The 114,978-nt window shown below is 65.6% G+C and carries 99 protein-coding genes, 9 tRNA genes and 2 pseudogenes (2 of these 110 running past the window's edge); 74 read left to right on the top strand and 36 right to left on the bottom strand.

Annotated features, from left to right (window positions below):
- From ASC94_RS16630 to ASC94_RS16620, 3 genes are all read left to right on the top strand, one after another.
- A protein-coding gene (locus ASC94_RS16630; RefSeq protein WP_229417299.1) for a pitrilysin family protein crosses the window boundary here: on the top strand, nt 1-1,800 show its 3' portion. 1,029 nt of this gene lie to the left of the window's left edge; 1,800 of the gene's 2,829 nt are visible here — the last part of the coding sequence; its start codon lies beyond the left edge, outside the window; it ends in the stop codon at nt 1,798-1,800.
- Between the two features lie 43 nt (nt 1,801-1,843).
- Complete coding sequence (locus ASC94_RS16625; protein ID WP_082616587.1) at nt 1,844-4,699, top strand: pitrilysin family protein; 2,856 nt, start codon at nt 1,844-1,846, stop codon at nt 4,697-4,699.
- A gap of 87 nt (nt 4,700-4,786) precedes the next feature.
- Entirely contained in the window at nt 4,787-4,987 is a 201-nt protein-coding gene (locus tag ASC94_RS16620) for a hypothetical protein (protein WP_056396985.1), read from the top strand.
- Between the two features lie 3 nt (nt 4,988-4,990).
- Here ASC94_RS16620 and ASC94_RS16615 read toward each other — a convergent pair whose 3' ends face one another.
- A complete protein-coding gene (locus tag ASC94_RS16615; RefSeq protein ID WP_056396983.1) occupies nt 4,991-5,380 on the bottom strand; it encodes a VOC family protein in 390 nt (129 codons plus the stop codon).
- A 65-nt stretch (nt 5,381-5,445) separates the two neighbouring features.
- On the opposite strand from ASC94_RS16615, the pseudogene ASC94_RS16610 reads away from it, so the two are divergent.
- The 3 genes and pseudogenes from ASC94_RS16610 (at nt 5,446) to ASC94_RS16600 (ending at nt 8,070) form a co-directional block, all read left to right on the top strand.
- Nucleotides 5,446-6,945 (top strand): annotated as a pseudogene (locus ASC94_RS16610) (cytochrome P450).
- A 96-nt stretch (nt 6,946-7,041) separates the two neighbouring features.
- Nucleotides 7,042-7,569 carry an SRPBCC family protein gene (locus ASC94_RS16605; RefSeq protein WP_056396979.1) on the top strand — a complete coding sequence of 176 codons (528 nt, stop codon included), beginning with the start codon at nt 7,042-7,044 and terminating at the stop codon, nt 7,567-7,569.
- Nucleotides 7,570-7,629: 60 nt separating this feature from the next.
- Nucleotides 7,630-8,070, top strand: coding sequence for a hypothetical protein (locus ASC94_RS16600; protein ID WP_056396976.1), 441 nt, complete (start codon nt 7,630-7,632; stop codon nt 8,068-8,070).
- Between the two features lie 27 nt (nt 8,071-8,097).
- On the opposite strand, the gene ASC94_RS16595 is transcribed toward ASC94_RS16600, so the two are convergent.
- Nucleotides 8,098-9,135: an AraC family transcriptional regulator gene (locus ASC94_RS16595; RefSeq protein ID WP_056396973.1), complete on the bottom strand. Its 1,038-nt coding sequence runs from the start codon at nt 9,133-9,135 to the stop codon at nt 8,098-8,100.
- 89 nt (nt 9,136-9,224) lie between these two features.
- Between ASC94_RS16595 and ASC94_RS16590 the strand changes: the two genes are divergently transcribed.
- From ASC94_RS16590 to ASC94_RS16555, 6 genes and pseudogenes are all read left to right on the top strand, one after another.
- A complete protein-coding gene (locus ASC94_RS16590) occupies nt 9,225-10,835 on the top strand; it encodes an FAD-binding oxidoreductase (protein WP_056396970.1) in 1,611 nt (536 codons plus the stop codon).
- A complete protein-coding gene (locus ASC94_RS16585; protein WP_056396966.1) occupies nt 10,832-12,568 on the top strand; it encodes a glycerol-3-phosphate dehydrogenase/oxidase in 1,737 nt (578 codons plus the stop codon). Before ASC94_RS16590 ends, ASC94_RS16585 begins: the two co-directional genes overlap by 4 nt.
- A gap of 2 nt (nt 12,569-12,570) precedes the next feature.
- On the top strand, nt 12,571-14,133 hold the full coding sequence (locus ASC94_RS16580) for an FGGY-family carbohydrate kinase (RefSeq protein ID WP_056396964.1): 1,563 nt from the start codon (nt 12,571-12,573) through the stop codon (nt 14,131-14,133).
- An 83-nt stretch (nt 14,134-14,216) separates the two neighbouring features.
- Nucleotides 14,217-15,148, top strand: a pseudogene (locus ASC94_RS34325) (type VI secretion system Vgr family protein).
- A 129-nt stretch (nt 15,149-15,277) separates the two neighbouring features.
- Nucleotides 15,278-15,892 carry an imm11 family protein gene (locus tag ASC94_RS16565; RefSeq protein WP_056396956.1) on the top strand — a complete coding sequence of 205 codons (615 nt, stop codon included), beginning with the start codon at nt 15,278-15,280 and terminating at the stop codon, nt 15,890-15,892.
- Between the two features lie 337 nt (nt 15,893-16,229).
- The gene (locus tag ASC94_RS16555; protein WP_229417298.1) at nt 16,230-16,415 is read left to right on the top strand and encodes a hypothetical protein; all 186 of its coding nucleotides are present in this window, start codon (nt 16,230-16,232) and stop codon (nt 16,413-16,415) included.
- A gap of 274 nt (nt 16,416-16,689) precedes the next feature.
- Here ASC94_RS16555 and ASC94_RS16550 read toward each other — a convergent pair whose 3' ends face one another.
- Nucleotides 16,690-17,358, bottom strand: a complete 669-nt coding sequence (locus ASC94_RS16550) for a Crp/Fnr family transcriptional regulator (protein ID WP_056396948.1) — start codon at nt 17,356-17,358, stop codon at nt 16,690-16,692.
- A gap of 77 nt (nt 17,359-17,435) precedes the next feature.
- Here ASC94_RS16550 and ASC94_RS16545 point away from each other — a divergent pair, with 77 nt between their 5' ends.
- The gene (locus ASC94_RS16545) at nt 17,436-18,191 is read left to right on the top strand and encodes a class II aldolase/adducin family protein (RefSeq protein ID WP_056396945.1); all 756 of its coding nucleotides are present in this window, start codon (nt 17,436-17,438) and stop codon (nt 18,189-18,191) included.
- Between the two features lie 17 nt (nt 18,192-18,208).
- Here ASC94_RS16545 and ASC94_RS16540 read toward each other — a convergent pair whose 3' ends face one another.
- From ASC94_RS16540 to ASC94_RS16520, 5 genes are all read right to left on the bottom strand, one after another.
- A complete protein-coding gene (locus ASC94_RS16540; protein WP_056396942.1) occupies nt 18,209-19,570 on the bottom strand; it encodes a diguanylate cyclase domain-containing protein in 1,362 nt (453 codons plus the stop codon).
- Nucleotides 19,571-19,842: 272 nt separating this feature from the next.
- Nucleotides 19,843-21,036, bottom strand: coding sequence for a PLP-dependent aminotransferase family protein (locus ASC94_RS16535; RefSeq protein WP_056396939.1), 1,194 nt, complete (start codon nt 21,034-21,036; stop codon nt 19,843-19,845).
- Between the two features lie 109 nt (nt 21,037-21,145).
- Nucleotides 21,146-21,607, bottom strand: a complete 462-nt coding sequence (locus ASC94_RS16530; protein ID WP_056396936.1) for a RidA family protein — start codon at nt 21,605-21,607, stop codon at nt 21,146-21,148.
- 76 nt (nt 21,608-21,683) lie between these two features.
- Nucleotides 21,684-22,640, bottom strand: coding sequence for a DMT family transporter (locus ASC94_RS16525; RefSeq protein WP_082616586.1), 957 nt, complete (start codon nt 22,638-22,640; stop codon nt 21,684-21,686).
- Between the two features lies 1 nt (nt 22,641).
- Nucleotides 22,642-23,616 (bottom strand): threonine dehydratase, encoded by a 975-nt coding sequence (locus ASC94_RS16520; RefSeq protein ID WP_056396933.1) that lies wholly within the window; start codon nt 23,614-23,616, stop codon nt 22,642-22,644.
- Nucleotides 23,617-23,717: 101 nt separating this feature from the next.
- Here ASC94_RS16520 and ASC94_RS16515 point away from each other — a divergent pair, with 101 nt between their 5' ends.
- The 3 genes from ASC94_RS16515 to htpG all read left to right on the top strand — a co-directional run bounded on the left by ASC94_RS16515 (nt 23,718) and on the right by htpG (nt 28,511).
- On the top strand, nt 23,718-25,235 hold the full coding sequence (locus ASC94_RS16515; RefSeq protein WP_056396930.1) for a PLP-dependent aminotransferase family protein: 1,518 nt from the start codon (nt 23,718-23,720) through the stop codon (nt 25,233-25,235).
- 150 nt (nt 25,236-25,385) lie between these two features.
- Nucleotides 25,386-26,483, top strand: a complete 1,098-nt coding sequence (locus ASC94_RS16510; protein ID WP_082616585.1) for a PEPxxWA-CTERM sorting domain-containing protein — start codon at nt 25,386-25,388, stop codon at nt 26,481-26,483.
- Between the two features lie 105 nt (nt 26,484-26,588).
- Complete coding sequence (gene htpG, locus ASC94_RS16505; RefSeq protein WP_056396924.1) at nt 26,589-28,511, top strand: molecular chaperone HtpG; 1,923 nt, start codon at nt 26,589-26,591, stop codon at nt 28,509-28,511.
- A gap of 202 nt (nt 28,512-28,713) precedes the next feature.
- Here htpG and ASC94_RS16500 read toward each other — a convergent pair whose 3' ends face one another.
- The 4 genes from ASC94_RS16500 to kynU all read right to left on the bottom strand — a co-directional run bounded on the left by ASC94_RS16500 (nt 28,714) and on the right by kynU (nt 32,238).
- The gene (locus ASC94_RS16500; RefSeq protein WP_229417297.1) at nt 28,714-29,271 is read right to left on the bottom strand and encodes a CHRD domain-containing protein; all 558 of its coding nucleotides are present in this window, start codon (nt 29,269-29,271) and stop codon (nt 28,714-28,716) included.
- A 158-nt stretch (nt 29,272-29,429) separates the two neighbouring features.
- Nucleotides 29,430-29,975: an alpha/beta hydrolase gene (locus ASC94_RS16495; RefSeq protein ID WP_056396918.1), complete on the bottom strand. Its 546-nt coding sequence runs from the start codon at nt 29,973-29,975 to the stop codon at nt 29,430-29,432.
- 95 nt (nt 29,976-30,070) lie between these two features.
- The gene (kynA, locus tag ASC94_RS16490) at nt 30,071-30,967 is read right to left on the bottom strand and encodes a tryptophan 2,3-dioxygenase (protein WP_056396915.1); all 897 of its coding nucleotides are present in this window, start codon (nt 30,965-30,967) and stop codon (nt 30,071-30,073) included.
- 11 nt (nt 30,968-30,978) lie between these two features.
- Nucleotides 30,979-32,238: a kynureninase gene (gene kynU, locus ASC94_RS16485; protein ID WP_056396911.1), complete on the bottom strand. Its 1,260-nt coding sequence runs from the start codon at nt 32,236-32,238 to the stop codon at nt 30,979-30,981.
- 523 nt (nt 32,239-32,761) lie between these two features.
- Between kynU and flhD the strand changes: the two genes are divergently transcribed.
- The 15 genes from flhD (at nt 32,762) to ASC94_RS16410 (ending at nt 46,458) form a co-directional block, all read left to right on the top strand.
- The gene (flhD, locus tag ASC94_RS16480; protein WP_056396908.1) at nt 32,762-33,079 is read left to right on the top strand and encodes a flagellar transcriptional regulator FlhD; all 318 of its coding nucleotides are present in this window, start codon (nt 32,762-32,764) and stop codon (nt 33,077-33,079) included.
- 55 nt (nt 33,080-33,134) lie between these two features.
- Nucleotides 33,135-33,677: a flagellar transcriptional regulator FlhC gene (gene flhC / locus ASC94_RS16475; protein WP_056396905.1), complete on the top strand. Its 543-nt coding sequence runs from the start codon at nt 33,135-33,137 to the stop codon at nt 33,675-33,677.
- Nucleotides 33,678-33,723: 46 nt separating this feature from the next.
- Nucleotides 33,724-34,494 carry a cyclopropane-fatty-acyl-phospholipid synthase family protein gene (locus tag ASC94_RS16470; RefSeq protein ID WP_056398066.1) on the top strand — a complete coding sequence of 257 codons (771 nt, stop codon included), beginning with the start codon at nt 33,724-33,726 and terminating at the stop codon, nt 34,492-34,494.
- Between the two features lie 94 nt (nt 34,495-34,588).
- Nucleotides 34,589-35,449, top strand: a complete 861-nt coding sequence (gene motA, locus ASC94_RS16465) for a flagellar motor stator protein MotA (RefSeq protein ID WP_056396902.1) — start codon at nt 34,589-34,591, stop codon at nt 35,447-35,449.
- A 50-nt stretch (nt 35,450-35,499) separates the two neighbouring features.
- Nucleotides 35,500-36,468, top strand: a complete 969-nt coding sequence (gene motB / locus ASC94_RS16460) for a flagellar motor protein MotB (protein WP_056396901.1) — start codon at nt 35,500-35,502, stop codon at nt 36,466-36,468.
- A gap of 40 nt (nt 36,469-36,508) precedes the next feature.
- Nucleotides 36,509-37,057, top strand: coding sequence for a hypothetical protein (locus ASC94_RS16455; RefSeq protein WP_056396898.1), 549 nt, complete (start codon nt 36,509-36,511; stop codon nt 37,055-37,057).
- A gap of 61 nt (nt 37,058-37,118) precedes the next feature.
- On the top strand, nt 37,119-37,484 hold the full coding sequence (locus ASC94_RS16450; protein WP_056396897.1) for a response regulator: 366 nt from the start codon (nt 37,119-37,121) through the stop codon (nt 37,482-37,484).
- Nucleotides 37,485-37,522: 38 nt separating this feature from the next.
- Nucleotides 37,523-39,733: a chemotaxis protein CheA gene (gene cheA, locus ASC94_RS16445; protein WP_056396894.1), complete on the top strand. Its 2,211-nt coding sequence runs from the start codon at nt 37,523-37,525 to the stop codon at nt 39,731-39,733.
- 58 nt (nt 39,734-39,791) lie between these two features.
- Nucleotides 39,792-40,283 (top strand): chemotaxis protein CheW, encoded by a 492-nt coding sequence (locus ASC94_RS16440; RefSeq protein WP_056396891.1) that lies wholly within the window; start codon nt 39,792-39,794, stop codon nt 40,281-40,283.
- A 72-nt stretch (nt 40,284-40,355) separates the two neighbouring features.
- A complete protein-coding gene (locus ASC94_RS16435; protein WP_056398062.1) occupies nt 40,356-42,059 on the top strand; it encodes a methyl-accepting chemotaxis protein in 1,704 nt (567 codons plus the stop codon).
- Between the two features lie 66 nt (nt 42,060-42,125).
- Nucleotides 42,126-42,956, top strand: a complete 831-nt coding sequence (locus ASC94_RS16430) for a CheR family methyltransferase (protein ID WP_056396888.1) — start codon at nt 42,126-42,128, stop codon at nt 42,954-42,956.
- Nucleotides 42,957-42,972: 16 nt separating this feature from the next.
- Complete coding sequence (cheD, locus tag ASC94_RS16425; RefSeq protein ID WP_056396885.1) at nt 42,973-43,569, top strand: chemoreceptor glutamine deamidase CheD; 597 nt, start codon at nt 42,973-42,975, stop codon at nt 43,567-43,569.
- 21 nt (nt 43,570-43,590) lie between these two features.
- Entirely contained in the window at nt 43,591-44,661 is a 1,071-nt protein-coding gene (locus tag ASC94_RS16420) for a chemotaxis response regulator protein-glutamate methylesterase (protein WP_056396884.1), read from the top strand.
- A gap of 122 nt (nt 44,662-44,783) precedes the next feature.
- Nucleotides 44,784-45,173 carry a chemotaxis response regulator CheY gene (gene cheY, locus ASC94_RS16415; RefSeq protein WP_028104141.1) on the top strand — a complete coding sequence of 130 codons (390 nt, stop codon included), beginning with the start codon at nt 44,784-44,786 and terminating at the stop codon, nt 45,171-45,173.
- Nucleotides 45,174-45,243: 70 nt separating this feature from the next.
- Nucleotides 45,244-46,458: an EAL and HDOD domain-containing protein gene (locus ASC94_RS16410; protein ID WP_056396880.1), complete on the top strand. Its 1,215-nt coding sequence runs from the start codon at nt 45,244-45,246 to the stop codon at nt 46,456-46,458.
- A 259-nt stretch (nt 46,459-46,717) separates the two neighbouring features.
- Here ASC94_RS16410 and ASC94_RS16405 read toward each other — a convergent pair whose 3' ends face one another.
- From ASC94_RS16405 to ASC94_RS16390, 4 genes are all read right to left on the bottom strand, one after another.
- Nucleotides 46,718-47,731, bottom strand: coding sequence for a porin (locus ASC94_RS16405; RefSeq protein WP_082616584.1), 1,014 nt, complete (start codon nt 47,729-47,731; stop codon nt 46,718-46,720).
- A gap of 115 nt (nt 47,732-47,846) precedes the next feature.
- Nucleotides 47,847-48,686 (bottom strand): pantoate--beta-alanine ligase, encoded by an 840-nt coding sequence (gene panC / locus ASC94_RS16400; RefSeq protein ID WP_056396873.1) that lies wholly within the window; start codon nt 48,684-48,686, stop codon nt 47,847-47,849.
- Nucleotides 48,687-48,705: 19 nt separating this feature from the next.
- Complete coding sequence (locus ASC94_RS16395) at nt 48,706-49,551, bottom strand: ScpA family protein (RefSeq protein WP_056396870.1); 846 nt, start codon at nt 49,549-49,551, stop codon at nt 48,706-48,708.
- A 32-nt stretch (nt 49,552-49,583) separates the two neighbouring features.
- A complete protein-coding gene (locus ASC94_RS16390; RefSeq protein ID WP_056396867.1) occupies nt 49,584-49,793 on the bottom strand; it encodes a DUF3460 family protein in 210 nt (69 codons plus the stop codon).
- 95 nt (nt 49,794-49,888) lie between these two features.
- Here ASC94_RS16390 and ASC94_RS16385 point away from each other — a divergent pair, with 95 nt between their 5' ends.
- Complete coding sequence (locus tag ASC94_RS16385; RefSeq protein ID WP_056396864.1) at nt 49,889-50,779, top strand: DMT family transporter; 891 nt, start codon at nt 49,889-49,891, stop codon at nt 50,777-50,779.
- A 104-nt stretch (nt 50,780-50,883) separates the two neighbouring features.
- On the top strand, nt 50,884-51,021 hold the full coding sequence (locus tag ASC94_RS32685; protein WP_157201475.1) for a hypothetical protein: 138 nt from the start codon (nt 50,884-50,886) through the stop codon (nt 51,019-51,021).
- Here the strand turns inward: ASC94_RS32685 and ASC94_RS16380 are convergent.
- On the bottom strand, nt 51,005-51,940 hold the full coding sequence (locus ASC94_RS16380) for a LysR family transcriptional regulator (RefSeq protein ID WP_056396861.1): 936 nt from the start codon (nt 51,938-51,940) through the stop codon (nt 51,005-51,007). The genes ASC94_RS32685 and ASC94_RS16380 overlap by 17 nt on opposite strands.
- A 153-nt stretch (nt 51,941-52,093) precedes the next feature.
- On the opposite strand from ASC94_RS16380, the gene ASC94_RS16375 reads away from it, so the two are divergent.
- From ASC94_RS16375 to ASC94_RS16350, 6 genes are all read left to right on the top strand, one after another.
- Nucleotides 52,094-52,867 (top strand): putative hydro-lyase, encoded by a 774-nt coding sequence (locus tag ASC94_RS16375; protein ID WP_056396858.1) that lies wholly within the window; start codon nt 52,094-52,096, stop codon nt 52,865-52,867.
- Between the two features lie 87 nt (nt 52,868-52,954).
- Nucleotides 52,955-54,226 (top strand): MFS transporter, encoded by a 1,272-nt coding sequence (locus tag ASC94_RS16370; protein WP_056396855.1) that lies wholly within the window; start codon nt 52,955-52,957, stop codon nt 54,224-54,226.
- Nucleotides 54,227-54,255: 29 nt separating this feature from the next.
- Nucleotides 54,256-57,903 (top strand): hydantoinase B/oxoprolinase family protein, encoded by a 3,648-nt coding sequence (locus tag ASC94_RS16365; RefSeq protein ID WP_056396852.1) that lies wholly within the window; start codon nt 54,256-54,258, stop codon nt 57,901-57,903.
- Between the two features lie 88 nt (nt 57,904-57,991).
- On the top strand, nt 57,992-59,059 hold the full coding sequence (locus ASC94_RS16360) for a porin (RefSeq protein WP_056396849.1): 1,068 nt from the start codon (nt 57,992-57,994) through the stop codon (nt 59,057-59,059).
- A gap of 9 nt (nt 59,060-59,068) precedes the next feature.
- On the top strand, nt 59,069-59,644 hold the full coding sequence (locus tag ASC94_RS16355) for a hypothetical protein (protein WP_056396846.1): 576 nt from the start codon (nt 59,069-59,071) through the stop codon (nt 59,642-59,644).
- Entirely contained in the window at nt 59,641-59,958 is a 318-nt protein-coding gene (locus ASC94_RS16350) for a hypothetical protein (protein ID WP_056396843.1), read from the top strand. Before ASC94_RS16355 ends, ASC94_RS16350 begins: the two co-directional genes overlap by 4 nt.
- Nucleotides 59,959-59,965: 7 nt before the next feature.
- On the opposite strand, the gene ASC94_RS16345 is transcribed toward ASC94_RS16350, so the two are convergent.
- On the bottom strand, nt 59,966-60,445 hold the full coding sequence (locus ASC94_RS16345; protein ID WP_056396840.1) for a GNAT family N-acetyltransferase: 480 nt from the start codon (nt 60,443-60,445) through the stop codon (nt 59,966-59,968).
- A gap of 16 nt (nt 60,446-60,461) precedes the next feature.
- Nucleotides 60,462-62,633 (bottom strand): methionine--tRNA ligase, encoded by a 2,172-nt coding sequence (gene metG / locus ASC94_RS16340; protein WP_056396837.1) that lies wholly within the window; start codon nt 62,631-62,633, stop codon nt 60,462-60,464.
- Between the two features lie 133 nt (nt 62,634-62,766).
- Here metG and apbC point away from each other — a divergent pair, with 133 nt between their 5' ends.
- The 3 genes from apbC to ASC94_RS16325 are packed head-to-tail and all read left to right on the top strand — an operon-like array spanning nt 62,767 to nt 65,461.
- Complete coding sequence (gene apbC, locus ASC94_RS16335) at nt 62,767-63,855, top strand: iron-sulfur cluster carrier protein ApbC (RefSeq protein ID WP_056396834.1); 1,089 nt, start codon at nt 62,767-62,769, stop codon at nt 63,853-63,855.
- A complete protein-coding gene (locus ASC94_RS16330; protein ID WP_157201474.1) occupies nt 63,848-65,032 on the top strand; it encodes a hypothetical protein in 1,185 nt (394 codons plus the stop codon). The genes apbC and ASC94_RS16330 overlap by 8 nt, the downstream gene beginning before the upstream one ends.
- Nucleotides 65,033-65,062: 30 nt before the next feature.
- Nucleotides 65,063-65,461, top strand: coding sequence for a DUF4399 domain-containing protein (locus ASC94_RS16325; RefSeq protein ID WP_200955730.1), 399 nt, complete (start codon nt 65,063-65,065; stop codon nt 65,459-65,461).
- A 100-nt stretch (nt 65,462-65,561) separates the two neighbouring features.
- Here the strand turns inward: ASC94_RS16325 and ASC94_RS16320 are convergent, their stop codons facing one another.
- On the bottom strand, nt 65,562-67,007 hold the full coding sequence (locus tag ASC94_RS16320; RefSeq protein ID WP_157201473.1) for a serine hydrolase: 1,446 nt from the start codon (nt 67,005-67,007) through the stop codon (nt 65,562-65,564).
- A gap of 87 nt (nt 67,008-67,094) precedes the next feature.
- On the opposite strand from ASC94_RS16320, the gene gltX reads away from it, so the two are divergent.
- The 17 genes from gltX to ASC94_RS16235 all read left to right on the top strand — a co-directional run bounded on the left by gltX (nt 67,095) and on the right by ASC94_RS16235 (nt 77,087).
- Nucleotides 67,095-68,504, top strand: coding sequence for a glutamate--tRNA ligase (gltX, locus tag ASC94_RS16315; RefSeq protein WP_056396821.1), 1,410 nt, complete (start codon nt 67,095-67,097; stop codon nt 68,502-68,504).
- A gap of 84 nt (nt 68,505-68,588) precedes the next feature.
- A tRNA-Ala gene (locus tag ASC94_RS16310) sits at nt 68,589-68,664 on the top strand.
- A gap of 33 nt (nt 68,665-68,697) precedes the next feature.
- A tRNA-Glu gene (locus ASC94_RS16305) sits at nt 68,698-68,773 on the top strand.
- A gap of 142 nt (nt 68,774-68,915) precedes the next feature.
- Nucleotides 68,916-68,991, top strand: a tRNA-Ala gene (locus ASC94_RS16300).
- A gap of 48 nt (nt 68,992-69,039) precedes the next feature.
- Nucleotides 69,040-69,115 (top strand) — tRNA-Glu (locus tag ASC94_RS16295).
- 37 nt (nt 69,116-69,152) lie between these two features.
- Nucleotides 69,153-69,228, top strand: a tRNA-Ala gene (locus ASC94_RS16290).
- 28 nt (nt 69,229-69,256) lie between these two features.
- Nucleotides 69,257-69,332 (top strand) — tRNA-Glu (locus tag ASC94_RS16285).
- Between the two features lie 175 nt (nt 69,333-69,507).
- Nucleotides 69,508-69,999 (top strand): hypothetical protein, encoded by a 492-nt coding sequence (locus ASC94_RS16280; RefSeq protein WP_056396818.1) that lies wholly within the window; start codon nt 69,508-69,510, stop codon nt 69,997-69,999.
- 94 nt (nt 70,000-70,093) lie between these two features.
- Nucleotides 70,094-71,308, top strand: coding sequence for a cytochrome c oxidase subunit II (locus tag ASC94_RS16275; RefSeq protein ID WP_056396816.1), 1,215 nt, complete (start codon nt 70,094-70,096; stop codon nt 71,306-71,308).
- A 14-nt stretch (nt 71,309-71,322) separates the two neighbouring features.
- Nucleotides 71,323-73,167 carry a cbb3-type cytochrome c oxidase subunit I gene (locus ASC94_RS16270; RefSeq protein WP_082616583.1) on the top strand — a complete coding sequence of 615 codons (1,845 nt, stop codon included), beginning with the start codon at nt 71,323-71,325 and terminating at the stop codon, nt 73,165-73,167.
- Entirely contained in the window at nt 73,164-73,844 is a 681-nt protein-coding gene (locus ASC94_RS16265; RefSeq protein WP_229417296.1) for a cytochrome c oxidase subunit 3, read from the top strand. The genes ASC94_RS16270 and ASC94_RS16265 overlap by 4 nt, the downstream gene beginning before the upstream one ends.
- A 3-nt stretch (nt 73,845-73,847) precedes the next feature.
- Nucleotides 73,848-74,525: a heme-copper oxidase subunit III family protein gene (locus ASC94_RS16260; RefSeq protein ID WP_056396807.1), complete on the top strand. Its 678-nt coding sequence runs from the start codon at nt 73,848-73,850 to the stop codon at nt 74,523-74,525.
- A gap of 9 nt (nt 74,526-74,534) precedes the next feature.
- The gene (locus ASC94_RS16255; RefSeq protein WP_056396804.1) at nt 74,535-74,852 is read left to right on the top strand and encodes a cytochrome C oxidase subunit IV family protein; all 318 of its coding nucleotides are present in this window, start codon (nt 74,535-74,537) and stop codon (nt 74,850-74,852) included.
- An 81-nt stretch (nt 74,853-74,933) separates the two neighbouring features.
- Nucleotides 74,934-75,009 (top strand) — tRNA-Glu (locus tag ASC94_RS16250).
- Between the two features lie 31 nt (nt 75,010-75,040).
- Nucleotides 75,041-75,116 (top strand) — tRNA-Glu (locus tag ASC94_RS16245).
- Nucleotides 75,117-75,155: 39 nt separating this feature from the next.
- Nucleotides 75,156-76,361 (top strand): elongation factor P maturation arginine rhamnosyltransferase EarP, encoded by a 1,206-nt coding sequence (gene earP / locus ASC94_RS16240; RefSeq protein ID WP_056396801.1) that lies wholly within the window; start codon nt 75,156-75,158, stop codon nt 76,359-76,361.
- A 150-nt stretch (nt 76,362-76,511) separates the two neighbouring features.
- Complete coding sequence (locus tag ASC94_RS16235) at nt 76,512-77,087, top strand: elongation factor P (protein ID WP_056396798.1); 576 nt, start codon at nt 76,512-76,514, stop codon at nt 77,085-77,087.
- Between the two features lie 52 nt (nt 77,088-77,139).
- Here the strand turns inward: ASC94_RS16235 and ASC94_RS16230 are convergent, their stop codons facing one another.
- A complete protein-coding gene (locus ASC94_RS16230) occupies nt 77,140-78,882 on the bottom strand; it encodes a DUF4214 domain-containing protein (RefSeq protein WP_056396796.1) in 1,743 nt (580 codons plus the stop codon).
- Between the two features lie 311 nt (nt 78,883-79,193).
- Here ASC94_RS16230 and ASC94_RS16225 point away from each other — a divergent pair, with 311 nt between their 5' ends.
- The 7 genes from ASC94_RS16225 (at nt 79,194) to ASC94_RS16195 (ending at nt 85,334) form a co-directional block, all read left to right on the top strand.
- Nucleotides 79,194-80,783 carry an amidase gene (locus ASC94_RS16225; protein WP_056396793.1) on the top strand — a complete coding sequence of 530 codons (1,590 nt, stop codon included), beginning with the start codon at nt 79,194-79,196 and terminating at the stop codon, nt 80,781-80,783.
- A 38-nt stretch (nt 80,784-80,821) separates the two neighbouring features.
- Nucleotides 80,822-81,481: a transcriptional regulator gene (locus tag ASC94_RS16220; protein WP_056396791.1), complete on the top strand. Its 660-nt coding sequence runs from the start codon at nt 80,822-80,824 to the stop codon at nt 81,479-81,481.
- Nucleotides 81,471-82,439, top strand: coding sequence for an ornithine cyclodeaminase family protein (locus ASC94_RS16215; RefSeq protein ID WP_056396788.1), 969 nt, complete (start codon nt 81,471-81,473; stop codon nt 82,437-82,439). The genes ASC94_RS16220 and ASC94_RS16215 overlap by 11 nt, the downstream gene beginning before the upstream one ends.
- A 23-nt stretch (nt 82,440-82,462) precedes the next feature.
- On the top strand, nt 82,463-83,422 hold the full coding sequence (locus ASC94_RS16210) for a threo-3-hydroxy-L-aspartate ammonia-lyase (RefSeq protein ID WP_056396785.1): 960 nt from the start codon (nt 82,463-82,465) through the stop codon (nt 83,420-83,422).
- A 69-nt stretch (nt 83,423-83,491) separates the two neighbouring features.
- Nucleotides 83,492-84,445 (top strand): chemotaxis protein, encoded by a 954-nt coding sequence (locus tag ASC94_RS16205; protein WP_056396781.1) that lies wholly within the window; start codon nt 83,492-83,494, stop codon nt 84,443-84,445.
- 74 nt (nt 84,446-84,519) lie between these two features.
- Complete coding sequence (locus ASC94_RS16200; RefSeq protein ID WP_056396778.1) at nt 84,520-84,942, top strand: hypothetical protein; 423 nt, start codon at nt 84,520-84,522, stop codon at nt 84,940-84,942.
- Entirely contained in the window at nt 84,939-85,334 is a 396-nt protein-coding gene (locus ASC94_RS16195) for a GFA family protein (RefSeq protein WP_056396775.1), read from the top strand. Before ASC94_RS16200 ends, ASC94_RS16195 begins: the two co-directional genes overlap by 4 nt.
- A 40-nt stretch (nt 85,335-85,374) precedes the next feature.
- On the opposite strand, the gene ASC94_RS16190 is transcribed toward ASC94_RS16195, so the two are convergent.
- The 12 genes from ASC94_RS16190 to ASC94_RS16135 form a co-directional block, all read right to left on the bottom strand.
- Complete coding sequence (locus ASC94_RS16190) at nt 85,375-85,803, bottom strand: putative quinol monooxygenase (protein WP_229417295.1); 429 nt, start codon at nt 85,801-85,803, stop codon at nt 85,375-85,377.
- A 47-nt stretch (nt 85,804-85,850) separates the two neighbouring features.
- Complete coding sequence (locus tag ASC94_RS16185) at nt 85,851-86,483, bottom strand: hemolysin III family protein (protein WP_056396772.1); 633 nt, start codon at nt 86,481-86,483, stop codon at nt 85,851-85,853.
- Between the two features lie 106 nt (nt 86,484-86,589).
- Nucleotides 86,590-86,976: a VOC family protein gene (locus tag ASC94_RS16180; RefSeq protein WP_056396770.1), complete on the bottom strand. Its 387-nt coding sequence runs from the start codon at nt 86,974-86,976 to the stop codon at nt 86,590-86,592.
- Nucleotides 86,977-87,036: 60 nt separating this feature from the next.
- Nucleotides 87,037-88,449 carry an ATP-dependent RNA helicase DbpA gene (gene dbpA / locus ASC94_RS16175; RefSeq protein ID WP_056396768.1) on the bottom strand — a complete coding sequence of 471 codons (1,413 nt, stop codon included), beginning with the start codon at nt 88,447-88,449 and terminating at the stop codon, nt 87,037-87,039.
- Between the two features lie 110 nt (nt 88,450-88,559).
- Nucleotides 88,560-88,784: a hypothetical protein gene (locus tag ASC94_RS16170; protein WP_056396765.1), complete on the bottom strand. Its 225-nt coding sequence runs from the start codon at nt 88,782-88,784 to the stop codon at nt 88,560-88,562.
- 107 nt (nt 88,785-88,891) lie between these two features.
- A complete protein-coding gene (locus tag ASC94_RS16165) occupies nt 88,892-90,526 on the bottom strand; it encodes an acid phosphatase (RefSeq protein WP_229417294.1) in 1,635 nt (544 codons plus the stop codon).
- Nucleotides 90,527-90,610: 84 nt separating this feature from the next.
- Nucleotides 90,611-91,723 carry a sensor histidine kinase KdpD gene (locus tag ASC94_RS16160; RefSeq protein WP_082616581.1) on the bottom strand — a complete coding sequence of 371 codons (1,113 nt, stop codon included), beginning with the start codon at nt 91,721-91,723 and terminating at the stop codon, nt 90,611-90,613.
- A 155-nt stretch (nt 91,724-91,878) separates the two neighbouring features.
- Nucleotides 91,879-91,955 (bottom strand) — tRNA-Met (locus ASC94_RS16155).
- A gap of 53 nt (nt 91,956-92,008) precedes the next feature.
- A complete protein-coding gene (locus ASC94_RS16150; protein ID WP_056396759.1) occupies nt 92,009-93,169 on the bottom strand; it encodes a class I SAM-dependent methyltransferase in 1,161 nt (386 codons plus the stop codon).
- Between the two features lie 144 nt (nt 93,170-93,313).
- A complete protein-coding gene (locus tag ASC94_RS16145; RefSeq protein WP_200955724.1) occupies nt 93,314-94,144 on the bottom strand; it encodes a hypothetical protein in 831 nt (276 codons plus the stop codon).
- Between the two features lie 182 nt (nt 94,145-94,326).
- Nucleotides 94,327-94,539 carry a hypothetical protein gene (locus ASC94_RS16140; RefSeq protein ID WP_056396754.1) on the bottom strand — a complete coding sequence of 71 codons (213 nt, stop codon included), beginning with the start codon at nt 94,537-94,539 and terminating at the stop codon, nt 94,327-94,329.
- Nucleotides 94,540-94,583: 44 nt separating this feature from the next.
- Nucleotides 94,584-95,036: a putative metalloprotease CJM1_0395 family protein gene (locus ASC94_RS16135; RefSeq protein WP_082616580.1), complete on the bottom strand. Its 453-nt coding sequence runs from the start codon at nt 95,034-95,036 to the stop codon at nt 94,584-94,586.
- Between the two features lie 116 nt (nt 95,037-95,152).
- On the opposite strand from ASC94_RS16135, the gene ASC94_RS33255 reads away from it, so the two are divergent.
- A complete protein-coding gene (locus ASC94_RS33255) occupies nt 95,153-95,308 on the top strand; it encodes a hypothetical protein (RefSeq protein ID WP_200955721.1) in 156 nt (51 codons plus the stop codon).
- Nucleotides 95,309-95,345: 37 nt separating this feature from the next.
- On the opposite strand, the gene ASC94_RS16130 is transcribed toward ASC94_RS33255, so the two are convergent.
- From ASC94_RS16130 to ASC94_RS16120, 3 genes are all read right to left on the bottom strand, one after another.
- Nucleotides 95,346-99,326 (bottom strand): AAA family ATPase, encoded by a 3,981-nt coding sequence (locus ASC94_RS16130; RefSeq protein ID WP_056396753.1) that lies wholly within the window; start codon nt 99,324-99,326, stop codon nt 95,346-95,348.
- Between the two features lie 13 nt (nt 99,327-99,339).
- Nucleotides 99,340-100,626 carry an exonuclease SbcCD subunit D C-terminal domain-containing protein gene (locus ASC94_RS16125; protein ID WP_056396750.1) on the bottom strand — a complete coding sequence of 429 codons (1,287 nt, stop codon included), beginning with the start codon at nt 100,624-100,626 and terminating at the stop codon, nt 99,340-99,342.
- Between the two features lie 124 nt (nt 100,627-100,750).
- Complete coding sequence (locus tag ASC94_RS16120) at nt 100,751-103,408, bottom strand: diguanylate cyclase domain-containing protein (protein WP_229417293.1); 2,658 nt, start codon at nt 103,406-103,408, stop codon at nt 100,751-100,753.
- Between the two features lie 223 nt (nt 103,409-103,631).
- On the opposite strand from ASC94_RS16120, the gene ASC94_RS16115 reads away from it, so the two are divergent.
- The 7 genes from ASC94_RS16115 to clpB all read left to right on the top strand — a co-directional run.
- Nucleotides 103,632-104,879, top strand: coding sequence for a winged helix-turn-helix domain-containing protein (locus ASC94_RS16115; protein ID WP_056396746.1), 1,248 nt, complete (start codon nt 103,632-103,634; stop codon nt 104,877-104,879).
- On the top strand, nt 104,876-105,865 hold the full coding sequence (locus ASC94_RS16110) for a DUF2804 domain-containing protein (protein WP_056396743.1): 990 nt from the start codon (nt 104,876-104,878) through the stop codon (nt 105,863-105,865). The genes ASC94_RS16115 and ASC94_RS16110 overlap by 4 nt, the downstream gene beginning before the upstream one ends.
- Nucleotides 105,866-105,902: 37 nt before the next feature.
- On the top strand, nt 105,903-108,314 hold the full coding sequence (locus tag ASC94_RS16105; RefSeq protein WP_056396739.1) for a bifunctional acetate--CoA ligase family protein/GNAT family N-acetyltransferase: 2,412 nt from the start codon (nt 105,903-105,905) through the stop codon (nt 108,312-108,314).
- A gap of 123 nt (nt 108,315-108,437) precedes the next feature.
- Nucleotides 108,438-109,145: a hemerythrin domain-containing protein gene (locus tag ASC94_RS16100; protein ID WP_056396736.1), complete on the top strand. Its 708-nt coding sequence runs from the start codon at nt 108,438-108,440 to the stop codon at nt 109,143-109,145.
- A gap of 72 nt (nt 109,146-109,217) precedes the next feature.
- Nucleotides 109,218-111,953, top strand: a complete 2,736-nt coding sequence (locus ASC94_RS16095) for a DUF349 domain-containing protein (RefSeq protein WP_056396733.1) — start codon at nt 109,218-109,220, stop codon at nt 111,951-111,953.
- Nucleotides 111,950-112,420 carry a molybdopterin synthase catalytic subunit MoaE gene (moaE, locus tag ASC94_RS16090; protein ID WP_056396731.1) on the top strand — a complete coding sequence of 157 codons (471 nt, stop codon included), beginning with the start codon at nt 111,950-111,952 and terminating at the stop codon, nt 112,418-112,420. The genes ASC94_RS16095 and moaE overlap by 4 nt, the downstream gene beginning before the upstream one ends.
- A 78-nt stretch (nt 112,421-112,498) precedes the next feature.
- A protein-coding gene (gene clpB / locus ASC94_RS16085) for an ATP-dependent chaperone ClpB (protein ID WP_056396729.1) crosses the window boundary here: on the top strand, nt 112,499-114,978 show its 5' portion. Its footprint extends 133 nt past the window's final position; only the first 2,480 of its 2,613 coding nucleotides appear in the window; its start codon is at nt 112,499-112,501; its stop codon lies beyond the right edge, outside the window.

Raw genomic sequence — 114,978 nt, 5'->3', positions numbered from 1 at the left:
ACCGCGCTAGCACATGGCTACCGCGTGTTCCAGTCGACGGCGGTGCTGGGCAAGGGCGGTGCGCAGCCGGCGGTGGCCGCGCTGGTGCAGGAGAACGAGCGCGCGCGCCGGCATGGCTTCACGGCGGCGGAGCTGGATCGCGCCAGGAAAGGCATGCTGAATGCGGCGCAGGTGCGCTACCAGGAGCGCGACACCATCAATTCGGTCGCCGTGGTGGCGCCCTTGATCCGCCATTTCCTGTTGGGCGAGGCGGTTCCGGGGCCGGCCTATGAATTTGAGTTCCTCAATGCGCTGCTGCCCGCCATTACGCTCGACGAGGTGAACGAGGCGGCACGCAAGGCGCTGCCTTCGGGCCAGGCCAGGCTGGTGGCCTACAGCGGCGACGACCGCGGCGAGACGCGGGCGCCCTCGCGCGAAGCGCTGCTGGCGGCGGCCGAGGCGGCCGAGGCGGCGCCTGTGCAGCCGCTGGCAGAGAAGGTGTACGCATCGAGCCTGATGGCGTCGCCGCCCAAGCCGGGCGCCATTGTCAAGGAAGCGGTCAATCAGACGCTGGGGACCACCGAGCTCACGCTGGAGAACGGCGTGCGGGTGGTGCTCAAGCCGACCGCCTTCAGGAACCAGCAGGTGCTGCTGGGCGGCTTCCGGCCCGGCGGGCAGTCGCTGTACGATGCGGCCGATTTGCACAGTGCGCGCCTGGCCAGCAGCATCGTCGCGCAGATGGGGGTGATGGACTATGCGCCGCTGGAACTGGGCAAGGTCCTCGCCGGCAAGACGGTGCAGGCGGGCCTGTCCATCAATGAGCTGTATGAAAACGTGAATGCCAGCGCTGCCACGGGGGAAGTGGAAACCATGCTGCAGCTGGTGCATCTGCGCTTCACCCGTCCGCGCAAGGATGAAAACCTGTTTGCCACCTACGTCGCCCGGCAGCGCGAGCAGGCACGGTCGCGCGCCGCCAGTTCGGAGGCGGTATTCAGCGACAAGGTGATTGGCGCCATGTACGGCGACCATCCGCTGCTGGCGCGCCTGATGCAGCCGGCCGACTACGACAAGCTGAAACTGGAGCGCGTGGCGCAGATCTACCAGGAACGCTTTTCCAGCGCGAAGGACTTCACCTTCGTGATGGTGGGCAGCTTCGAGGTGGACAAGGTCAAGCCGCTGCTGGCGTCCTACCTCGGCAGCCTGCCGGTGGCCGAGGTGCCTGCCGCCTTCCGCGACCGTGGCATGCGCCCGGCGGCCGGGGTGATCAAGACCGATATGTACCGTGGCGCCGAGCAGAAGAGCCGGATCAGCCTGCGCTTCACCAGCGAGGCGCCGTATTCGGCCGACGAGGCGATGCGCGTGCGCGCGCTGGCCGAGGTGCTCACCATCCAGCTGGTGGACGTGCTGCGAGAAGAAAAGGGGCTGCTGTACACGGCCAGCTTCACCGGCAAGATGAGCAAGCAGCCTTACGGCCAGGTGGCGTTCAGCGCCGACCTGCCGTGCGCCTCGGCCAGCGTGCCGAAGGTGCTTGCCGCCACCATGGAGCTGCTGAAGAAAATGCAGGACCAGGGCCCGGACCCGGCCGACCTGGCCAAGGTCAAGGCCAACTGGAGCGCTGCGTACCGCCGGGCCCTGGAGGAGAACGGCTACTGGCTGAACGGCCTGCTGGCCGCCTATGCCAACGGCACCGATCCCGCCATGCTGCTGGGCGACGAGGAGCGCATTGCCGCGATCACGCCGGAAGGCCTGCAGGCTGTGGCGCGGCGCTACATCCGGTTCGACAATTACGTACAGGCGGTCCTGTACCCGGAAACGAAGTAACGCATACGAAGTAAAGAACACAGAAAAAGGAAACAGACATCCCATGAGTGCCGCAAAAAATGCCGCAAAAAGTGCCGCAAAAAGTGCCGCAAAATCGCGCGTCCTGTACGCCACTGTCCTGTTCAGCGTGACGCTGCTGGCGCAGGCGGAGATCAACCTCGCCGCGCAGCTGCCGGTGGCGCCGGACGTCAAGGTGGGCAAGCTGGCCAACGGCCTGACCTACTACATCAAGAAGAACGCCAAGCCCGAGCAGAAGCTGGAACTGCGCCTGGTGGTGAAGGCCGGTTCCATCCTGGAGGATGACGACCAGCGCGGCCTGGCGCACTTCACCGAGCACATGGCCTTCAACGGCTCCACCCACTTCAAGCGCCACGAGCTGGTGTCCTACCTGCAGTCGATCGGCGTGAAGTTCGGCGCCGACCTGAACGCCTACACCAGCTTCGACGAAACCGTCTACATGCTGCCGATCCCCACCGCGAAGAAGGAGAACGTGGAGACCGGATTCAAGGTGCTGCAGGACTGGGCCGGCGGCCTGTCGCTGAACGATGCCGATATCGACAGCGAGCGCGGTATCGTGCTGGAGGAAATGCGCATCGGTAAAGGCTTCGGCGACCGCATGAACAAGGTGCTGATGCCCAAGCTGTTCAACGGCTCGCGCTATGCGGACCGCTTGCCGATCGGCCAGGAGGAGACGCTGAAGAACTTCAAGCCGGAAGCCATCAAGCGCTTCTACAAGGACTGGTACCGCCCGGACCTGATGGCGGTGATCGTGGTGGGCGATATCGAACCGGCCGAGGCGGAGAAGCTGGTGCAAAGCCATTTCGGCGCGCTGAAGAACCCCGAGCAGCCGCGCCCGCGCACCTACGCGCCGATTCCCTCGCGCGCCTATTCCGAGTCGCTGGTGTTCCTGGATAAGGAATCGCCGGCCAATATGCTCTACATCCGCTACGCCATCGAGCCGTACAAGGAGGACACCGATTTCGCCGGCTACCGGCAGAAGATGGTGGAGGGCATGGTGATGTCCATGCTGGGCCAGCGCATGAACGAGCTGACGCAGCAGGCCGAGCCGCCCTTCATCCAGGGCGGCGGCGCGGTGGCCAAGGTGGCCCACGGCTACAAGTCCTTCAGCGCACTGGCCGTGCTGGGCAAGGGCGGCCCGCAGCCGGCCATCAGCGCGCTGGTGCAGGAGAGCGAGCGGGCGCGCCAGTTCGGCTTTACCGCGTCGGAGCTGGAGCGCATCAAGAAAGGCATGCTGCGCCAGGTCGAGCGCCTGTACAACGAGCGTGATAAATCGGAATCGGCGGCCTTCGCGGCCGAGTTCATGCGCAACTTCCTGGTCAATGAATCCATGCCGGGCATCGCCAGCGAGTATGCCTATACCAACGAGCTGGTGCCCGGCATCACGCTGGAAGAAGTCAACGCCGCCGCGCGCAAGCTGCTGCCGGCCGACCAGCACAAGCTGGTGGTCTATATGGGCAACGACAAGGCCGAGCAGCCGGCGCCGAAAGGCGAGGACCTGCTGGCCGCCGTGAACGCCGCCGAGATGGTGGCGGTGAAGGCGCAGGCCGAGAAGGTGTATGCCACCAGCCTGATGGACAAGCCGCCCAAGGCCGGCGCCATCGTCAAGGAGACCGTGAACAAGGCGCTGGGCCTGACCGAACTCACGCTGAGCAACGGCGTGAAGGTGGTGCTCAAGCCCACCGACTTCAAGAACGACCAGGTGCTGATGAGCGCGCACCGCTTTGGCGGCCAGTCGCTGTACGGGCCGAAGGATATGTTCAACGCGCGCTACGCCAGCGCCATCGTGGCGCAAATGGGCTTGCTCAATTACTCGCCCACCGACATGCAGAAGATCCTGGCCGGGAAAACCGCCTCGTCCGGCGCATCGATCAGCAATCTGTCGGAAGGCCTGCGCGGCGGCTCCGGCAGCAACGACGTGGAAACCATGCTGCAGCTGGCCTACCTGGAGTTCACGCAGCCGCGCAAGGACGAGGCGCTGTACGCGTCCTTCATCGGCAAGCAGCGCGAAATGGCGCGCAGTTCCCTGCTGATGCCGGAAGCGGTGTTTGGCGACTCGCTGACGGCCGCGCTGTACAACGACCACCCGCTGGTGCCGCGCGCGCCCCGGGTGGAGGATTTCGACCAGATCCAGCTGGACCGCGTGATGGAGATCTACAAGGAGCGCTTCGCCAGCGCCAAGGGCTTCACCTTCTTCCTGGTGGGCAGCTTCGAGGTGGCCAGGATCAAGCCGCTGATCGCCACCTACCTGGCCAGCCTGCCAGTGCCGGCCATCCCGGTGGACTATAAGGACCAGGGCATCCGTCCGGTGAAGGGCGTGGTGAAGAAGGACGTGTTCAAGGGTTCGGAGCCGAAGAGCCGCGTGGCGCTGGTGTTCACCGGCGAGGCGAAATATTCGGACGAGGCGCAGATGCACATGCAGGCGATGCTGGAAGTGCTCAACATCAAACTGATTGAAACCCTGCGCGAGAAGATGGCGGTGATCTACGGCGGCCAGATCAGCGGTGGCCTGAGCAAGCTCCCGTATGGCGCCTACCAGATCCAGGCTGCGCTGCCGTGCGCGCCCGAGAACGTGGACAAGGTGATTGCCGCCACCATGGAGCTGATCCGCCGGATGCAGGAAGAGGGGCCGGACCCGGCCGACCTGGACAAGGTCAAGCAGAACTGGATCACCGGCCACCGCAAGGCGCTGCGCGAAAACGGCTACTGGCTGAGCCGCCTGCAGGGCGCCGCGCTGAACGGCACCGACCCGGCCAGTCCCTTCCTGAAGTACGAACCGCGCGTGGCGGCCATCAAGCCTGCCGACCTGCAGGCTGCCGCCAGGCGCTACTTCAACATGCAGAACTATCTGCAGATGGTGCTGTATCCGGAACCGAAGTGAGGCCTGAGCGGGATCTGAGTAGGACCGGGCCATGCTGCTACACTATGGGCTGGACGTTCCCAATGTAACAGTGAAGGTGTAGCAAGCATGGCAAAGAAGAAAGAAGAGCTGGACGAAGAAACCCTGGCGCTGATCCACTGGTGCATCGAAGTGGAGGGCTTTCTCGTCAAGGGCGGCGCCACGGTGGAGCAGGCGCAGGAACACATCGAAGAACAGATCGAATGGTTCACCGACCAGTTCTATGACGGCCTGACGCCGGAAGAGGCGGCCAAGGAAGCATTGGCCTGACCCTTACTCCTCCCGGTGGCAACAGACGCACAGCTTGTTGCCGTCCGGGTCGCGCAGGTAGGCCCCGTAGTAATGCGGGTGGTATTCCGGCCGCAAGCCGGGCTGCCCGGCGCAGCTGCCGCCGTGCGCCAGCGCGCTGGCGTGGGCACGCTCCACTGCCGCGCGCGACGGCGCCAGCAGCGCCACCATCTGGCCGTTGCCGGCGCTGGCTTCCCCCTGGTAAGGCTTCCCGACCAGGAACAGCGGACGCGGCGCATCGGCCGCCATCCAGCCCGCCCACGGCCGGCTGTCATCCCTGAATTTCCTGACCATTCCCAGCTCCTGCATCAGCGCCGCGTAGAACGCGTAGGCGCGCCCGAAGTCCGTCACCCCCACAAACACGTGCGACAACATAAGCGTTCCTTTTCCGTAAACGTGGCGTAAAATATAACAGATTACCCGCCACCCAAGGACGAGACATGGCCGACAAGATCAGCATGGTGCTGGACCGCGCGCAGCAGGGCGCGCCTGCCGGCCCGCGCAGCATTGCGGACTTGCCCGGACCGCAAGGCGCGCCCCTGCTGGGCAACCTGCGCCAGATCCAGCCTGGCCGCTTCCACCGCAACATGGAAGACTGGGGACGCGAGTTCGGCCCCATGTTCCGCTTCACGATGATGAAGCGCAGCTTCGTGGCGGTGTCCCGCCGCGATACCATCGCCAGCATCCTGCGCGACCGTCCCGATGCCTTCCGCCGCTCCACGCGCACTGCGCGCATGCTGGAAGAGGCAGGCACGCGCGGCCTGTTCACGGCCGAGGGCGAGGAGTGGCGGCGCCAGCGCAAGCTGGCCATGCGCGCGCTCACGCCGGAGGTGGTGCAGCGCTTCTTTCCCACGCTGGTCATGATGACCGAGCGCCTGTGCCTGCGCTGGAAAGCGGCGCTGGCCGCCGGGCGCGAGGTGGACATGCTGCGCGACCTCAAGGCCTGGACGCTGGACGTGACCATCGGCCTGGCCATGGGGCAGGACATCAACACCCTGGAGCACGAGGACAATCCGCTGCAGCGCGATATCGAATTCATCTTCAAACGGGTGGCGCGCCGCCTCACCACGCCGGTCGAATACTGGAAGGTGTTCAAGCTGCCGGTGGACCGCGAGGCCGATGCCGCTGCCGCGCGTATCCACAGCGCCATCGATGGCTTTATCGCGCAGGCCCGTGCGCGCATGGCGGCCGACCCGTCGCTGCGCAGCAAGCCGTCCAACATGCTTGAGGCGCTGGTGGCCGCGCGCGACGAGGCGGGTTCGGGCTTCAGCGACGCCGTGGTGGCCGGCAATGCCATCACCATGGTGTTCGCGGGCGAGGACACCACCTCCAACAGCGTGGCCTGGCTGCTCAACCTGCTGCCGCAGTCGCCCGCCGTCATGGCGCGCGCGGCCGGCGAAGCGGACAGCCTGCTGGGGCAGGACAGCGTGGCGCGCAATCCGCATCTGCTGGAACAGATGGACTACCTGGACGCGGCCACCCGCGAAGCCATGCGCCTGTAACCGGTGGCGCCGTTCATGGCGGCCGAGGCCAACGCGGATGTCGAGGTGGACGGCGTGCTGCTGCCGGCCGGCACCGTGATCTTCCTGCTGCTGCGGCAGGCGGCCGAGCGCGACGGCGGCTTTCCGCAGCCGGACGTCTTCATGCCCGAGCGCTGGCTGGCCTGTGCCGGGGACGGCGGGGAGGGGGCAGCTTCGGCAGCGTCGGCCGCCGCAGCCTCCGACCCTGCGCGCAGGACGTTCCCCTTCGGCGGCGGGCCCCGCTTCTGCCCCGGGCGCTACCTGGCCATGGCGGAGATCAAGATGGCCATGTCCATGATCTTGCGTAACTTCGAATTCACGCTGCGGCTGGACGCGCCGCCGGTGGAGGAGTGCTTCACCTTCACCATGACGCCGAGCGCCTTGCCGCTGCTGTTGCGCGTACGCGGCGATGGTGCCTAGGGGCATGATTTTTGGCAACGTAGCTAAAAAATCATGCTAGGCTTGCGTCTTCGGCAATAGCCGGCCCAATAAAAAACCATGACAGCAGGAGACCCCATGCTCAAGAAAATCGCCATCGGCATCACAGCCATCATCCTCATCATTCTCGGCCTGGCCCTGGCCCAGCCCGACAATTTCACCGTCACGCGCAGCACCACCATCAAGGCCGCGCCGGAGAAGATCTACCCGCTCATTAGCGACTTCCACAACTGGAAGGCCTGGTCGCCATGGGAGCAGCTGGATCCCAATATGGTGCGCACCTTCAGCGGCGCGCCCAGCGGCGTGGGCGCGGTCTACGGCTGGGAGGGCAACGACCAGGTGGGCGCGGGCCGCATGGAAATCACCAGCGCCAGCGTGCCGACCAGGATCGGCATCAAGCTCGACTTCCTGAAGCCGTTCGATTCGCACAACACCACCACCTTCACGCTGGAGCCGAAAGGCGACAGCACCACCGTGGTGTGGACCATGTCCGGCCCGAGCGCCTTCATCACCAAGCTGATGGGCGTATTCGTCAGCATGGACAAGATGGTGGGCCCGGACTTTGAAAAAGGCCTGGCCAGCATGAAGGCCTTGGCCGAGAAGTAAAACGCGCCCGGCCGGGCCGGGATATACTGGACCCATCCATCGCCGATTGCGGAGGTTGCCATGTCCATCCTGAGCCGGGCCGTACGCCTGACCTTGTTCGCCTGCGCCATGTGCGGGGCGGCAGCCGGCAGTGCCGCCCCCGTGCGGGCCGACCATCCCATCGTCGGCGTCTGGCGCTTCGTGCTGCCGGACGGCTCGTGCCAGGAAGTCTACCGCATGCGCGCCGACGGCACGGCGCTGATCACCAGCGCGGCCGAAGTGGCAGAAACCGAGTTCGTGATCGACGACAAGCCGGACAAGAACGGCTTCTACAAGGCATCGGACAAGATCGTGAAAGACAACGGCAAGCTCGATTGCTCGGGCCAGGTGACGGAAGTGGGGCGCACCGTGGCCAGCTTCATCCTGTTCCACCAGTCCGGCAATATGTTCCTGATGTGCCTGCAGGCCAGCATGGACGCCTGCCTCGGCCCGTTCGTGCGCGTGCGCGGCGAAGAAACGTAAGAGCAGGCCCGCATCCCGTAGGGCGGCTTAGCCGCGCAGCGGCGTAAGCCGCCAAGCCCCCGGATTCACCCCCGCCCACTCGCGGAAGGCATGGTTGAAAGCGCTCTGCTCCTGATAGCCAAGCAGGAACGCTATATCCACCAGGCTCAAATCCGGCTGGCGCAAATAATCCCTGGCCAGCGCAAAGCGCGTCTGGTCCAGCACCTGCTGAAAGTTCACGCCCGCCTCGCTCAGCTTGCGCTGCAAGGTGCGCGGCGACAGCTGCAGCGCCTTCGCAATCGACGCCAGCCGCACCTGTCCCTGCGACAGTCCGCGCTCGATGGCCGCGCCCACCTGCGCCGCGATGCCTTCATCCAGCTGCGCGCGCTCCTTCAGCAGCCGCTCCGCATGCTGCTGCAGCACCGGGTACAAGCTCACATCCGCGTTCGGCACCGGCCACGCCAGCAGCTGCGCGTCGAATGTCGCCCGGTTGGCGGGCGCCCCGAACTGCGGCAGCTCACCGAACACGCGCAGATACTCGCCATGCAGCTCAGGCACCGCGCCATGCATCAGCTCCAGCCGGGCCGGCGGCAGCGGCGCGCCCGCCAGCCAGTTGCCGAACACGCGGATGCCCGCAAACACGCTGTCGGCCAGATGGCGCGTGGCGCCGGGAAAGCGGCTGTGCCAGGTGTAGCACGCCAGGCCGTCCGCCACCTGCATGCTGGAACGTCCCAGGTCGTGCGCCAGCTGCTCGTAGCGGATGGTCTGCTCGAAAGCGTGGCCGAAATCGCGGCAGCTCAGCAGAACCAGGCCGTACACGCTGTAGGTGCCCAGCTTCACGCGCTCGCCCACGTGCAGGCCGAAGTGCGGGTCGTCCGCCAGCGCGGCGGCCAGGTCCAGCAGGCGCACGTAGGCGGCGGCAGGCAGGGATTCGGGCAGCGGCTCCAGCGTCCCGGGCGCCAGGCCGGCCTCCCGCTCCAGCGCCTGCGGCGACACCCCGCGCGCGGCGGCGGCGTCCAGCAAGGGCTGGAGATAGGAGCCGGCCACGCGGCCGCCGTTGGCATAATCGAACAAGGCGTTTGTCATGAAAGCGCAATACCGGGATCGGGTTAAGTCTTATTCTCTGGTCATCATTTGGCCAGGTGCGCCAGTATAGCAAGCGGAGAAGAGGAAATATGAGACGTTGGAACGGCTGGGGAGACGATGCGGTGAACTTTGCGCTGGAGGCGGACGCGCTGGCTTTTCTGGCCCAGCGCATCGGCGCCGGCCGGGGCAGGCAGGACGCCACCTTCGAGCAGGCCTGCGCCGCGCTGCCGCCTTCACGCCTGCCTTTCCACAAGCTGATCGACACCACTGCGCCGGAGCGCCTGCGCAACGCGCTGGGCCAGAGCCTGCCGGACTGGCTCAAGCTGCGCTACGGCCGCATCGGCGCGGCACCTGACGGCGTGGCCTATCCGGAGAGCCCGGAGCAGGTGCGCGAGCTGCTGCAGTACGCGCAGCGATACCACGTGGCGGTGGTGCCGCACGGCGGCGGCACCAGCGTGGCAGGGCACTTGACGGCGGGCGGGGGCGAACAGCCCACGCTGGCCGTCAACCTCACCCGCCTGTGCCGCATGGCGCACCTGGACCGCGTGTCGCAGCTGGCCACTTTCGGCGCGGGCGTGTACGGGCCGGACCTGGAAGCGCAGTTGCGCGCGCACGGCTACACGCTGGGCCATTTTCCGCAGTCCTTTGAATATTCCACGCTGGGCGGGTGGGTCGTTACGCGTTCATCCGGGCAGCAGTCGCTGCGCTACGGTCGCATCGAGCAGCTCTTCGCCGGCGGCTCGGTGGAGACGCCGGTGGGCCGCCTGGAGATTCCCACTTTCCCGGCGTCCGCCGCCGGCACGGACCTGCGCGAGATCGTGCTTGGCTCCGAGGGCCGTATCGGCGTCCTGACCGAGGCGGTGGTGCGCGTGACGCCGCTGCCCGAGTACGAAGCCTTTCATGCCGTGTTCTTCCCGGACTGGACCCGCGCCGAGGCGGCCGTGCGCGAACTGGCGCAGGCTAAACCGGGGCTGTCCATGCTGCGCCTGTCGAACGCACTGGAGAGCACCACCATGCTGGCGCTGGCCGGCCACAAGAAGCTGATTGGATTGCTGGAGGGCTGGCTCTCGCTGCGCGGCTGCAAGGAGGGTAAGTGCATGCTGATGCTGGGCGCGAGCGGCGCCAAGCCGCAGGCCCGCGCCGCGATCGGCGCCGCGCTGCGCATGGCGCGCCGGCACGGGGGCGTGCACGTGGGCCGCAAGATGGGCGACAAGTGGAAGCAGAACCGCTTCCGCAATGTCTACCTGCGCAACGCGGCGTGGGAGCACGGCTATGTGATCGACACGGTGGAGACGGCGGTGGACTGGCCGCTGGTGGAGCCGGCCATCCGCGCGGTGGAAGCCGCCGCGGCCGAGGCGCTGGGCAGGCACGGCGAGCAGGTGCACGCGTACACGCACCTGTCGCACCTGTACCCGCAAGGCGCCAGCGTGTACAGCACCTTTGTGTACCGGCTGGCGGGGGACTTCGACGAAGATATGGCGCGCTGGCGCTCGCTCAAGCAGGCGGTGAGCCGGGCGATTGTGGACAGCGGCGGCACCATCAGCCACCAGCACGGCGTGGGCAGCGACCACGCGCCGTATCTCGTGGCGGAGAAGGGCGCTGCCGGCGTCGCGGCCATGGCAGCCATCTTCCGCCACTTCGACCCGCAGGGCATCATGAACCCGGGCAAGCTGGTTCAGGCAGCGGAGGCGCAGGCATGACTGCCGCCGGGCAAAGCGGAACCGCGCCGCACTGGCAGCCGGGCGGTCGCGCCGCGCTGGCCGAACTGCTGGCGCGCGACTGGGACCTGCTGGTTATCGGCGGCGGTATCACCGGCGCGGGCATCCTGCTGGAAGCGTCGCGGCGCGGCCTGAATGCGCTGCTGGTGGAGCAGAACGACTTCGCCTGGGGCACGTCGAGCCGCTCCTCCAAGCTGGTGCACGGCGGCCTGCGCTATCTGAAGGAAGGCAAGTTCGCGCTCACCCGCGAATCCGTACACGAGCGCGAGAGCCTGCTGCGCGACGCGGCCGGGCTGGTGGAACCGCAAAGCTTCGCATTCGGCGACTACAAAGGCCGCAAGCCCGGCCGCCGTACTTTCCTCGCCGGCCTCGCCATCTACGACCACCTGGCGGGCCAGCGTGGGCGCCACTACTACCCGCGTGAAGAATTCCTGGCGATGGCGCCCAATATCGGCAGCGAAGGCCTGCGTGGCGGCATGTGCTACCTGGACGCCAAGACCGACGACAGCCGCCTGGTCATGCGCGTATTGCAGGAGGCGCAGGCACTGGGCGGCACCGCGTTCAACTACTTGTCGGCGCAAGCGCTGCTGCGCAGCAGCGCTGCCGGGCGCGGCTCCGAATTGGCGGCGGCGTCAGGCCGGGTATGCGGCGCGCTGCTGCGCGACGGGATCGGCGGCACGGAGCACGAGGTGCGCGCGCGCGTCGTCATCAGCGCAACCGGGGCATGGGCCGACGCGCTGCGTGCACAGGGCGGCGGGGCAGTCGGGGGATGCGTGGCAGGCGGGGGAACCGGGGCAGGCGTGGCAGCCGGGGCAGGGCGGCGCCTGCGCCCGCTGCGCGGCAGCCACCTCGTGCTGCCCGCATGGCGATTGCCGCTGGCGCAGGCCGTGAGCCTGATGCACCCGGCAGACGGCCGCCCGGTCTTCGCCTTCCCCTGGGAGGGCGTCACCCTGGTCGGCACCACCGACGTGGACCACCGCGAAGACATGCGCTTCGAGGCCGCCATCACGCGCGACGAAGTCGATTATCTGATGGCCGCACTGCGCAGCCAGTTCCCCCGGCTAGGGCTGCAGCAAGCCGACATCATCGCCACATACGCCGGCGTGCGTCCCGTGATCGACAGCGGCCAGGCCGACCCATCGAAGGAAACCCGCGAGCATGCGCTCTGGCTGGAAGACGGTCTGCTGACCGTCACCGGCGGCAAGCTCACCACCTTCCGCGTGATCGCGCTGGACGCGCTGCGCCAGGCCGCCGCCATGCTGCCCGGCTGGCAGGCCGACTTCTCCCCCCAGCCGATATTCCCGCCGTCCGCCGCCGCCAGCAATCCCCGGCGCCACAGCTACAGCCACAGCCACCGCCACCGCCTCCCCGCAGGCCAGGCCCTGCGCCTGCAAGGCCGCTACGGGGTGCAGGCCGAGGCCCTGCTGGCATGCGCGCGCGGGGGCGAGCCGGACGAACTCGCCCTCATCCCCGGCACCGCCAGCATCTGGGCGCAGCTGCGCTGGGCCGCACGACACGAATCCGTGCAGCATCTGGAAGACCTGCTGCTGCGGCGCCTGCGCATCGGCCTCCAGCTGCGCGGCGGCGGCGTCGAGATTCTGCCGCGCGTGCGCGCTATCTGCCAGCAAGAATTAGCCTGGAACGACGCCCGCTGGGATGCCGAGCAGGCCTCCTATCTGGCATTATGGAAAACTCACTACAGCCTGCCCGCATAACCATGCCCGGACCCTACATCCTCTCCATCGACAACGGTACCCAGAGCGTGCGCGCCTTGCTGTTCGACCTGGACGGCAACCTCGCCGCCAAAGCCCAGGTCCATCTCCAGCCCTACTACTCGGACCATCCCGGCTGGGCCGAGCACAAAGCGGACGGCTACTGGAACGCGGTCTGCATCGCCTGCCAGCGGCTGTGGCAGGAGGCCGGCATCGACCGTGCCGACGTCAAAGGCGTGGCCGTCACCACGCAGCGGGGTACTGTCATCAACGTGGACCAGGACGGCAAGCCGCTGCGGCCCGCCATCACCTGGCTGGACCAGCGCCGCACCGACGCCGTGCCGCCCATCGGCCCGCTGTGGAAAGCCGCCTTCAAGCTGGCGCGCGTGGAAGGCACCATCAACTACTTCCGGCGCGAAGCGGAAGTGAACTGGATCGCGGCCCACCAGCCGGACATCTGGGCCAGGACCAGCAAGGTGCTGCTGCTGTCCGGCTACCTGAACTTCCGCCTGTGCGGCAGCTTCGTCGACTCCATCGGTTCGCAGGTCGCCTACCTGCCGTTCGATTACAAAGGCCACAAGTGGGCCGGTCCGCGCGACTGGAAATGGCAGGCGCTGGCCGTGCGGCCGGAGATGCTGCCGGAGCTGGTCAAGCCCGGCACGGTCATCGGCGCCATCACCGCCGCCGCCGCGCAGGCCACCGGCATCCCCGCTGGCACGCCACTGGTGGCCGCAGCCGCCGACAAGGCCTGCGAAGTGATCGGCGCCGGCTGCCTGGAGCCGCACATCGGTTGCCTCAGTTTCGGCACCACCGCCACCATCAACACCACCAATACCAGGTATGTGGAAGTGACGCCCTTCATTCCGCCGTACCCGTCGGCCGTTCCAGGTGCCTACAGCACCGAAGTGCAGATCTTTCGCGGCTACTGGATGGTGAACTGGTTCAAGGAGCAGTTCGGCCACCTGGAACAGGCCACTGCCACGGAGAAGGGGACCGCGCCCGAAGCGCAGTTCGACAAGCTGGTGAACGCGGTGCCGCCCGGTTCCATGGGCCTTATGCTGCAGCCCTACTGGAGCCCCGGTATCAAGGTGCCTGGTCCGGAAGCGAAGGGCGCCATGATCGGCTTCGGCGACGTCCACACGCGCGCCCATATGTACCGGGCGATACTCGAAGGGCTGGCCTACGCGCTGCGCGAAGGCACGGAGCGTATCGAGAAGCGCAGCGGCGTGCGGGTGACGGAGCTGCGCATCGCCGGCGGCGGCTCGCAAAGCGACGCCGCCATGCAGCTCTCGGCCGACATCTTCGGCCTGCCCGCCGCGCGCGCCCACCTGTACGATACCTCCGGCCTGGGTGCCGCCATCTGCGCCGCCGCCGGCCTGGGCCTGCATCCCGACTTCGCCACCGCCATCACGGCCATGACGCGCCCAGGCCGCGTGTTCCAGCCCATCGAAGCCAACCGCAAAACCTACGACCAGCTTTACAAACGCGTGTACCTAAAAATGTACAAGCGCCTCCAGCCCATGTACGAAGAAATTGCCGACATTACTGGCTATCCCGAAGCCCTATGAGCCATCCACGCACGATCCAAGTGTGCGGCAAGAAATTATTGAGTATAGTAAATTGCTAAATACCTAATAATCCAATTCGCAACATGCAAGCAGCTCTGGGTCAAATTTCCGCCGCATTGGCGCAGTATTCGAGTGATAGCCGTCTTTACGCCCTGGTGCTGGAGCATGGACCCGACTTGCTGGTCGAAGCATTCGCCGCCGACGACGAACTGCAGGGCACCGGCCCGCGCGAGGTGATCGTGCTGTCCACCGACGCCCATCTGCAAGCCGCCTCCCTGCTGGGCCGCTCGGCCACGCTGGAACTGAGCCCGGCCGATGGCACCCGCACCCGCTTCAGCGGCGACGTGACACAGGTGGGCTCGCTCGGCAGCAACGGCGGCTTCGCCCGCTACCGGCTGCGGCTCACCCATTGGGTATGGCGCCTGGGCCAGGTGCGCAATAGCCGCGTGTGGCAGGACAAGAGCGTGCCGGAAATCGTGGACGAGGTGTTCAGCACCTACCAGCCGCTGGCCCGCTGGCGCTGGAGCGACGAAGCCGCGCCCTTCATGGCCGACGCCATCCCGCGCAGCTACTGCTGCCAGTACCGCGAAGCGATCTGGCCTTCATCGAACGCCCGCTGGCCGAGGAAGGCCTGGCCTGGCGCTTCGAGCAGGACGAGGAAGGCGCGCAGATGGTGCTGTTTGCCGACAGCAGCCAGCGCTGCGCCGTGCCGGAAGACGACAGCAGCGCCGCGTCAGGCGGCATCCGCTTCCACGGCGCCCGCGTGGGCGAGCAGCAGGACACCATCCAATCGCTGCAAGCCAGCCGCGCCGCTTGCGTCTCCCTCACCACCTTGCTCAGCTACGACTACAAGGCCAAGCGCGCCGTCGGCGCCAGCGCCATGTCGCGCCTGAAGACCGCCGGCCTGCTGGCGCTGGAGAGCTACGACGCACCCGGCCAGTACCACTACGCCAACGGCGCGCAAGCGCAGCGCTACGCCGACCTGCAGATGCAGGCCCGCGAAGCGCGCAGCTAGTTATGGCGCGGCCGCTCCACCGTGCGCACGCTGCGCGGCGGCACCTGCGTCACGGCCCCTCTCAACAAAATGAAGATATTACCTTCGCGTTGAGTGGCGAAAAATTCCGATTAAAGGTGAAAAACTGAAATGACGCACTTTAACGATGACTATTTCTTCATCCGGAAGCCAAAGAACGATGACCAGTTGCCTTTTTTAGAACCGGATGAGAACACGGAGGATAGACGTTTTCGATTTGAAATGCAGCAGCCCGGCTCCGCACCTCTAGTGTTCCGCAATTCTTGGAAGGAGGAGAATTTGCGAAGAGGGATACGCAGCTTGGCGCCGGCGGTGCTATTTGAAGGAGACGACTTAGTCGTTAGCACAGCGATTCGGCAAAGCTTGTTGTTGGCTGATATCCCCGATTTGGCCATGCACCCTGCGATCTATATAGACGATCAAGGGACGTGGCATGAGGACTATTGGTTCCTGACGTTCACTAAGTGGCTCGATTGTTGGGATAGGAACGCATCCACGTATGAACAAGATGATCCCCCGGTGCGCCTTGGCGATTTTGAGCTATATCAAGTATACGAATACAGTCTGGACCCGGACGTCCTTGACAAAATTCCGCTCCAGAATCGCCTATTGTTCAAATTGGGCGGATCACTGGATGGGTTTATTGTTTGTCATAAGAGTCTGGCTGGCCTCTTTAGAGGAAATGGCTCGAGCGGCGCTGAGCTGATTGCGATAACGAAGTACTAGTGCAAAATATAGTGTTGACTTTGGCGCATAAAAGATGTCCGTCATGCAGGCGCTTCTGGGAGTCGCGGCCGGCGACCGCCGGAAGTGGCAATCAATCTGCAGCTTCATGCGCGACTTTGCCGCTGTACAGTTTGCCATTGCTGTTGGGAGAAATGAGCGCTACGCAGATGTGGTTTCGGAGAGCGCGGCGCGTGCCGACTATCCAGGTGGTTGAAAAGGAAGCGCCAGAATTACTTCGTCTTTTTTGTCGAGGCGAAAGCCGTGTGTCCCTTCGAACTGGAGGGTTGCTGCGATGGGGATGACTAAAGCGGTACTCACTGAGGCAGAGGACGTGTACGTGGACTACGACTACGAGGGCGTCATGTTTCGCTGCGAGGCCGCCTCGCGCTCGATATTCCGGAAGTTCTACGGCGAGGCTGAGCATCCGCTGCCGATTGACCATACGAACAAGCTGTTCAACGACGCACTGCGATTCGGCGAGCGATCGAGCAAGGAAAAGTACGACAGCGCAGACTGTGCATAACTCATCTGCGAGAAAATTGAGCAGGATAACTTTTTCGTTTGAAAACATTACCTTACATGCGGCGGGGAAGGCTTGTTAACAAGCTTGTCCACAGTTTCTGTTAACAAATGATAGTGACCCCAGCGATAATTTTCGCGGCGCGTCTGTGCATAACTCAACATTGCGCGAATTTTAAGCAGAACAACTTTTCCCTTTTAAAACAGAAGCTTAGTGCGGGCAGGTCAGGCTTCTTAACATGCTTATCCACAGAATCTGTTAACAAAGTCCTGGCCGGCTAGCCGGCGCTGCGCAAGCGCTCCTCAGACAGCAATTCGATGCTGCGGTAGCCGATGTGGATGGCCCCCAGCTCTTCCAGCAGCTTGAGCTCTTTCGACAAAGTCTGGCGCGAGATACCCAGCATCATGGCCAGCGCTTCCTGCGACACGGGCACGCGCGGGCGCACGTCGCTGGCCATGGCTGCGTCGCCCCGCGCCAGCAGGAGCAGGCGGCGCACCACGCGCGCGCGGGTGCTGCGCAGGGTCGCGTCCTCCATCATGCTGTACATCATGCGCAAGCGAGTCGCCAGCAGCGAGGCGATGGCGCGCGCGAACACCGGCTGCGCCATCAGCGCCTGGAATGCCTGGTGCGGCAGCGCCAGCAGCTCGGATGCACCCAGCGACGTGGCGTCGTGCGTGCGCGGCAGGCTGTCGATCAGCGAGATCTCGCCGAACCATGTGCCTGGCTCGATCACGCCGAGGATGGCTTCGCGCCCGTCTTCGCGCAAGGTGGAGACCTTCAGCGAACCGCGCAGCACCGCGTACAGGCCGCCGGGCGGATCGCCCTGCCGGAACAGCATCTCGCTGCGCCGCAGCCGCACGGGCTCGGCATTGCGCAACATGGCCTCGCGGATGTCGAGGGGCAGGGCGGCAAACCACGGGTTGGCGTTGAGGATGGCGAAAGGCATGCGCTGATTGTAAAGAAATTGACAGTCTCCGGTCCAGCCGGCCGCGATACTAGCTGAAACCACACAGGAGACAGCCCATGAACATCCCATCCGTACAACACCTCGTCAGCCCCGAAGAATGGCAGCTGCGCGTCGACCTGGCCGCATGCTACCGGCTGGTGGCCATGCACGGCTGGAGCGACCTGATCTTCACCCACATCAGCGCCCGCATACCCGGTCCCGAGCACCATTTCCTGATCAATCCCTACGGCCTGATGTTCGACGAGATCACCGCCTCGTCGCTGGTGAAGGTGGACCAGCACTGCAACAAGCTGATCGACACGCCGTTCCCGGTGAACCCGGCCGGCTTCGTCATCCACAGCGCCGTGCACGCCGCGCGCGAGGACGCGCAGTGCGTGATCCATACCCACACCTGCGCCGGCGTGGCAGTGAGCGCGCAAAAGTGCGGCGTGCTGCCGATCTCGCAGCAATCGACGTTCGTGCTGGCCTCGCTGGCGTATCACGACTACGAGGGCGTGGCCTTCCGCGACGAAGAAAAGCCGCGCCTGCAGGACGACCTGGGACGCGCCAACTTCCTCATGCTGCGCAACCACGGCCTGCTCACCTGCGGCAGCACCATTGCCGACGCCTTCCTGGCCATGTACATTTTTGAATCCGCCTGCCAGATCCAGCTGGCCGCGCAGGCGGGAGGCGAGCTGGTGCAAGTGCATCCGCAGATCGTGAACGGCGTGGCCGAATCCATGCGCGTGCAGACCAGCGGTCTCGGCGGGGCGTTCGCCTGGCCGGCGCTGATCCGCAAGCTGGACCGGCTCGACGCGGCATACCGCACTTGATACGCTGCGTATCCCTTTTAGCGGGCCGCCACGGCCGGTTCGTGGCTGGCGGCGGCCGGGCTGGCGGTCTTGCTGGACTGGACCTGGTTGCGGCCGCCTTCCTTGGCTGCGTACATGGCGCGGTCGGCGGCGACGAACAGCGCTTCGGTGTTCTCCATCTGGTGCGGATGGATGGTGGCCACGCCCACGCTGAGCGTGATCCACGGCGAGGTGATCGAGCGCGGGTGCGGCAGCTGCAGTGCCTCCACGTGGCAGCGGATCGATTCGGCCAATGCCTGCGCGGAATCGGCGTCGGTTTCGGCAAACAGCAGCACGAATTCCTCGCCGCCGTAGCGCGCCGCCAGGTCGGTGGCGCGCAGCGCGTGCGCGTTGATGGCCTGCGCCACCTGCTGCAGGCAGATGTCGCCGGCCGCGTGGCCCAGGCTGTCGTTGTAGAGCTTGAAGTGGTCCACGTCCAGCACCACCAGTGAGAGCGGCGCGCCGCTGCGCATGGCGCGCTGCCATTCCTTTTCCAGGAAGGTGTCGAAGTGGCGCCGGTTGGCGATCTTGGTCAGCGGATCCACCATGGCCGCGCGCTGCAGGGCGTCTTCGGACATCTTGTGGTGCGTGATGTCGTGCAGCAGGCCGATGAACAAGGGCTGGCGCATGAACATCGGCGTCAAGGTCAGGTCCATGCACACCGAGGTGCCGAACTTGTGGCGGATGATCACTTCACGCGTGCCGTGGCTGTGCGCGGTTTCCGGGTTGGCGGCGTAGCGGCCGAAGTAGTCCAGGTACTCCTGCGCCACCAGCGGGTTGAGCAGGTCGAAGATGGTCTTGCTGGCCAGCTCGCCCGAGGCGTAGCCCAGGTACTGGTCGCAGGCCGGGTTGGTGAACTGAATGCGGCCGTCCGGCTCGATGATGAGCAGGCCTTCGGCCATGGAATTGACGATGGTGCGCAGCCGCTCGGCCTGCTCCTGTTGGGTTTCGCTGCTCATGCGGATTTTCAGCTGGGTCCGCACGCGGGCGCACACTTCGGCCATCCGCAACGGCTTTCCCATGTAATCCACGCCTCCCGTATCGAATCCGGCCACCACGTCTTCCGCCTCGTTCTTGGCGCTCATGAAGATAATGGGGATGCGCGCGGTGAGCGGGTTGGCTTTCAGCTGGCGGCAGGTTTCCAGGCCGTCGATGCCGGGCATGACCACGTCCAGCAAAATCAGGTCGGGATGGACGCGCTTGGCGATCTGCACCGCGCGCTCGCCCGAGGTGGCGACAAAGGTCTGGTAACCCTGCTCAACCATCATCTTGCGCAGCACGCTCAAATTGGCCGGCGCGTCGTCGACGATCAGGATCGCTGCGTCGCGGCGCGGGGAATAGCTGGAACCGCCTGTGGTCATTGCTGTCGCCTGGTAGAGGGTAACTATCTGTTTAAATCATACCGCTTTGCCAACTGAAATTGTAAAAAAACATGAGTCTTATCAGGTCAAAAATGGGACGAACGTCCGTTATTTACTGCAATGTTGGCATTGCTGTAATGAAACTATGTAATTACCGGTAAGTTCGGCGATCTGCACGGAATCGATGTTGTTGCGAGGCAACAGTGCTTCGGCGGGGAGGGGAGTGATGCGGGGGGGCGTGGGCGGCGGCTGCGCCCACGCGGTGTTACAAGTTACAGACGTTCGGCGATCAGCTTGCCCAGGATGGCTACGCCGGCGCGGATGCGTTCCGGCGGCACGGTCACGAAGGACAGGCGCAGCGTGTTCGTTTCCGGTTCGTTGGCATAGAACGGCGAACCCGGCACGAAGGCGACTTTTTGCTTGATGGCTTCGTCCAGCAATTCCATCGCGTTGATGTGCTTGGGCAGGTCCACCCAGATGAACATGCCGCCTTCCGGCTTGGTCCAGGTGGCGCTGGCGGGGAAGTGTTCGGCCATGGCGTCCAGCATGCACTGGCACTGGTCGCCGTACAGGGTGCGGATGGTCGGGATGTGCTGGTCCAGGAAGCCGTCCTTGATTACTTCGTGCACCACCATCTGGGTCAGCTGCGAAGTGTGCAGGTCGGCGGCCTGCTTGGCCAGTTCCAGGCGGCGCACCAGCGCCAGCGGGGCCACCACGTAGCCCAGGCGGATGCCGGGGGTCAGCACCTTGGAGAAGGAACCCATGTAGATCACGCCGTCCGGGTTCATGGCCACCATCTTCGGCGCCGGTTCGCCCTTGTAGCTCAGGGCGCCGTACGGGTCGTCTTCCACCAGCGGCACGCCGAGGCGGGCGCAGGTTTCCACCAGTTCCAGGCGGCGCTCGACGGACAGGCTGCGGCCGGTCGGGTTCTGGAAGTTCGGCAGCGCGTACAGCAGGCGCGCGCCGGCGGCGACATTGTTCAGCGACGACGGCACCAGGCCGTGCTCGTCGGTGTCCACCGAAACGAAGTTCGGGCGGTACACCGAGAACGCTTGCAGCGCGCCCAGGTAGGACGGGGTTTCCACCAGCACCTTGCTGCCCTCATCGATCAGCACCTTGCCCAGCAGGTCCAGCGCTTGCTGCGAACCGGAGGTCATCAGCACCTGTTCCGGCACGATCTTGGCGCCGTTCTTGGACAGCGAATCGGCAATCCACTGGCGCAGCGGCAGGTAGCCGTCGGTCGGGCCGTACTGCAGGGCCACTTTACCGTTTTCGCGCAGCACCTTGTCGAAAGCCGCTTGCATGCGCTCCACCGGGAAGGTGGCGGGCGATGGCAGGCCGCCGGCAAAGGAAATGATCTCAGGCTGCTGGGTCACCTTCAGTATCTCGCGGATGAAGGAGCTCTGCATCTGGCTGGCGCGTTCGGAGAACTGCCACTGGAATGGATTCGGGTTTTCGATTTTCATACGGTTGCTCTCAGAGGAAGTCGGCGGACAGCGTCCGGCCGATGAACAAGCGCGCTTGTGGCGGCCTTGAAAGAGCGGCGCCGGGTAGGCGCCGCCTGTATCTTGTAAATTAGGCGATCTCGGCGATCAGTTCAATTTCAACGCACGAGCCGCGCGGAATCTGCGCCACGCCGAAGGCGGAGCGCGCATGCTTGCCGGCGTCGCCGAACACTTCGCCCAGCAGCTCGGACGCGCCGTTGGTCACCAGGTGCTGCTCGGTGTAATCGGGCGTGGAGTTCACCAGGCTCATCAGCTTGACGATGCGCTTGACGCGGGTCAGGTCGCCGCCGCAAGCCGCTTGCAGCGTGCCGATCAGGTCGATGGCGATGGCGCGGGCCGCCTGCTGGCCTTCTTCGGTGGAAATGTCCTTGCCCAGCTGGCCTACCCATGGGTTGCCGTCGGGTTTTTTGGCAATGTGGCCGGAGATGAATACCAAGTTGCCGGTTTGCACGTACATAACATAGGCCGCGACAGGAGCTGCCGGCGGGGCCAGGGTGATATCGAGCGATTTGAGTTTTTCGTAGACGGACATTTTGGTATTCCAGAAAAGTTGCAAAAGTGATTGCGGTTTTTATTATCAGGCCGCGAGACCGATATTGTACGTCTTTCTAGCTGCGGATCTGCATTTTGCGGCCCATAGCAACTACGGAAATAACGGCCAAAGCGAACAGAATATTGCTGAATTCAATACTTTCTCCCAAAACCACGGCAGCGCCGACAATGGACAGGAAGGGCTGCACCAGTTGCACCTGCCCCACGCGGGCCACCCCGCCCAGCGCCATGCCGCGATACCAGAAGAAGAATCCGATAAACATGGAGAACACCGACACATAGGCGAAGCCGGCCCAGGCGCGGGCCCCCGCGTGCAGCATGGCCGGCCATTCGCCCCAGGTTTGCCACAGCACCACGGGCAGCACCAGCGGCGCGGCGAGCACCAGCGCCCAGCTGATCACTTGCTGGCCGCCCATGGATTTGGACAGCTGGCCGCCTTCGGCGTAGCCCATGGCGGCCAGCAGCACGGCGGCGAACACAGCCAGGTCGGCCAGGTGCAGGCTGCCGCCGCTTTGGAACAGGGCAAAGCCGGCCACCAGCGAAGAGCCGAGCAGGGCCATGAGCCAGAAGCCGAGCGACGGCTTTTCATAGCCGCGCAGGGCCGAGAACATGGCGGTGGCCAGCGGCAGCACGCCCACCAGCACCGCGCCGTGCGAGGCGGGCAGGGTGCGCATGGCGATCGAGGTCAACCAGGGGAAGCCGATCACGCAGCCGAGCGATACCATGGCCAGCCGGGGCAGCGCCGCGCGCGGCGGCAGCGGCGCGCGCTTCCACAGCAGCCACAGGCCGGCCAGCGCCGCCGCCACCAGCGCGCGGCCCAGCGCCACGAAGGAGGGCTCGAAGGCCGCCACCGCCATGCGCGTGAACGGCAGCGTCAGGCTGAAGACGGCCACGCCGGCCAGGCCGAGCAGCATGCCGCGGGTTTCATCGGACATGCGCGCAGCCGGCACCGGCTGCCCGGCGGCGCCCGGCGGGCGGGGTAGCGGCAGGGCGGTGGAATCGATGCGCGCCATGTCAGTCTCCCGCCAGCAGGCGGCGGAACAGGCTGGCGTCCACGTTGGCGCCGCTCAGCTGCAGGCCGATCTTGCGGCCGCGCACACGCGGGTCGTCCTTCAGGCGCATGGCCGCCGCCAGCCCCGCCGCGCCGGCGCCTTCTGCCAGGTTGTGGGTGGCGCGGTAGTACAGCCGCATGGCGCTGGCCACGTCGTCGTCGGTCACGCTCACCACGTCGTCTGCGAACTCGAAAATCATGTCCAGCGACAGCGCGTCGGGTACGCGGCAGGCAATCCCGTCCGCCACCACGGTGCTCACGTCGGCCGAGACGCTGGCCTTGGCGCGGAACGAGAGCTGGTAGGCCGGCGCGTGCTTGGACACCACGCCGATGATGCGCAGGCTGCGCCCCAGGCCCAGTGCCTGGCGCGCGGCGATGGCGCCGCAGATGCCCGAGCCCTGGCCGATCGGCACCAGCAGCGTCTCCAGGTCCGGCTGGGCGCGCAGCAGTTCCAGCCAGGCGGTCGCCACGCCATTGACCAGGTCCGGGTGGAAGGAAGGCACCATGTGCAGACCGTCGCGCGCCGCCAGCATGTGCGCGTGTTCGCGTGCCGACTGGAAGTCGTCGCCATGTTCGATCAGCTGCGCGCCCAGCCCCCGCATGGCGGCGTTCTTTTCCACGCTGTTCCCGTACGGAACCACGATGGTGGCGCCCATGCCGTGCCGCGCCGCTGCGTAGGCCAGCGACTGGCCATGGTTGCCGCGCGTTGCCAGGATGATGCCGCCCAGGCCGGGCTCGCGCTGCCGCAGCGCCTGTACGTAGACCAGGCCGCCGCGCACCTTGAACGCGCCGGTGGGCGTATGGTTCTCGTGCTTGATCCAGGCTTGCGTGCCCAATGCCGCGTTCAGCAGCGGCCAGGAAAACTGCGGCGTGGCAGGCATGGCTTCATATACGGTGGCGGCGGCAGTGTCGAGTTCGGCGAGCGTGGGCAGATGCATGGCGGCTTTCCTTTCATAGGGGCATGGGTGTATCCTATGTGATAACACCAGTACAGTGCCAGTACACTTTTCCACATAATTTCACATACTGTGATGGCAATATGACCAATACAAAGCTGCTCGATGCACCTGCACAGGAGGCGGCGCGGGCGACGCGCGTCAAGCCGATTCCGCTCATGGCGCTGCTGTCCCGCGAGTCGGGCGAATCGCTGATCGACCAGATCGTGCGCTCGGTGGCGGCCCGCATCGACGACAAGCTGCTGCGCAGCGGGGCCCGCATGCCGTCCATCCGCCAGTTCGCCACGGCGCACGGCGTGTCGCCCTTCACGGTGGTGGCCAGCTACGACAAGCTGGTCGCGCGCGGCTACCTGGAATCGCGCCGGGGCGCCGGCTTCTTCGTGCGCGAACGCTCGCCCATGAACGCGGGCGAACGGTCCTCGCCGGCCGGCGGCGCACTGTCCACCTTGTCCTCCCCCGCCGACGCCGACGGCGGCCAGCTCGACGTGGTCTGGCTGGTGCGCAATATGTTCCGCCAGGTGCCGCACCAGCAGATGCCCGGCGCCGGCGTGCTGCCGTCGGAATGGCTGGACGGCGCCAGCATCGCCAATGCACTGCGCGCCATCAGCCGCCAGAACCCCACGCAGCTGGTGAATTACGGCGTGCCGCAAGGCTTTCTGCCGCTGCGCCAGCAGCTACAGCACAAACTGGGCGAGCTGGAGATATCCGCCGGGCCGGATCAGATCGTGACCACGGCGGGCGTCACCCAGGCGCTCGACCTGGTGGCGCGCGAGTTCACCTTGCCCGGCGACACCATCTTTGTCGACGATCCCGCCTGGTTCCTGATGTTCGGCTCCTTTGCCGCGCTGGGCGCCAAGGTGGTGGGCATTCCGCGCCTGGCCGACGGCCCGGACATTGCCCAGCTGACGCAGCTGGCCGCGCTGCACAAGCCCCGTCTGTACGTTATCAACTCCGTGCTGCACAACCCCAGCTCCACCTCGCTGTCCGCCGCCAAGGCCTTCCAGGTGCTGCGGCTGGCCGAGGAACATGGCTTCACGGTGGTGGAGGACGATATCTATTGCGACCTGCACCCGGGCAGCGCAGTGCAGCCGGCCACGCGCCTGGCGGCACTGGACCAGCTGAACCGGGTGATCTACCTGGGCGGCTTTTCCAAGACCATGGCGGCCAACCTGCGCGTGGGCTTTATCGCCACCAAGCCGGAGTGGGCGCAGCGCCTGTGCGACCGCAAGATGCTGTCCACCCTCACCACCGGCGAAATCGGCGAGCGGGTGGTGTACAAAATCCTGTCCGAAGGCTTGTACCGCAAGCATGCGGACCGCATCCGCGCGCGGCTGGACGCGCTGCGCGGGCGCACCCTGCGGCAGATGGAACGCGTGGGCCTGAAAGTGGATGTGGTGGCGCCGGCCGGCATGTTCATCTGGGCCGACGCTGGCCGCGACACCAATGTGCTGACCGCCCACGCCATGGCTGAAAACCTGCTGCTGGCGCCGGGCAGCCTGTTCTCGCCCAGCCAGCTGCCTTCCACCCGCATGCGCATCAACCTGGCCGCCATGCAGGATCCGGCTGTGTGGCGTTTCCTGGAGCGCGAACTGCAAACGTAGCCGCGCCGTTCCCAGCTTACGCGAAGCCGGCCGATCGCTATATGCGCCAGATCACAATTTTACGAAATTAAAAATATAGATTAAAAATCAACAAAATCCTCCGGGCGCTTACTAAAATGGTTTTTTATACCTCCATGGGAGAACCGGATCATGCGACTCAAATTTATCCTGGCGCCGTCTTTGCTGGCGCTGGTGTGCGCTTTCGCGCAGGCTGCGCCGCTTTACACGCTGCGCACCATCGCCCCGCTCGGCTTCCCCAACGGCCTGGTGCTGACCGGTATTAACAACCAGGGCCTGGTGCTCGGCAACGAATGGCGCGAAGACGTGCAGGCCGCCACCGGCTTCGTCGACCGGGGCGGTTCGCGCACCTGGCTGGATACGCTGATGCTGGCCTCCTGCGTCAACGACGGCGGCGCCATCGGCGGCACGGCGGGCGACATCATCACTGCCGGCTATGTGGTGGACAGCAAGGGCGCGGTCATGCTGCCGCCCATGCAGCAGCAGGGCTCGGTCAGCGTGAGCGCGCTCAACGGCCACGGCCATGCTGTCGGCTCGGCGGACGCGGTCTACCATCCGGGCACCGACGGCCCTTACGGCCAGGGCACCTTCGACAGCCATGCGTACGTCTACCGCGACGGCAGCATGACGGACCTGGGCACGCTAAGCGGGCACGCCTACAGCAGCGCCGCCGCCATCAATGCCGGCGGGCTGGTTGCCGGCGTCTCGCGCGAGCGCGCCGGCGACGGCGTGCGGCGCGCCTTCCTGCACGACGGCGCCGGCATGGTCGACCTGGGCACGCTGGGCGGCGCGGAAAGCTGGGCCAGCGGCATCAACGACAGCGGCACGGTGGTGGGCGTGAGCACCATGGCGGACGGCGGCGTGCATGCCTTCCTGTACGCCGGCGGCGCCATGGTCGACCTGAATCCTGACGGCGGCAACAGCGAAGCCTTCGACATCAACAATGCCGGGCAGGTGGTGGGGAAGGGCAAGGGCGGCGGCTTCATTTACGCCAACGGCGTGATGACCGACCTCGACGCGCTGATCGCGCCCGGCGAATGGCATATCGCCAGCGCGGTCGGCGTCAACGACCGGGGCCAGATCGTGGGGCAGGCCTGCAACGGTTACGGCGAGTGCGTGGGCGCGCTGCTGTCGCCGGTGCCCGAACCGGCCACCTGGGGCATGCTGCTGGGCGGGCTGGCGCTGCTGGGCGGGGCCGCACGGCGCCGCCGCAAGGCCGCGGCCCTGTAAAAAGTTGCTGGAAAGCCCTTGAAATAGTTCCCTGCATCCTCATCTGGCGGAAGGTAACGCAACACCCCGCATCAACCCCATAACATGTAGACTATTGAGGTAAAAATGGCTGACCACGAAAAGCAAACACTGGGTTTTCAAGCTGAAGTCAAACAGCTGCTGCAGTTGATGATCCATTCCTTGTATTCCAACAAGGAAATCTTCCTGCGCGAACTGATCTCCAACGCGTCCGACGCGTCCGACAAACTGCGCTTCGAAGCCATCAACAACGACGCGCTGTACGGCAATGATCACGAACTGAAAATCAAGGTCAGCTTCGACAAAGCGGCCCGCACCATCACCATTTCGGACAACGGCATCGGCATGAGCCGCGACGAGGCCATTTCCCACCTGGGCACCATCGCCAAGTCCGGCACCAAGGAATTCTTCGGCAAACTGTCCGGCGACCAGCAGGCCGACGCAGCCCTGATCGGCCAGTTCGGCGTGGGCTTCTATTCCGGCTTCATCGTGGCCGACAAGATCACCGTGGAAACCCGCCGCGCCGGCCTGGATGCCTCGCAAGGCGTGCGCTGGGAATCGGCCGGCGAGGGCGACTACTCGGTGGAGCAGATCGACAAGCCATCGCGCGGCACCGACATCATCCTGCACCTGCGCGAAGGCGAGGACGAGCTGCTGTCGAGCTGGAAGATCAAGTCCATCATCCGCAAATATTCCGACCACATCTCCCTGCCCATCGTCATGGCCAAGGAGGAGTGGGACGACGAGAAGAAGGAAACGGTCGTCAAGGACGAACTGGAAACCGTGAACCAGGCCAGCGCGCTGTGGGCCCGTTCCAAGTCCGACATCACCCCGGAGCAGTACGACGAGTTCTACAAGCACGTATCGCACGACTTCGCCGCGCCGCTGACCTACACCCACAACCGCGTGGAAGGCCGCAGCGAGTACACCCAGCTGCTGTACATCCCGGCCAAGGCCCCGTTCGACCTGTGGGACCGCAACAAGCGCGGCGGCATCAAGCTCTACGTCAAGCGCGTGTTCATCATGGACGACGCCGAACAGCTGATGCCGACCTACCTGCGTTTCGTGAAAGGTGTGATCGACTCGGCCGACCTGCCGCTGAACGTGTCGCGTGAAATCCTGCAGGAATCGCGCGACGTGAAAGTGATCCGCGACGGCTCCACCAAGCGCGTGATCGGCATGCTGGAAGAACTGGCCAACGCCGAAGAGCAGGACAAGAAGGACAAGTACGCCACGTTCTGGAAAGAGTTCGGCCAGGTGCTGAAAGAAGGCGTGGGCGAGGACGCTGCCAACAAGGACCGCCTGGCCAAGCTGCTGCGCTTCGCCACCACCAATGCCGACAGCGAAGAGCAGAGCGTGTCGCTGGCCGACTACGTGGCGCGCATGAAGGAAGGCCAGGACAAGATCTACTACGTCACGGCCGATAACTACAAGGCCGCGAAAAACAGCCCGCACCTGGAAATCTTCCGCAAGAAGGGCGTGGAAGTGATCCTGATGACGGACCGCGTGGACGAGTGGATGCTGTCCTTCCTGACCGAGTTCGAAGGTAAGGAGCTGGTGTCGGTGGCCAAGGGCGGCCTGGACCTCGGTTCGCTGGAAGACGAAGCCGAGAAGAAGGAACACGAGGAGACCGAAACCTCGTACAAGGAGCTGACCGAGAAGATGAAGGCCGCGCTGGCCGACAAGGCCAAGGAAGTGCGCGTCACGTTCCGTCTGACCGACTCGCCGGCTTGCCTGGTGGCGGACGAGCACGAACTGTCCGGCAACCTGCTGCGCATGCTGAAAGCGGCAGGCCAGGCAGCGCCTGAATCCAAGCCTATCCTGGAGATCAACCCCAACCACCCGCTGGTGACGCGCCTGAAGTATGAAAACGCGGACAGCAGCCAGTTCGCGGACTGGGCCCACATCCTGTTCGACCAGGCCCTGCTGGCCGAAGGCGGCTCGCTGGCCGACCCGGCCACCTTCGTCAAGCGTCTGAACGAAATGCTGCTGGGCGGCGCGGCCAAGTAAGCGCGCGATTGGCAGCAGCCACGGCAAAGCCGGCGGCCCTCACGGGCGCCGGCTTTTTTCTTGGCACGCTGCGGCGGGTTACGCGGGGCATGCCCCGCTAACCCGCCCTACGATCCATTGCTTGCAGTGGCGGGTTAGCCGCCAGGCGTAACCCGCCAGCGCGGCCAACGCTTCCCACATCCGGGCGGCACGGTAGGGCGGGTTAGCCGCCAGGCGTAACCCGCCGGCGCAGCCCCAGCACCGCCGGAATGCCCAGCAGCAGCATGGCCCAGGTTCCCGGCTCCGGTATCGGCGCCAGGTTGGCGCGGATCTCGCCTGCCGGATACAGATTGGTATGAATGTTGAGATAGGCCGAGCCGCTGGCCAGACCGGCGCCGAAGGCCGCTTCCGCGCCGGCCGTGGTGCCGCCGTGGTTGGCCAGGAAGTCTGCGCTCCAGCTCGATGCCATGGTGGTGTCGTAGCTCATGGAATACATGCCGCTGCCCACGCCCAGCGGGAAACCGTCGAAGGTCGGCGTTTCGGTCGCCACGCCGGCGATGCCGGTGCCCGGCACTGCCGTGCAGCAGTGGATGTGGGCGGCCGTGGTGGTGCCGAGCAGGCCGCTGAAAATCATGTTCACGGTGAGCGTGTGCGCGTCCATGTCGAACACCACAATGGTGGAGCCCGTGGCCGGCGACGGCACCGGCGGCGACCCGGCGGCACCGCTCAGCGTGCCGGTATAGGCGACAGGCGCCGCACTGGCGGCAGTGGCCGCCAGCATCAGGGCGCAAAATGCTAAACCGATTCTTATTGGTGTCTTCATGGCGCGGCCTTTCGTGAACAGTTCGAGAGAGGGGCAGGGATACCCAGCCTCTTAACTATAGGCCGCCATCGGAATAATGCAAAGATTGCAATATTCCAATGCTTTACGTCATGAACTCAGCGTTGCGTCTGCTGGCATAGTTCCAGCAGCAGCGCTTCGCCTTCCGGCCACGGGCCATAGCCGGCGTCGCCGTTGATGTGGCCGGCCGGGCCGATGGAGACGAAGCGGCTGCCCCAGGCCTCGGCGAACTGGCGCGCGCGCGCGTCGCTCACGTACACGTCGTTGCTGCTGGAGACCACGATGCTGGGGAAGGGCAAACGCGCCAGCTGCATGGGCTGGAAGCCGGTGGTGCAGGTGGGGTAGGAGGGCGCGTCGGTGTCGCTGGGCGACACCAGGAAGGCGCCAGCGATCTTGTGCCTGGAGCCGGAAGCCGCCCACTGCGTGACCAGCGAGCAGGCCAGGCTGTGCGCCGCCAATACCGGCGGCCGTTCGCAGCGGGCGATGGCCGCGTCAAGCTCCGCCACCCATTCATCCTTGTCCGGCGTCTCATAGTCGCGGTGCGGCACACGCTGCCAGTCCGGGTGTTTCTGTTCCCAGTTGGTCTGCCAGTGCAAAGGGCCCGAGTTCCAGAGGCCGGCCAGGGTGAGGACTGCGCATTCCATGTGTGCTCCGATGTGCGGTTTATCGAATTGCTAATATTACCGGAATTACCGGCAATTCGGGCGGCCGGCCGGCGAGGCCGGCCGGCCGCTGCGCGTCACAGCGCGGTGCGCAGCGCAAACAGCTCGGGGAACAGCACCACGTCCAGCATCTTGCGCAGGTAGCTCACGCCGGCGGTGCCGCCGGTGCCGGTCTTGAAGCCGATGATGCGCTCGACCGTGGTGACGTGGCGGAAGCGCCAGAAGCGGAACGCCGTCTCCAGGTCCACCAGCTTTTCAGCGAGCTCGTACAGCGCCCAGTATTTGGCCGGGTCGCGGTACACCGCCAGCCAGGCTTCCTTGACTGATTCGTCGGCTTCGGTGGGCAGGCCGGGGTCGCGCGCCAGGCGCTCGGGGGCGATGTGCAGGCCGTTGCGCGCCAGCAGCTGGATGGCGTGGTCGTACACGGACGGCGAGCGCAGTGCCCGGTCCAGGATGGCGTGGTTCTCGGGCGAGGTGGTGTGCACCGCCAGCAGGGCGGCGTTTTTGTTTCCGAGGATGAACTCGATTTCGCGGTACTGGAAGGACTGGAAGCCGGACGAGGCGCCCAGGTAGGGGCGGATGGCCGTGTACTCGGGCGGCGTCATGGTGGCCAGCACGTCCCAGGCGTGCACCAGCTGGTCCATGATGCGGGCCACGCGGGCCAGCATCTTGAAGGCCGGCGGCAGCTCGCCGGCCTGCAGGTTGGCGCACACGGCGTGCATTTCGTGCAGCATCAGCTTCATCCACAGCTCGCTGGTCTGGTGCTGCACGATGAACAGCATTTCATTGTGCTCGGGCGAGAGCGGGTGCTGGGCAGTGAGGATGCGGTCCAGGCCGAGGTAATCGCCGTAGCTCATGGATTTGCTGAAATCCATCTGGGCGCCGTGCCATTGCGTGGCGCCGGCCTCGCCGGCCGGGGTGGCAGCCGCCGCGTGCATCGGGCAGCCGCTGGGGATGTTGTCGTTGTCGCTCATTGCGCGCTTTCTCAGGTCACTGCGCCGCGCTCGGCGGCGACGTCGTAGTCTTCATTGTCCAGGATCTGCTTCAGGATCTCCACCGCATCCCACACGTCGGCAAAGCTGGTGTATAGCGGCGTGAAGCCGAAGCGCATGATTTCCGGTTCGCGGTAGTCGCCGATCACGCCGCGCGCGATCAGGGCGCACATGACTGCATAGCCGTGCGGGTGGGTGAAGCTGACCTGGCTGCCGCGCCGCGTGTGGTCGCGCGGGGTGACCAGGCCCAGCGGGTGGCCGCCGCAGCGCGCCTCCACCAGGTCGATGAACAGGTCCGTCAGCGCCAGCGACTTGGCGCGGATGGCGGCCATGTTGGTCTGCGCGAACACGTCCAGCCCGCATTCCACCATGGCCAGCGAGACGATGGGCTGGGTGCCGCACAGCGCGCGGCCGATGCCGGTGGTAGGTTCGAAGTCGGGCGCCATGGCGAACGGGGCGGCGTGGCCCCACCAGCCGGACAACGGCTGGGTGAACGCGGCCTGGTGCTTGTGCGGCACCCAGATGAAGGCCGGCGCGCCGGGGCCGCCGTTCAGGTATTTATAGGTGCAGCCCACCGCAAAGTCGGCGCCGGCAGCGTTCAGGTCCACCGGCACCGCGCCGGCCGAGTGCGCCAGGTCCCAGACCACCCGGGCGCCGCGCGCGTGGGCCAGGGCGGTCAAGGCGGCCATGTCGTGCTGGTAGCCGGTGCGGTAGTTGACGTGGGTGAGCATGAGCACTGCCGTGTCGCCGTCGACCGCGGCGGGGAGTTCTTCCACGCTGTCGACCAGCCTGACGGTGTAGCCGCGTTCCAGCCAGCTCGACATGCCCTGCGCCATATAGATATCGGTGGGGAAGTTGCTGCGTTCGGTGACGATCACGCGCCGGGTGGCGCGCGCCGGCGTCTGCGCCTGCAGGTGCACGGCGGCGGCCAGCGCCTTGAACAGGTTCAGCGACGTTGTGTCGGTGATCACAACCTCGCCCTGGGCGGCGCCGATCAGCGGCGCCAGGCGGTTGCCCAGGCGCTTGGGCAGGTCGAACCAGCCGGCGGTATTCCAGCTTTTAATCAGGTCGGTGCCCCATTCGCGGGCGATGACGTCCTGGGCGCGCGCCAGTGCGGCTTTGGGGCGGGCGCCCAGCGAGTTGCCGTCCAGGTAGATCACGCCGGTAGGCAGATCGAACTGGCCGCGCAGGGCCGCGAGCGGGTCTTGCGCGTCGCGGGCCAGGCAGTCGTTGCGGTTGGTTTGTGCAGTCATTGCTTTAGGCTTCAACTAGTGTGGGGATGGCGAAGTGTAGCAAACCGCAGGCGGCCGCGAAGTTTTTTGAGAAATTTCAAAAAAAATTCAAAAAGACCCTAAAGTTCCCCAAATCGGCGCCGTTACCTGTTCAAGATACGCCGCAAAGCGTCTCCGCATGTTGTTGGATGGACAAGGAAAAGAACTTCAAATTTTTTAAAAATTTTTGGTTCGAACCCTAAAGTTCCTGAAAACCGTGCCGTTACCGATTTAGATGTAGCAAAAAAGCGTCAGAATACCCCTCTGTTTTTTGCCTGAAAACAAGGTTGTATCTTGAAAGTAATAAGTCCGCAAACCCGCACCAGTCCTGGTGCCGCACTATGATCGCCCTGCGTTTGTCAGACAAACGCTGACAGGGCGCGTCCGCCATTTCCCGACCCAAAATACAGCCGTCGTCCGCTTCTCGTGCTGTGTCCGCTCCAGCAGAATGTATCTCAACGGAAACGCAATTGCGTAACTAACGAGTTCTGACGAGGAGATGGAAATGACTGCGAACGACATGATGGCTGAGATCCGCGACGCAAACCTGAGCTATCTGATGCTGGCTCAGCAGATGATCCGTGCCGACAAAGTGACCGCAATCTTCCGCCTGGGCATCTCTGCCGACATCGCCGAACTGATCGAAGGCATGAGCAATGCCCAGATCCTGAAACTGGCAGGCGGCAACATGATGCTGGCCCGCTTCCGCTTCGACGACGGCGCCATCCTGGGCATGCTGACCAACTACAATAAAGACCGTTCGCTGGCCCAGTCGCACGCCGCCATCCTGATGGCCGGCCAGGCAGCCGAAGAAATCGCTTAATATCAGCCAACCCGCCGATCAGCCGGTCAGTCCACCCAGGTCCCAGGAGTACACCATGAGCAAGAAGAGCGTCGTCAGCGAAGCGCAGGAGATCCAGTTGGCCATCGAGCTGATCAACCTGGGCGCCCGTTTGCAGCTGCTGGAAACGGAAGTGTCGCTGTCGCGCGAACGCCTGCTCAAGCTGTACAAGGAGTTGCGCGGCGTCTCGCCGCCGAAAGGCATGCTGCCGTTCTCCACCGACTGGTTCCTGACCTGGCAGCCGAACATCCATTCCTCGCTGTTCATCAACATCCACAGCTTCCTGGTGCTGCACGCCGGCGCCACCGGCATCCAGGCCGTGATGAAGGCTTACCAGCTCTACCTCGAACAAATGCCGCCGGAGCCCGGCCAGGAAGCCGTGCTGTCGCTGACGCGCGCCTGGACCCTGGTGCGCTTCTTCAACAGCGACATGCTCAAGCTGGCCCCGTGCGGCAAGTGCCAGGGCAAGTTCGTGGTCAACACCATGGACCTGCACGGCGACTACGTGTGCGGCCTGTGCCACATGCCCTCGCGCGCCGGCAAGACCAAAAAAGCCAAAGAAGACGCGCTCGCCGCTTGAGTACAGCACGCCCCATCTTCCCCGCCGGCCGGGGCAGGGCATGGCCATGAGCCTGCGCCTGCCCCGGCTTTTGCGCGTCCCCATCCTGCGCGCCGCCCTGATCCAGGCCGGCGCCTATCCGGTGACGCTTATGCTCATCTACCTGTTGGCTACACTGGGTCTCAAGCCCGGCCTGCCCGACGTGGCGGTGGTGCAGGGCGTGCTGGCCGCCTTGCTGACGGTGCGCTACGGCCTGGCCCGCTGGTGGCGCCCGATCCAGCTGCTGTTCCCGCTGGCGCTGGTGGGCGCCAGCGCGCTGGCCTTGCCGCCGGTAATCTATCTGATCGTGTTTGTCGTGCTGGTGGGCTTGTTCTGGTCCACTTACCGCACCCAGGTGCCGCTGTACCCGTCCGGCCCGGCCGTGTGGGCGGCGGTGGAAGCCGAGCTGCCGGCCACGCCGGGCCTGCGCCTGATCGACATCGGCAGCGGCATGGGCGGCATGGCCTTGCACCTGGCGCGCGCGCGGCCCGATGCGCAGGTGACCGGCATCGAGCTGGCGCCGCTGCCATGGCTGTATTCCCGCCTGCGCGCCGCGCTGGCCGGCAGCCGCGCCCGCTTCGTGCGGGGCGACTACGAACAGCTCCATTTCGGCGACTACGACATGGTGTTCGCCTACCTGTCGCCTGCCGCGATGAGCGGGCTGTGGGCCAAGGCCGAGGTCGAGATGCGGCCCGGAAGCTTGTTGATGAGCTACGAATTCGAGATCCTGGCTTGTCCACCCGTCAAGACCATAGTTACCACAGAGCACGGCCCCTCACTCTACGTCTGGCGCTTTTAACGCGTCTTTTGCTTGCCCGTCCCCCCTGTCTCACGCTATTGTAGTTCCACCTGTTAATTTGGCGTTTCCCTACCTTTCTTCGGAGCTGGCACTCTTGTTAGTCATACTAGGTTATTTAGTCGTTCTCGGTTGCGTGTTCGGCGGTTTCGCCGCCGCCGGCGGGCACCTGGCCTCGCTGTTTCAGCCTGTGGAGTTGCTGCAGATCGGTGGCGCCGCAATCGGCGCTTTTTTTGTCGGCAACAATGGCAAATCCATCAAGGCCACGCTGGCCGCCATCCCCGGCCTGTTCCGCGGTTCGCGCCACACCAAAGACCTGTACATGGAACTGATGTCGCTGATGTTCGACGTGCTGTCCAAGGTGCGCAAGGAAGGCCTGATGTCGATCGAGGGCGACATCGACTCGCCCAGCGACAGCCCGCTGTTCAGCAAGTATCCGGCAGTGCTGGCCGACCACCACATCGTCGAATTCATGACCGACTACCTGCGCCTGATGGTATCCGGGAACATGGACGCGTTCCAGATCGAGAACCTGATGGACAACGAGATCGAGACCCATCACCATGAAGGCATGGTGCCGGCCGGCGCGATCGCCAAGCTGGGCGACGGCATGCCGGCCTTCGGCATCGTGGCCTGCGTGATGGGCGTGGTGCACACCATGGAGTCGGTGGGCATCCCGCCGTCCGAGCTGGGCCTGCTGATTGCGAAAGCGCTGGTCGGCACCTTCCTCGGTATCCTGCTGGCCTACGGTTTCGTCGGCCCGCTGGCCGGCCTGCACGAGCAGAAGCTGGAAGAGGAGACCAAGATGTACCAGTGCGTGAAAGTGACGCTGCTGGCCAGCTTGAACGGCTATGCGCCGGCGCTGGCCATCGAGTTCGGCCGCAAGGTGCTGTACTCGACCGAGCGTCCGACCTTCTCCGAATTAGAGGATCACATCAAAAAATCCAAAACCAAATAAGCCCGGCCTCACGTATCATTATTGAATTATGGAAACACTAAGGAATCGACATGGCTGACGAGGGCTTGCGGCCCATCGTTGTCAAGCGCATCAAGAAAGGCGGCCATGCCCACCATGGCGGCGCCTGGAAGATCGCTTACGCCGACTTCGTGACGGCAATGATGGCCTTTTTCCTGCTGATGTGGCTGCTTGGTTCGACCACCAAGGGCGACCTGAACGGGATCTCGGAATACTTCAAGACCCCGCTCAAGGTGGCCATGCAGGGCGGCGCCGGCAGCGGCGACAGCTCGTCCGTGATTCCCGGCGGCGGCAAGGACCTGACGCGCAAGGAAGGCCAGGTCAAGTTGTCCGACGATCCCACCGTGAGCAAGAAGACCTTCAACCTCACCGCCGCCAAGGCCGAGCTGGAGCGCCAGGAAACCGAGCGCCTGCAAAAGCTGAAGGAAAAGATCGAAGCCAAGATCGAGAGCAATCCGCTGCTGGCCAAGTACAAGAAGCAGCTGCTGCTGGACTTCACCAGCGAAGGCTTGCGGATCCAGATCGTCGACGAGCAGAACCGGCCCATGTTTGCGCTGGCCAGCGCCCAGCTGCAGCCCTACACCAAAGAGATCCTGCAGGAGATCGGCGTGGTGCTGAACGACGTGCCGAACAAGATCGGCCTGTCCGGCCACACCGATTCGACGCCGTATTTCACCGACGCCGGCTACAGCAACTGGGAACTGTCGGCCGACCGCGCCAACGCCTCGCGCCGCGCGCTGATCGCCGGCGGCATGGCCGACAACAAGATCCTGCGCGTGGTGGGCCTGGCCTCGGCCGTGCACCTGGACCGGCTTGACCCCTTCAACCCCATCAACCGCCGCATCAGCATCGTGGTGATGAACAAGAAGACCGAGGACGCGGTGTCGCGCGACGGCGCCAAGCTCGACGTGGGCACCGACACCGATGCGACGAATGCTGCAGCGGCGGCGGCAGCGGCGCCGTCTGCGGCGCCCGCGCCGGCCGCACCGAACAAGAAGTAGCGACGCCGTAGCACGGCGGGTATCGAGAACGAGACTGATTATGACGAGAAAAAAAATCCTGGGTTCCCATGTGAAGCGCCTGCTGTCGGGCGTGTCGGATCACGGGCGGCGCCACCTGACCGAAGTCGAGACGGATCTGATCCAGACCAATCTGCTGCTGGAGGAGGCCATCGACAAGCTGTCGCGCAATTTCATGGCCATCCATGAAACCGTGACGGCGCAGCAGGCCGCCATCAACCTGCTGCTGGACGGCGGCTCGCCCTCGGCTGAACAGAAGGCCGAGCTGTCGGCCCTGTCCGAGCAGGTGGGCGCCTATGTCAATGCGGCCGTGACCAGCATGCAGTTCCAGGACATGACCAGCCAGCTGATCGACCGCACCCTCAAGCGCGTGACCGGCTTGCGCGAATTCCTCGGCACCCTGGGCGCACACGGCGCCGAGATGGTGCCCGACAGCGACAATGAAGAGATCGTGGACCTGCTCGGCAAGGTCAGCATGGCGCTGGCGATCCAGAGCCTGGAGCTGCGCAGCGTGCTGCGCAAGGCCGTGAGCCAAAAACACCTGGAAAGCGGCGACATCGAGCTGTTCTGAGCCCGGTCTGCCGTCCCGAATGCAATTCGATGTAACACCTTGAACATAGCGAGAAAACATAATGGCTAAAACAATACTTGCAGTTGACGATTCCAGCTCTTTGCGCCAGATGGTGGCTTTCAGCCTGAAGGCTGCCGGCTACCAGGTGGTGGAAGCGGTCGACGGCCAGGATGGCCTCGAAAAAGCCAAGCAGCAAGCGGTGGACCTGGTGCTGACCGACCAGAACATGCCGCGCATGGACGGCCTGCAGCTGATCAAGCTGCTGCGCGAACTGCCGACCTACCAGAAGACGCCGATCCTGATGCTGACCACCGAATCGTCCGACGAAATGAAGGCCAAGGGCCGCGCCGCCGGCGCCAACGGCTGGCTGGTCAAGCCTTTCGATCCGCAGCGGCTTATCGAGGTGGTCAAAAAGGTTATTGGCTAAGGGGCTGCCATGTGTTTAGTACTTGATGGAGTCTCGCCATGACCATCGACATTAGCCAGTTCTACCAGGTCTTCTTCGACGAGGCCGAGGAACTGCTGGCTGAAATGGAACGGTTGCTGCTGGCGGTCGATCTCGCCGCGCCCACCGAGGAGGATCTGAACGCGATCTTCCGCACCGCCCACTCCGTCAAGGGCGGCGCCGGCACGTTCGGCCTGAACGACATGACGGAAGTGACCCATATCCTGGAGACGCTGCTGGACCGCATCCGCAAGGGCGAGATGGCGCTCACCTCGGAGCACGTGGACGCCTTCCTGGCGGCCAAGGACATCCTCAAGATGCAGCTGGACGGGCACCGTCTCGGCTCGGCGGTGGACCAGGACGCGGTGGCCAACGTGCGCATGATGCTGCAGTCGCTGTCGCAGGACGTGGTGGCGGCCCTGTCGCACGTGGCGCCGTCCTTCGTCAGCGCGGCCCAGGAAGAAGCCGTGGACCACAGCGGCGGGCGGCGCTACCGCCTTGACCTGCCGCAGATGGAACAGCGCGAAATCGCCGCGCTGTCGGCCGAGGTGGGCCTGCTGGGCGCGGTCAGCACCACGCCGCTCGACGGCGGGCGCACCGCGCTGCTGGTGACCACCCACGAGAGCCTGGACGACATCATTTCGATCTGCTCCTTCATCCTCAATCCGGACGACATGCAGGTGTCCGAGCTGCCGGCGCTCACGCCCGAGCAGCAGGCGCTGGAGAGCGCCGAGCGCAAGCGCGTGGAGCACGACCAGGGCTACGGCTTCTTCGATCCCGAGCCGGCCTCCGCATCGGCGCCGGCCAGGGCGGTGCCGGCCGAGGGCGCGGCCTACGGCTTCTTCCAGCCGCTCGACCAGATCCGCGCCGACGCGGCCGCCGGCGCCGACGACGCGCGCGGCTACGGCTTCTTCGAGCCGGTGGAAGCCATCCGCGCCAAGGCCGGCATCAAGGACGAAGCCGTGCCTGCCGCGGTGGAGGAAGAGAAGAAAGCCGTGGCGGTCAAGAAGGAGGCCGACAAGCCTGCCGCCGCCGGCGGCGCCGAATCGTCCTCGATCCGCGTGTCGATCGAGAAGGTCGACCAGCTGATCAACCTGGTGGGCGAGCTGGTGATCACGCAGGCCATGATCGAGCAGCGCGTCGACACCCTGGACCCGATGGTGCACGAGCGCCTGCTCAACAGCGTGAGCCAGCTGACCCGCAACACGCGCGACCTGCAGGAAGCGGTGATGTCGATCCGCATGATGCCGATGGACTTCGTGTTCTCGCGCTTCCCGCGCATGGTGCGCGACCTGGCCGCGAAGCTGGGCAAGAAGGTCGACTTCATCACCAACGGCGCCGCCACGGAGCTGGACAAGGGCCTGATCGAGCGCATCGTCGATCCGCTCACGCACCTGGTGCGCAATTCGATCGACCACGGCATCGAAATGCCGGAGGTGCGGCGCGCCGCCGGCAAGACCGACGCCGGGCGGTTGTTCCTGTCGGCCAGCCACCAGGGCGGCAATATCATCATCGAAGTGTCGGACGACGGCGGCGGCTTGAACCGCGAGAAGATCCTGGCCAAGGCCAAGTCGTCCGGCCTGCCGGTGAGCGACAACATGGCCGACGCCGACGTCTGGCAGCTGATCTTTGCGCCGGGCTTCTCCACCGCCGAGCAGGTGACCGACGTGTCCGGGCGCGGCGTGGGCATGGACGTGGTCAAGCGCAACATCACCGCCATGGGCGGCGCGGTGGACATCCGCTCGGCCAAGGGCTTCGGCACCACCATCTCGATTTCGCTGCCGCTCACGCTGGCCATCCTGGACGGCATGTCGATCAAGGTGGGCGAGGAAATCTACATCCTGCCGCTGGGCTTTGTCATCGAATCGATGCAGCCGGTGCCGGAGGATGTGAAGGAAATTTCGGGCAAGGGCAAGGTCATCAAGGTGCGCGGCGAATACCTGCCCCTGATCCCGCTGTACCAGATGTTCGACATCACGCCGCGCTTCACCGATCCGTCCGAAGGGCTGGTGGTGATACTGGAAACGGAAGGCCGCAAGGCGGCGCTGTTCATCGACGACCTGGTCGGACAGCAGCAAGTGGTGGTGAAGAACCTGGAATCGAACTACCGCAAAGTGGCCGGCATCTCGGGCGCCACGATTTTGGGCGATGGCGGCGTTTCGCTGATCCTGGATGTGGCGGCGTTGATACGCTCGTCGCGCCAACTGGCGGACGAATCCATTTTTTCCTGAATTAACCCATACACTGGGCTCTACACTAAGTCAGTACCCTAGCTAGAAGGAATCCATCATGTCAGACGCAACCCAGAACGCCGGCGCCCACGATATCGCCGGCCGCGAATTCCTCGCCTTCACCCTCGGCAAAGAGGAGTATGGCATCGACATCCTGAAGGTGCAGGAGATCCGCGGCTATGAAGCGGTGACCCGCATCGCCAACGCGCCCGAATTCATCAAGGGCGTGATCAACCTGCGCGGCATCATCATCCCGGTGGTGGACATGCGCATCAAGTTCCACCTGGGCGAGCCGGTGTACGACCAGTTCACCGTCGTCATCATCCTGAACATCAACGGCCGCGTGGTCGGCATGGTGGTCGATTCGGTGTCGGACGTGACCACCCTGATGCCCGAGCAGGTCAAGCCGGCGCCGGAAATGGGCACCGCCTTCAGCACCGAATACATGATAGGCCTGGGCACCATCGATGAGCGCATGCTGATCCTGGTGGACATCGACAAACTGATGTCGAGCCCGGAAATGGGCCTGATCGACAAGCTGGCCGCGTAAGACCGCGCGGCGAGCGGCGGCGACTGCCCGCAGAGGCGGCGCCGCCGCGCATAAAAAAACAGGGAGATGAACATGAATTTACGCGACTTTAAAATTGGTACCCGCCTGCGTTTGGGCTTTGGCAGCATCCTGCTGATCCTGGTCGCGATGGTATTGCTGACGAACGTACTGAACTACCGCAACAAGGGCCAGCTGCGCACCGGCCTGGAACTGACCACGGCCAAGACGCTGCAGGCGTCCACCATGAAGAGCGCGATGCTGGAAACCGGTATCGCCATGCGCAACATCGGCCTGCAGTCGGACGTGAGCCTGATGCAGAAGGAAGAGAACAAGGTCAAGGAGCAGCGCAAGCGCTACGACGCCGCGCGCGAGAAGCTGCAAAGCCTGGGCCTGAACGACGCGGAAAAGAAGGCGCTGGCCGATATCGCCGCGCTGGACAAGGACGTGGACGTGGCTTTCAAGGAAGCCATCGGCCAGGTGCTGGCGTTTAACAGCGAAGGCGCGGCGAAAGTGATTGCCAGCCGCATCGACCCGCTCAACCAGCAGACCCTGACGGCCCTGAATGGCCTGGTGGACATGCAGCAGAAGGCGGCCAACGACGTGCTGGAAGGCTCGGTCGCGGCCGACACCCGGCTGATGGTGATGCTGTTCGCGATGGGCGGCGTGGCCGTGGCCATCGGCGTGGTGGGCGCCATCATCATCACCGGCTCCATCGTGCGTCCGCTGCAAGGCGCGGTGGCGGTGGCGCAGAAGGTGGCCGGCGGCGAGCTGACCTCGCAGGTCACGGTCGAGGGCCGCGACGAAACCAGCGAACTGCTGCAGGCGCTGAAGGACATGAACGACAGCCTGGTACGCACCGTCACCGACGTGCGCACCAGCACCGAGACCATCACGGTGGCCTCGCAGGAAATCGCATCCGGCAATGCCGACCTGTCCTCGCGCACCGAGTCGCAGGCCAGCTCGCTGGAGGAAACTGCCAGCTCGATGGAGGAACTGACCTCCACCGTGAAGCAGAACGCGGACAACGCGCGCCAGGCCAACCAGCTGGCCGTGTCGGCCTCCTCGGTGGCGGTGAAGGGCGGTTCGGTGGTGTCGCAAGTGGTCGAGACCATGGGTTCGATCAAGGCGTCGTCCAGCAAGATCGTCGATATTATCGGGGTGATCGACGGTATCGCCTTCCAGACCAACATCCTGGCGCTGAACGCCGCGGTGGAAGCGGCGCGCGCGGGCGAGCAGGGCCGCGGCTTCGCGGTGGTGGCGTCCGAAGTGCGCAACCTGGCGCAGCGCTCGGCCGGTGCGGCCAAGGAGATCAAGGAACTGATCGGCGATTCGGTCGACAAGGTCGATGCTGGCAGCCGCCTGGTGGACGAAGCCGGCCAGACCATGGAGCTGATCGTCACGTCGATCAAGCAGGTGGCTGATATCATGGGCGAAATCACGGCCGCCACCCAGGAACAGAGCAACGGCATCGAAGAAGTGAACCAGGCCATCACGCAGATGGACGAAATGACGCAGCAGAATGCGGCCCTGGTGGAAGAGGCGGCAGCGGCGGCCGAGAGCATGCAGGAGCAGGCGCAGAACCTGGCGCACGCGGTGAGCATCTTCAAGCTGTCGAGCGACGCCATGCACCGGATGGCACAGCCGGCCCCGAAAGCGGCGCCCAAGCCGGCGCCGATCGCCAGGCCGGCGCCGCGCACCGCAGTGGTGACCACGCCGAAGGCGGCGCCCAAGAAGCTCGCTTCGGCGGCGCCGGGCGACGATTGGGAAGAGTTTTAACAGGCGGTAGCAAGCAGTACGCCATAGCAGGCATTGTTCCGGGCAGTTCGATTTAAGGATTTACAAATGCCGCATTCAAAAGACACCGTCAAAGAGTTCGATTTCAACTCCAGGGACTTCGAACGGGTCCGTGGCCTGATCTACAAGCGGGCCGGCATTTCGCTGGCCGACAGCAAGCAGGAGATGGTGTACAGCCGGCTGGCGCGGCGTTTGCGCGCCACCGGCATCTCGTCGTTCATGAAGTATCTGGATGAACTGGAGGCGGGGCGGCTGGGCGACGAGTGGGAATCCTTCACCAACGCCCTGACCACCAACCTGACCTCCTTCTTCCGCGAGTCGCACCACTTCCCGCTGCTGGCCGAGCACGTGAAGAACAAGCGCGACCTGACCATCTGGTGTTCGGCCGCCTCCACCGGCGAGGAGCCGTACTCCATCGCCATGACCTTGTGCGAGGCCTTCAACACGCTCACCCCGCCGGCCACCATCATCGCCACCGACATCGATACCAACGTGCTGGCGGCGGGCGCCAACGGCGTCTACACCATGGACCGGCTGGACAAGATGTCGCCAGAGCGCCAGCGCCGCTTCTTCCTGAAAGGGAAGGGCGACAAGGAAGGCATGGCGCGCGTGCGCCCGGAGCTGCGCAACATGATCACCTTCAAGCAGCTCAACCTGCTGGCCGACCAGTGGCCGCTGACCGGCCCGTTCGACGTTATCTTCTGCCGCAATGTGATGATTTACTTCGATAAGGCCACGCAGCGTAAAATACTGTCCCGCTTCGTCCCGCTGATGAAACCGGACGCGCTGCTGTTTGCAGGCCACTCGGAAAATTTCCTGTACGTGTCCGATTCGCTGAAGCTGCGCGGCAAGACTGTGTACGAGCTGGATAGAAGATAGCAACCAAGGGCGCGCCATGGATTTAGAACAATTTGCCACCAACGTCTACTACGACCGGACATTCGACTGCGACGCCGCCAAGATCCTGCCGGGCGAGTACTACTTCACGTCCAAGGACATGCTGATCGTGACCGTGCTCGGCTCCTGCGTCTCGGCCTGCATCCGCGACCGTGTGACGGGCCTGGGCGGCATGAACCACTTCATGCTGCCGGACGGCGGCGGCGACGGCAGCCCGGTATCGGCCTCGGCGCGCTACGGCACTTACGCCATGGAGATCCTGATCAACGACCTGCTGAAGGCCGGCGCGCGGCGCGACAACCTGGAAGCGAAGGTGTTCGGCGGCGGCGCGGTGCTGAAGGGCTTCACCGCCATCAACGTGGGCGAACGCAACGCGGCCTTCGTGCAGACCTTCCTGCGCAATGAAAAAATCCGCATCGTGGCCGAGGACCTCAACGACATCTACCCGCGCAAGGTGTACTTCTTCCCGCGCACCGGCAAGGTGCTGGTCAAGAAGCTGATGCAGTCGCATAACGACACGCTGGCCAAACGCGAGATCGAATACGCCAGCCGTCTCAAGAAACAGCCTGTGGCTGGCGAGATCGAGCTGTTCTAACCAATAAAAAGTATAACCATCATGAAGATCAAAGTACTGATCGTAGACGACTCCGCGCTGATCCGCAGCGTGATGACCGAGATCATCAACAACCAGCCCGACATGGAAGTGGTGGGCGTGGCGCCCGATCCGCTGGTGGCGCGCGAACTGATCAAGCAGACCAACCCGGACGTGCTGACCCTGGACGTGGAAATGCCGAAAATGGACGGCCTGGACTTCCTGGAAAAGCTGATGCGGCTGCGCCCCATGCCGGTCGTGATGGTGTCCTCGCTGACCGAACGCGGCTCGGAGATCACCATGCGCGCGCTGGAGCTGGGCGCGGTCGATTTCGTCACCAAGCCCAAGATTTCGATCCAGAGCGGCATGCGCGAATACACCGACCTGATCGCCGACAAGATCCGCGCCGCGTCCAAGGCCCGCGTGCGCGCGCGCGTGCTGCCGCAGGCCGGCGCCCCGGGGCAGGCCGCCTTGCCGCAACTGCGCAATCCTCTCATGTCCTCTGAAAAACTGATCATCATCGGCGCCTCCACCGGCGGCACGGAAGCCATCCGCGAGTTCCTGATGCAGATGCCGTCCGACTGTCCCGGTATCCTGATCACCCAGCACATGCCGGAGGGCTTCACCAAGTCTTTCGCCAAGCGCCTGGACTCGCTGTGCAAGATCGCCGTGATCGAATCGCAAGGCAACGAGCGCGTGCTGCCGGGCCACGCCTACATCGCCCCCGGCCATTCGCACCTGACCCTGGCGCGCTCGGGCGCCAACTACATGACCAAGATCGACCAGGGCGAACCGGTGAACCGCCACCGCCCGTCGGTGGACGTGCTGTTCCGTTCGGCCGCCCAGTTCGCCGGCAAGAACGCGGTCGGCGTGATCCTGACCGGCATGGGCAAGGACGGCGCGGCCGGCATGCTGGAGATGAAGAACGCCGGAGCGTATAATTTCGCCCAGGACGAAGCGAGCTGCGTCGTCTTTGGCATGCCGCGCGAAGCCATCGCGGTGGGTGGCACGCACGAGGTGGGGCCGCTGCAGGCGCTGCCCGGCATGGTGCTTGGCTACCTGGCAACACACGGCATGCGCGCCCTGCGCGTTTAAGCTGCCGGGTGACGTATTACTGCTACTTTGTTCGCCTTAGGGCAACGAAAATGCTATGCTACAAATAGCTCGTGCTTATAGACACTATTAACAACCGCGTAAGAGAATCAACGGAGTAATTCATGGCTGATCCAAAGATGAAATTTTTAGTAGTAGACGATTTTTCGACGATGCGCCGCATCGTCCGGAATCTGTTGAAGGAACTGGGTTACGCCAATGTGGACGAGGCAGAAGACGGTGTCATGGCACTGGCCAAGCTGCGCGCGGAGCAGTTCGACTTCGTGGTGTCTGACTGGAACATGCCCAATATGGATGGCCTGACCATGCTGCAGAACATTCGTGCCGACCCCGCACTGGCCAAGCTGCCGGTGCTGATGGTGACGGCCGAAGCGAAGAAGGAAAACATCATCGCCGCCGCCCAGGCCGGCGCCAACGGCTATGTGGTCAAGCCGTTCACGGCCGCCACGCTGGACGAGAAGCTGAACAAGATCTTCGAAAAACTCGGCGCCTGACCGCAACGGCAGGCCCGCGGGGCACGGGCCGGCGCACGCGCCGGCCTTTTTGACTTTTTGCGACCACACCATGCATCAGACCAACTACCTTGTTCGTGAACCGCTGCTGGACCCCAAGCAGCGCGTGGTCGGGTACGAACTGGCGTGGCAGGGCGGCGCCGGCCACGTGGCCTTGCCCACCCAGGCCGCGCTGGAGGACCTGGTGGCTTTCGTGGCCGCCGAGGTCAACAGCGAGGAAGATGGCTGGCTGCTGCGCGACAAGACCTTGTTCCTGGAGGCAGTGCCGGGCATGCTGTCGACCGACGCGCTGCACAATCTGCCGCCCGAGCACACCGTGCTCTCGCTCAAGGCGGTGGCGCTGGCCAATCCGGATACGCTGGCGGCGGTGCAGGCGCTGCGCGCCGGCGGCGTCGGCATCCTGCTGCGCGACGCCGACCTGGCGCGCGTGGGCAGCCGCCTCGGCACCATTGCCTCCTACGTGGAAGTGAAATTCACCGGCGCCGACGTGGCCGCGCAGGCGCGCGCCTACGCGGCGCTGAAAGCGTCCAACCTGCGCATGGTGGGCCGTCCGGTGAGCACCTGGGCCGATTTCGACGCCTGCGCCGCGCTCGGCCTGGACGCCTTCGTCGGCAAGCTGCACCTCACGCCGCGCCCCGGCACCGACAACAAGGGCATGAACCCGGCGCAGACCATCATCATGCAGCTGATGCAGATGGTGAACGCGAACGCCGACATCAAGCAGCTCGAAGACGTGCTCAAGCGCGACGCCGCGCTGTCCTACAAGCTGCTGCGCTACATCAATTCAGCCGGTTTCGGCGCCGGCCGCGAGATCGCCTCGCTGCGCCAAGCCATTACGCTGCTGGGCTACGCGCCGCTGTACCGCTGGCTGACCCTGCTGCTGGCCACCGCCAGCACCAGCGGCTACTCGCCGGTGCTGCTGGAAACGGCGGTGGTGCGCGGCCGCCTGGCCGAGCTGCTGGGCACCAAGGCGCTGGGCAAGGCGGACGCGGAAAACATCTTCGTGGCGGGCATGTTCTCGCTGCTGGACCGGCTGCTGGGCATCCCGATGGAAGAGGTGCTGGCCAGCATCCAGCTGTCGGACGAGGTGGTGGCGGCGCTGCTGTCGCGCTCGGGCAAGTATGGCCAGTACCTGGCGCTGGCCGAGGCGTGCGAGCTGAACAGCAATTTGGTGTCCTCGCTGGCCGGCGCGCTCAGCCTGACCCCGGCCGAAGTCAACAAGGCCCACCTGTCGGCGCTGGCCTGGACCCAGAGCATCTCCGGCTGATCCGGCGGGTTACGGCTGCGCCTAACCCACCCTACGGGCACCGGGTATTCATCACCCCAAATGTGCCACATGCGGCAGGTTCCCGCGCACCAGGTATTCATCACCCCAAATGTGGCACGTGCGGCGGGTTGCCGTGCACCAGGTATTCACCATTCGAAATGTGGCACGTGCGGCGGGTTCCCGTGCACATGATATCCATCATCCGATGTGGCTCCTGTAGGGCGGGTTAGCACGCAGTGCGTAACCCGCCGCGAGCCGCCTAAAACTTGTGCCGGATCCCCAGCGCAACGGTATTACCGTCGGCGGCCGTGCTGATCTTATCGTACAGATACGAGGCATACACATCCGTGCGCAGCGACAGGTTATAGTCGTAGCCGGCCGCCGCCGTGTCGCGCCTGAACGGCGCCCTGGCAAACGAGTGCTCCTGCGCGCGCGCCCACGCCAGCAGCCAGCGCCCCGCGCCGTGCGGCATGGACAAGCCCAGGTGCGTGGTGCGGGTGGTGCGCCCGCTGCCCTCCTGCGTATTGCGCGCAAAACCGGCATACGCCTTCACCACCTTGAAATCATACGCCGCGCCCGCGAAATACGTGCGCTGGCTAGGTGCGGCATTGCTGATGCCGATGCCGTAGCCGATATCCTGCGCCGCCACCGCCGCGCTGAGCGCCGAACCGGTGTACTTGAGCAGGGCCACCTTGTTGTTGCCCGGGCTGTTGGCCGCATGCTCGCCCAGCCCGTACTGCACCACGGCGTTAAAGCCGTGCACCACCGGCGAAGTGTAATGCACGGCGTTACTCCAGCCCGAATCCCCGGCCGAGGAACTGCCGTAAGGCACAATCCACATCTGCGTCATCAGCGGCGAGAGGCGGGTCGAAAAGCCGTAAGGGTTGAGCGCCGCCGACGCCTGGAACAACGGGTTGGGGATGCGCCCGATCTTGGTGGCGCCCCAGCTCCCGTTCAGGCCCACGTAGGCCGCGCGCGTGGCCAGGCCTTCGCCCGGCGTGCGGCCCTGTTCGCCCGTGTCCAGCCGCATGAAGCCTTCGATGGCAAAGGTGGCCGACTGGCCGCCGCCCAGGCTCTCCACGCCGCCTATGCCCCAGTACGAGGTGGTCATGCCGCCGCTGTTGATGACGTTGCCGCGCGCGGCCACGCCGCTGGTGGCCGAGCGGCCCAGATACACGTCGGCCAGCCCGTACACCTGGACGGTGCCGGTCTGGGCGCCGGCGCAAAGGGGAGCGAGTAAAACCAAGGCAAGGGAAGGCTGTGCAAACCGCATGGGGGCGCCTCGCAAAAGGGAGCGGCAAGGGGAGCGGCAGCTCCGATAGGCCAGCTTAGCATGGCGGCGGCCGCTGCGGACCGCCACCGTTGTTTTGCCGCAGCGCGGCGGGAGCTTAGATTTCCAGGTTGTCGATCAGGCGCGTGGTGCCCAGCTTGGCGGCGGCCAGCACCACCAGCGGCGTGCCTTGCGCCAGGTCGCCGGCGGCCGGCGGCTGCAGGTCGCTGCGCTTGCGGATGGAAATGTAGTCCGGCTGCCAGCCGCGCTTGGCCAGCTCGTCCATGGCCTTGTGTTCCAGCTGGAAGATGTCCAGGTGGCCGGCGCGCATTTCGTTGGCCACGAAGTTCAGGTTCTGGTACAGCGCCGGCGCTTCGGCGCGCTCCGCTGCGGACAGGTACATATTGCGCGAGGACAGCGCCAGGCCGTCTTCCGCGCGGTAGGTCTCGGCGGCGATGATCTCGGTGGGCAGCGCGAACTGGCGGCTCATGTTACGGATGATCATGAGCTGCTGGTAATCCTTCTTGCCGAACACGGCCACGCGCGGGCGCACGCAGGAGAACAGCTTCATCACCACCGTGCTCACGCCGGTGAAGAAGCCGGGGCGGAATTCGCCTTCCAGGGTGTTGCCCAGGCCGTCCGGCGGCTGCACGCGGTATTCCTGCGGTTCCGGGTACATATCCTTTTCAGTCGGCGCGAACAGCACGTACACGCCTTCCTTTTCCAGTTTCTCCACGTCGGCCTGGAAGGTGCGCGGGTATTTCTCGAAGTCCTCGTTGGGGCCGAACTGCAGGCGATTGACGAAGATGGAGGCCACCACCGGGTCGCCGTGCTTGCGCGCCAGGCGCATCAGCGACAGGTGGCCTTCGTGCAGGTTGCCCATGGTGGGCACGAACGCCGTGCGCAGCTGGCCGCTCAGGTGGTCGCGCAGTTCTTCTATGGAGGAAATGATTTTCATGGTGTTTTTCTCTTGTTGTTCAGGCCGGCGAATACGCCAGCCGCACATAGATAGGCGCGAACGGTTCGGCCTGGGTAATTTCTATCAGCGTCTCTTTTGCCAGTTCCAGCAGGGCCACGAAATTGACCACCACCACAGGCGGGCCGCCGGCCACGTCGAACAGGTCCGCAAACTCGACGAAGCGCTGCGACTGCAAGCGCCGCAGGATGCCGGTCATGTGCTCGCGCACCGATAGTTCCTCGCGGCTGATCTTGTGGTGCTGCACCAGCCTGGCCCGCTTCATCAGGCCCAGCCAGGCTTCCTGCAAGTCGGGCGCGGACACGTCCGGCCACACCGGCACCAGGCTTTGCTCGATGAAGACCTGGGTGCGCACGAAGTCGCGGTCCACCTGCGGCACGGCGTTCAGGTCGTAGGCCGCCAGCTTGATCTGTTCGTACTCCAGCAGGCGGCGCACCAGTTCCGCACGCGGGTCGCCCGCCTCGACTTCGATTTCCGACTGCCGCTGCGGCAGCAGCATGCGCGACTTGATCTCGATCAGCATGGCCGCCATCAGCAGGTATTCCGCCGCCAGTTCCAGGTTGGACAGGCGGATCTGGTCCACATACTTAAGATATTGCAGCGTCAGCTGCGCCATCGGAATGTCGAGGATGTTGAAATTCTGCTTGCGGATCAGGTACAGCAGCAAGTCCAGCGGACCTTCGAACGCGTCCAGGAAGATTTCCAGCGCGTCGGGCGGGATGTAGAGGTCGTTCGGCATCTTCAGCAGCGGTTCGCCGTACAGGCGTGCCAATGCAGCGCCGTCGCTTACCGCCTCGGCGCTGCTGGCCACTGCTGCGGCGTCCTCCACCGCGTCCGCCGGCGACATGCTGTGCCGATCAGGTGTCGTTCAGGCCGGTTTTACAGCTTGTTCTGGTAGACGTAAGCCTGCTGCTTCACGGTCGAGGCGCGCAGGCGCTCCTGTTCGGTCAGCGGCGTAGGTTCCTTGTCCCACAGCAGGGCGCGGCCTTCGCGCTGGCCTTGCTCCATTTTTGGATGCTGGGCCTTCAGCTGTTTGATGAACAGGGTGTGGTCCGACTCGTACATGCTGTGCTGTTTGGAGAGTTTCATGTTGTGATAGTTCGTAGAAGAAGCAACAGCTATTTTACCGCGCCCCAGCCCCCGGCGGGAACTTCTCTTCCCGCCCCTGCTAGAATCCTCCCTCTATGACTCCCTACACCATATTCCTTCTGACGCTCGCGCCCCTGTTATGGGCCGGAAATGCCATTGTCGGCCGCCTCGTGCATGAAATGGTGCCGCCCATTACGCTGAATTTCCTGCGCTGGGGCATCGCCTTTTTAATATTGCTGCCCCTGGCCGGGCCGGTATTCCGGCGCGATAGTGGTTTATGGCAGAACTGGCGCCGCTTTGCCTTATTGGGATTGCTGGGTATCGGCATGTATAACGCCCTGCAATATCTGGCCCTGAAGAGTTCCACGCCGATTAATGTCACCCTGGTGGCAGCCGGAATGCCCGTCTGGATGATGTTAACCGGCTGGATGTTTTTCAGCGCGAAAGTCTCGCGCCAGCAAATAATGGGCGCGGCATTATCAATCGCCGGCGTGCTGCTGGTCTTGGCGCGCGGGAAATTCCAGCATTTGCTTGAATTGCGGCTGGTCGCGGGCGATATATTCATGATATTGGCGACCATCGCATGGTCCATATATAGCTGGCTGCTCACGCGCCCGCTGGAACCGGCCGCAATACGTTCTCAATGGGCAAGTTTCCTATTGGCACAAGTAGGATTCGGGGTGATCTGGTCCGGTGTATTCGCGGCCGGGGAATGGGCTGTTACCGATGCCCATATTGAATGGAGCTGGACGCTGGCGGCCGCACTGGCTTATGTCGCGATCGGCCCGGCGGTAATTGCGTTCCGCTGCTGGGGCGCAGGCGTGCAGCGCGCCGGCCCCAGCGTGGCGGCGTTCTTCAGCAATCTGACCCCGCTGTTCGCGGCGCTGATGTCTTCCGCCTTTTTGGGCGAGGCGCCGCAGCTCTACCATGGCGCCGCCTTCCTGCTCATCGTGGGCGGCATTGTGGTGTCCTCCCGGCGCACCTGATTCTGGCGCGTTCGCGCCAGAAGTTGGCATGGAATCAACGCGCGTGCGCCCCCGCAGCGCGCCAGCTGCTATGCTGAAGGAATCGAAACGGGAGGGAGAACGTGATGCGTAAGCTGACCTTGATGCTGGCCGCCGCCTTCGCCCTGGCGGCCTGCCAGGACAAACCTGTCGAGCCGATGAAGCCGAGGGTGACCTGGACCGCCGCCGTCGCCGCCGCTGCCGATATTACCCCAGCGATTTAATATAACGGGGATCGACTTGCGCGCAATAACTGGCGCACGCCTGGCGCGCCGCATTGGCCGCCGCGTGCACCAGCATTTCCGCGTTTGAATGAAAGCACATGGAAACGATAATGGAAGGCGGCTCCGGTTGTACTGGCAATTCAATGAATTCGCCGTTTTCCAGCGAGCTGACGACAAATAAACTCGGAATCGCCGCCACGCCGTAGCCGTCCTTGATGAGCTGGACAATTGCCGCCACTGAAGGCGAGCAGGTAATCCTGGTTTGCTCCAGCGGAATCATGGCCAGGTTCGCCATTTTGCTGACGATTTCCTCCAGCATGCGCTGCGGCGCCGTACCGCGTCCGAAGGTTAATATCGGCAATTGCAGCAGGCGCTGGTTTAATCCCTCCTTGCGGGTATCGATCAATCCCCGCCGCGCAATCCAGTGCAGCGGATAAACCGCCAGCGCTTCTGAAACGATATCGCTGCTTTCAACGCCTTCCACCTGGATCACCAAATCCAGTTCGCGCGCCCGCAATCGCCTCTCCAGCACATTGCTCATATCGACCGCCAAGTCGACTTCGAGTTCCGGATACAACACATTGAGCTCGCGGATGTATTGCGCCAGCCAGCTGTGGACCACCGATTCAATCACGCCCAGCCGCAGCCGGCCGCGGATTGCACTATCTTTGTGCGCCGCCGCCTGCAGCCTGCGCACCGCGTCCACCACCGCTTTCGCGTGTCCCAGCAGGTATTCAGCCTGCGCCGTGAGGCGGAAATCCTTGCTGCTGCGGTCGATCAGTTCGGTCTGCAATTCCTCTTCCAAGGTCTTGATTCGCAAGGAAATCGCGGCAGGCGTCGCGTGCAGGGCGTGGGCCGTGGCGCGGAAGCTGCGCAGCTGGGCCAGCGTGACGAAGGTTTCAAGGAAGCGGGTGTTCATGAATCAAGAATACCTTAACCCCATGCACCGGTATAGCGCACGTCGGTAAGAAAAACTAAACAGCAACAGCAAAAATAACTAGATGGCAAGCCGGGAGCTTCACGCTTATTCTTGACTCATGCAGTTCATTTATCACAATAAAGCGAGACCACCATGACCCCACTCGAATTACGGCACAAGGTACGCAGCGGCGAGTTCCGGCTGCCCACGGCAGGCTACTGCGGCGAATTCGCCCAGGCCAATCTGGTGATCCTGCCGCAGTCCCAGGCCGATGCCTTCCTGCTGTTCTGCCAGCGCAACCAGCGCGCCTGTCCGCTGCTCGCGGTGGGCGAGCCCGGCCAGTGGAACGTGAGCCGCCTGGGAGAGGACATGGATTTGCGCAGCGATACCCCGGGCTACAACATCTACCGCGGCGGCCAGCTGGCGGAACAGACCCACGCGCTGCATGAGGTGTGGCGCGACGACCTGGTGGTGTTCGCCATCGGCTGCTCGTTCTCTTTCGAGCAGATGCTGATGGACGCGGGTATCAAGCTGCGCCATATCCAGCAGCGCCGCAATGTGGCCATGTACCGCACCAATATCCGCAACCAGGGCGCCGGCCCGTTCGGCGGCGAGATGGTGGTGTCGATGCGGCCCATGAAGGCCGCCGACGCTATCCGCGCCATCCAGATCACCAGCCGCTACCCGGCGGTGCACGGCGCGCCGGTCCACCTGGGCGACCCCGCGCTGATCGGCATCGCCGACATCGGCCGCCCGGACTACGGCGATCCGGTCGAAGTCATGCCGGACGAACTGCCCGTCTTCTGGGCCTGCGGGGTGACGCCCCAGGAAGCCATACGGCAGGCCAAGCTTCCATTGGCCATTACGCACCAGCCGGGTTACATGCTGGTGACGGACATCCGCAATGCCTCATTAGCAGCTTTCTAGTTTTATAAACCATGCAGCGCCGCCAACGGACCCTCTCGACGCGTCCGGCCGGGGAGTGCTGCGCCAAAAAAGAACGGGGGGATCATCATGAATACAACAGCACTAGGCAGCGAGGAAAAAGAAGGGCACTTTTCCTGGTTCCACGCATTGACGCGCAAGGAGCGCCGTACCTTTTGGAGCTGCAAGATCGGCTATGCGCTCGATGCCATGGACACGCAGTTCCTCAGCTTCGTCATTCCGACGCTGATCGCCACCTGGGGCCTGTCCAAGGGCGACGCCGGCCTGATTGGCACCGTTACGCTGCTCACGTCCGCCGCCGGCGGCTGGATCGCCGGCATCCTGTCGGACCGCATCGGCCGCGTCAAGACGCTGCAGCTGACCATCCTGTGGTTCGCCTTCTTCACCGTGCTGTGCGGCTTCGCCCAGAATTTCGAGCAGCTGCTGTGGGCGCGCGGCCTGATGGGCTTTGGCATGGGCGGCGAGTGGACCGCCGGCGCCATCCTGATCGGCGAGGTGATCCGCGCCAAGGACAGGGGCAAAGCGGTCGGCATGGTGCAGGCCGGGTGGGCGCTGGGCTGGGGCGTGTCCGCGCTGCTGTACGCGCTGATGTTTTCGCTGCTGCCGGCGGAATGGGCCTGGCGCTCGCTATTCCTGCTGGGCATATTGCCGGCGCTGTTCGTGATCTTCATCCGCCGCTTTGTCGATGAGCCGGAACTGTTCGTGGAAGCGCAGAAGAAGGCCGCCACCGAGGAGCGCGCATCCTTCGCCGAGATCTTCTCGCCGAAAATGCTCAGCATTACGCTGCGCGCCGTGCTGCTGACCACCGGCGCCCAGGGCGGCTACTACGCCATCACCACCTGGCTGCCGACCTTCCTCAAGACCGAGCGCCACCTGACGGTGCTGGGCACCGGCGGCTACCTGGCCATGGTGATCGTGGGCTCCTACGTGGGCTACATCGTTAGCGCCTTCCTGACCGACTACCTGGGCCGCAAGAAGAACTTCATCCTGTTCGCCACCGGCTCCATGTGCATCGCCCTGGCCTATACCCGCCTGCCGGTGACCGACAACGTGATGCTGTTCCTGGGCTTCCCGCTGGGCTTCTGCGTGTCCGGCGTGTTCAGCGGCATGGGCGCCTTCCTGACCGAGCTGTTCCCGACCTCGATCCGCGGCTCCGGCCAGGGCTTCAGCTACAACATGGGCCGTGCAGTGGGCTCGCTGTTCCCGCTGATGATAGGCCTGAGCAGCCAGTCGATGGCGCTGGGCGAGGCGATCGGCGTCTTCGCCGGCACCGCCTACGGCGTGATGATACTGGCCGCCCTGACCTTGCCTGAAACGGCCGGCAAAAAACTTGAATCCTGATTTTGGCTTGCAAAGATAGAGGTAACACCATGAAAAACGACATCCCCGCCCAACAACTCCGCTGGCAGTTCTGGGTAGACCGCGGCGGCACCTTCACCGACATCGTGGCGCGCCGCCCGGACGGCAAACTGGTGACGCACAAGCTGCTGTCCGAATACCCCGAGCGCTACGACGACGCCGTGACCCAGGGCATGCGCGACCTGCTGGGCCTGAAAACCGGCGACCCGCTGCCGGCAGAACAGATCGAAGTGATCAAGATGGGCACCACCGTGGCCACCAACGCGCTGCTGGAGCGCAAGGGCGCGCGTACCGCGCTGGCCATCACGCGCGGCTTCGCCGACCAGCTGCGCATCGGTTACCAGGACCGGCCGGACATCTTCGCCATGCGCATCGACCTGCCGGACCTGATCTACGAGCAGGTGATCGAGATCGACGAGCGCATCGGCGCCCACGGCGAGGTGCTGCAGGCGCCGGACGAAGCGCTGCTGCGGCGCCAGTTTGCCGGGCTGCGCGCGCAGGGCATCGCCGCCATTGCGATTGTGCTGATGCACGCTTACCGCTACCCGCAGCACGAGCAGCGCCTGCGCGCGCTGGCCGAGGAGGCGGGCTTCACGCAGATCTCGGTGAGCCACCAGGTCAGCCCGCTGATGAAGATCGTCGGCCGGGGCGACACCACGGTGGTGGACGCCTACCTGTCGCCGGTGCTGCGCGACTACGTGTCGCGGGTCTCCGCCGAAGTCAGGTCAGACCGCGGCGACGTGCGCATCATGTTCATGCAGTCCAATGGCGGCCTGACGGACGCCGGCCGCTTCCAGGGCAAGGACGCCATCCTGTCCGGCCCGGCCGGGGGCATCGTCGGCGCGGTGAAGAGCTGCGAGGCGATCGGCCTGAAGCAGGTGATCGGCTTCGACATGGGCGGCACCTCGACCGACGTCGCGCACTACGATGGCGCGTATGAACGCGTGTTTGAAACCGTGGTGGCCGGCGTGCGGGTGCGTGCGCCCATGATGCACATCCATACCGTGGCGGCCGGCGGCGGTTCCATTTGCAGCTTCGAGAACGGCCGCTTCAAGGTGGGGCCGGAATCGGCGGGGGCCAATCCCGGCCCGGCCAGCTACCGCAAGGGCGGCCCGCTCACCGTCACCGATTGCAATGTGATGCTGGGCCGTATCCAGCCGGCGCATTTCCCCCACGTGTTCGGCCCCGATGGCGACCTGCCGCTGGACCGCGAGGTGGTGGCGCGCGCCTTTGGCGAGCTGGCGGCGCAGATAGAACGTGAAACCGGTACGCGCCTGTCGCCGTCCGCCGTGGCCGACGGCTTCCTGGCGGTGGCGGTGGACAACATGGCGCAGGCCATCAAGTCGATTTCCGTCGAGCGAGGCTACGACGTCAGCCGCTACGCCATGTGCTGCTTCGGCGGCGCCGGCGGCCAGCATGCCTGCCGCGTGGCGGACGTGCTGGGCATGACCAAGATCGTGATCCATCCTTTCGCCGGCGTGCTGTCCGCCTTCGGCATGGGCCTGGCCGACATCCGCGCCATGCGCGAAGGCGCGGTCGAGCAGCCGCTTACGCCGGCCGCGCTGGACGCCCTGCAACCGCGCCTGGTGTCGCTGGCCGGGGAAGCGGCCACCGAGCTGCTGGAGCAGCAGGTGGCGCAGGAAGACATCCGCGTTGAACTGTGCGCGCGCCTGAAATACCAGGACAGCGATTCGGCCTTCGTGATCCCGCTGGGCAGCGTGGAGGAGATGTCGGCGGCGTTCGCCGCGTTGTACCGCGGCCGCTTCGGCTTCGTGATGGACGGGCAGCCGCTGGTGATCGAGTCGGTGTCGGCGGAGGCCATCGGCGCGGGAGACGGCGCCAGCTTTGTCATCGAGGTGCCTGCCGCCGATGCGGGCGCCGGCAGCGGCAGCCATGCGGGCGGCGCTGTGGAGAGCTACGTGGACAGCTACGTGGACGGCCAGACCGTGCCGATCGCGCTGCATGTGCGCGCCGAGCTGCCGGTGGGCAGCCGCATCGCCGGCCCGGCGCTGATCCGCGAGCAGATCGCCACCACCGTGGTGGACGCCGGCTGGAGCGCGCGCGTGCTGCCGGACCACACACTGCTGCTGGAACGCGTGGCTGCAGCAGGCAGCACGCACAAGATGACCACGGCCGTGCATCCCATCCACCTGGAGATCTTCAACAACCTGTTCATGGCCATCGCCAAGCAGATGGGCACCACGCTGGAGAACACCGCCTACTCGGTCAACATGAAGGAGCGCCTGGACTTCTCCTGCGCTATCTTCGACCGCCACGGCAACCTGATCGCCAACGCGCCGCACATACCCGTGCACCTGGGTTCGATGAGCGACAGCGTGCTGTGCGTGATCCGCGAACACGCCGCCACCATGGCGCCCGGCGACGCCTACGTGCTCAACGTGCCCTACAACGGCGGCACCCACCTGCCGGACATCACCGTGGTGTGTCCGGTGCACGGCGGCGGCCCGGAACCGCTGTTCTACGTTGCCGCGCGCGGCCACCACGGGGACGTGGGCGGCATCACGCCCGGCTCCATGCCGCCCAACAGCACCACCATTGAAGAAGAGGGCGTCCTTCTGGACAACATCAAGATCGTGGACAAGGGCGTCTTCCTGGAGCCGCTGGTGCGCAGCCTGTTCGCCGCCGGCCCCTGGCCGAGCCGCAATATCGACCAGAACATCGCCGACCTGATCGCCCAGCTGGGTGCCTGCGAGACCGGCGCCGGCGAGCTGCTGAAGGCTGTCTCCACCTACGGCCAGGACGTGGTGCTGGCCTATATGCAGCACGTGCAGGACAACGCCGAGGCAGCTGTTCGCAAAGCCATCGGCGGCCTGCGCGACGCCAGCTTCGCCTACGAGATGGACGACGGCGCGGTGCTGAAAGTGAAGCTGACCATCGACCACGCCAGCCGCAGCGCCACGGTGGATTTCACCGGCACCAGCGAGCAGCGGCCGACCAACTTCAACGCGCCGCTGTCGGTGTGCAAGGCGGCGGTGCTGTACGTGTTCCGCACCCTGATCGACAGCGACATTCCGATGAACGAGGGCGTGCTCAAGCCGCTCAATCTCATCATCCCGGAAGGCTCCATGCTCAACCCGCGCTATCCGGCGGCGGTGGTGGCGGGCAACGTGGAAGTGTCGCAGTACGTCACCGACGCGCTGTACGGCGCGCTGGGCGTGATGTCGGCCTCGCAGGGCACCATGAACAACTTCACTTTCGGGAACGAGGAGCACCAGTACTACGAGACCATCGCCGGCGGTTCGGGCGCCGGCCCGGGTTTCGACGGCACCGCCGCCGTGCAGACCCATATGACCAATTCGCGCATGACCGATCCGGAAGTGCTGGAGTGGCGCTTCCCGGTGCTGGTGGAAACCCATGCCATCCGGCGCGGCAGCGGCGGCCAGGGCGCACACCAGGGCGGCGACGGTGCGCTGCGCCGCATCCGCTTCCTGGAAGCGATGACGGCCAACATCCTGGCCGGCCACCGCCGCATTGCACCCTTTGGCCTGCAGGGCGGGGCGCCCGGCGCGCTAGGCCGCAACTGGGTCGAGCGCGGCGACGGCACGGTGGAGGAATTCGGCGCCACGCACACGGCCGAGATGAAGGCCGGCGACGTGTTCGCCATCGAAACGCCGGGAGGCGGCGGCTTCGGCGCCTGATCCTGCGCCATATCGAAACACCGGCGGAGCAGGCAGGGCTCCCTGTTCCGCCGCCGACTTCCGAGCCTATATAACAACAGGGATAACAATGAAGAAGACTATGCTTGCGCTCATGCTGGGCGCATCGGCAGGGGCGGCTGTCGCCCAGAGCAACGTAACGGTATACGGCATTGTGGACGTGGCGCTGGTGCGCGAAAGCGGCGGCACGGCCAGCAGCACCAAGCTGACCTCCGGCGTGGAAGCCGGCTCGCGCCTCGGCTTCAAGGGTAGCGAAGACCTGGGCGGCGGCATGTCGGCCATCTTCCTGCTGGAGAACGGCTTCCAGGCCGACACCGGCGCCATGGGGCAGGGCGGCCTGCTGTTCGGCCGCCAGGCCTATGTGGGCCTGCAGAGCAGGAACGCCGGCACGCTGACGCTGGGCCGCCAGTACACGCCGCAGTATCTGGCGGTGGCAGCCGCCGATCCCTTCGGCTCCGGCACGGCGGGCGACACCAAGAACCTGATGGCTGCCACCGGCAACAGCGCCAGCCGCATGGACAACGCGGTCAAGTACGCGTCGCCGGTGTTCAACGGCTTCAGCGCCGAGGTGGCGTACGGCGTGGGCGAGGTGGCGGGCGACGGCACGGCGCAGCGCCAGTTCGGCGGCGCACTGGCCTACACCGCCGGCCCGCTGGTGCTGCGCGTGGCGCACCACAACCGCAACAACGACACGGCCGTGCTGAAAAACACCAGCAACGCGAAGAACACGGTGCTGACGGCGCTGTACGATTTCGGCGTGCTGAAGGCGCATGCCGCGTACGGCGTGGACAAGGGCTTGAACAGCGCCTTGCCGCGCAACCTGGGCAACCCCTTTGGCTACGCCGTCGCACCTACGCCGACCACCGACAGCAATGTGCTGCTGCTGGGCGTGTCGGTGCCGAAGGGCGCGGGCACCTGGCTGGCTTCCTGGATACGCAAGGACGACAAGACCGGCTTCAACCAGGACGCGCGGCAGCTGGCGGCAGGCTACCGCCACTACCTGTCCAAACGCACCGACGTGTATGCGGTGTATGCCGCCATCCGCAACAGGAACGGCGCGGGCTACACGGTGGGCAGCGCCATCGAGGGTGGCAGCGGCGACCGCGCCTTCAACCTCGGCCTGCGCCACGCCTTCTAGGAGTCCGCCATGCGCTCACCCGCCGACGTCATCCACCGCTACCTGATGGCGAAAGACGGCAACCGTCCGCATCTCATGGCTGGCGCCTTCAGCGAAGACGCCACGCTGGCGATGCAGGTCAACACCAGCGGCATTGCGTTCCCGCCTTTGTCGTGCGGGCGCGAAGCGATTGCGGACGTGCTGGTACGCCGCTTTGGGCAAAGCTACGAGAACGTCTACACGTTTTGCCTGGCGCCGCCGCCACGGCAAGCGCTGTCCGAATTCAGCTGCGCGTGGCTGGTGGCGATGACGGACAAGGCCGGCGGCAATGTGCGCGTGGGCTGCGGGCGCTATGACTGGCGCTTCCAGGCCGGTACGGGCCTGGCGGAGCATCTCGCCATCACGGTGGAGGTGATGCAGGTCCTGCCGCCGGCGGCGCTGGAGCCTGTCATGTTATGGGCCGCGTCGCTGCCGTATCCGTGGTGTGCGACGGGCACTGCGGTCGCCCGCGCCGGCGGCGTGGTCGGCGTGGCGCCGGTGCTGGAGTGGCTGCTGGAATGTGAATCCCGAAGTGTATCCCAACTGGCGCAAGGAGTTGAACAATGAAGAAACTGTTGAAGTATCTGTTGATGGGCTGCACGGCGCTGATGTTCAGCGTGGACGCATCGGCTGCGGACAAGGGCTCGGCCGACGAGGCGGTGGCGATGGTGAAAAAGGCCGGCGAATTCCTGAAGAAGCACGGTAAGGAGAAGGCTTTTGCCGAGTTCAATAAGCCGAAGGGGGCGTTCATCCAGAAGGACTTGTATATCTTCGCTTTCCTCGCCAGTGGCGACGGGGTGGGCACCGGCAGCATCGACGCCAAGCGCACCTATGTGGAGCGCGTGGACGATGTGATACTCGGCTCCGGCGTCTACAAGTAAGGCGGGGTCAGTACTTCAGCTGGCGCCGCATCACGAAGGGCGCCGGCTCCAGCGGGTTGGCATGGGTGTATTCGAGTTCCTCGGCCAGTTCGAATTCGTAGGCCATGTAGAAGTCGATCAGCTTGGGCTGATCGGCCCGCACCGCCATGCGCAGTTCTTCGATGCCGGTTTCCAGGCCGTGGTGGATCACCGCTTCCAGCAGGTGCTGGGAGATGTTCTTGCCGCGCCAGGCGGGCAGCACGCCCATGCGCAGGATTTCCCAGATATGGCTCTCCGTGTCCAGCGGCAGCCAGCGCACCGAGCCGACCGGCACGTCGTCCGCCAATAAAATAAAACCGCCGCCGTCGCGCAGGTGCTGCGCGACGAGAACGGCGGTTTCACGGTGGCCACTGGATGTGACGCTGACCTTGCCGGCCCACGCGGCGCGCGTGAGCTCGGCAATCAGCTTGGCATCGTCATCCGTCGCTTCACGTACTACGATGTTCATAGGCTGATTCGATGGGTTAGCGGATGCGCATGCCCGGTTCAGCGCCCGGCCATGGGTTCAGGATGTAGATGCCCGGATTGGCGCTTTCGTCCTGCGCCGAAGCGGCCATCACCATGCCTTCGGAAATGCCGAACTTCATCTTGCGCGGTGCCAGGTTGGCCACCAGCACCGTCAGCTTGCCGATCAGGTCTTCCGGCTGGTACATGGACTTGATGCCGGAGAAGACGTTGCGGTAGCGGCTTTCGCCGGCGTCCAGGGTCAGGCGCAGCAGCTTGTCGGAACCTTCCACGTGCTCGCAGTTGACGATTTTTGCGATGCGCAGGTCGACCTTCATGAAGTCGTCGATGGAGATTTCCGGCGCCAGCGCTTCCACGCCTTGCTTGGCCACCAGCGGTTCCAGCGGCGGCGCTTTCGGCGCCTTGGCCGGCTTGGCGGCGGCCACCGCAGGGGCGGCGCCGGCGGCGGCGATCTGGTTCTGCGCGTCGAACAGGTCCTCGATCATCTTGGCGTCCACGCGCGTCATCAGGTGGTTGTAGGCGCCGATGGTGCGGCCCAGCATGGGCTGGAAGGCGGCGCCGGAGGCCAGTTCGGTGTCCGCCCAGACCAGCTGGTCGTCGTTAAGGAACTTCGCCACATTGGCGGCCACGCCCGGCAGCACTGGCGACAGCAGGATGGTCAGCTGGCGGAACAGGATCAGCGCGGTGGTGCATACCTCGTGCAGTTCGGCCACCTTGGACTCGTCCTTGGCCAGTGCCCACGGCTTGTTCTCGTCCACGTACTGGTTGGTGACGTCGGCGATTTCCATGATTTCGCGCAGCGCCTTGCCGAACTCGCGGTTCTCGAAGTTGGCGGCGATGCTGGCCTGGCGCTCGGCGCCGTCGGCGGTGCTCAGCGCACGCTTGATCCAGCCCATGGCGTTGTCGGACAGGCTGGCGGCCAGCTTGCCGTCGAATTTCTTGTTGATGAAACCGGCGCAGCGGCTGGCGATGTTGACGTATTTGCCGATCAGGTCCGAGTTCACGCGGGCCACGAAGTCGTCGCCGGTGAAGTCCAGGTCTTCCACCTTGGAGTTCAGCTTGAAGGCGATGTAGTAGCGCAGCCATTCCGGGTTCATGCCCAGGTTCAGGTAGCGCAGCGGCGAAATCCCGGTGCCGCGCGATTTGGACATCTTCTCGTTGTTCACGGTGAGGTGGCCGTGCACGTTCACTTTCAGCTTGTCGATCACCGGGTGGTCGGCGAACTTCAGCATGGCCGGCCAGAACAGCAGGTGGAAGGAAACAATGTCCTTGCCGATGAAGTGGATCTGCTCGGTGCCCGGATCGTTCAGCAGGGCGTTGAAGTCGATGCCTTTCTTCTCGCAGTAGTTCTTCAGGCTGGCCAGGTAGCCGACCGGCGCGTCCAGCCACACATAGAAGAACTTGCCCGGGGCGTCCGGAATCGGGATGCCGAAGTAGGGCGCGTCGCGGGAAATGTCCCAGTCGGCCAGTTTCTCGCCGGCTTCACCCAGCCATTCGCTGACCTTGTTCACCATTTCCGGCTGCAGGCGGCCCGGCGTGTTGAGCCAGTCGCGCAGGAATTCGAAGCAGCGCGGGTCGGACAGCTTGAAGAAATACTGCTCGGACGGCTTCAGGATGGGCGTGGCGTTGGTGAACACCGAGAACGGGTTCACCAGCTCGGTCGGCTGGTAGGCCGCGCCGCACACTTCGCAGTTGTCGCCGTACTGGTCCTTGGCGCCGCATTTCGGGCATTCGCCCTTGATGTTGCGGTCGGCCAGGAACATGCCCTTCACCGGGTCGAAGAAGCGGTCCACGATCTTGGTGGCGATCAGGCCGGTGTCGCGCAGCTTGCGGTAGATGCCTTGCGACAGCTCCACGTTTTCCGGCGAATCGGTGGAGTACCAGTTATCGAACGCGATATGGAAGCCGTCCAGGTACTGGGCGCGGCCGGCCGCGATCTTGGCCACGAATTCCTGCGGCGTGATGCCTTCCTTTTCGGCGGCGATCATGATGGGCGTGCCGTGGGTGTCGTCGGCGCCGACAAAGTGCACCTCGCGCAGTCCGCCGCCTTCGCGCTGCATTCGCTGGAAACGGACCCAGATGTCGGCCTGGATGTACTCCATCATATGGCCGATGTGGAAGGCAGCGTTAGCGTAGGGCAGGGCAGTAGTGACGAACAGCTTGCGGGTCATGATTGATGCACTTTGTTGGTGGGAAAAAGAGCATTTTACCAGCGCTGGCCGCTCATGCGCACCGGGACGGGGGCGGCACGCTGTTTTTCTGTCTATTTTGCGCTAGACTGCGGGATCACTTACGGAGATTCAGATGAGCATCACGGTAGAAGACGTCAAAGCAGCATTGTCTAAAGTTACAGACCCGAACACGGGCAAGGATTACTGCACCTCCAAGGAAGTGCGCAACCTGAAAGTGGAGGGTGCCGACGTTTCCTTCGACATCGAGCTGGGCTATCCGGCGAAAAGCCAGGTGGAAGCCATCCGCGCCAGCGTGACCGGCGCCGTGGCGGCGCTGCCGGGCGCAGGCAAGGTGAGTGCCAATGTATACAGCAAGATCATCTCGCACACGGTGCAGCGCGGCCTGAAGCTGTTGCCTAACGTAAAGAATATTATTGCCGTGGCGTCCGGCAAGGGCGGTGTTGGCAAATCGACCACGGCGGTGAACCTGGCGCTGGCGCTGGCGGCAGAGGGCGCCTCGGTGGGCGTGCTGGATGCGGACATCTATGGTCCCTCGCAGCCGATGATGCTGGGCATCAGCGGCCGCCCGGAAAGCAAGGACGGCAAGACCATGGAGCCGCTGGAAAACCACGGCCTGCAAGTGTCGTCGATCGGCTTCATGATCGACCCGGACGAGCCCATGGTGTGGCGCGGACCGATGGTGACGCAGGCCTTGCAGCAGCTGCTGGAGCAGACCAACTGGCGCGACCTGGATTACCTGGTGGTGGATATGCCGCCGGGTACCGGCGACATCCAGCTGACCTTGTCGCAGAAGGTGCCGGTCACCGGCGCGGTGATCGTCACCACGCCGCAGGACATCGCGTTGCTGGACGCGCGCAAGGGCTTGAAGATGTTCGAGAAGGTGGGCATCCCCATCCTCGGCGTGGTGGAGAACATGAGCACCCATATCTGCTCGAACTGCGGCCATGAGGAGCATATCTTCGGCCACGGCGGCGGCGCCAAGATGTGCGCCGACTTCGGCGCCGAGTACCTCGGCGCGCTGCCGCTGACCATGGCCATCCGCGAGCAGACCGACTCCGGCAAGCCCACCGTGGTGGCCGAGCCGGATGGCCCGGTTGCCGGGATCTACAAGGAAATCGCCCGCAAAGTGGCGGTGAAAGTGGCGGAAAAGGCGAAGGACATGACCAGCAAGTTCCCCAGCATCGTAATCAAGAATGACTAAGCGCGCGACGCAGGCGGCGGGCGGGGCGGCGCGGGCGGCCACGCGGGGGCCTGTGCTGGCTTCCGTGCTGGCGGCGTTGCTGGCCGCATTGCTGGCCGCGCCGGGCGCCGCCATGGCGCAGGACGCGACAGGCGCACCGCGTGGCTTGCCGCTGCCGCCGCCTTCCGCCGTGGGGCAGGCGCTGGTGCAGGCCGCCGGCTGGCAGCCGCTGGCCAGCGGCACCGGCGCCGAGCTGCGCGGTCTGTCCGTGGTCAGCGAGACCGTGGCCTGGGCCAGCGGCGCCAAAGGCACGGTGCTGCGCACGGTGGACGGCGTAAAGTGGACCGCGATGCAAGTACCCGATGCGGACCAGCTGGACTTCCGCGACATCCACGCGGTGGACGCGAACACCGCCGTCATCATGAGCGCCGGCCCCGGCGCCGCGTCGCGCATCTACCGGACCACGGACGGCGGCGCCAGCTGGCAGCTGCAGCTCACCAATTCCGATGCGGACGGCTTCTGGGATGCGATCGCGTTCTGGGACGCGCGGCACGGCATCCTGTTCGGCGACCCGGTCAAGGGCGCCTTCCAGGTGCTGCTGACGGCGGACGGCGGCGCCACCTGGCAGCCGGCGCCGGACCCGAAAGGCCTGGCCTCACTGCCCAATGAAGGCGCATTCGCCGCCAGCGGCACCTGCCTGACGGTAGCCGGCAGCAAGGACGCCTGGTTCTCGACCGGCGGCGCCGAGCATGCCCGCGTCTTCCATTCGTCCGACGGTGGCCGCAGCTGGCGCGCGTCGGCGGTGCCCATCCCGGCCGGCGCGCCCGCGCGCGGCATCTTCTCGGTGGGCTTCCGGGATGGCCGCGTGGGCCTGGCGGCCGGCGGCGACTACAAGGACACCTCGATGGCCACCGTGAACGGGGCACGCACCGAGGACGGCGGCGCCAGCTGGAGCGCGGCGCCGATTCTGCCTACCGGCTACATGTCGGTGGTGGTGCCGGTGCGCGGCGCGGCCGACGCGTTTGTCGCGGCCGGCCTGGCCGGTTCGGGCTACAGCAACGATGCGGGCAAGAGCTGGACCATCCTGGACCGCGCGCCGGTGAACACGGTGGGATTCGCTTCGCCCGCGGTGGGCTGGGCGGTTGGCCCCAAGGGACTGGTGATGAAGTACGCAGGGCCGATACTCGGCAAGAGGTAACTGGCGGTCACTCACTCACATGGAGAAATCATGCAAACATTCCTGAAGCGCGCCTTGCTGGCGCTGGCACTGGGCGGCATCGGCTTCGGCGCGGCAGCGCAGACCGTATCCTTCGCGGAACCGGCGGACGGTGCGGTCGTCAGCAGCCCGTTCAAGGTGAAGTTCGCCGTCAGCGGCATGGAAGTCAAACCGGCGGGCGAGATGGCGGCCAACACCGGCCACCACCACCTGATCATCAACGGCACCAGCATCAAGGCCGGCGAATCGGTTCCTTTTGACGACACCCACCTGCATTTCGGCAAAGGCCAGACCGAAGCCGAAGTGAAGCTGCCGCCCGGCCAATACAAGCTGACCATGCAGTTTGCCAACGGCGCCCACCAGTCCTACGGTCCCGGCGCCAGCAAGACCATCGAAGTCACGGTCAAGTAACAAGCAAGGCCGAAGCAAGGCCGCGTGCAATGGCAAGGTCCGCTGCGCGATTCCGTAGGGCGGGTTAGCGGCAACGCCGCGTAACCCGCCGAACCGGCGCCTACTCCTTCGCCCGGCTGAACGGCGCCTCAAACGCGCCGCGCGTAAAGCGCCCCGAGTCCTTACCGGTAAACTGCAGCTCCGCCTCGCTCGACTGCACGAAATAACTGCCGCTCGGCGCGGCCAGCAGCGTCTCACTGCTACCGCGCTGCAGCTCCACCACCAGCCCGTCGCCTTCGCGGCGGATCACGAAATCCCCCGCACCGGGCATCACATACCTGCCCGGCACAGTGGTCAGCGCGTCCTCCTTGAGCGGCACATTGCGCCGCACCCTGGTGCCCATGGTGGGCCAGCCGTATTCCGCCGCCACCGCACGCACCAGTTCATCCGCCAGCTCCGAACCGCTGTCGCCATTGGTCATCACCACCACGCCGTCGCCGCGTTCCGTATAGGCCGTCATGCGCGCGCGGTAGCCCGCGTTCGAGCCGCCGTGGCCGAAGCTCTGGTTTTGTCCGTCCCCCTCCGTGCCCAGGCCCAGGCCGTAGTTCTGCATCACCGGCGTGAGCATCAGATGCGTCATCGCCTGCGACAGCACGGCGTTGGATTGCCCGGCGGCCGAGCGCCGCGTTTCGATGGCGAACTTAGCCAGGTCGGATGGCGTGGTCCACAAGCCGGCGGCGGCCTGCTCCGGGTAGGTGTGCGGCCCGCCGGGGATGGGTTTGCCGCTGCGGTCGTGCGGCAGGGCCGCGCGCGCCAGCAGGGGCTGCGGCAGCGGCTGGGCGAAGGTGCTGTCCGTCATGGCGAGCGGCTTCAGCACTTTGTCCTGCATCAGCTCAGTGAACGGCGTCTTGCTGCGCTCCGTCATCACGTACTGCGCCACCTGATAGCCGCCGCCGGAATAGCGCCAGCGGCTGCCCGGCCGCGTGTTCACGTGCACGCCGCCCGTGTTGGCGGGCTTGGCGCCGTTCAGCAGCTGCACCAGGGTGGGCACCGGCGCGCCGGCCGCATAGCCGGGGAAGCCGTGTACCGTGGTGCCGGCCGTGTGCGAGAGCAGCTGGCGCAGCGTGACGGCGTTGTTGTCGGCGTCCTTGGGCAGCTTCCACAAGGTAGTGTAGCTGTTGACGTCGCGGTCCAGTTCCAGCTTGCCTTCCTCGACCAGCTTCAGGGCGCCCATGGCCGCCACCGGCTTGCTGATGGAGGCGGCCTGGAACAGCGTGGACGTGCCCACCGCCGCGCCGCCCGGCGTGACCGCACCGTAGCCCTTGGCCCATTCCACCTCGCCGCCGTGGATGACGGCGATGCTCACGCCCGGCACGCCCAGCCGCGCCATTTCCTCGGCCAGCTTGCGTCTGGCGGGCGGCGCGCCTTCCAGCGACACAGCGGGCAGCAGGCCCTGTTCCACGCGGGCGATGCGCTGCTGCAGGCCGTCGTCGGCGGCATGGGTGGCGAGGGAGGGGAGGGCGGACAGCAGGCCGATGGCGGCGTACAGGCGGGTGCGTGGATGCAAGGCGGGCTCCTTTGTGGCGGTGAGGTTCGAGTATATCCCCATAGACGGGTTAAAATAGCCGTTTAATCCTATCGCTTCAGTCTCGAAATGACCACCACACCAGCAACTCCCGTCCGCACCCGTTTCGCTCCCAGCCCGACCGGCTTCCTGCACCTGGGCGGCGCCCGCACCGCGCTGTATTCCTGGGCCTTTGCCCGCCATTTCGGCGGCACCTTCGTGCTGCGCATCGAGGACACCGACCTGGAACGCTCGACCCCGGAAGCGGTGCAAGCCATCATCGACGGCATGCAGTGGCTGGGCCTGGACCACGACGAGGGCCCGTTCTACCAGATGCAGCGCATGGACCGCTACCGCGAAGTGGTGGCGCAGATGCTGAAGGAAGGCACGGCCTACCTGTGCTACTCGTCGCCGGAGGAAGTGGAAGCGATGCGCGAGCGCATGCGCGCGGCCGGCGAGAAGCCGCGCTACGACGGCACCTGGCGTCCGGAAGAGGGCAAGACCCTGCCGCCGGTGCCGGCCGGCCGCAAGCCGGTGGTGCGTTTCAAGAACCCGCTGGACGGCGACGTGACCTGGAACGACGTGGTGAAAGGCACCATCACCATTTCCAACCGCGAGCTGGACGACCTGGTGATTGCGCGCCCGGACGGCACGCCGACCTACAATTTCTGCGTGGCGGTCGATGACTGGGACATGAAGATCACCCACGTGCTGCGCGGCGACGACCACGTGAACAATACCCCGCGCCAGATCAACATCCTGCGCGCCATCGGCGCGCCGCTGCCGGAATACGGCCACCTGCCGATGATTTTGGGTTCGGACGGCCAGAAGCTGTCCAAGCGCCACGGCGCGGTCAGCGTGATGGAATACCCGGCGCAAGGCTTCCTGCCGGAAGCGATGCTGAACTACCTGGCGCGCCTGGGCTGGAGCCACGGCGACGATGAAGTGTTCTCGATGGCGCAGTTCTGCGAGTGGTTCAACCTGGAGCACCTGACCGCCTCGGCCGCGCAGTTCAACAATGAAAAGCTGGCCTGGCTGAACAACCACTGGATCAAGCAGGCCGACAACGCCCGGCTGGGCGAGCTGGTCAAGCCGCGCATGCTGGAGGCGGGCGCTGTCTTTGACGGCGCACCGGACCTGGCGGCCGTGCTGGGCCTGATGAAGGAACGCACCAACACCACCAACGAACTGGCGGACGCGGCCATGCTGTTCTTCCGCGAACCGCAGCCGGACGCGGCCCTGCTGGCGCAGCACCTGACCGATGCGGTCAAGCCGGCGCTGGCGCTGTTTGCCGAGCGCATCGCCTCGGTGGAGTGGAGCAAGGAAGCCATCGCCGCCATGCTGAAGGAAGTGCTGGCGGCCAACAGCCTGAAGATGCCGCAGATCGCCATGCCGCTGCGCCTGATCGTCACCGGCCAGCTGCAGACGCCGGCCATCGATGCGGTGCTGCAGATCTTCGGCCGCGCCACCGTGGCGGCCCGCGTTGCGAAATATCTGTAAAAAACCCCAGATATTTTCGCAAAGTTGCAATCGAGTATTGCATTCTTCGGGAGGCCTGCTATACTCCTGTTTCTTCGCGAAACGGGGGGTATAGCTCAGCTGGGAGAGCGCTTGCATGGCATGCAAGAGGTCAGCGGTTCGATCCCGCTTACCTCCACCAGTTCAGCGAAGAATGCAGTAACGGTAGTTCAGGGTCCCCATCGTCTAGAGGCCTAGGACATCACCCTTTCACGGTGAGTACCGGGGTTCGAATCCCCGTGGGGACGCCAAGGTAGCAAAGTAGCAAAGTGGTTTGGAAGTAAATTGGCAGTTGACGTTTGTTGTACTGAAAGCTTATAATTCGGCCCGCCGGATTATCGCAGAAGTGGTAACAAGGTCGCCTAGTGCGGCTTTATTTTTTTCTGCACCAGAGGGGGTATAGCTCAGCTGGGAGAGCGCTTGCATGGCATGCAAGAGGTCAGCGGTTCGATCCCGCTTACCTCCACCATGAGTGCGGAAGAGAGTAGAGTGCAGTAAGCAGTAACGGAAGTTCCAGGTCCCCATCGTCTAGAGGCCTAGGACATCACCCTTTCACGGTGAGTACCGGGGTTCGAATCCCCGTGGGGACGCCAGTAGTTGTAGTAAAGTAGTGCATTGTTTCTGCGCCCGGGGGGTATAGCTCAGCTGGGAGAGCGCTTGCATGGCATGCAAGAGGTCAGCGGTTCGATCCCGCTTACCTCCACCAACAGCGCAGAGGCATCGGAAGTTCTCAGGTCCCCATCGTCTAGAGGCCTAGGACATCACCCTTTCACGGTGAGTACCGGGGTTCGAATCCCCGTGGGGACGCCAGTTCTGGCAAATATCACAGTGATCCGATCAAGCTGCCGCGCGCGGCTTTTTTTTCGTTTGCGCGCCGGCTTCGCACTATCCGAAGCGGCAAACTTAACGAGATTGCATGTTGGCGAAACTGACCTACACTGGACGAGGGTGGCCATCGTAGCCGCTCATCAAAAGGGAGACGGACATGGAACTCCATATGCACTCGCACCGCTGGGTGGCGCGCCAGCCTGACTGGGCGGCGGCAGCGGTTGCCGGCTTTGGCGCCGGCGGTATCCTCATGGTTCTGGAAGTGGCGTGGGCGGCAATCGCCGGCGTGCGCGACCCCTGGCAGGTGACCCACATGGTTGCGGCCATGGTGCTCGGCTGGGAAGCGCTGCAATCGACCGGCTATGTGCTGGGCATCCTGGTGGCGGCGCTGGCCGTGCACTACATCCTCGGCATCGTGTTCGGCATCATGCTGGCGGCCATCATCGCGCCGTTCCAGCTCGACTCCAGCACCGGCATGGTGCTGGTCGCGGGCGCGCTGTTCGGCCTGGTGCTGTACGTGCTGAATTTCTACGGCATGGCAGGCGCCTTCTCGTGGTTCGCCGAGATGCGCGGCTGGCCCACGGCCGTCGGGCACGCGCTGTTCGGCATGTCGGCCGCTTATATTTACCGGAAGATGGAAAAGCCTTAATTTGCACCGTTGTTGCGTGGTTCGTTGAGCATGTTGTACGGCATGTAGTTGCACATGCGTGAGAGCGAAACATCTGACAGAAACGGGGCTGCTTATGGCTTTGGCACTGGCTTTGATCCTGATCGTGGTGGGCACGCTCGTGTTCCACCTCTGGAGCCCATGGTGGCTCACGCCTTTGGCATCCAACTGGCAGCAGATGGATGACGCCTTGATGCTGACGCTGTTCATTACGGCGGCCATCTTCATCATCATCAATCTGTTCGTGGCCTACGCGGTGATCAAGTTCCGTCACCGCGACGGCGTGCGCGCGTCCGCCGAACACGGCAGCAAAAAGCTTGAATGGTGGCTGATCGGCGTCACCACGCTGGGCATTGTCATCATGCTGGCGCCGGGGCTGGACGTGTACGCCAAACTGATCTCGCCGCCGGCCGATGCGATGCAGTTTGAAGTCATGGGGCAGCAATGGCAGTGGCATTACCGGCTGCCGGGCAAGGATGGCCGCATGGGCCAGACCGACGTCACCCATATCAGTCCGGAAAATCCCTTCGGCGTGAACGCCAAGGATCCCAACGGCCAGGACGACGTGCTGGTCGATACGCAGGAAATCCATATTCCCCTCAACAAGCCGGTCAAGGTCCTGCTGCGCTCGCAGGACGTGCTGCACGATTTTTACGTGCCGCAGTTCCGCACGCGCATGAACATGGTGCCGGGCATGGTGACCTCGTTCTGGTTCACGCCCACGCGCGTCGGGCGCTTCGAAGTGCTGTGCGCGCAATTATGCGGCATCGGCCACGCCAATATGCGCGGCTACGTGGTGGTGGAGGACGATGCCGCTTACGCCACATGGCTGGCGGCGCAGCCCACGTTCGCGGCCAGGATGCGGGGGGGCGCGGCCGGCGGCACCGGCGTGGCCGCCGCGGCGGCTGGCGCGGGCGCGGCTGGCGCGGAGGGCACGGCGGCCGGCTCGGCGGGCGCGGGCGAGGGCGGCGCTGCCGCCTCTGCCGCAGCAGCACCCGGGGCCGGCGACACGGCCGCGCAGGGCAAGCTGCTGGCGCAGGCGCGCGGCTGCACGGCCTGTCACAGCGTGGACGGCAGCCCCGGCGTGGGCCCCAGCTGGAAGGGCTTGTACGGCAAGACTGAAACGCTGGACAGCGGCAAAACCGCTGTGGCGGACGATGCCTACCTGAAGCAGTCGATCGCCGATCCCAAGGCGAGCATCGTGCGCGGCTTCCCTCCCATCATGCCGCAGCAGCCGTTCACGGAGGCGGAACTGGCGGCGATGGTGGACTACATCAAGACTGTGAAGTGACGCAGGAGGTTGCGATGGCATATGGCAGCGGACACGATGGGCACGATGGGCACGAGGGGCATGAAGGGCATGAAGGGCATGGGGACGGCCACGGCCATGGGCCCCAAAGCTGGGTCACCAAATACGTGTGGAGCCAGGACCACAAGGTGATCGCGGTGCAGTACGCGCTCACGGCCATCGTGGTGGGCCTGATCGGCCTGGTGCTGTCGGACCTGATGCGGCTGCAGCTGGGCTATCCGGGCAAGTTTGCCTTCATTGACGCGTCGCGGTATTACCAGTTCATCACCATGCACGGCATGATCATGGTGGTGTACCTGCTGACCGCGCTGTTCCTGGGCGGTTTCGGCAACTACCTGATTCCGCTGATGGTGGGCGCGCGCGACATGGTATTCCCCTTCCTGAACATGCTCAGCTACTGGTTCTACCTGCTGTCGGTGCTGATCCTGGTCGGCAGCTTCTTTGTGCCCGGCGGGCCCACCGGCGCGGGCTGGACGCTGTATCCGCCGCAGGCCATCCTGCAGGGCACGCCGGGCGTGGAATGGGGCATCGTGGTGATGCTGATTTCGCTGGTGGTGTTCATCGCGGCCGCCACCATGGGCGGGCTGAACTATGTCACCACGGTGCTGCAGGCGCGCACGCGCGGCATGACCTTGATGCGCATGCCGCTCACCGTGTGGGGCATCTTCGTGGCCACCATCCTGGCGCTGCTGGCCTTCCCGGCGCTGTTCGTCAGCGGCGTGATGATGCTGTTCGATAAGACGCTGGGCAGCAGCTTCTTCATGCCCGCCATCGTCTCGATGGGGCAGCACCTGAACCACCAGGGCGGCAATCCGCTGCTGTTCCAGCACCTGTTCTGGTTCTTCGGCCATCCCGAAGTCTACATCGTGGCCTTGCCGGCCTTCGGCATCATTTCCGACCTGGTCAGCGTGCATGCGCGCAAGTGCATCTTCGGCTACCGCATGATGGTGTGGGCCATCGTCATCATCGGCGCGCTGAGCTTTGTCGTGTGGGCGCACCACATGTATGTGAGCGGCATGCACCCGCTGTTCGGCTTCTTCTTCGCCACCACCACGCTGATCATCGCGGTGCCGACCGCCATCAAGGTCTACAACTGGACGCTGACCCTGTGGCGCGGCGACATACACATGACCGTGCCCATGCTGTTTGCGCTGGGCTTCATCAGCACCTTCGTGCTGGGCGGCGTGACCGGGCTGTTCCTGGGTAACGTCAGTGTCGACATCCCCCTGTCGAACACCTATTTCGTGGTGGCGCACTTCCACATGGTGATGGGCGTATCGCCCGTGCTGGCGGTGTTTGGCGGCATTTACCACTGGTATCCCAAGATCAGCGGACGCATGTTCAACGAGACCTTGGGCAAGCTGCATTTCTGGATCACTTTCCTGGGCGCCTACGCGATCTTCTTCCCCATGCACTACCTGGGCGTGCTGGGCATGCCGCGCCGCTACTACGCCTATGACAACTACAACTTCATTCCCGCCTCCGCGCAGGTGATGAACGAGTTCATCACCATAGCCGCGCTGGTGGTCGGGGTGGCGCAGCTGCTGTTCATTTTCAACATGGCGTACAGCGCCTTCAAGGGCAGGGTGGCGGACGGCAATCCCTGGCGCGCCGCCAGCCTGGAATGGTTCACGCCGCAAACCCCGCCCGCGCACGGCAATTGGGGGCCGCAGCTGCCCGTGGTCTACCGCGGCGCCTACGATTACGGCCAGCAGACCGGCGCCAGCGATTACATTCCGCAGAACGTGGGGCCGGATGTTGACCCGCCGGGCGCACCTGCGGGGGCGCCCGGCGGGGTGCCTGGCCACACTCGGCCGGTGGCCGGCGGAGGTGCAGCATGAACGCCGGGGCGGGCATGGAGGCCATGGCGGGCGCGATGGCACCGGCGCCGGCACCCGATGCGCGCAAGGTCGGCCTGTGGGTGTTCATGGCCGTGGTGAGTTCGCTGTTCATGCTGTTCAGCGTGGCTTATGTGATGCGCATGGCGATGACGGACTGGCAGCCGCTGCGCTACGTCCCCTGGCAGCTTTGGCTCAGCACGGCGGTACTGGCGCTGGCAAGTGCGGCCTGGGAAGGCGCGCGGCGCGGCGCGTATTCAGGCGCCAGCGGCGCGGACGCGCGGGCAGCAGCTGGGCAGGGCAGCCGGCGCGCCGCGCTGCTGGCGTGCGCCTTGTCGCTGCTGTTCCTGGGCGCGCAGCTGTGGGCCTGGCAAGCCATGACCGCCATGAATTTCACGGTGAGCGGCAATCCCGCCAGCAGCTTTTTCTACCTGTTGACCGGCTTGCATGGCCTGCACGTGGCGGGCGGGCTGGCGGCTGCGGCGCTGGCCGGCCTGTCCGCCAGCCGGGGGCGGGCTGCCGGCGTTAGCTTTGCCGCCAGCGCCGCGCTGTGCGCGCGCTACTGGCATTTCCTGTTGCTGCTGTGGCTGGCCCTGTTCGCGCTGATGTTCCTGGTCACGCCGGACTTCGTGCAAGTGGTGTGTGAAAGCGTCGGCATCCGGCCGCCGCAAGCGAGGTGAATCATGGATACTTCAAGCGGCGGCATGACAGGCCTGGTCAACGATTTTTCCGGCGACAAGGTCGCCTACCATGTGCCGTGGGGCAAGCTGATGATGTGGATTTTCCTGCTCAGCGACACCTTCATCTTCGGCAGCTTCCTCACCGGCTACATGACGGTGCGCCTCTCGGCCACGGCCGCCTGGCCCAATCCCAGCGAAGTGTTTGCGCTCACCATCGCCGGCACCAACTTGCCGCTGATCCTGATCGCCATCATGACCTTTGTGCTCATCACCAGCAGCGGCACCATGGCCATGGCGGTCAACTTCGCCTACCGCGGCGAGCGCGCCACCAGCGCGCGCCTGATGTTTGTCACCGCCGTGTTCGGCGCCATGTTCGTCTGCATGCAAGCCTTCGAGTGGAGCAAGCTCATCCATGAAGGCGTGCGGCCCTGGGCCAATCCCATGGGGGCGGCGCAGTTCGGCGCCTGCTTCTTTATGATCACCGGCTTCCACGGCCTGCACGTGTCGGCCGGCGTGATCTACCTCGTCATCGTGGCGCGCCGCGTGCAGCGCGGACACTACGAACGCCGCAGCGCGGCCGAGCTGGGCGGCAAATACGACATCGTGGAAATTGCCGGCCTGTACTGGCACTTCGTGGACCTGGTGTGGGTCTTCATCTTTGCGCTGTTCTACCTGTGGTAAGGAGGAACCATGTCCACCGCAACCGTACCCACGCAGCATCCGATCGGCATCTACTTCAAGATCTGGGGCCTGCTGTTCGTCCTCAGCGCCTTCTCTTATGCGGTCGACTTTTTCCATGTGCAGGGCTATCTGCGCTGGACCCTGATCCTGCTGCTGATGGCCGCCAAGGCCGGCCTGATCGTGGCCTACTTCATGCACCTGAAATGGGAGCGGCTGGCGCTGATCTACACCATCGTCATTCCGCCCACCGCGCTGCTGGTGCTGGTGTGGCTGATGATGGTGGAAGGGGACCATACTTTCCTGACGCGCATGACGCATTTCGGATGAGATCGCGTATGGGCTTGCGTGACGGGCTTGCCTTGATTTCGCGGCTCTTACCATGCTACAATTCGCGCACGCTTTTACGACGTCCCCATCGTCTAGAGGCCTAGGACATCACCCTTTCACGGTGAGTACCGGGGTTCGAATCCCCGTGGGGACGCCAAGTCAAAAAAACAAAAAAGTGTACCGATCATGTCCCCATCGTCTAGAGGCCTAGGACATCACCCTTTCACGGTGAGTACCGGGGTTCGAATCCCCGTGGGGACGCCAAACAAAAAAGCCGCCTTGAGCGGCTTTTTTTCTACCGACATGGCTACCGAAACCAACCCATCCACCACCCTGGCGCTGTTCTGCAAAGTTGTCGACAACTATGGCGACATCGGCATCTGCTGGCGCCTCGCGCGCCAGCTGCGGCACGAGCACGGCATCGCCGTCACGCTGTGGGTGGACGATCTGCAAACGTTCCAGCGCATCTGCCCCGAGGTGGACACGGCGGCGGCGCAGCAGCAGGTCGCCGGCGTGGCCGTGCGCCACTGGGCTAGCCAGGACGGCGCATTCGCGCCGGCCGATATCGCCGCCATCGTGATTGAATTTTTCGGCTGCGATATCCCGCCCGGCTACATCGCGGCCATGGCGCAGTGCACGCCGCGCCCGGTATGGCTGAACCTGGAAGGCCTGACGGCAGAAGAGTGGGTGGAAGGCTGCCATACCTTGCCGTCCTCGCATCCGCGCTTGCCGCTGACGAAACATTTCTTCTTCCCCGGCTTCACCGCCAAGACCGGCGGCCTGCTGCGCGAATCCGCGCTGGAAGCGCAGCGCATCGCGTTCCAGTCCGACCCCGCCGCCATGGCGGCTTTCCTGGCGCGTTTCGGCGTCACGCCGGCGGACATGGCCGCGCTGAAAGTGTCGCTATTTTGCTACCCGCATGCCCCGGTGGCGGAGCTGTTCGGCGCCTGGGCGCAAGGCAGCGAACCGGTGCTGTGCCTGGTGCCCGAGGGCGTGGCCGCCGATGCGGTGCGCGCCTTCCTCGGCGCCGAGCCGGCGGCTGGCGCGGCGCGCAGCAGCGGCGCGCTGACCGTGCGCGTGCTGCCCCTGGTGCCGCAGCCCGATTACGACAAGCTGCTGTGGGCCTGCGACCTGAATTTCGTGCGCGGTGAAGACTCCGTGGTGCGGGCGCAATGGGCCGGCAAGCCCTTTGTGTGGCACATCTATCCGCAGGACGAGAACCTGCACCACAAGAAGCTGGGCGCTTTCCTGCAGCGCTACTCGGAACCGATGGGCGAGGGCCGGCGCGCGCTGGACGCGTTCGCGCTGCGCTGGAACGGCGCACTGCCGCCGGGTGCCGACAGCGGACCCGACGCGGCCGCCGACTGGCGCGCCCTGTGGCCCGCGCTGCAGGCCGTGATGCCGGCCGCCGCCAGCCGCGCTGCCGAGTGGCGGCAGCAGATGGACGCGCATGGCGACCTGGCTAGCAACCTGCTGCGTTTCGCCGCCTCGCTCAAGCGGGCGAAGTAGGCGGCGCAACAAAAATCAGGTATACTGCCCGGTTACTCTATCAGGTATTTTTACTCGGTATTTTTACTCGATCAAACTAGAGCTTACGGCGTTCGAAGCCAGCAGGCGACAGATGATTTTCACGCAACCCACTTTATACGTACACTCGCTATGAAACCCGCAAAAGAAATTCGTGTTGGCAACATCATCATGGTTGACGCCAAGCCTTTCATCGTTCTGCGTTCTGATGTCAACGGTTCGAGCCGCACGGGCTTCACCTACAAATGGAAGATGAAGAATCTTCTGACGAACGCTCCCCTGGAAAACGTGTTCCGCGGTGACGACAAGTTCGACGTCGTCGTTCTGGACAAGAAGCCGGTGACCTACTCGTACTTCGCCGACCCGCTGTACGTCTTCATGGACGAAGAGTACAACCAGTACGAAATCGAAGAAGAGAACCTGGGCGACGCGCTGAACTACCTGAAAGACGGTATGGAATGCGAAGCCGTGTTCTATGACGGCAAAGCCATCTCGGTTGAACTGCCAACCACCATCGCGCGCCTGGTTGCTTACTCGGAGCCGGCAGTGAAGGGCAACACGTCGGGCAACGTCCTGAAAGAAGCCAAGATCGAAAACGCGATCGAATCCAAGCGCCACACCGTCATGGTGCCGCTGTTCGTATCGCAGGACGACGTGATCGAAATCGACACCCGTACCAATGAATACAAGCGCGTCGTCCGCAACTAAGACCGCGCAGTTGTGAGAAAAAGGCCAGGTTCCGCGGAACCTGGCCTTTTTTTTAGCCGAACGGCGTGTACCAGATGCCGTGTTGGATGGTTGCTGCCACATTCGCGACGTTCTCGGGGCTTTCGCTGAAGCCGGCCAGCACCTGGCCTGCGCTCATGCCGTTCTCCATCAGCCCGGTCCAGAACTCCATGCCCGGCGCATCCGGCGCCCGGTGCAGCACGTTGGCGTAAAAGCGGGTCAGCAGTTCGGTATTGTTGGGCGCGCTTCCATACAGCGCCTGACCTTCGATGGAGGTCAAGAAGTTGTTGGCCACCGTGGTCAGGGCCATGCCGTTGTCCATGTACCAAATCCAGAAGCCCTGGCCCGGCAGGTCCGGCGCGCGGTCGAAGGCGGCCTGGTAGAGACGGTAGACCTGGCCTGCATGGCTGTTGATATCCAGCGCAATATTGCCGTCGGCGAATTGTAAGCGTTCCACGTTGCCGACGGCATCCGTGCCCTCGGCACCGGTCTTGTCGATGACGGCAGTACCGCTGGCGCCGATGTTGACGGTGAAGTTGGCACGCGTGCCGGCGTAGATCGCCAGGTCACGGCCGCCGCCGCCGTCCAGCACGTCGTTGCCAGCGCCGCCGGTCAGCCGGTCGAAGCCCTGGCCGCCCAGCACCTGGTCGTTGCCTGCCGTGCCGTTCAGCGTTGCGCCCACCTGCGTGCCGAAGTCCGCCCCCACCTTCACCAGGTTGATAGTGCGCGGATCGTTGACGTTGCCACCCTGGTAGCTGGCGAACACCGCCGCCAGGCCGTCGGCCGTCAGCGCGGCTGTGCCCGCATAGTTGAAGTGGTTGGCATCGCCGCCGCTGGAAAGCCGGGTCAGCGCACCGGTGTTGACGTCCTTGATGAAAATGTCGGCCTTGCCGTCGCCGTCGCCCGGGGTGAAATCCGAGCTGCTCTCGAAGACGACGAATCGGCCGTCGGCGCTGATGGTGGCGTTGCTGGAGTCGCCCATGCCTTCCACGGCATCGGCGCTGATGGAAACGCGCAGTACGGCACCCGAGTGCATGTCTTTCCGGAACACGTCGCGGTGGCCGTTGTTGTCGCCTTCCACCAGGTTGCTGGCCTGGCTGGAGAACACGATGTAGCGCCCGTCGGCGGAGGCCGAGGCGTTGTCGCTGTTACCGTTGGCGGCTTCGCCGGCAGAATTGGCCGACACGCGGGTGATGGTGCCCGTATCGAGATTCTTGGAATAGATGTCGGCGTAGTTGTCGTCGCCCGCCGCCAGGTTGGTGGCGTAGGTGGTGAACACGGCCACCCGGCCGTCGCCGGAGAGCGCGCTGTCCGCAGTGGGGGCGTTGGCCTGCTCGCCTGTGGCCGTAGTGGACGCATTGACCACGACCCCGGTCGCGAGGTTCTTCACGAACAGATCGTCGGTGTTGTTGATGTCGCCGGCGACCAGGTTGGTGCCTTTGCTGATGAAGCCCACGTATTGCCCGTTGGTCGACAGGACCGCGTTGTAGCTTTGGCCGTTGGCTTCCACGCCTGCGCTATTGGTTGAAACGCTGCCCAGGGCGCCGGTGAGCAGGTTCTTCAGCTGAATGGATGCGTGTCCGTCCAGGGTGCTCTGGAACGCCACCAGGCTGCCGTCGCCGCTCAGGGTGGCGCCGGTCTTGACGGAGGCGAGTGCGCCGGTGGGGCCGATCGAGGCCAGCGTTAGCGTGCCATTCTGTAAGTCTTTAATGTAAATGTCGCCGTCGGTGGCGAAGGGATCGTTGGGCGTCAGTTGTTGGTTGGATGAGAACGCCACGTAGCGTCCGTTCGCAGAGATGCGCGCACCAATATCGGCCGCAGTGACTCCGGTTTGTACCGTACTAGATGTATTTGGCAGCATGATTGTAAGAGATGATAGACAGCGGTTGTAGGGATATGGCTGACAGATTGTGCCTCAGCTCATGCATTAAGCGTCACACGGTTCCGCAGGGATACTTCTGGGTTTCCGACGAGATGTTTGTGAGTTTCAAATAGATAATCAAATTAGTAGCTCGGAAATATTTCGACTGGTATGCTAGTGGTTTGCGTGCATTGATACTTTCGGTATAACCACTCACGGAGCTGGGCATGGATCGCAGGGGATTTGTTCGGATGGGGCTGGCCGCAGGTGCGGCCGGCGCGGTGACTGCCGAGGCGGCGGCCAAGCCGGCCGCCGGCGGCATTCTCGACGGCGGGGTCCAGCTGCAGCAGGAGCTGATGGCAGCCAACAAGCTCACCTCGCACTCGCTCACCTCCCAATACCTGGCCCGCATCCGCAACATCGACAAGGCCGGCCCCCGCATCAACGCCATCATCGAGATCAACCCCGAGGCGCTCAAGATCGCGCGCGAGATGGACCGCGAACGCCTGCTGCGCCGCGTGCGCGGCCCGCTGCACGGCATCCCCGTGCTCCTGAAGGATAATATCGCCACGGCCGACCGCATGAGCACCACCGCCGGCTCCCTGGCCCTGGCCGGGGTGCGCGCCGCGCGCGACGCGCACGTCGCGGCGCAGCTGCGCGCGGCCGGCGCCGTCATCATCGGCAAGACCAACCTGAGCGAGTGGGCCAATATGCGCTCCACCCATTCGGTGAGCGGCTGGAGCGCGCGCGGCGGGCTCACGCGCAACCCGTATTCGCTGGACCGCAACTGCAGCGGCTCCAGCTCCGGTTCAGGCGCCGCCATTGCGGCCGGCCTGGCCACGCTGGCGGTGGGGACCGAGACCGACGGCTCCATCGTCTCGCCCGCGTCGATCTGCGGCCTGGTGGGCATCAAGCCCACCCTGGGCCTGGTCAGCCGCAGCGGCATCATCCCCATCGCCCATTCGCAGGACACGGCCGGCCCCATGGCGCGCAGCGTGGCCGACGCGGCGCTGATGCTGGCCGCCATGGCCGGCGTGGACCCGGCCGATGGCGCCACCGCCGGTAGCGCCGGCAAGGCGGCCGGCTACGCCGCCGCGCTGGACCGGGGCAGCTTGCAAGGCAAGCGCCTCGGCGTGGCGCGCAACTTCTTCGGCAAGAACCCGGACGTGGACGCGGAAATCGCGAAGGCCCTGCAAGTGCTGCAGGCGCAGGGCGCGCAACTGGTGGACGTGGAGGTGCCCAACGTGAACAAATACGACAGCAGCGAGACCGAGGTGCTGCTGTACGAATTCAAGGCCGGCCTGGCGGCTTATCTGAAGGACTACGCGCCCAATGCCCCGGTGCGCAACATGGCGGAGCTGGTGGCGTTCAACCGCCAGCACGCGGACAAGGAAATGCCGTACTTCGGCCAGGAATACCTGGAACGTGCGGCCGGCAAGGGTGGCCTGGACGAGCAGGCCTACCTGGATGCGCTGGCCAACAACCACCGCTACGCGCGCGCCGAGGGCATCGACCAGGTGATGCGCGAGCACCGCCTGGACGCGCTGGTGGCGCCCACCGACGGCCCGGCGTGGCTGACGGACTTCATCAACGGCGACCATTACAACGCCAGCTTCTCCTCGCCCGCGGCCGTCGCGGGCTACCCGCACGTGACCGTGCCGGCCGGCTTTGTGCACGGGCTGCCGGTGGGGCTGTCCTTTGTCGGCGGCAGCTATACAGAGGCGAAGCTGATCGGCATGGCCTACGCGTTCGAGCAAGCCACCCGGCACCGCCGTGCGCCGCAGTTCCCGGCCAGCGTGTCGCCCCAGGTGGAATAGTATTTGACGGAATATCCAAAGCTGGATATTCTGTCCAGATGCGAAAACAGAAGACATCCCGCGCGGCCGCGCGCACTGCCGAACAGCTGCTGCTGCTCGAACAGCTCAAGCACGTGGCCGACGGCCTGGGCCAGACCCTGGCGCCGTTCTGCGAAGTGGTGGTGCACGACCTGCTGGACCCCGGGCACGCCATCGCCGCCATCCACAACAACCTGTCCAGCCGCGGCATCGGCGACCCGGCCACCGAACTGGGGCTGGCCCGCATCGCGGACGCCGCCTATCCACCCGTCGTGGCAAACTACGCCAACAGCTTTGCCGACGGGCGCCAGGCCAAGAGCACTTCCATCGGCATCAAGGACTCCAGCGGACAGTACATCGCCGCGCTGTGCATCAATGTCGACCTGACCATGTTCCACGGCCTGCAGTCGGTGTTCGCGCAGTTCAGCCGCATCGACGCGGGCAATGGCACGGCCCCGCAGGAATCGCTGGACCCGGTGGGCGCGGACGGCATCCGGCGCCGCATCGACGACTACGCGGCACGCCTTTCCAGTACGCCGCGCGCGCTCAAGGCCGAGGAGCGCCGCGCACTGATCGTTGAATTACGGGAGGCGGGCTGCCTGGACGTGCGGCGCGCCATGGAAATCATCGCCCAGCACCTGGGCATTTCAAGAGCGACTGTGTACAGCTATGCCAAATAACGCGAGACTGCTGCTGATCGATAGTGTCCAGGGCGAGTCCCTGATGAATTTCCGCGACGTGCTGGACGCCACCCGCGAATCCTTCGTGCTGCACCAGCAGGGCGAAGGCCGCGTGTTCCCGCTGGTGCGCGAGCGCCTGCCGGAAGGCGTGTGGGGCATCAAGTCCGGCAACGTGGTGGAGCAGAATCTGCTCGGCTTCAAGTCGGCCGGCTTCTGGCCGGGCAACCGCGAGAAGGGCGGCGAGCCGCACCAGGCCACCATCGTGCTGGTGGACCCGGCCACCGGGCGGCCGCAGTGCATCATCGACGGCAATGGCGTCACCACCATGCGCACCGGCGCGGCCGGCGGCCTTGGTCTGCTGCAGCTTGCGCGCGCCGACAGCCACCGTGTCTGCGTGTTCGGCACCGGCGTGCAGGCCCGCGTCCAGCTGCGCTACGCGCTGGAGCTGATCCCCTCGCTGCACCAGGTGGACTATGTCAGCTCCAGCGGCGAGGCCGACCTGGCTTTCGAGCGCCAGTTCTCCGAGCGCTGCGCGGTGGCGCCGGCGGCCGACCGCAACGCCTCGGTGGCGCTGGCCGACATCGTCATCACCGCCACCACCGGCCGCGGCCCGCTGTTCAACCTGGATGCGGTGCGGCCCGGCACGCACTTCAACTGCGTCGGGGCCGACACGCTGGGCAAGCGCGAACTGCCCGAAGGCCTGCTGCAGAAATCGCGCCTGTTCGTGGACGACCATATCCAGGCGCGCCAGATCGGCGAAATGCAATGGGCCCCCGAGCTGCCGTGCCACCAGCTCGGCGAGCTGCTCTCGGGCCAGATGCAGGCCCACCGCAAGCCGGAAGACATCACCATTTTCGACATGACGGGCATCGCCCTGCAGGACCTCACCGTGGCGCGCATGATCTATGAACGCGCCCTGGCGCGCGGGGTCGGCACCAGCGTGGCGTGGCCCTGGTAAGCATCAACTCTGGAAAGGAAATCATGCAAGTTTTGCCAACATACGAAGACGTCGCAGCAGCCGCCCGGCGCATCGAGGGCCACGCCCACCGCACGCCTGTGCTGCGCTCGCGCACGGCGGACGAGGAACTGGGAGCCCAGGTATTCTTCAAGGCCGAGAACCTGCAGCGCATGGGCGCCTTCAAGTTCCGCGGCGCCTTCAACGCGCTGTCGCGCTTCGACGCGGCGCAGCGCAAGGCAGGCGTGGTGGCTTACTCGTCCGGCAACCACGCGCAGGCCATCGCGCTGTCCGCGCGCCTGCTCGGCATCCCCGCCACCATCGTCATGCCGCAGGACGCGCCGGCCGCCAAGGTCGCCGCCACCCGTGGCTACGGCGGCAAGGTGGTGACGTACGACCGCTACACCGAAGACCGCGAAGCCATCGGCCGCAAGCTGGCCGAAGAGGGCGGCCTGACCCTGATACCGCCCTACGACCATCCGGACGTGATCGCCGGCCAGGGCACGGCGGCAAAAGAGCTGTTCGACGAGACCGGCCCGCTGGACGCGCTGTTCGTCTGCCTGGGCGGCGGCGGCCTGCTGTCCGGCTCCGCGCTGGCGGCGCGCGCGCTCTCGCCCGGCTGCGCAATCTATGGCGTGGAACCGGAGGCGGGCAACGACGGCCAGCAATCGTTCCGCAGCGGCGCCATCGTTCACATCGACACGCCCAAGACCATCGCCGACGGTGCCCAGACCCAGCACCTGGGTAACTACACCTTTGATATCATCCGCCGCGACGTGGACGACGTGCTCACCGTCAGCGACGCGCAACTGGTGGACGAAATGCGCTTTTTCGCCACACGCATGAAAATCGTGGTGGAGCCCACCGGCTGCCTCGGTTTCGCCGCGGCGCGCGCCATGCGGGCGCAGCTCCAGGGCAAGCGCGTGGGCGTCATCATCAGCGGCGGCAACGTGGACATGGAGCGCTTCTGCGCCCTATTGGCCTAAAGGACAGGTTACAGGCCGGGGCGGGCGCGGTTACAGTCGTACCATCAACGACGAGGCGAGGGCCCCCACATGCATTCCGTACAACAGGAAGTCGACGAGCGCAGCAACCTGACCGGCACCAACAAGTTCGAACTGCTGCTGTTCCGCCTGGGCGGCGACGCCACCGGCGAGCGCAATGAACTGTTCGGCATCAATGTGTTCAAGATCCGCGAGATCGTGGCCATGCCGGCCATCACGGCGGTGGCCGGCTCGCAGCCGCACATGCTGGGCGTGGTCAACCTGCGCGGCCAGATCATCCAGGTGCTCGACCTGCCGGCCATTTGCGGCTGCAAGCCCAAGACCGGCTTGAACATCATGCTGGTTACCGAATTCGCCCGCACCACGCAGGCCTTCGCGGTGGAGTCGGTGGAAGACATCGTCCGCCTCGACTGGCGCCAGGTGCTGTCGGCCGAGTCGACCGCCGTCGGCGGCATGGTCACCAGCATCGCGCGCCTGGACGGCGACAACGGCCCCCGCCTGGCGCAGGTGCTGGACGTGGAAACCATCCTGCGCAGCATGAACCCCACCGACCGTCCCGACATCGACCCGGAAACCATCGGCCCCAGCCTGAAGCTGCGTCCCGGCACCATGATCCTGGCCGCCGACGACTCGGTGGTGGCGCGTTCGCTGATCGAAAAGGGCCTGGAAGCGATGGGCGCTCCCTTCATCATGACCAAGTCCGGCAAGGAAGCGTGGGACAAGCTGGGCCAGATCGCCGCCGCCGCCGAAGCCGAAGGCAAGACCGTGCACGACAAGATCGCCCTGGTGCTGACCGACCTGGAAATGCCGGAAATGGACGGCTTCACGCTGACCCGCAACATCAAGCAGACCAGCCGCTACGCGGCGCTGCCGGTGGTGATCCATTCCTCGCTGTCGGGTACCACCAACGAAGAGCACGTGAAGACCGTGGGCGCCGACGCCTACGTGGCCAAGTTCATGGCCGAAGAGCTGGCAGCGACGATACGCCAGGTGCTGGCGAAATAGCATGGCGGCGCGGGAATCGCGGTAGAATTTAAGCGGGCGCCACCCGGTGCGCCCGCCCGGCCGCGATGGAACCCATGCTGCAAATCGATTTTCCGATCCGCAAAGAATGCCCGCCTGGCGCCTGCGACTGCAAGCGCGAGCTGCTGCTGGACGGCCCGCAGGTGGACATGGCCGGGCTGGCCATCCTGCGGCTGACCAAGGAAGAAGAGAAACGCCTGATCCAGCGCATCGAGGCGGCAGAGAGCTATGAAGAGCTGCAGCGCATCGGCCTGCGGCTGCAGCAGAACCTCGGCGTGGCCCTGAAGATCGCCCCCGGCGACAACGAAGTGCGCACCGTGATGGGCCTGCAGATCGAGCTGAGCATGCGCCCCGGCCTGTGCCGCAAGACCCGCGAAGCCGTCCCGGCGGCCGTGCGCCGCTGCCTCAAGAAAAACCCCGCCATCATCTACGCCATCCTGGACGCGCACGACCTGTTCGGCTCATCGGAGGCAATGTGATCACCCGTCTTGCATCCTGCAGTTGCGGCCAGCTGACTGCCCAAACCACCGGCGACCCGGTCCGCATCTCGATCTGCCATTGCCTGGCATGCCAGCGCCGCACCGGAGGCCCGTTCGGCCAGCAAGCCCGTTACCTGCGCGAGCAGGTGACGGTCAGCGGCACATCCACGGCGTATTTCCGCGCCGGCGACGAAGGCCCCGGCGCCCGGTTGCACTTCTGTCCCCAATGCGGCGCCACGGTTTATTACGAGCTCGTCGGCTTGCCGGCCTACCTGGCAGTTCCCGTCGGCGCGTTCGCGGACCCGGGTTTCCCTGCGCCGGCTGTTTCGGTGTACGAAGAGCGCATGCACAGCTGGGTCGTGCCGCCAGCAGACGCCGAGCACTTCCCGTAATGATAAGTCAGCTGCGCGGTACTGCTCAATAGCACATGGATCAGCGGCCGCGCATTTTAATGAACATGCTGTCCATGGTCTTCGCGTCGATTGCCTGCATATCCACGAGCTTGAGAGACTTGACCATGTGCTGTGTCGCGGACTTGTACTTAAGAAAATGCGGCGTTTTCAGATGCGACTCGTACGCCTCTCGGCTGGAATACATCTCGAGTATCCTGAACTCGGTAGCGCTGTCCCGCTGATACATAGGGAAGATCGCGATCACGCCCGGCTCGAGCCTGACCGATGCTTCGGCTTCTTCGCTGAGGATTGCCTTGTACTGCTCAAGATGCCGTGCCTCGACCTGGATTTCGGATATGCGCACCATCATTTTTTGCTCCTGGGCCGCCACTGCGTTGAAGCCGCTGAATAACAATGGCAGTACGAAGGCGAAGAACCTTTGCACGAAGTTATTCTTCATCAGGCACATAAAAGTATTCTCCAGGCAGGATGCTGTACTGTACGCTAAATCGCGGCTCAGGTTCTTGGCAGCACGAACTGCGCGATGGCCAGGAAGTGCAGGGCACTGCCGAGCAGGACGAAGATGTGCCAGATGCCGTGCGCGTGGCGCATGCGGGTGTCGATCACGTAAAAAATGATGCCGACCGTGTAGAACAGACCGCCTGCCAGCACGAAGGCGAAGCCGTCGTTGCCCAAGGAGGCGCGCAGCGGCAGCACCATCAGCACGGCTGACCACCCCATGGTCAAATAAATTACCACCGACAGCCAGCGCTGCTCGACTTGCCGCAATTCCTGCACGATGCCGATGAACGCCAGCACCCACACGCCGGCCAGCAAGGCCCAGCCAAGCTGGCTGTCCAGCGCCAGGCTGCAGAAGGGGGTATAGGTCCCGGCGATCAGCACGTAGATCGCGCAGTGGTCGAACTTCTGCCACACGGCTTTTGCACGGCCGATACTGGCGTGGTAAAGGGTGGAGCAGGCGTACAGCAGCACCAGGCTGAAACAATACACGCCGATGCTGACCACGCTTTGCCATGGCCCGCTGTGTACCTGCCCCAGCAGGTACACGGACCCGCCGGCCGCCAGCAGCGCGCCAGCCAAATGAGTTACTGCATTGAATCTTTCGCCCGCCTGCGCAAACTTGACCATGGTGGTGCCCCTCGTTGAGCCATAGGGCCATTCTAGCGGCGAATTGAAATCGGACTGTGACAGAACGCACGTTGCGCAGCCCGCTGCCGGCAGCGTGTAAAAAATACTACGACGGCTGCACCAGGTTGATCAGGTTGCCGCAGGTGTCTTCGAACAGTACGCCGGTGATGGGCCCCATATTGGTGGGCTCGCCGCGGAACACCACGCCGAGTTCTTTCAGGCGCGTGTATTCGGCCTGGATGTCGTTGGTGAGGAAGGCGGTGGCGGGGATGCCGGCGGCGTAGAGCGCGCTCTGGTAGGCATGCGCGGGCGGGAAACCGATCGGTTCGAGCACCAGCTCCACGCCTTCGGCGCCTTCCGGCGAGGTGACCGTGAGCCAGCGGAACTGGCCCATCGGGATGTCGTTCTTGACGCTGAAGCCGAGAATCTGCGTGTAGAAAGCCAGGGCCTTGGCCTGGTCCGCCACCATGATGCCGGCAAGTCCGATTCTCATGCTGCGCTCCCGATAGAATTGTTGTCTGCAGCAACTCTATCAGAAGACGCGGCGTGCGGGTTAGACCTCGATAAAGCGCATCTTGAAGTTGCGGCCCTTGAAGCTGCCGAAGTCGGCGCCTTCGCGGCTGCCCTTGGCCAGGCGGTCGAAGGCCTCGTAGGCCACGCGGCGGTCGATCGCCACGTAAGTCTGGAACTCGAACACGTTGATCTTGCCCACTTGTTCCTTGGCCAGGCCGGCGTCGCCGGTCAGCGCGCCCAGCACGTCGCCCGGACGCAGCTTGTCCTTCTTGCCGGCCAGGATGCACAGGGTCATGAAGGGCGCCGGGTCGCCCTGGGCGTACTCGTCGTCCGGCAGCTCCTTGATGGAGTGCCATTCCACGGCCGCGCCCTGGTATTCCTCGATCAGCTTGACCCACTTCTTCTCGTTTGGCGCGCACAGCGACAGCGCCAGGCCGCGCTCGTCGCCGCGGCCGGTGCGGCCGATGCGGTGGATGTGCACTTCGGTGTCTTTCGACACGTCCACGTTGATCACCGCTTCCAGGTTGGCGATGTCCAGGCCGCGCGCGGCCACGTCGGTGGCCACCAGCACGGTCGCGCTGCGGTTGGAGAACAGCACCAGGATCTCGTCGCGCTCGCGCTGCTCCAGCTCGCCGTACAGCGCCAGCGCCGTGAAGCCTTCCGCGCGCAGCGATTCCACCAGCTCGCGGCAGTGCACCTTGGTGTTGCAGAATGCGATGGCCGAGGCCGGCTGGTAATGCTTGAGCAGCTTGCCCACCGCCTTGTCGCGGTCGTCAAAGCCTACTTCGTAGAAGCGCTGCTCGATCTTGCTGTTGTCGTGCTGCGCCTGCACGGTCACTTCCACCGGGTCGGCCAGGAAGGCTTCGGTGGCGACGCGGATGTCGTCGGGATAGGTGGCCGAGAACAGCAGGGTCTGGCGCCGCTTGGGGCAGGCCGACACGATGCCGGCGATCTCGTCGTAGAAGCCCATGTCGGTCATGCGGTCCGCTTCGTCCAGCACCAGGGTGTTGACGGTGGACAGGTCCAGGGTCTGGCGGCCCAGGTGGTCGCGCACGCGGCCCGGCGTGCCGACCACGATGTGGGCGCCGTGCTCCAGCGAAGCGATCTGCGGGCGCATCGGCGAGCCGCCGGTCAGCACCAGGATCTTCACGTTGCCGACGCCGCGCGCCAGGCGGCGCAGTTCGTTGGCCACCTGGTCGGCCAGTTCGCGCGTCGGGCACAGCACCAGGCCCTGGGTGGCGAACCAGGCCGGGTTCAGTTTGCTCAGCATGCCGATGCCGAAGGCGGCGGTCTTGCCGCTGCCGGTCTTGGCCTGGGCGATCAGGTCGCGTCCTTCCAGCACCGACGGCAGGCTCTGGGCCTGGATGGCGGTCATGGTTTTGTAGCCGAGGATGTCGAGATTGGCCAGGAAGGCAGGCGTCAGCGGCAGGCTGTGGAAGGATTCAGAACTCATGGTGGCGGACCCGGTAAAAAAGTGGGGAAGTGCGCACAGTCTAGCAGGCTCCAGGGAGCCGTTGCCGGCCGCGCGCAGGCGGTGTCCGCTCACAGCGGACATGCAGAGACTTAGTTCGGACGCCAGACCGGCAGGCCCATGACGTCCAGGCCTTCTTCGCGCTGCCAGACCGGCAAGCCGCTCGTGTCGGTCGCCTCCAGCAGTTCGAGCTGTTCCTGCTTCAAGGCGGCACGACGCACGCGCGGTGGAGGCGGGCGCTTGGGCTCCGGCTCCATCGGCGCGGCCGGCGCGAAGCCAGGCAGGTCGAAGGTCGCGTTGTCTTTTTTGTCTCTCATCTCAAAAACAAAAGCCCGGCTGCAGCAGTCGGGCTCAAATATTTAAAGCGGCACGCAGTGTAGCACAAAGCCATGCCGCCGTGGTGGGTATGTTGGCGGCAGGGAACTCAGCGGAAACTCAGCGTCCCGGTCAGGTCGCCCGGCGGCTGCGCGCCGCGCGCGGCGAAGGCTTCGTTGCGCACCTTCAGGCCTTCCAGCAGCGGCAGGCCGTGCAGGCGGGTCAGGAAGCGCAGGATGGACGTGGTGTCGTAGAACGTATGGTCCACCGCGCCTTTCTTGGCGAACGGCGACACCACCATGGCCGGCACGCGCGAGCCGGGGCCCCAGCGGTCGCCCTTGGGCGGCGCGACGTGGTCCCACCAGCCGCCGTTCTCGTCGAAGGTGATCACCACCACCATGTCCTTCCACTGCGGCGATTTCTGCAGGTGGGCGATGACGTTGGTGATGTGCTGGTCGCCGGACTCGATGTCCGAGTAGCCCGCGTGCAGGTTCAGGTTGCCCTGCGGCTTGTAGAACGTTACTGCCGGCAGCTTGCCGGCCACCGCGTCGGCCAGGAATTTGTTGGACATGGGACTGTCGCCCAGGCCGCCGTCGCGCAGGTGCTCGGCGCGCGCGGCGGTGCCGGGCGCGAACTGCGTGAAATAGTTGAACGGCTGGTGGTGGTACTGGAAGTTCGGCTTGGGGCCGCCGCCGTTGCTGTCCAGCGCGGCCTGCCAGGCGCCGCCATACCAGGCCCAGCTCACACCCTGGCGCGACAGCAGGTCGCCGATGGTGTCGTAGCTTTGCGGCGGCTGGTAGTGGGCCTCGTCCGGGCTGGCGAGGTTCTGGTCGCCGCCCGGCACGGGCTTGATCCAGCTCGGCTGGTAGGGCGGCGCCATGGTGTTGACGACGTAGCCGTCCGGCGTGATGGCGCCGTCGTTCACGTACTTCGGCTTGCCGTCCAGCGCGGAAGCGGGGCTGTCCTCGGCCAGGGCCAGGCGCGAGCCCGTGGGGCCGTCCGCCAGCACGGTGATCTTTTTCTTGGCCGCGCTGCCGGCCGCGTTCGGGAATTCGGCTGGGCGGCCGCTGATCAGGAACTGGTGGTTCAGGTAGGAACCGCCGAAGGCCGCCATGAAGAAGTTGTCGCACAGCGTGTACTGGCGCGCCAGCTGGTGCAGGCCGAGGTTCTTCGCCGTTTCGCCGTAGTAGCCCATCACCATGCCGCCGGTGTTGCCCCAGGCGACAAAGCCGTCGTTCTTGCCGCCGTTGATCTGCATCTGGTTCTGGTAGAACAGATGCCACAGGTCGCGCGTGATGACCGATTCCGGCAGCGGCTTGCCGTCCGTATTGGTCAGCTTGAAGGGCGCATTGGGCAGGTCCTTGATCTGCTCTTCCTTGATCTCGTAGGTCTTGCCGCCTATGGTTTGCGACTGCGGCACCATGCCGCCCCAGATTTTCGGCAGCGCGGGCAGCACCGAACCGTTGTAGTCCTTCTGCGCCTGGTCGGCGGACAGGGCGGTCGGCATGGGCGAAGCCAGGCCGGGGAAGTCGGCGAACAGGTTGTTGAAGCTGCGGTTTTCCAGGTAGATCACAACCACGTTTTTCACGTGCGCCTTCAGCTTGGCGTCCAGCGAACCGGCCGCGGGCTTTTTGGCCGGCGCGGCGGCGATCCCCGGCACGGCGCTGGCAAGTCCGGTAGCGGCGGCGGCCTGGAAGATGCGGCGGCGCGACAGATTGGCGGGATGGTTATGGTTGTCGCTCACGCGCGGCTCCTGGTGAAAGATTTTCAAGCGGCAAAGTTTATCATTGCCGCGCGAAAAAGCCGCTAATTCTTTGGCAAGGGTGGTTCAGCAATCCCGGCAGTCTGCCAGCACGTCGATCAGGAAGGTGGTACCGCTTGCGGCCGAGCTGTCCACCGCCGCGCTGCCGCCATGGCTTTCGGCCACGGCGCGCACGAAGGGCAGGCCGATGCCCCAGCCCGCCTTGTCGGCGCCGCTCTCGCGCCGCAGGTAGCCGAAGATGCGGTTGTGTTGCTCGGGCGGGATGGGCGTGCCCGTGTTGTGGACCGAGAGCATGAGCCGGCCGCGCGTGCCGTCCACGTTGATGCGGATGGTCTTGCCGTCGCCGTACTTGATGGCGTTCACCACCAGGTTTTCCAGTGCGCGGTACATGGAATTGCGGCACCAGTGGCCGGTCACGCTGGTGCCGGTCACGTCCACCGCGCCGGGGCGCAGGCTGTTGAACTCCTGCTGCACCGACAGTGCCAGGTCGCGCATGTCGAAATGCGACAGCGACAGCGGCAGTTTTTCCGTGCGCTCGAAGGTCAGCGCGTCCAGCAGCTCTTCCATCATCTGCTCCAGCCGCTTGGCGTTGGCGGCGATCTTGGCCGACATGGCGTGCGTGCCTGCCAGGTCGGACGACATGCCGATCAGCTGGGCCGCGTTGGTGATGACCGCCAGCGGCGAACGCATGTCATGCGACAGGCCGGCGGCCAGGCGCTGGCGCATGTCCTCATGCATGGCGGTGAACTCGCGGATCGACTCGCGCGCCGCGCAATCGACGGAATGCTCGACCGAGGCGCGCTCATCGTCGCTCAGCTGCAGGCCGTGCGCCTGCGCCACGCCAAGCACGGCGCGCTTGAACAGCTGGTATTCGTGGACGATCTGGTCGGGCTTGAAGGTGGTCATGCGGGCGCGCTCGCCGCCGTGCACGGCCGCCGCGTTGGTGTGGCTGGTGGCGCTGGCGCGGGGGTAGCTGGGCGTCATGGCTTCGGCCAGGTTGTCGAAGAAGGCGGGCAGGGTATTGACCAGCACCGGCCCGGCCACGTCGCGCGCCGCCGGCACGTGCTCGCGCACGTCGCGCTCCCAGCGGTCCAGTACCACGTCGCGCAGGGCGAGCAGGGCCCTGGAGGCGGCCGACAAGCCGCGTGTATCGAGCTTTTGATCCGTCGCCAGCGTCATTGCCGTGCCCTTTCTTGTGGATGAGGCGGACTGCGCTTATTTCCAGCTTGCATGTTAGCGGCTAGCTAGACTCAGCGGCGCGAGATACACGCGCGAGCGGGACAAGACGGAAAAAAGCCGTTGATTCCTTTCGAAATCAACGGCTTTTTTGAATCTGGTTGCGGGGACAGGATTTGAACCTGTGACCTTCGGGTTATGAGCCCGACGAGCTGCCAGACTGCTCCACCCCGCGTCTGAGGCCCGAATTATATACAAGCCTGTTTCATTCCGCAAGGGCAGATTTTTTTACGCTGCCGCCAGGCGCCACAGCGAGGTCACCTCGGCGGCACGGGCCGCGTGCAGCGGGTCCGTGGCGTCGGCGGCGCGCGGGTGGGTCGGGCGCACGTCGTGGCGGTCCACCACCTTAAGGCCGGCGGCGCCGATCCACTCCATCAGCTGCTCGCGCGGACGCAGGCCCAGGTGCTCGGCCAGGTCGGACAGGATCAGCCAGCCTTCGCCGCCCGGCGTCAGGTGCTCTTTCAGGCCGCCCAGGAAGCCGCGCAGCATGGCGCTGTCCGGGTCGTAGACGGCGTGCTCGATCGGCGAGCTGGGGCGGGCCGGCACCCACGGCGGGTTGCACACCACTAGCGGAGCGCGCCCTTCGGGGAACAGATTGGCCTTCACCAGCTCGACATGTTCGTGCAGGTCCAGGCGCTGCAGGTTTTCGCGCGCGCAGCTCAGCGCACGCTGGTCCTGGTCGGTGGCCACCACGCGCTCGATGCCGCGCCGCGCCAGCACGGCCGACAGCACGCCCGTGCCGACGCCGATGTCGAACGCCAGCTTGGCGTTCTTCGGCAGCGGCGCCTCGTTCACCAGCGCCACGTATTCGCCGCGTACCGGCGAGAACACCCCATAGTGCGGGTGGATGCGCTCGCCCAGGGCGGGGATCTCCACCCCGTTGCGGCGCCATTCGTGCGCGCCGATCACGCCCAGCAGCTCGCGCAGCGACATCGCGAAGGCTTCCTCGCCACGGCCGTAGGCTTCGTTGCAGGCCAGCTTCACGTCCGGCGCGCGGCGCAGCGGGATGCTGTAGTCGGCTTCGAACGGAATCAGCAGCATGGCCAGGGTGCGGCCGCGCTGGGACTGGGCCTGGCGGTGCAGGTGGAAGGCTTCGGTGGCGCTGGCGGGCACCTTGGGCGCCTTGGCTTTTTTGCCCTTGCCGCCCTTGTTGTCGGCGCGGCGCGCCAGCGCTTGCAGCAACTGGCGCGCGTTCTGGAAGTCGCCCTTCCACAGCAGCGCCGTGCCTTCGCAGGCCAGGCGGTAGGCGGTGTCGGCGTTGGTGGTGTCGTCGGCAATGACGACGCGCTTGGGCGGCGCCATGCCGCTCTCGGAGCGCCAGCGGGCCGAGCGTTCCTCGCCGTTTTCGGTCCAGTGGATGGTTTGTGCTTCGGGCGTGGCTGCGGTCATGGAATCTTCAATCTGTAGGTAAACGGCAGAACCGCCGCGCGAGGGCGGCGGTTCTGCAAAGGGATCTATTATACGCGGGCCGCGCCGGGCGGCCCGGCATGGGGGAGCAGCGTGAATGCAGCGCTGGTGCGGCGTAGCTGCAGCTTAGCCTGCGGCCGCTTGCGGATCGGCGGGCGCAGGTTCGGCCGGCGCTGGCGCCGGAGCTGGCGTTGCTGCGTTTTCCGCCGCGAGCGCGGCTGCGGCTTGCGGCACGCTGCCCGGCATCTTGGCCAGGGTGGGGACCGGCGTTTCCTGCGTGCCGTAGGCGTGGGCAAGGGCTTTGGACTTGCCGTTGCCGGGCTGCTGGCCATAGGTGTCCAGCTGTTCGGTGCTGTTCACCAGGTTGAGCAGGCGCAGCGACAGGGTGCCCAGCTTTTGCTGTTCGCCCGGCTGGTCCTTGTTCTCCTGGACCACGTCGGTCTTGAGCGGCTTGTCGAACAGACGGAACAGGTCTTGCAGGCTGCCAGGGAACTTAATGTCGGGGAACTCGACTGCCGGCAGCGGGTCGGCCGCCGAGCGCGGCGTCTTTGCGGTGTCGCCGGCGCCGGACGTGGTCTGGCTGGCGGCCGCTTCCAGTGAATAGTCGTACTGCACTTCCACTTCGAATTCGAAGCTGCGGCCGTCTGCGGTGGTGATGGTGCCTTTGCCGAGGAAATGCGAACTTTCCGTCAGGCTGAAGGCTGCCGCGCTGGTGGTGCCGTTGGCGCCCTGGCTCTGCTGCACGCCGGCCGCGAAGCTGGACGACGACTCCAGGCTGACCGAGTCGAACGAGATGGTGGCGCCTTTGCCGGCGTCGCCGAACATTTGCTGGGCGAAACTGCCGAGCAGGTTTTGCGCCAGGTCCACGGTGGAATTGCCCAGCGATTCGACGCGCTGCTGCAGGTCGATTCCGTTCTTGGACAGGGACACCAGGTCGTTCTGCGCTTTCTCCAGCAACGACGAATTTCCAGCGCGCAAGTTCTTGCTATCCGTTTGCTGGTTAGCAACAGGAAGGCTGGCGGGCTGGTACTGGCGTGAGCTCAGGGGAGAAAGATTGGACATTGCGGCACCTATTAACGGGTTTCCTGTTTTATCGGCAGGAATGCGGAAATCTTTAGGCCCCAGGCGGTAGCATTTTATTAATGGTGGTGCGACCAGCTGCCGTCCGGCGAGGCCAGGTAGGACTGTACGGCCTCTTTCTGGCCGGTGGCGTGGCGCTTGACTTCTCCGCACGCGCAAATGCCCTGGTAAGGCTGGATGTGGGAGCAGGCCGATACTTTCTGCAGGAAAACTTGGACCGATTTATTGCATTTTACGCATTTAAAAGTCAGCGTACGTGGGGCTTTCAGCATGGTGAGGCTCTTGGAAAAGGGGCGGCAAAGGAGAGATTTTAGCATCATGCGTAGACGTCGACCGTGGCCCTGGCCGTTGCGGCGGGCGCATAAGCCTGCGCCAGTTCGGCACGCGCCTGCTGTTCCAGCTGCTGGGCCCGGGCTGCCACGGCGCGGTCGGCGCCAGAGGGTTCGGCCGGCGCCAGCGCGGCGGCCTGGATGGTGCGGGCGCGGGCGATGGTTTCTTGCGGCGTGGCGCCGGGCGAGGTGTCGATGTTCACTTCACCGCCCACCGCGTAGCTGACCCCGTTCGGGCCGCGCTGGTAGGTGTAGCTGGGGCCGGACGTGGCCAGGCCGCCGGCGGCGGAGAGGTGGGCCAGTTCGTGCTGGCGCACCTCGGTGTCGCGCTGCTTGAGTTTTTCGATCTGCGCCAGTTGTTCCGGCGTGAGCTGCACCCTGGCCTGCGCGCTGGCTGGCGCGGCCGCACTGGCTCCGGGGGAGAGGGCGCTGATGCTCATGGTCACGCCATGTTAGCAAAAAGCGTAACAAAGTGTTGTATTCGGTCCGGCGCCGTCAACTGAATGGGCCGGGCCGCGTTGAACAAGTATCCGAACGTTGCTTAAAGAGGCTAGCCGTGGATCAGAAGAAACAACCTACGAAGGAAGCTGTCCGCCAGTGGTTGCAGACCAAGCTGGTGGAGCGCCGTCCGCCGCCCGACCCGCAGCAGATCCGGCGTGAGCTGGGCTGGGATATGGTAAAGGTGGAGCGGGGCGAGCTGCCGGTGCGTTAGCACACGGCAGCATCCGTTGGCAGCCCGCTGCCTCCGCTCAGGATCCTTGCACTGATACCACGCTTTTGCCGCCCGCAGAGGGTTGCACCAGTATGCGGGTGGAGATTCGTTCCGTCATTTCCTGCACGTGGGAGATGACGCCCACCTTGCGGCCCATGGCTTGCAGGCCGTCCAGCGCGTCCATGGCCACGCGCAGCGTCTCGGCGTCCAGGCTGCCGAAGCCTTCGTCGATGAACAGCGATTCCACCCGCACGCGGTTGGACGACAGCGACGCCAGTCCCAGCGCGAGCGCCAGCGACACCAGGAAGGATTCGCCGCCGGAAAGCGAGTGCACCGAGCGCATTTCGCCGCCCATGTCCTGGTCGCGCACCAGCAGGCCCAGCGAAGGGCCGTTGCTGTTGTTGATGCGTTCGAGCTGGTAGCGCCGCGCCAGGTGGCTCAGGTGGGCGTTGGCGTAACCGAGCAGCACATCCAGCGTGAACTGCTGGGCGTAGTTGCGGAACTTTTTGCCGTCGGCCGAGCCGATCAGCTCACTCAGGCGCGCCCAGCGCTGTTCGATGGCTTCTTGCTGTTCAATCTCGGCCAGCATGGCGTGCGCGCGCCGGCGCTTGTCGTCGTCTTGCGCGATGCCGAGGCGGTGCGCGGCGGCCAGGTCGTGGGCCTGCTTGCGTTCGGCCGCCAGGGTGTCCAGCGCTTGGGCCAGGGTGTCCATGGTATGGGCGCTGTTGGCCGGCGCGCTGTCGGCGTGCTGGCGGCACTGCAGCTGGCGTTCCTTCAGCACGGTGGCAGCGGTGGCGGCGGCGTGGTCCAGCGCCTGCAGGGCTTCGCGTTCGGTGCGGATGGCTTCGGCCGGGCAGGCCAGCAGCGCGAGCAGCTCCGCCAGCGTCAGGGTGGGCGGCTGCGGATCGTCCGGTGGCTGGTCCGGCGCATGGTCCGGCGTGTGATCCGGTGTCATTGCGCTGGCGGCAAACAGGTCGTCGTCCGGCGTTGCGCTGCGGTGGCTGGCGTCGGCCTCGATGGGCGATGTGCGGTCCTCCGCCGTGCCGGGACCGGCGCCATGGCCGGCTGCGCGCGCGGGCTGGTCGCGGTTGAACGCTTCCAGCCAGCCGGCCAGGCGGGTGGCGGCGGTTTCGGCGGCGGCGTGCAGGGCTGCCAGGCGGCTGCCGGATTGGGCGACCGCTTCTTCGGCGCGCACCTGCTGTTGCGCGGCATGCTGGCTCGCCTGCAGCTGCGCCGCATGGCGGGCACGCGCAGAGCCGATGGCCGCTTGCAGCTGGGCTTCCACGTCGCGCACTTCCTTGCCGCCCCACAGCGCCATACGCTGTTCCTGCATGGCGTGCAGCCCGGCTTCGGCGGTGTTGAAAGCGCTGCGGGCGGCGTCGGCGTCGCTGCCGGTCTTGGCTTGGGCGGCGGCCAGCGCGTGCAGTTCGGCGTCCAGCGCGGCGAAGGCGCTGGCGCGTTCGTCGAGCTGGGTGCGGTGGGTTTGCCACTGCTTGGCTTCGGCGCGGCGCGCTTCGTGGAAGCGCGCGGGGCCGGCCTTCCATTCATCTTTCCAGCCTTCGTTGGGCAGGTCGATGCTGCTGAAGGCGGCATCCAGCTCGTCCAGCAGGCCGCTCAGCTGCAGCGCCACCTCGATGCGCTTGCCCTCCAGCGCCTGGAATTCGGCGTTCGACTGCGCCAGCGCGGCCTGCGCGGCGGCGGCCGTGGCGTGCAGGCGCGCGTGTTCGGCGGCTGCGGTGTCGCAGGCTTGCTGCGCCTGGTCGCGCGCGGCGCCGGCGCGGCGCAGCGCGAGTTCCTGCTGGTCGATCAATTGCAGCGCTTCGCGCGTTGACGTCAGCTCGGCGGCGAACCACGCTGCGAGGCCGTGCGCGGGGCCGTCCGGATCAGGCAGGGCGCTGCCGGCAACGGCGTGCGAGGCCGCCTCGCGCGCCAGCGGGTGCGCTTCCCAGGCGGCGCCGGCGCGGTCCAGCGCGCCGGCCAGTATGTGCTGCTCGGCGCCCAGCACGGCCAGGCGCTCCACGCTGTTTTGCGCCGTGGTGCGCTGGCGGGTCTGCTGCTCGATATTCTTTTGCAGCTGCTCGCGGCAATGCGTCACTTCAGCCTGCAGGCTGGCGTGCATGGCGGCGAGCGCGCCGTCGTCGTGGCGGTAGGGATGTTCATCCGCGCCGCAGACCGGGCAGGGCAGGCCGTCCTGCAGCGTGGCGCGCAGCGTTTCGACGCTTTCCGCGCACGCCGCCTCGGCCAGCTTCAGCGAGCGCTCGGCCTGGCCGAAGGTCGCCATCAGCACCGCATGGTGCTGCTGGGCCTCGGCCAGGTGCTTCTCTGCCGCTTCCTTGCCGCGCTGCTGCTGCGCCGCTTCACCGTCCAGCTGCGCCTTGCGCTGCTGCCGCGCGTCCAGTTCGGACCACGCCTTCTCTCCGGTGACGAGCAGGTCGCGCCGCTGTTCCAGCGCGCGGCGCCGCGCATGCATGCCGTCCGCATCGAAGGACGCCAGCGCGGCGATGGCTTGCTGGCGCTGCGCCTCCAGCGCCTGCAGGCGCTCGCTGGCACCGGCGAGGCTGGCCGTGGCGCGCGCTTCCTCGTCGCGGTGGTGGGCGGCTTGCCGCTGCACGGCCGCCAGCGCGTAGCTGTGCTTCTCGGCCTGCGAGGCGGCCTGGCCGGCCTGCACGAACAGCACGTCCCAGCGCTGCCAGGATTCGGCCAGCGCCTGCCATTGCTGGTGGCGCGCCAGCCACGCGGCGCCGTGCTCCTGCGCGGCGGTGAGCTGGCGGTGTTCGCTCTGCTTGTTCTGCAGTGCGCTGCGGGCCGCCTTGTCGGCCTGGCTGGCCGTTTCCAGGGCGGCGCTGGCCTGCCGGTGCGCCGGCAGCATGGCTTCGATGCGCGCGTCCAGCGCTTTGGCCTGGTCCAGCTGCGGGCCGGCATTGCGCTGCGCCGCTTCGGCTTCCGCCACCAGGGCCTCGGCCTGCTGCAGGGCGGCGGCGGCATGGGCCTGCGCCTGCAGCGCCTGTTCCGCTTCCGCCTTGCGCGCCGCCAGCGCGGCCTGCCCGGCCACGATGTCGTCTTCGATGCGCGTCACGTCGCCAGCCAGCGGACGGGCTGGCTGCACCGCGTCCAGCCGCTGCAGCACGGCGCGGCGCGGCGCGGCCGCATCGGCTTCTGCCAGGCGTTCCTGCAAGGCCTGCCTCGCTTGCAGCTCGCCTTGTTCCAGCCTTTGCGCCTGCTGATGCCAGCGCAGTTCCTGCTCCAGTCCCGCCTTCTGCGCGTCCAGCCCGGCCACCGCCGCGTCGGCCTCGCCGCTTTGCGCTTCCAGCGCGGCGCGCTCGTCGCCGCTGAGCGGCTTCTGGTCCGCCAGGCGGCCGGTCAGGCGCTGCAATGCCGCCAGTTCCAGCTTGGCGCGCTCGAAGGCGCGCATCGAAATCTCGCTGTAGATGGCGCTGCCGGTCAGCGTTTCGAGCAGCTCGCCACGTTCGTTGTCGTCGGCCTTCAGGAAGGTGGCGAACTCGTTTTGCGCCAGCAGCACGGCGCGCGTGAACTGCTCGAACGACAGGCCGATGCGTTTTTCGATTTCCGCCTTTACTTCGGTCTTGGTGCCGCCCACCGGCAGCAGCGCGGGCAGCTGCTGCAAACCCATCGCGGTAGGCTGCAGCGCGCCTTCGGCCTTGTTGCGCGAGCGGCGCACGCTCCAGCGGGCGCGGTAGCGCTGGTTGTCGCTGCCGACGAAATCGACTTCCGCATAGCCTTCGGCTGTCCCCCGGCGCAGCAGGTTGCGCGTATCCTGCGTGGTCACTGTTTCGGCACCCACGTCCGGCAGCATGCTGCGGCCCAGCGCCTTCAGCAGGCGCGGGGTGGCATCGTAAAGGGCCAGGCAGAGCGCGTCCAGCAGGGTGCTCTTGCCGGCGCCGGTGGGGCCGCTGATGGCGAACAGGCCGGTGGAGGCCAGCGGTTCCTGTTCAAAGTCCACACTGAATTCTCCGGCCAGCGAGGCCAGGTTTTTACCGCCGATTCTCAGGATACGCATAGATGTTCTTGGTTCAGGCGCCGGGCAGCATCAGCTCGGCAAAGGCGCTCAGTTGCTCGGCCGGGGCGTCGTTGCCGAAACGCTGCCGGTACAGGCGCTTGAAGATGTCGTCCGGCTGCAGCTTGCCCAGCTGGTCCAGCGTCAGCGCGGCGTCGTCCAGCGAGGGCGCGCGGTTGGGCGAGGAGGTTTCGATTTTCGCCAGCCGCACCGGCTTGCCTTCCAGCGCGGCTTCCACGCGCGCGCGCATGCCGGGCTGCGGCGCGTCCAGCAGCACCCGCACCTCCAGGAAGGGATGGGCGTCGGGCGGCAGCGCTGTTTCGGCCGGCAGCGCGGCCAGCTGTTCCAGCACCAGTTCCAGCGGGGCCGGCTTGGCCGGCACCCGCATCAGTTCGACGGCACGCGGCACTGCAATGGCGCTCACAGTGGCGCTCACGTTGGTGCTTACACCGGCGCCCACACCGGCGCCGCCTTCGGTTGCGCCGGCGGCGATGTCGATGCGCAGGATCTGGTGGCGGTAGCCCACTTCGGCGAACGACAGCGGGATCGGGCTGCCGCAATAGCGGATGCGCTCCTGCCTGCCGACCGTCTGCGCCAGATGCAGGTGGCCCAGTGCGGCGTAGGCGATGGACGGGTCGAAGATCCCGGCGGGCAGCATCTCGGTGCCGCCGATGACGATGCGGCGTTCGGAGTCGTTCGACATCTGGCCGTCCACCATGTGGCAGTGGCCCATGGCGACGATGGCCTGGCCGGGCTGGCGGCGCGCCTGCGCCACGGCGAACGCCTGCTGGTAGAGCAGGGCGATGCCGGCCAGGTACGGGTCCGGCGCGTCCGGGCCCGCGGCCTCCGGGCGCGGCACGTCGCCGGGGCGCAGGAAGGGCACTGCCAGGCACCAGGCTTCCACCGCGCCGCTCTTGCCCGTCAGCGGCAGCACCAGGCGTTCCACGTCGATGGCGCCGTCGGCGTTGCGCGGCACGCTGCCGATCACCTGCGTGCCATGCGCTTCGAGCAGCGGGCCGGGGGCCTCAAGGCGGCCCGGCGAATCGTGGTTGCCGGCGATGATCACCAGGTCCAGCTGCGGCGCGCGCGCCCTGGCCTGCTGCAGGAAGCGGTAAAGCTGGCGCTGCGATGCGGACGAGGGATTGGCGTTGTCGAACACGTCGCCGGCGATCAGCAGCGCGTCGGCCTGCTCGGCCACGATGGTGTCCAGCAGCCAGTCGAGGAAGCATTGGTGCTCGTAGGTGCGTTCGAAATTGTGGAGCGACTGGCCCAGATGCCAGTCGGAGGTGTGCAGCAGACGCATGGATTGCCAGGATAATGGGTAAAGCGGAACGTAAAGCGGAACGCGCTTGGTGAATACGGTTGGGGAAAACGCTCAATATAGCCTAAGTTGGCCCGGGCCGCGTTGACGGATCTCCATGCGGCGCTCAGGCCGCACTGGAGGCGGCCAGCGCCTCGGCCACCGGGCCGCCGGCGCGGTAGGTGTTGCGGCCGGCCTGCTTGGCGCGGTACAGCAGCATGTCGGCCCGGTTCAGCAGTTCGGCCGGGGTCACGTCCTCGCCCTGGTAGTAGGTCAGGCCGATGCTGGTCGACACCGACACCGTGGCCGTATCGAGCTCGAACGGGGCCTGCATGGTGGTGACGATCTTGGCCGCCAGGTTTTCCGCGTCCTCCGCGCGTGCCAGGCGTTCCACGATGATGGTGAATTCGTCCCCGCCCAGGCGCGCGATGGTGTCGCTGGCGCGCATGGCGTGCGTCAGGCGCGCCGAGAACACCTTCAGCAGCGCATCGCCCACGCTGTGGCCATAGGTGTCGTTGACCGGCTTGAAGCGGTCGATGTCCATGTACATCACCGCCATCAGGGTGCCGTTGTCGCGGCTGGCGGCCATGGCGTTGTTCAGCTCCTGCAGGAAGCCGGCGCGGTTGGTCAGGCCGGTCAGGGCGTCGATCTGCGACAGCTTGAGCAGGCGCTGTTTCTCGCGCTTTTGCGCCGTGATGTCCTGCCGCATCACGTGGAAGCCGACCACGCTGTAGCCGCCCTCGTCGAACTGGGGGATGTAGATCACCTCGAAGCTGCGCACCAGGCCATGGTTGTCGTCGTCCTCCTCGAAGGACAGGGTTTCGCCGGCCAGCGCGCGCTGGATGTAGGGCTGCAGGTACTGGTAGCGCTGCTCGCCCACCGTTTCGCGGATGGTCTTGCCCATCACCTCCATGCCGGACTGGCTGAATTCGCGCTCGTAGGCCCGGTTGTTGAAGCGGTACACCTCTTCCTCGTCGACGTAGGCGATCATGGCCGGCAGCGTGTCGGCGATGGTGCGCAGGCGCGCTTCGCTCTCGCGCAGCGCCATCACCGATTTGCGCATCAGCGTGATGTCGTCCAGCGTGCCGACGAAGCCGTCGATGCGGGCGTCGATGATGATGGGCGCCACCTTCATCGAGGTCCACACGATGGTGCCGTCCGGGTGCACGCAGCGCAGCGTGTCCTGGAAGGGCTTGAGCGTTTCCCGCAGGTGCCGCAGCGCCGCGCGCAGCACGTCGCGGTCGGTGGGGTGCACCGCGGCCATCCATGCGTCGCCCAGCGCCTGCTCGCGCGTCAGCCCGGTGATGGCCTCGAACGTGCGGTTCACATAGGTGCAATGGCCGTTGGCGTCGGCGCGGATCAGGCCCAGCGGCGAGGCGTCGTTGACCGCCGCCAGCTCCGCCTGGTTTTGGCGCATCTTCAGCTCGTCGCGCTTGCGCGAGGTGATGTTGCGGGTGGTGACGGTCACGCCGTCGTCGATCGCCACGATCTGGTGCCGCAGCCAGCGCGGCTCGCCGGGCAGGTTGCGCGTTTCGAATTCCTCTTCCAGCGGCTGGCCGGTTTCCATCACCGTGCGGTACTTGTCGATGAAGCCTTCGCTGCGCCACATCGGCACCAGCTCGCCGATGCGCTGGCCCAGCAGCGTGTCGCGCGGCAGCTCCAGCATGCGCGCGCCGCGCTCGTTGACGTCCACCAGCGTGAAATCGACCACGTCGCCGCGCCCCGGCGAGCGGCAGGCCTTGAGCAGGAATACCGCGTCCAGGCTGGCGTCGGCGGCCGCGCGCAGCTTTTGCCGCGCCTCGTTGGCCGCGTTCATGCTGCGCCGCAGGCGTTCGCTTTGCTGCATCAGCAGCGCGGCGAACCCCACCACCAGCACCGTGGCCACGCCGGCCAGCACGAAGTAGATGCGGCGCTGGCGCTCGAAGCGCGCCAGCGCCGAGCTGACGGTGTTGCCCACCACGGCCGTCAGGGAATAGCGCGGCAGGTCGCGGTAGCTGTAGATGCGGTCCACGCCGTCGAGCGGCTGCTTGAGCGTCAGTTCGTCGGCGCTGCCGTAGGCGTCGGTGGTGGTGGTGGTGAAGTCGATGGTGTCGGTGATGTACAGGTGTTCCTCGATGCGGCCGATGGCCAGGCCGGTGTCGCGGCTCACCAGCATCACCAGGCCTTTCGGCTCCACGTGCAGGCGGTCGTAATCCTCCACGAAATAGGCCGGGTCCACCATCAGCACCACCGCGCCGGCGAACTCGCCCTTGTCGTCGTTCAGGCGCCGCGCAATCTGGATTTGCCACTTCTTCGTCACCGGTTCCACCATGGGATTGGAGGCCAGCGCCGCGTCGTCCTTCGCCAGCGTCAGCATCTTGAACACGGCATCGTTGGCGATGCTGTGGTTGAAAAAGCCGTTGCGGCTTTCCAGCAGCGTGCCGTCGGGCAGATACAGGGCGATCGGCAGGTCCAGGCGCGAGGGCATGAGCGAATCGAGCAGGCCGCCCCTGCGGGTGAACTCCGCCAGGCGCAGCGCGCCGCCGGTTTCCTCGTATTTGAGCTTGAACAGCTGGGTGGCATGTTCGGTCTGGCGCAGCAGGTGGCTGGTGTGCTCGGCCAGCGTGCGCGCCAGGGTCTGGCTATGCAGCACCGCCTCGTGGCGGGCGCTGTGGTATTCCTGGTTGACCTGGTAAGCCACGGCCCCCCACATGGATATCAGCAGGCCGAGGGCAAACGCGGGCAGCAGCACCACCCGGTACACTTTGCGCAGGACGTGCCGGACTGGGTTATCGGATCTCGTCAATTGGTCGCCTTGGGGCTCGGGGCTCGGTGCTGGTAGGTAACGCAGTCTCCATGAAGGGTATTTTGCACGCAAATCCGGCGCTTGGGGCCGCGCCCAAATCAAAAAGTTCCGGGGAGCCAGAAAAAGTGATAAAACTTCAAGCTATCGTTCTTCGCGCATGCAACAAAGCGCGCTTTCTTCTTTAGAATAGCGGGCTGGGTTCAACTATGGAAGGGCCAGCTTTTTGACCGAATTGACATTCAGCCCGGCGGCCGCGCGCGCGCTGCATCTGGCGGCCCAGGGCCTGTTGCAGCCGCGCCGCAGAAAAGCGCAAAAAGCCGACCTGCTGGAGGCTATCCGGCAAATGGGCGTGCTGCAGATCGACACCATCCACGTGGTGGCGCGCAGCCCCTTCCTGGTGCTGTGGAGCCGCCTGGGCGACTACCCGCAGGCCTGGCTGGAGGAGCTGCTGGCCGAGGGTGCGCTGTTCGAATACTGGGCGCACGAGGCCTGCTTCGTGCCGATCGAGGACTACGGCCTGTACCGGCACCGCATGGCCGATCCCGGCGCCATGGGCTGGAAGTACCCGGCGGCCTGGATGGCCGAGCGCCGCGCCGAGGTCGAGGCGCTACTGGAGCACATCCGCGCCAACGGCCCGGTGCGGTCCTCGGACTTCGAGCGCACCGACGGCAAGGCCGGCGGCTGGTGGGAGTGGAAGCCGGAAAAGCGCTCGCTGGAGGTGTTGTTTACCGCCGGCCGGCTGATGATCGCGCGGCGCCACAACTTCCAGCGCGTGTACGACCTGGCCGAGCGCGTGCTGGAACGCGCGCTGCCCGGATGGGACGATGCCCGCATGCCGTCCATGGAGGACACGCGCCGCACGTTCGTGCTGAAAACCGTGAAGGCGCTGGGCCTGGCCAAGGCGTCCTGGATTGCCGACTATTTCCGTACCCGGCCGCCGCGCCTCGACCCCGACATCCTGGTGGCCGAAGGCGCGCTGCTGCGCGCGCGCGTGCAAGGCTGGGAAGAGCCGGTCTACATCCACCCGGACCACGCTGCGCTGGCGGTCAGCGCGGCGGCCGGCGCGCTGGCCGCCAGCGCGACCGCCATCCTGTCTCCGTTCGACCCGGTGGTGTGGGACCGCCGCCGCGCGCTGGAGCTGTTTGGCTTTGATTACCGCCTGGAGTGCTACACCCCGGCCGCGAAGCGCCGCTACGGCTACTTTACGCTGCCCATCCTGCGCCGCGGCGCGCTGGTGGGGCGGGTGGACGCCAAGGCGCATCGGCGCGAAGGCGTGTTCGAGCTCAAGGCGCTGGCGCTGGAGCCGGGCGTGCGCGTGAGCGAGCGCTTCGTGCGCGACGTGGCGGCGGCACTGCAGCGCTGCGCAGGCTGGCACGGCTGCCCGCAGGTGCGCACCGGCGCCACCGAGCCGCCCGGCTTTGCCGCCGTGCTGCAGGCCGCGCTGGATTCGTCCATCAAGGAGGCTGCGTGATGCTGCCCGCCGCCCCCGCCAGCCTGATCGGCGCCGACGGCCTCCCGCTGTTCGGCCGCTATGCCGGGCAAGCCTCGGGATTCGACTGGAGCGCACTGGCCGCGCCGCACGCGCGCAACGCGCTGTGGCGCCGTTTCCACCACAAACGCTGGCACTACGTGGCGCTGGCCACCGAGCAGGTGTTCTGCGCGGTGGCCATCGTGGACCTGGGCTGGATCAGCACCTGCTTCGCCTATGCCTTCGACCGCGACGACGGCGACATGCTGGCCAACTTTTCCCAGGACGGCCTGCCCATCACCTCGGCCCGGGTGGCGGCGCACGCCAACGGCCGCAGCACTTTCAAGGTCAAGCGCACCTATATCAATATTGAGGGCCTGGGCGAGGGCCGCTACAAGCTGGAGCTGGATTGCCCCTACCTGGCGATCGACGCCGAATTCGGGCCCGGCAACGCGCCGCTGTTGCTGGCCAGCGGCCCGGTGAAGAACGGTTCGGTGCACGCCACCCAGAAGTCGTCCGGCATGCCGCTGACGGGGCGGGTCAAGCTGTGGCGCGGCGAATACGACCTGGCCGGCGGCGTGGCCAGTTTCGACTATTCCAACGGCCTGTTGGCACGCAACACCGCGTGGCGCTGGGCCTCGGGGCATAATCTGGAACTCGGCTTCAACCTGCAGGCCGGGTATTTCGGCGGCCACGAGAACGCCCTGTGGCTGGACGGCCAGGTGCACCCGCTGGCGCCCGCGCATTTCATCTACGACCAGGCCGACCCGCTGGCGCGCTGGCACATCTTCACCGAGGACGACTTGCTGGAACTGTATTTCACGCCGGAGGGCGCGCGCCGCCAGGACAAGAACCTGGTGGTGGCCGCCAGCCGCTATCTGCAGCCGATCGGCACTTTCACGGGCTGGGTGCGCAGCAGTGCGGACCAGCCCAAACGCATGGTGACGCAGCTGGTGGGCGTGACCGAAGACCACATTTCCCGCTGGTAGGCGGGGCGACAGCGCCGCAGCGCTGAAAGGGCGGACGATGAGCATCAGGAATTTCAGCAGCCTGTTCGATCCCGGCTCGGTGGCGGTGATCGGCGCATCGCTGCGGCCGGGCAGCCTGGGCGCCATCGTGCTGGCCAATATGGCCGGCGGCGGCTATGCCGGGGCGTTGTGGCCGGTCAATCCCAAGTACGACGAGCTGCTGGGTGTGCGCTGCTACGCCAGGGTGTCGGCCTTGCCCCAGGCGCCCGACCTGGCGGTGATCTGCACGCCGCCGGCCACGGTGCCGGGGCTGATCGCCGAGCTGGGCGCGCGCGGCACGCGCGCCGCCGTGGTGCTGACCAGGGGACTGGACGAAGCGAAGGCCGGCGGCGGCAGGTCGGTGCGCCAGGCCATGCTGGACGCGGCCAAACCGCACCTGCTGCGCATCCTGGGCCCGGGTGGGGTGGGCTTGCTGGCGCCGCACAGCGGCTTGAACGCCAGCCTGGCCGAAGGCGGCGCCAAGGCTGGCAAGATCGCCTTCGTCTCGCAGTCGGACGCGCTGATGGCGGCGGTGCTGGACTGGGCGCGGCTGCACGGCATCGGGTTCTCCAAGTTCGCCTCGCTGGGCGAGCGCGCCGACATCGACCTGGGCGACCTGCTCGACTACCTGGCCGACGACGCCGACACGGCGGCCATCCTGGTCTATATGGAGAACCTGGCCTGCGCGCGCAAATTCATGTCGGCGGCCAGGCTGGCGGCGCGCGCCAAGCCGGTGATCGTGCTCAAGGCGGGGCGCGACAGCAGCGACCTGGCCTATGACGCGGCGTTCCGGCGCGCCGGCATGCTGCGCGTGCATTCCACCGAAGACCTGTTCGACGCCGCGGAAACCCTGACCCATGCGCGCGCGCTGCGCGGCGAGCGGCTGGCCATCGTGGCCAACGGCGGCGCGCTGGGCACCATCGCCACCGATGCGCTGGCCTACGCGGACGGCAAGCTGGCGCTGCTGCCGCCGGCCACCGTCAAGCTGCTCAGGGCGGCGCTGCCCGGCCTGGGCGGGCTGGCGGCGCCTGCCAATCCGCTCAACCTGGGCGGCGCGGCCACGCCGGCGCAGTACGCGGCCGTTTTCGATGCCCTGCTGCGCGAGCCGCAGGTGGACGCGCTACTGCTGATCCATGCGCCCGCCACCGGCGTGGACGCCACCCGCGTGGCCGAACTGCTGGCGCCGCTGGCGCGCGGCTCGGGCAAGAACGTGCTGTCGTGCTGGCTGGGCGGGGCCTCGGTGGCGGGCGCGCGCCGCGTGTTCGCGGACGCGGGGCTGCCGGCCTACGACACGCCGGAACAGGCGGTGCGCGGCTTCATGCAGACCGTGCAGTACCGCCGCAACCAGGAATTGCTGATGGAAGTGCCGGGCCAGCTGCCCCCGGGCAGCAAGCCTGAGCGGGCGGCGGCGCGCGCCGTCCTTGCCGCGGCGGTGGCCGATGGGCGCGCCGCCCTGAGCGCGCCGGAAACGCGCGCGGTGCTGGCCGCCTACGGCATCCGCATGGGCGAACGCGGCGGCAGCGCGGCCGGCGCGGCGCCCGGTGACGCATTCGCCATCGCGGTGCAGGACGACGCCATGTTCGGCCCGGTCATCAGTTTCGGTCCCGGCGGCGCTGCCGGTGCCGCCGGCGGCATGGACGCCGGCGCCGGCCGCCGCACGGTCGGCCTGCCGCCGCTGAACATGGTGCTGGCGCGCGACATGGTTGAACGGACCCGGCTGCGTCCTGCCGCCGCCAGCGACGCGCTCTGCCACGCGCTGATCCAGGTGTCCGACCTGGTGGCCGACACCTGCGAACTGGCCAGCCTGCGCCTCGACCCGCTGCTGGCCGGCGCGGACGGCGTGCTGGCGCTGGACGCCGGCATCACGCTGGGGCCGCCGCGCGCCAGCTACCGGCTTGCCATCCGCGCCTACCCGCAGGAGCTGGAGCAGGAGGTGGTGTGGCAGGGCGCGCCGCTGACCCTGCGCCCGATCCGGCCCGAAGACGCGCCGCAGCATGTCGAATTTTTTGCCAGGCTGGAGGCGGACGACGTGCGCCTGCGCTTTTTTTCCGTCATGCGCGAACTGCAGCCGGCCCAGCTGGCGCGCCTCACGCAGATCGATTACGACCGTGCGATGGCCTTTATCGCAACACGCATCGGTAGCGGAGGCAGGCCTGAAACACTAGGGGTAGTACGTGCTGTTGCAGACCTCGATAATCAGCATGCTGAATTTGCAATTTTGATCCGTTCGGACTTGAAGGGAAAGGGCCTAGGCGCTATTCTGTTTCAAAAGCTGATCGATTATTTCCGCAGCCGAGGCACTGCGGCGATAGTCGGTGAAGCGTTGTCTGAAAATGGTGGTGTCCAGCAGCTGGTCCGGCGCTTCGGCGGCTCGGTCAGTCCGTCGCCGGAGCCGGGAATGGCCATTTTAACTCTCAAGTTGCAACCGTAGTTCAGGGCTTTCGCTTGGGCTAATACCGGGACAGTTTGTTTTATGTCAAAGTCCTGGTCGTCGCGTTTATTTACACTTTTACTTCCGCCTCGTCGCTTTTTGTGATTCTAGCTTGGAGTAAGAATGTTAACGGCCACATACACTTTGGTAGCTCTATCTGTCGAGCAAGCCAACATCCGCGTCAGTTTGCTTTCGTTCCAGAAATACGTCCAGTCCACGCTGCTCAACCAGAACAGCTTGACCTTGTCGCAGCTTGAGTTCGCGTGCGAGTCGCTGAACCGGCTGTATCAGGCCTGCCATTGGCGCAAGATCGAGATGTATCTGATCCCGGCCATCCGCCAGGCCACCGAGCAGGCCAACCAGCTGCTCGACGAACTGAACCGCTTGAACGATGTGGCGCTGGGCATTATCCGCTCGCTGCAGCAGCAGGTCACGGAATCCAAAGACGAGTCTGAACAGCGCGTGCACGAGATCTGCGCCCGCATCGACGCGTTCTGCGAGTCGCTGCTGCAGCGGCTCGACAAGGAGGAAAAGGAGCTGTTCGCCGTGGCCCGCACCGCCATCGGCGGCGAAGCGTGGTTCGCCATCGCCAACCAGTTCCTGCTGCACGACGCCAACGTGGCCGAGGCGCGCCGCTGCAAGGGCGGCCGCCTGCACCTGGTGGACAAGCCGGCCGCCAGGCCGCGCGGCAAGCAGGACGACGCGCTGCTGCCGGCCCTGGCCGTGCTGCCCATCGTGCTGCCGGACGAGGAGCTCGACACCAATATTCCGGTGTCGGAACTGGCGCGTCCGCGCCGCCAGCGCCCGCCCAGCCGCGCGCTGGCCGACTAGCATTCGCGTCGCCGAGGCAAAGCATGGCGTTCCTTTGCTATCATGGTGGTTTTGATACAGCGATAGCCCATCATGTTCGAATTCCTCTTCAAGCGACCCGGCGATGCGCCGAACGGCCAGCAGCCCGATGCTGCACAGGCTTCTGCCGCCGTGGCCGCGTCCGCCCAGGCTGAGCAGACCGCGTCCCGCCGCGCCGCGCAGGCGGAGCGGGCCAAGGCGCTGGCCGAGGACGAGGCCGCCGCTGTCGAACTGATACTGCAAAGCGAGTTTGCCGATGTGCGCCTGGCTGCGGCCGCGCACGTGGTGTCGCAGCCGGCGCTGGAGAAGGTGCAGCAGGCGATGCGCAACACCGACCGCCGCGTGGCCAAGCTGATGCAGTCGCGCCTGGACGCCATCCGCCACCAGCAGGCCGAGCGGCGCCAGGCCGAAGCCACCATCGCCAACGCGCGCAAGCTGCTGGCCGACGAGAAGCTGACCCCGAACCAGGTTGCCGAGCTGGACCGTTTGTGGAAGGTGATTGCCGCCGCGCCGGAGCTGGCCGAGGAATTCAACGGCGTGCGCAGAGCGCTGGCCCAGCGCCTGGAAGACCAGGTCAACCTGCAGCGCGCCGCGCTCGACGCGCTGGCCGCGCTGCGCCGCGTCGCGGGCGAGGCCGATGCCGCCCAGCTGGACGCGCTGGCCGAGGAACATGCCAAACACGTGGCCGCGCCCGAGAAGGGCGCCTTGCCGCGCAACCTGCTGGGCGATTTCGAGACCGCCATGGCTGAAGCGCGCAGCAGGCTCGCCGCGCAGGAAGCCCGCCGCGCCGCGCAGGACAGCGCGCAGGCAAACGCCGCTGCTGCCGCCACTGCTGCCACTGCTGCCAATATCAATTCTGCTGATGTTGATGCTGATGCTGCTGCCGCTGCTGCCGCCCCGGGCGCGGCGAATGCGGCCGCCGGCAACGGCGCCGTGACGCACGCCGCTGATGGCAACGTCCATGACGCGGCCGGCAACCCAATTCGCGCCGCAGGGCAGGGCGCTGCTGCTGGCGGCGCCGGGGCAGGCGTGGCGCAATCCGGCAACGCGCAAGCCGGCGGTGCGCAAGCCGCCGAGCCGCACGGGCCGGCCAGACACGGCGCCGAGCGCGCAGGCAAGCAGCGCGACCTGTCGCCCGCCGCGCAGGAAGCCGCGCGCGAAGCCAACAAGCGCTTCATGGCCACGCTGGACGCCATGGAAGCGGCGCTGGCCGAAGGCCAGCTGCACGTCGCCAACGACCACGACAAGGCGCTGAAGGAAATCAAGACCGGCCGCCTCACCCCGGCCCAGGCCGACCGCCTGGCCCATGTGCGGGCCGACCTGAAGCGCCTGGGCGACTGGGCGCGCTGGGGCGGCAACGTCTCGCGCGAGGAACTGGTGAAGGCGGTGGAGGACCTGCAGGGGCAGCAGCTGGCGATGGCTGAACTGGCCAAGAAGGTGGGCAGCATGCGCGACCGCTGGAAAGCGCTCGACACCGTGTCCGGCCCCGCGCCCAAAGGCCTGTGGGAGCGCTTCGACGCCGCCTGCACCGCCGCCTACGCGCCCGCCGCAGCCCACTTCAAGCACCTGGCCGACGAGCGCCACACCAACGCTGCCAAGGCGCAGGCGCTGATCGCCGAAGTCGATGCCTTGAAAGCCAGGGCCGCCGAGTCCGAAACGCCCGACTACAAGGCGCTGGCCGCCGCTTCGCAGCGCCTGCGCCAGGCCTGGGGCCGCCTCGGCGCCATCGACCGCAAGGAAAAGAAGAAGCTGGACGCCATCTTCGGCAAAGCCATGGACGCCATGCTGGCGCCGCTGGAAAACCAGCGCAGCATCGAAGTGGCCTGCCGCGAGCAGCTGATCGAGGAAACCGCCAAGCTCAATCCGAGCGACCGCCACACGCTGGACACGCTGCGCATCCTGCAGGAGCGCTGGCAGGAGCACGCCAAGGCGCTGCCGCTCGAGCGCAAGCAGGAACAGGCGCTGTGGCAGCGTTTCCGCGCCGCCTGCGACGCCATTTTCGCGGCCCGCAAGGAGTCGGCCCACGCTGCGGACCATGAGCGCCGCGCCCACCTGCATGCGCGCGAAGCCATTTGCGCGCAATTGGAACAGGCCACCTTCAGCGGCGACGACAAAGCCCAGCAGGCGGCCATTGCCAAGGCGCTGCGCGACGCCGCCACCGCGTGGCATGCGTCCGGCACCGTGCCGCGCGCCAGCGAGCAGAAGATCGAGGCGCGCTACAAGGCCGCCGTGGCCGCCGTGCAGGCGCAGGGCGACGCGATCCGCAAGCGCGCCGGCGCCGCACAGGCGAATGCGCTGCGCGACAAGCTGCGCCTGACCCAGGCGCTGGAAGCGGCGCTGGCCGGCGCCGCTGCGGACGCTGCCGCGGATGCGGCCACGGATGCGGCCATCGACGCCGCCGACTGGGATGCGCGCTGGAAAGCCTTGCCTGCGCTGCCCAACGAATACGAACGCACGCTGCACACCCGTTTCGCCGCCGCGCTGGCCGCGGCGGCCGACCCGGACAAGCGCCGCGCCTACGCAGCCCGGCTGGAAGCCGCGCGCGCCAGCCTGCTGCAGGAAGTGCTGCGCCTGGAAATCGTTGCCGGGGTGGACAGCGGCGCCGAGTTCGCGCGCGAACGCCTGAAAATGCAGGTCGAGGTGCTGCAATCGTCCCTCAAGTCCGGCCAGAAACCGATGACGCAGGCGGCCCAGTTCCTGCAGCTGTGCGCCATGCCCGCCATGGCGGACCCGCGCACGGCCACCCGCATCGAACAGCTGTTCCGACGTATCGGCGCGGAGGCCAAATGAGTCAGGCCAGGGGGCAGGTCCGCGTGCAGGCGGAGGACTTCGATGTCGCCGCCGAAGTGGCGCAACTGCGCGCTGGCAACGCCCGCGTCGGCGGTATAGTGACCTTTGTCGGCACCGTGCGCGACCTGAACGAGGGCGCCGACGTGGCGGAAATGGAACTCGAACACTATCCGGGCATGACGGAACAGTCGATCGAGACCATTATTGAACAGGCGAAGGCGCGCTGGCCGATTTACGGCGCGCTGGTGATCCATCGCATCGGCCCCCTCAAGCCCACCGAGCAGATCGTGCTGGTGGCGGTGACGTCGGCCCATCGCGGCGAAGCGTTTGCCGCCTGCGAGTTCATCATCGACTACCTGAAGACCGAGGCGCCGTTCTGGAAGAAGGAACAAACCCCGGACGGCGCGCGCTGGGTGGATGCCCGCGTCAGCGACGACGCCGCATTAAAGAAATGGACACTTTCTTGATTCTAATCAAGTAAGGCTTCTTGAAAACCGGTTGCGCAACCCTTATGTGCGAGGTAGACCAATTCAGGAGCATTTCAAATGCGGCAAGACAAACTCACTACCAAACTGCAGGAAGCCCTGGCCGACGCGCAAAGCCTGGCCGTCGGCAACGACAATCCCTACATCGAACCGGTGCACCTGCTGGTCGCCCTGATCAACCAGGACGACGGCAGCGCGCGCTCGCTGCTGCAGCGCGCCGGCGTCAACGTCAACGCGCTGACCAACGCGCTCAAGGCCTCGCTGGAGCGCCTGCCCAAGGTGTCCGGCACCAGCGGCGACGTGCAGGTCAGCCGCGAACTGATCGGCGTGCTGAACCTGTCCGACAAGGAAGCCCAGAAGCGCGGCGACCAGTTCGTGTCCAGCGAGATGATTTTGCTGGCGCTGGCGGACGACAAGTCCGACGCCGGTAAGCTGGCGCGTGAAAACGGCCTGACCCGCAAGGCGCTGGAAGCGGCCATCGACACGGTGCGCGGCGGCGGCAAGGTGGATTCGGCCGAAGCCGAAGGCCAGCGCGAGGCGCTGAAAAAATACACGCTGGACCTGACCGAGCGCGCCCGCGCCGGCAAGCTCGATCCGGTGATCGGCCGCGACGACGAGATCCGCCGCGCGATCCAGGTGCTGCAGCGCCGCACCAAGAACAATCCGGTGCTGATCGGCGAACCGGGCGTGGGCAAGACCGCCATCGTGGAAGGCCTGGCGCAGCGTATCGTCAACAATGAGGTGCCGGACTCGCTGCGCGGCAAGCGCGTGCTGTCGCTGGACATGGCCGCGCTGCTGGCGGGCGCCAAGTACCGCGGCGAATTCGAGGAACGCCTGAAGTCCGTGCTGAAGGAACTGGCCATGGACGAGGGCCAGACCATCGTCTTCATTGACGAGCTGCACACCATGGTGGGTGCCGGCAAGGCCGAAGGCGCGATGGACGCCGGCAATATGCTCAAGCCTGCGCTGGCGCGCGGCGAGCTGCACTGCCTGGGCGCGACCACCCTGGACGAGTACCGCAAGTACATCGAGAAGGACGCCGCGCTGGAGCGCCGCTTCCAGAAGATCCTGGTCGACGAGCCCAGCGTGGAAGCCACCATCGCCATCCTGCGCGGCCTGCAGGACAAATACGAACTGCACCACAAGGTGGACATCACCGACGCGGCCATTATCGCGGCGGCCGAGCTGTCGCACCGCTACATTACGGACCGCTTCCTGCCCGACAAGGCGATCGACCTGATCGACGAAGCGGCGTCCAAGATCAAGATCGAGATCGACTCCAAGCCGGAGGTGATGGACAAGCTGGAACGCCGCCTGATCCAGCTGAAGATCGAGAAGGAAGCGGTCAAGAAGGAAAAGGACGAGGCATCGCGCCGCCGCCTGGACCTGATCGACGAGGAAATTGCCAAGCTGCAGCGCGAGTACAACGACTTCGAGGAAATCCTGAAGGCCGAGAAGGCCAATGTGCAGGGCACCACGCACATCAAGGAAGAGATCGAGCGCATCCGCCAGCAGATGGAGGAAGCCACGCGCGCCTCGAACTGGCAGCGCGTGTCCGAACTCCAGTACGGCAAGCTGCCGGAACTCGAAGCGCAGCTGAAGCAGGCCGAGACGGCCGGCGCCGGCGCGGCCGATGGCAAGGACAAGCCCAAGCTGCTGCGCACCCAGGTGGGCGCGGAGGAAATCGCCGAAGTGGTGTCGCGCGCCACCGGCATTCCCGTGTCGCGCATGATGCAGGGCGAGCGCGACAAGCTGCTGCACATCGAAGAGAAACTGCACGAGCGCGTGGTGGGCCAGGATGAAGCCATCAACGCCGTGGCGGACGCCATCCGCCGTTCGCGTGCCGGCCTGGCCGATCCCAACCGCCCCTACGGCTCCTTCATGTTCCTGGGCCCGACCGGCGTCGGCAAGACCGAGCTGACCAAGGCGCTGGCGTCCTTCCTGTTCGACACCGAGGAATCGCTGATCCGCCTGGACATGAGCGAATTCATGGAGAAGCATTCGGTTGCCCGCCTGATCGGCGCGCCCCCGGGCTACGTGGGCTACGACGAGGGCGGCTACCTGACCGAAGCCGTGCGCCGCAAGCCGTACAGCGTGATCCTGCTGGACGAGATCGAAAAGGCGCACCCGGACGTGTTCAACGTGCTGCTGCAGGTGCTGGACGACGGCCGCATGACCGACGGCCAGGGCCGCACCGTGGACTTCAAGAACACCGTGATCATCATGACGTCCAACCTCGGCTCGCAGAAGATCCAGTCGATGGAGGATTCCGATCCGGCGCTGGTCAAGCTGTCGGTGCTGGCCGAAGTGCGTTCGCACTTCCGTCCGGAGTTCATCAACCGCATCGACGAGATCGTGGTGTTCCACGGCCTGGACGAGAAGAACATCGGCGCCATTGCGAAGATCCAGCTGCACATCCTGGAGCAGCGCCTGGCGCGCATGGAAATGGCGCTGCAGGTGACCGACGGCGCCTTGCAGAAGATCGCCGAGGCGGGCTACGATCCGGTGTACGGGGCGCGGCCGCTCAAGCGCGCGATCCA

The sequence above is a fragment of the Massilia sp. Root418 genome (genome assembly GCF_001425265.1).
Classification (GTDB): domain Bacteria; phylum Pseudomonadota; class Gammaproteobacteria; order Burkholderiales; family Burkholderiaceae_D; genus Rugamonas.
Note: the sequence above shows the minus strand (reverse complement) of the source record. Positions and strands in the feature narration are given on the sequence as shown.

Coding starts and splice junctions, on each gene's coding strand:
- ASC94_RS16625 (WP_082616587.1), top strand. CDS start 1,844: ATGAGTGCCGCAAAAAATGCCGCAAAAAGTGCCGCAAAAAGTGCCGCA.
- ASC94_RS16620 (WP_056396985.1), top strand. CDS start 4,787: ATGGCAAAGAAGAAAGAAGAGCTGGACGAAGAAACCCTGGCGCTGATC.
- ASC94_RS16615 (WP_056396983.1), bottom strand. CDS start 5,380: ATGTTGTCGCACGTGTTTGTGGGGGTGACGGACTTCGGGCGCGCCTAC.
- ASC94_RS16605 (WP_056396979.1), top strand. CDS start 7,042: ATGCTCAAGAAAATCGCCATCGGCATCACAGCCATCATCCTCATCATT.
- ASC94_RS16600 (WP_056396976.1), top strand. CDS start 7,630: ATGTCCATCCTGAGCCGGGCCGTACGCCTGACCTTGTTCGCCTGCGCC.
- ASC94_RS16595 (WP_056396973.1), bottom strand. CDS start 9,135: ATGACAAACGCCTTGTTCGATTATGCCAACGGCGGCCGCGTGGCCGGC.
- ASC94_RS16590 (WP_056396970.1), top strand. CDS start 9,225: ATGAGACGTTGGAACGGCTGGGGAGACGATGCGGTGAACTTTGCGCTG.
- ASC94_RS16585 (WP_056396966.1), top strand. CDS start 10,832: ATGACTGCCGCCGGGCAAAGCGGAACCGCGCCGCACTGGCAGCCGGGC.
- ASC94_RS16580 (WP_056396964.1), top strand. CDS start 12,571: ATGCCCGGACCCTACATCCTCTCCATCGACAACGGTACCCAGAGCGTG.
- ASC94_RS16565 (WP_056396956.1), top strand. CDS start 15,278: ATGACGCACTTTAACGATGACTATTTCTTCATCCGGAAGCCAAAGAAC.
- ASC94_RS16550 (WP_056396948.1), bottom strand. CDS start 17,358: ATGCCTTTCGCCATCCTCAACGCCAACCCGTGGTTTGCCGCCCTGCCC.
- ASC94_RS16545 (WP_056396945.1), top strand. CDS start 17,436: ATGAACATCCCATCCGTACAACACCTCGTCAGCCCCGAAGAATGGCAG.
- ASC94_RS16540 (WP_056396942.1), bottom strand. CDS start 19,570: ATGACCACAGGCGGTTCCAGCTATTCCCCGCGCCGCGACGCAGCGATC.
- ASC94_RS16535 (WP_056396939.1), bottom strand. CDS start 21,036: ATGAAAATCGAAAACCCGAATCCATTCCAGTGGCAGTTCTCCGAACGC.
- ASC94_RS16530 (WP_056396936.1), bottom strand. CDS start 21,607: ATGTCCGTCTACGAAAAACTCAAATCGCTCGATATCACCCTGGCCCCG.
- ASC94_RS16525 (WP_082616586.1), bottom strand. CDS start 22,640: ATGGCGCGCATCGATTCCACCGCCCTGCCGCTACCCCGCCCGCCGGGC.
- ASC94_RS16520 (WP_056396933.1), bottom strand. CDS start 23,616: ATGCATCTGCCCACGCTCGCCGAACTCGACACTGCCGCCGCCACCGTA.
- ASC94_RS16515 (WP_056396930.1), top strand. CDS start 23,718: ATGACCAATACAAAGCTGCTCGATGCACCTGCACAGGAGGCGGCGCGG.
- ASC94_RS16510 (WP_082616585.1), top strand. CDS start 25,386: ATGCGACTCAAATTTATCCTGGCGCCGTCTTTGCTGGCGCTGGTGTGC.
- htpG (WP_056396924.1), top strand. CDS start 26,589: ATGGCTGACCACGAAAAGCAAACACTGGGTTTTCAAGCTGAAGTCAAA.
- ASC94_RS16500 (WP_229417297.1), bottom strand. CDS start 29,271: ATGCTGGCGGCCACTGCCGCCAGTGCGGCGCCTGTCGCCTATACCGGC.
- ASC94_RS16495 (WP_056396918.1), bottom strand. CDS start 29,975: ATGGAATGCGCAGTCCTCACCCTGGCCGGCCTCTGGAACTCGGGCCCT.
- kynA (WP_056396915.1), bottom strand. CDS start 30,967: ATGAGCGACAACGACAACATCCCCAGCGGCTGCCCGATGCACGCGGCG.
- kynU (WP_056396911.1), bottom strand. CDS start 32,238: ATGACTGCACAAACCAACCGCAACGACTGCCTGGCCCGCGACGCGCAA.
- flhD (WP_056396908.1), top strand. CDS start 32,762: ATGACTGCGAACGACATGATGGCTGAGATCCGCGACGCAAACCTGAGC.
- flhC (WP_056396905.1), top strand. CDS start 33,135: ATGAGCAAGAAGAGCGTCGTCAGCGAAGCGCAGGAGATCCAGTTGGCC.
- ASC94_RS16470 (WP_056398066.1), top strand. CDS start 33,724: ATGAGCCTGCGCCTGCCCCGGCTTTTGCGCGTCCCCATCCTGCGCGCC.
- motB (WP_056396901.1), top strand. CDS start 35,500: ATGGCTGACGAGGGCTTGCGGCCCATCGTTGTCAAGCGCATCAAGAAA.
- ASC94_RS16455 (WP_056396898.1), top strand. CDS start 36,509: ATGACGAGAAAAAAAATCCTGGGTTCCCATGTGAAGCGCCTGCTGTCG.
- ASC94_RS16450 (WP_056396897.1), top strand. CDS start 37,119: ATGGCTAAAACAATACTTGCAGTTGACGATTCCAGCTCTTTGCGCCAG.
- cheA (WP_056396894.1), top strand. CDS start 37,523: ATGACCATCGACATTAGCCAGTTCTACCAGGTCTTCTTCGACGAGGCC.
- ASC94_RS16440 (WP_056396891.1), top strand. CDS start 39,792: ATGTCAGACGCAACCCAGAACGCCGGCGCCCACGATATCGCCGGCCGC.
- ASC94_RS16435 (WP_056398062.1), top strand. CDS start 40,356: ATGAATTTACGCGACTTTAAAATTGGTACCCGCCTGCGTTTGGGCTTT.
- ASC94_RS16430 (WP_056396888.1), top strand. CDS start 42,126: ATGCCGCATTCAAAAGACACCGTCAAAGAGTTCGATTTCAACTCCAGG.
- cheD (WP_056396885.1), top strand. CDS start 42,973: ATGGATTTAGAACAATTTGCCACCAACGTCTACTACGACCGGACATTC.
- ASC94_RS16420 (WP_056396884.1), top strand. CDS start 43,591: ATGAAGATCAAAGTACTGATCGTAGACGACTCCGCGCTGATCCGCAGC.
- cheY (WP_028104141.1), top strand. CDS start 44,784: ATGGCTGATCCAAAGATGAAATTTTTAGTAGTAGACGATTTTTCGACG.
- ASC94_RS16410 (WP_056396880.1), top strand. CDS start 45,244: ATGCATCAGACCAACTACCTTGTTCGTGAACCGCTGCTGGACCCCAAG.
- ASC94_RS16405 (WP_082616584.1), bottom strand. CDS start 47,731: ATGCGGTTTGCACAGCCTTCCCTTGCCTTGGTTTTACTCGCTCCCCTT.
- panC (WP_056396873.1), bottom strand. CDS start 48,686: ATGAAAATCATTTCCTCCATAGAAGAACTGCGCGACCACCTGAGCGGC.
- ASC94_RS16395 (WP_056396870.1), bottom strand. CDS start 49,551: ATGTCGCCGGCGGACGCGGTGGAGGACGCCGCAGCAGTGGCCAGCAGC.
- ASC94_RS16390 (WP_056396867.1), bottom strand. CDS start 49,793: ATGAAACTCTCCAAACAGCACAGCATGTACGAGTCGGACCACACCCTG.
- ASC94_RS16385 (WP_056396864.1), top strand. CDS start 49,889: ATGACTCCCTACACCATATTCCTTCTGACGCTCGCGCCCCTGTTATGG.
- ASC94_RS32685 (WP_157201475.1), top strand. CDS start 50,884: ATGCGTAAGCTGACCTTGATGCTGGCCGCCGCCTTCGCCCTGGCGGCC.
- ASC94_RS16380 (WP_056396861.1), bottom strand. CDS start 51,940: ATGAACACCCGCTTCCTTGAAACCTTCGTCACGCTGGCCCAGCTGCGC.
- ASC94_RS16375 (WP_056396858.1), top strand. CDS start 52,094: ATGACCCCACTCGAATTACGGCACAAGGTACGCAGCGGCGAGTTCCGG.
- ASC94_RS16370 (WP_056396855.1), top strand. CDS start 52,955: ATGAATACAACAGCACTAGGCAGCGAGGAAAAAGAAGGGCACTTTTCC.
- ASC94_RS16365 (WP_056396852.1), top strand. CDS start 54,256: ATGAAAAACGACATCCCCGCCCAACAACTCCGCTGGCAGTTCTGGGTA.
- ASC94_RS16360 (WP_056396849.1), top strand. CDS start 57,992: ATGAAGAAGACTATGCTTGCGCTCATGCTGGGCGCATCGGCAGGGGCG.
- ASC94_RS16355 (WP_056396846.1), top strand. CDS start 59,069: ATGCGCTCACCCGCCGACGTCATCCACCGCTACCTGATGGCGAAAGAC.
- ASC94_RS16350 (WP_056396843.1), top strand. CDS start 59,641: ATGAAGAAACTGTTGAAGTATCTGTTGATGGGCTGCACGGCGCTGATG.
- ASC94_RS16345 (WP_056396840.1), bottom strand. CDS start 60,445: ATGAACATCGTAGTACGTGAAGCGACGGATGACGATGCCAAGCTGATT.
- metG (WP_056396837.1), bottom strand. CDS start 62,633: ATGACCCGCAAGCTGTTCGTCACTACTGCCCTGCCCTACGCTAACGCT.
- apbC (WP_056396834.1), top strand. CDS start 62,767: ATGAGCATCACGGTAGAAGACGTCAAAGCAGCATTGTCTAAAGTTACA.
- ASC94_RS16330 (WP_157201474.1), top strand. CDS start 63,848: ATGACTAAGCGCGCGACGCAGGCGGCGGGCGGGGCGGCGCGGGCGGCC.
- ASC94_RS16325 (WP_200955730.1), top strand. CDS start 65,063: ATGCAAACATTCCTGAAGCGCGCCTTGCTGGCGCTGGCACTGGGCGGC.
- gltX (WP_056396821.1), top strand. CDS start 67,095: ATGACCACCACACCAGCAACTCCCGTCCGCACCCGTTTCGCTCCCAGC.
- ASC94_RS16280 (WP_056396818.1), top strand. CDS start 69,508: ATGGAACTCCATATGCACTCGCACCGCTGGGTGGCGCGCCAGCCTGAC.
- ASC94_RS16275 (WP_056396816.1), top strand. CDS start 70,094: ATGGCTTTGGCACTGGCTTTGATCCTGATCGTGGTGGGCACGCTCGTG.
- ASC94_RS16270 (WP_082616583.1), top strand. CDS start 71,323: ATGGCATATGGCAGCGGACACGATGGGCACGATGGGCACGAGGGGCAT.
- ASC94_RS16265 (WP_229417296.1), top strand. CDS start 73,164: ATGAACGCCGGGGCGGGCATGGAGGCCATGGCGGGCGCGATGGCACCG.
- ASC94_RS16260 (WP_056396807.1), top strand. CDS start 73,848: ATGGATACTTCAAGCGGCGGCATGACAGGCCTGGTCAACGATTTTTCC.
- ASC94_RS16255 (WP_056396804.1), top strand. CDS start 74,535: ATGTCCACCGCAACCGTACCCACGCAGCATCCGATCGGCATCTACTTC.
- earP (WP_056396801.1), top strand. CDS start 75,156: ATGGCTACCGAAACCAACCCATCCACCACCCTGGCGCTGTTCTGCAAA.
- ASC94_RS16235 (WP_056396798.1), top strand. CDS start 76,512: ATGAAACCCGCAAAAGAAATTCGTGTTGGCAACATCATCATGGTTGAC.
- ASC94_RS16225 (WP_056396793.1), top strand. CDS start 79,194: ATGGATCGCAGGGGATTTGTTCGGATGGGGCTGGCCGCAGGTGCGGCC.
- ASC94_RS16220 (WP_056396791.1), top strand. CDS start 80,822: ATGCGAAAACAGAAGACATCCCGCGCGGCCGCGCGCACTGCCGAACAG.
- ASC94_RS16215 (WP_056396788.1), top strand. CDS start 81,471: ATGCCAAATAACGCGAGACTGCTGCTGATCGATAGTGTCCAGGGCGAG.
- ASC94_RS16210 (WP_056396785.1), top strand. CDS start 82,463: ATGCAAGTTTTGCCAACATACGAAGACGTCGCAGCAGCCGCCCGGCGC.
- ASC94_RS16205 (WP_056396781.1), top strand. CDS start 83,492: ATGCATTCCGTACAACAGGAAGTCGACGAGCGCAGCAACCTGACCGGC.
- ASC94_RS16200 (WP_056396778.1), top strand. CDS start 84,520: ATGCTGCAAATCGATTTTCCGATCCGCAAAGAATGCCCGCCTGGCGCC.
- ASC94_RS16190 (WP_229417295.1), bottom strand. CDS start 85,803: ATGTGCCTGATGAAGAATAACTTCGTGCAAAGGTTCTTCGCCTTCGTA.
- ASC94_RS16185 (WP_056396772.1), bottom strand. CDS start 86,483: ATGGTCAAGTTTGCGCAGGCGGGCGAAAGATTCAATGCAGTAACTCAT.
- ASC94_RS16180 (WP_056396770.1), bottom strand. CDS start 86,976: ATGAGAATCGGACTTGCCGGCATCATGGTGGCGGACCAGGCCAAGGCC.
- dbpA (WP_056396768.1), bottom strand. CDS start 88,449: ATGAGTTCTGAATCCTTCCACAGCCTGCCGCTGACGCCTGCCTTCCTG.
- ASC94_RS16170 (WP_056396765.1), bottom strand. CDS start 88,784: ATGAGAGACAAAAAAGACAACGCGACCTTCGACCTGCCTGGCTTCGCG.
- ASC94_RS16160 (WP_082616581.1), bottom strand. CDS start 91,723: ATGACGCTGGCGACGGATCAAAAGCTCGATACACGCGGCTTGTCGGCC.
- ASC94_RS16150 (WP_056396759.1), bottom strand. CDS start 93,169: ATGACCGCAGCCACGCCCGAAGCACAAACCATCCACTGGACCGAAAAC.
- ASC94_RS16140 (WP_056396754.1), bottom strand. CDS start 94,539: ATGCTGAAAGCCCCACGTACGCTGACTTTTAAATGCGTAAAATGCAAT.
- ASC94_RS16135 (WP_082616580.1), bottom strand. CDS start 95,036: ATGAGCATCAGCGCCCTCTCCCCCGGAGCCAGTGCGGCCGCGCCAGCC.
- ASC94_RS16130 (WP_056396753.1), bottom strand. CDS start 99,326: ATGCGTATCCTGAGAATCGGCGGTAAAAACCTGGCCTCGCTGGCCGGA.
- ASC94_RS16125 (WP_056396750.1), bottom strand. CDS start 100,626: ATGCGTCTGCTGCACACCTCCGACTGGCATCTGGGCCAGTCGCTCCAC.
- ASC94_RS16105 (WP_056396739.1), top strand. CDS start 105,903: ATGAGCATCAGGAATTTCAGCAGCCTGTTCGATCCCGGCTCGGTGGCG.
- ASC94_RS16100 (WP_056396736.1), top strand. CDS start 108,438: ATGTTAACGGCCACATACACTTTGGTAGCTCTATCTGTCGAGCAAGCC.
- ASC94_RS16095 (WP_056396733.1), top strand. CDS start 109,218: ATGTTCGAATTCCTCTTCAAGCGACCCGGCGATGCGCCGAACGGCCAG.
- moaE (WP_056396731.1), top strand. CDS start 111,950: ATGAGTCAGGCCAGGGGGCAGGTCCGCGTGCAGGCGGAGGACTTCGAT.